General features: G+C 68.2%; 86 protein-coding genes, 1 tRNA gene and 2 pseudogenes (1 of these 89 running past the window's edge). 54 read left to right on the top strand and 35 right to left on the bottom strand.

The window, feature by feature from the left end; all coding sequences use genetic code 11:
- A pseudogene (locus MKK84_RS11165) lies at nucleotides 1–120 on the top strand (IS630 family transposase); the annotation flags it as partial.
- Between the two features lie 378 nt (nucleotides 121–498).
- Here the strand turns inward: MKK84_RS11165 and MKK84_RS11160 are convergent.
- The gene (locus tag MKK84_RS11160; protein WP_243919662.1) at nucleotides 499–678 is read right to left on the bottom strand and encodes a hypothetical protein; all 180 of its coding nucleotides are present in this window, start codon (nucleotides 676–678) and stop codon (nucleotides 499–501) included.
- Nucleotides 679–1,104: 426 nt separating this feature from the next.
- Complete coding sequence (locus MKK84_RS11155) at nucleotides 1,105–1,425, bottom strand: HOOK family protein (RefSeq protein WP_243919661.1); 321 nt, start codon at nucleotides 1,423–1,425, stop codon at nucleotides 1,105–1,107.
- Between the two features lie 289 nt (nucleotides 1,426–1,714).
- Here MKK84_RS11155 and MKK84_RS11150 point away from each other — a divergent pair, with 289 nt between their 5' ends.
- Nucleotides 1,715–2,989 (top strand): efflux RND transporter periplasmic adaptor subunit, encoded by a 1,275-nt coding sequence (locus tag MKK84_RS11150; protein WP_243919695.1) that lies wholly within the window; start codon nucleotides 1,715–1,717, stop codon nucleotides 2,987–2,989.
- A gap of 49 nt (nucleotides 2,990–3,038) precedes the next feature.
- Nucleotides 3,039–6,209: an efflux RND transporter permease subunit gene (locus tag MKK84_RS11145; protein WP_243919660.1), complete on the top strand. Its 3,171-nt coding sequence runs from the start codon at nucleotides 3,039–3,041 to the stop codon at nucleotides 6,207–6,209.
- Nucleotides 6,210–6,386: 177 nt separating this feature from the next.
- On the opposite strand, the gene MKK84_RS11140 is transcribed toward MKK84_RS11145, so the two are convergent.
- Nucleotides 6,387–6,812 (bottom strand): organic hydroperoxide resistance protein, encoded by a 426-nt coding sequence (locus MKK84_RS11140; protein ID WP_243919659.1) that lies wholly within the window; start codon nucleotides 6,810–6,812, stop codon nucleotides 6,387–6,389.
- An 87-nt stretch (nucleotides 6,813–6,899) separates the two neighbouring features.
- Nucleotides 6,900–8,621, bottom strand: a complete 1,722-nt coding sequence (gene ade / locus MKK84_RS11135) for an adenine deaminase (RefSeq protein ID WP_243919656.1) — start codon at nucleotides 8,619–8,621, stop codon at nucleotides 6,900–6,902.
- A 128-nt stretch (nucleotides 8,622–8,749) separates the two neighbouring features.
- Here ade and ilvD point away from each other — a divergent pair, with 128 nt between their 5' ends.
- Entirely contained in the window at nucleotides 8,750–10,579 is a 1,830-nt protein-coding gene (gene ilvD / locus MKK84_RS11130) for a dihydroxy-acid dehydratase (RefSeq protein ID WP_243919654.1), read from the top strand.
- Here the strand turns inward: ilvD and MKK84_RS11125 are convergent, their stop codons facing one another.
- The 3 genes from MKK84_RS11125 to MKK84_RS11115 all read right to left on the bottom strand — a co-directional run bounded on the left by MKK84_RS11125 (nucleotide 10,580) and on the right by MKK84_RS11115 (nucleotide 13,380).
- Nucleotides 10,580–11,251 (bottom strand): GDSL-type esterase/lipase family protein, encoded by a 672-nt coding sequence (locus MKK84_RS11125; RefSeq protein ID WP_243919652.1) that lies wholly within the window; start codon nucleotides 11,249–11,251, stop codon nucleotides 10,580–10,582.
- 3 nt (nucleotides 11,252–11,254) lie between these two features.
- Nucleotides 11,255–12,280, bottom strand: coding sequence for an SGNH/GDSL hydrolase family protein (locus MKK84_RS11120; protein ID WP_243919650.1), 1,026 nt, complete (start codon nucleotides 12,278–12,280; stop codon nucleotides 11,255–11,257).
- 128 nt (nucleotides 12,281–12,408) lie between these two features.
- Nucleotides 12,409–13,380, bottom strand: a complete 972-nt coding sequence (locus tag MKK84_RS11115) for a GDP-L-fucose synthase family protein (protein ID WP_243919694.1) — start codon at nucleotides 13,378–13,380, stop codon at nucleotides 12,409–12,411.
- Nucleotides 13,381–13,627: 247 nt separating this feature from the next.
- Between MKK84_RS11115 and MKK84_RS11110 the strand changes: the two genes are divergently transcribed.
- Both MKK84_RS11110 and MKK84_RS11105 read left to right on the top strand, forming a co-directional pair.
- Nucleotides 13,628–15,151, top strand: coding sequence for a phytoene desaturase (locus MKK84_RS11110; protein ID WP_243919648.1), 1,524 nt, complete (start codon nucleotides 13,628–13,630; stop codon nucleotides 15,149–15,151).
- Nucleotides 15,132–16,202 (top strand): phytoene/squalene synthase family protein, encoded by a 1,071-nt coding sequence (locus MKK84_RS11105; protein WP_243919646.1) that lies wholly within the window; start codon nucleotides 15,132–15,134, stop codon nucleotides 16,200–16,202. Before MKK84_RS11110 ends, MKK84_RS11105 begins: the two co-directional genes overlap by 20 nt.
- Before the next feature lie 70 nt (nucleotides 16,203–16,272).
- On the opposite strand, the gene hemC is transcribed toward MKK84_RS11105, so the two are convergent.
- Nucleotides 16,273–17,196 carry a hydroxymethylbilane synthase gene (hemC, locus tag MKK84_RS11100; protein WP_243919645.1) on the bottom strand — a complete coding sequence of 308 codons (924 nt, stop codon included), beginning with the start codon at nucleotides 17,194–17,196 and terminating at the stop codon, nucleotides 16,273–16,275.
- A 186-nt stretch (nucleotides 17,197–17,382) separates the two neighbouring features.
- Here hemC and MKK84_RS11095 point away from each other — a divergent pair, with 186 nt between their 5' ends.
- On the top strand, nucleotides 17,383–18,300 hold the full coding sequence (locus tag MKK84_RS11095) for a metallophosphoesterase (protein ID WP_243919644.1): 918 nt from the start codon (nucleotides 17,383–17,385) through the stop codon (nucleotides 18,298–18,300).
- A gap of 95 nt (nucleotides 18,301–18,395) precedes the next feature.
- The gene (locus tag MKK84_RS11090) at nucleotides 18,396–18,857 is read left to right on the top strand and encodes an ABC transporter ATPase (protein ID WP_243919643.1); all 462 of its coding nucleotides are present in this window, start codon (nucleotides 18,396–18,398) and stop codon (nucleotides 18,855–18,857) included.
- 36 nt (nucleotides 18,858–18,893) lie between these two features.
- Here MKK84_RS11090 and MKK84_RS11085 read toward each other — a convergent pair whose 3' ends face one another.
- On the bottom strand, nucleotides 18,894–20,426 hold the full coding sequence (locus tag MKK84_RS11085; protein WP_243919642.1) for an acyl-CoA carboxylase subunit beta: 1,533 nt from the start codon (nucleotides 20,424–20,426) through the stop codon (nucleotides 18,894–18,896).
- Between the two features lie 141 nt (nucleotides 20,427–20,567).
- Nucleotides 20,568–20,642, bottom strand: a tRNA-Val gene (locus MKK84_RS11080).
- Nucleotides 20,643–21,006: 364 nt separating this feature from the next.
- Between MKK84_RS11080 and MKK84_RS11075 the strand changes: the two genes are divergently transcribed.
- Nucleotides 21,007–21,348, top strand: a complete 342-nt coding sequence (locus tag MKK84_RS11075) for a SelT/SelW/SelH family protein (protein WP_243919693.1) — start codon at nucleotides 21,007–21,009, stop codon at nucleotides 21,346–21,348.
- 97 nt (nucleotides 21,349–21,445) lie between these two features.
- Nucleotides 21,446–23,620 (top strand): sensor histidine kinase, encoded by a 2,175-nt coding sequence (locus MKK84_RS11070; RefSeq protein ID WP_243919640.1) that lies wholly within the window; start codon nucleotides 21,446–21,448, stop codon nucleotides 23,618–23,620.
- 19 nt (nucleotides 23,621–23,639) lie between these two features.
- On the opposite strand, the gene MKK84_RS11065 is transcribed toward MKK84_RS11070, so the two are convergent.
- From MKK84_RS11065 to crtD, 10 genes are all read right to left on the bottom strand, one after another.
- On the bottom strand, nucleotides 23,640–24,788 hold the full coding sequence (locus MKK84_RS11065) for an ABC transporter permease (RefSeq protein ID WP_243919637.1): 1,149 nt from the start codon (nucleotides 24,786–24,788) through the stop codon (nucleotides 23,640–23,642).
- On the bottom strand, nucleotides 24,785–25,801 hold the full coding sequence (locus MKK84_RS11060; protein ID WP_243919633.1) for an ABC transporter permease: 1,017 nt from the start codon (nucleotides 25,799–25,801) through the stop codon (nucleotides 24,785–24,787). Before MKK84_RS11060 ends, MKK84_RS11065 begins: the two co-directional genes overlap by 4 nt.
- The gene (locus tag MKK84_RS11055) at nucleotides 25,798–27,687 is read right to left on the bottom strand and encodes an ABC transporter substrate-binding protein (RefSeq protein WP_243919692.1); all 1,890 of its coding nucleotides are present in this window, start codon (nucleotides 27,685–27,687) and stop codon (nucleotides 25,798–25,800) included. Before MKK84_RS11055 ends, MKK84_RS11060 begins: the two co-directional genes overlap by 4 nt.
- Nucleotides 27,688–27,956: 269 nt before the next feature.
- Nucleotides 27,957–28,826 carry a hypothetical protein gene (locus MKK84_RS11050; protein ID WP_243919632.1) on the bottom strand — a complete coding sequence of 290 codons (870 nt, stop codon included), beginning with the start codon at nucleotides 28,824–28,826 and terminating at the stop codon, nucleotides 27,957–27,959.
- Nucleotides 28,823–30,664: an ABC transporter ATP-binding protein gene (locus MKK84_RS11045; RefSeq protein ID WP_243919631.1), complete on the bottom strand. Its 1,842-nt coding sequence runs from the start codon at nucleotides 30,662–30,664 to the stop codon at nucleotides 28,823–28,825. Before MKK84_RS11045 ends, MKK84_RS11050 begins: the two co-directional genes overlap by 4 nt.
- Nucleotides 30,661–32,811 carry a glycosyltransferase gene (locus MKK84_RS11040; protein WP_243919629.1) on the bottom strand — a complete coding sequence of 717 codons (2,151 nt, stop codon included), beginning with the start codon at nucleotides 32,809–32,811 and terminating at the stop codon, nucleotides 30,661–30,663. The genes MKK84_RS11045 and MKK84_RS11040 overlap by 4 nt, the downstream gene beginning before the upstream one ends.
- A complete protein-coding gene (locus MKK84_RS11035) occupies nucleotides 32,799–34,079 on the bottom strand; it encodes a glycosyltransferase family 4 protein (RefSeq protein WP_243919628.1) in 1,281 nt (426 codons plus the stop codon). The genes MKK84_RS11040 and MKK84_RS11035 overlap by 13 nt, the downstream gene beginning before the upstream one ends.
- The gene (locus MKK84_RS11030) at nucleotides 34,076–35,314 is read right to left on the bottom strand and encodes a glycosyltransferase family protein (protein WP_243919626.1); all 1,239 of its coding nucleotides are present in this window, start codon (nucleotides 35,312–35,314) and stop codon (nucleotides 34,076–34,078) included. The genes MKK84_RS11035 and MKK84_RS11030 overlap by 4 nt, the downstream gene beginning before the upstream one ends.
- 160 nt (nucleotides 35,315–35,474) lie before the next feature.
- Nucleotides 35,475–36,371: a carotenoid 1,2-hydratase gene (locus tag MKK84_RS11025; RefSeq protein ID WP_243919624.1), complete on the bottom strand. Its 897-nt coding sequence runs from the start codon at nucleotides 36,369–36,371 to the stop codon at nucleotides 35,475–35,477.
- The gene (crtD, locus tag MKK84_RS11020) at nucleotides 36,368–37,921 is read right to left on the bottom strand and encodes a 1-hydroxycarotenoid 3,4-desaturase CrtD (RefSeq protein ID WP_243919622.1); all 1,554 of its coding nucleotides are present in this window, start codon (nucleotides 37,919–37,921) and stop codon (nucleotides 36,368–36,370) included. Before crtD ends, MKK84_RS11025 begins: the two co-directional genes overlap by 4 nt.
- Nucleotides 37,922–38,008: 87 nt before the next feature.
- Between crtD and MKK84_RS11015 the strand changes: the two genes are divergently transcribed.
- The 15 genes from MKK84_RS11015 (at nucleotide 38,009) to MKK84_RS10945 (ending at nucleotide 52,605) form a co-directional block, all read left to right on the top strand.
- Nucleotides 38,009–38,878: a polyprenyl synthetase family protein gene (locus MKK84_RS11015; protein WP_243919618.1), complete on the top strand. Its 870-nt coding sequence runs from the start codon at nucleotides 38,009–38,011 to the stop codon at nucleotides 38,876–38,878.
- An 11-nt stretch (nucleotides 38,879–38,889) separates the two neighbouring features.
- A complete protein-coding gene (locus MKK84_RS11010; RefSeq protein ID WP_243919690.1) occupies nucleotides 38,890–40,035 on the top strand; it encodes an acetylserotonin O-methyltransferase in 1,146 nt (381 codons plus the stop codon).
- A 93-nt stretch (nucleotides 40,036–40,128) separates the two neighbouring features.
- Nucleotides 40,129–41,067, top strand: a complete 939-nt coding sequence (bchC, locus tag MKK84_RS11005; protein ID WP_243919617.1) for a chlorophyll synthesis pathway protein BchC — start codon at nucleotides 40,129–40,131, stop codon at nucleotides 41,065–41,067.
- Nucleotides 41,064–42,068, top strand: coding sequence for a chlorophyllide a reductase iron protein subunit X (locus MKK84_RS11000; protein WP_243919616.1), 1,005 nt, complete (start codon nucleotides 41,064–41,066; stop codon nucleotides 42,066–42,068). Before bchC ends, MKK84_RS11000 begins: the two co-directional genes overlap by 4 nt.
- 5 nt (nucleotides 42,069–42,073) lie before the next feature.
- The gene (gene bchY / locus MKK84_RS10995) at nucleotides 42,074–43,603 is read left to right on the top strand and encodes a chlorophyllide a reductase subunit Y (protein WP_243919614.1); all 1,530 of its coding nucleotides are present in this window, start codon (nucleotides 42,074–42,076) and stop codon (nucleotides 43,601–43,603) included.
- A complete protein-coding gene (bchZ, locus tag MKK84_RS10990; RefSeq protein ID WP_243919613.1) occupies nucleotides 43,603–45,069 on the top strand; it encodes a chlorophyllide a reductase subunit Z in 1,467 nt (488 codons plus the stop codon). Before bchY ends, bchZ begins: the two co-directional genes overlap by 1 nt.
- 35 nt (nucleotides 45,070–45,104) lie before the next feature.
- Nucleotides 45,105–45,326, top strand: coding sequence for a hypothetical protein (locus MKK84_RS10985; protein ID WP_243919688.1), 222 nt, complete (start codon nucleotides 45,105–45,107; stop codon nucleotides 45,324–45,326).
- 205 nt (nucleotides 45,327–45,531) lie between these two features.
- Nucleotides 45,532–45,768, top strand: a complete 237-nt coding sequence (pufB, locus tag MKK84_RS10980) for a light-harvesting antenna LH1, beta subunit (RefSeq protein WP_243919611.1) — start codon at nucleotides 45,532–45,534, stop codon at nucleotides 45,766–45,768.
- A gap of 10 nt (nucleotides 45,769–45,778) precedes the next feature.
- Nucleotides 45,779–45,967 carry a light-harvesting antenna LH1, alpha subunit gene (pufA, locus tag MKK84_RS10975; protein ID WP_243919609.1) on the top strand — a complete coding sequence of 63 codons (189 nt, stop codon included), beginning with the start codon at nucleotides 45,779–45,781 and terminating at the stop codon, nucleotides 45,965–45,967.
- A 76-nt stretch (nucleotides 45,968–46,043) separates the two neighbouring features.
- Complete coding sequence (pufL, locus tag MKK84_RS10970; RefSeq protein WP_243919607.1) at nucleotides 46,044–46,868, top strand: photosynthetic reaction center subunit L; 825 nt, start codon at nucleotides 46,044–46,046, stop codon at nucleotides 46,866–46,868.
- A 79-nt stretch (nucleotides 46,869–46,947) separates the two neighbouring features.
- Nucleotides 46,948–47,928 carry a photosynthetic reaction center subunit M gene (pufM, locus tag MKK84_RS10965; protein WP_243919604.1) on the top strand — a complete coding sequence of 327 codons (981 nt, stop codon included), beginning with the start codon at nucleotides 46,948–46,950 and terminating at the stop codon, nucleotides 47,926–47,928.
- A 10-nt stretch (nucleotides 47,929–47,938) separates the two neighbouring features.
- Nucleotides 47,939–49,051, top strand: coding sequence for a photosynthetic reaction center cytochrome PufC (gene pufC / locus MKK84_RS10960; protein ID WP_243919602.1), 1,113 nt, complete (start codon nucleotides 47,939–47,941; stop codon nucleotides 49,049–49,051).
- Between the two features lie 107 nt (nucleotides 49,052–49,158).
- The gene (locus MKK84_RS10955; RefSeq protein WP_243919601.1) at nucleotides 49,159–49,302 is read left to right on the top strand and encodes a DUF3096 domain-containing protein; all 144 of its coding nucleotides are present in this window, start codon (nucleotides 49,159–49,161) and stop codon (nucleotides 49,300–49,302) included.
- A gap of 165 nt (nucleotides 49,303–49,467) precedes the next feature.
- Complete coding sequence (gene ppdK, locus MKK84_RS10950; RefSeq protein ID WP_243919685.1) at nucleotides 49,468–52,158, top strand: pyruvate, phosphate dikinase; 2,691 nt, start codon at nucleotides 49,468–49,470, stop codon at nucleotides 52,156–52,158.
- Nucleotides 52,159–52,350: 192 nt separating this feature from the next.
- Complete coding sequence (locus MKK84_RS10945) at nucleotides 52,351–52,605, top strand: hypothetical protein (RefSeq protein ID WP_243919600.1); 255 nt, start codon at nucleotides 52,351–52,353, stop codon at nucleotides 52,603–52,605.
- 96 nt (nucleotides 52,606–52,701) lie between these two features.
- Here MKK84_RS10945 and MKK84_RS10940 read toward each other — a convergent pair whose 3' ends face one another.
- The 3 genes from MKK84_RS10940 to MKK84_RS10930 form a co-directional block, all read right to left on the bottom strand.
- A complete protein-coding gene (locus MKK84_RS10940; protein ID WP_243919599.1) occupies nucleotides 52,702–54,204 on the bottom strand; it encodes a DUF882 domain-containing protein in 1,503 nt (500 codons plus the stop codon).
- 152 nt (nucleotides 54,205–54,356) lie between these two features.
- A complete protein-coding gene (locus MKK84_RS10935; RefSeq protein ID WP_243919598.1) occupies nucleotides 54,357–56,339 on the bottom strand; it encodes a murein L,D-transpeptidase in 1,983 nt (660 codons plus the stop codon).
- A gap of 243 nt (nucleotides 56,340–56,582) precedes the next feature.
- Nucleotides 56,583–58,067 (bottom strand): sigma-54-dependent transcriptional regulator, encoded by a 1,485-nt coding sequence (locus MKK84_RS10930; RefSeq protein WP_243919597.1) that lies wholly within the window; start codon nucleotides 58,065–58,067, stop codon nucleotides 56,583–56,585.
- 248 nt (nucleotides 58,068–58,315) lie between these two features.
- Between MKK84_RS10930 and MKK84_RS10925 the strand changes: the two genes are divergently transcribed.
- The 9 genes and pseudogenes from MKK84_RS10925 (at nucleotide 58,316) to recJ (ending at nucleotide 67,992) form a co-directional block, all read left to right on the top strand.
- Complete coding sequence (locus MKK84_RS10925) at nucleotides 58,316–60,187, top strand: M3 family oligoendopeptidase (RefSeq protein ID WP_243919596.1); 1,872 nt, start codon at nucleotides 58,316–58,318, stop codon at nucleotides 60,185–60,187.
- Nucleotides 60,188–60,251: 64 nt separating this feature from the next.
- Entirely contained in the window at nucleotides 60,252–60,476 is a 225-nt protein-coding gene (locus tag MKK84_RS10920; RefSeq protein ID WP_243919684.1) for an AbrB/MazE/SpoVT family DNA-binding domain-containing protein, read from the top strand.
- Nucleotides 60,473–60,879 (top strand): annotated as a pseudogene (locus tag MKK84_RS10915) (type II toxin-antitoxin system death-on-curing family toxin). Before MKK84_RS10920 ends, MKK84_RS10915 begins: the two are co-directional and overlap by 4 nt.
- A gap of 85 nt (nucleotides 60,880–60,964) precedes the next feature.
- Nucleotides 60,965–62,326, top strand: coding sequence for an ABC1 kinase family protein (locus MKK84_RS10910; RefSeq protein ID WP_243919594.1), 1,362 nt, complete (start codon nucleotides 60,965–60,967; stop codon nucleotides 62,324–62,326).
- Between the two features lie 122 nt (nucleotides 62,327–62,448).
- Complete coding sequence (locus tag MKK84_RS10905; protein ID WP_243919592.1) at nucleotides 62,449–62,742, top strand: aa3-type cytochrome c oxidase subunit IV; 294 nt, start codon at nucleotides 62,449–62,451, stop codon at nucleotides 62,740–62,742.
- Between the two features lie 208 nt (nucleotides 62,743–62,950).
- The gene (locus tag MKK84_RS10900; protein ID WP_243919590.1) at nucleotides 62,951–64,174 is read left to right on the top strand and encodes a Re/Si-specific NAD(P)(+) transhydrogenase subunit alpha; all 1,224 of its coding nucleotides are present in this window, start codon (nucleotides 62,951–62,953) and stop codon (nucleotides 64,172–64,174) included.
- Between the two features lie 24 nt (nucleotides 64,175–64,198).
- Nucleotides 64,199–64,654 (top strand): proton-translocating transhydrogenase family protein, encoded by a 456-nt coding sequence (locus MKK84_RS10895; RefSeq protein ID WP_243919588.1) that lies wholly within the window; start codon nucleotides 64,199–64,201, stop codon nucleotides 64,652–64,654.
- 4 nt (nucleotides 64,655–64,658) lie between these two features.
- Nucleotides 64,659–66,056 (top strand): NAD(P)(+) transhydrogenase (Re/Si-specific) subunit beta, encoded by a 1,398-nt coding sequence (locus MKK84_RS10890; RefSeq protein ID WP_243919586.1) that lies wholly within the window; start codon nucleotides 64,659–64,661, stop codon nucleotides 66,054–66,056.
- A 121-nt stretch (nucleotides 66,057–66,177) separates the two neighbouring features.
- Nucleotides 66,178–67,992: a single-stranded-DNA-specific exonuclease RecJ gene (gene recJ / locus MKK84_RS10885; protein ID WP_243919584.1), complete on the top strand. Its 1,815-nt coding sequence runs from the start codon at nucleotides 66,178–66,180 to the stop codon at nucleotides 67,990–67,992.
- 109 nt (nucleotides 67,993–68,101) lie between these two features.
- Here the strand turns inward: recJ and MKK84_RS10880 are convergent, their stop codons facing one another.
- The 4 genes from MKK84_RS10880 to MKK84_RS10865 all read right to left on the bottom strand — a co-directional run bounded on the left by MKK84_RS10880 (nucleotide 68,102) and on the right by MKK84_RS10865 (nucleotide 71,103).
- Complete coding sequence (locus MKK84_RS10880; RefSeq protein ID WP_243919582.1) at nucleotides 68,102–68,596, bottom strand: CAP domain-containing protein; 495 nt, start codon at nucleotides 68,594–68,596, stop codon at nucleotides 68,102–68,104.
- A gap of 120 nt (nucleotides 68,597–68,716) precedes the next feature.
- Nucleotides 68,717–69,793: an HD-GYP domain-containing protein gene (locus tag MKK84_RS10875; protein WP_243919580.1), complete on the bottom strand. Its 1,077-nt coding sequence runs from the start codon at nucleotides 69,791–69,793 to the stop codon at nucleotides 68,717–68,719.
- A gap of 126 nt (nucleotides 69,794–69,919) precedes the next feature.
- A complete protein-coding gene (locus MKK84_RS10870; protein WP_243919579.1) occupies nucleotides 69,920–70,072 on the bottom strand; it encodes a hypothetical protein in 153 nt (50 codons plus the stop codon).
- Nucleotides 70,073–70,410: 338 nt separating this feature from the next.
- Nucleotides 70,411–71,103, bottom strand: a complete 693-nt coding sequence (locus tag MKK84_RS10865) for a GntR family transcriptional regulator (protein ID WP_243919577.1) — start codon at nucleotides 71,101–71,103, stop codon at nucleotides 70,411–70,413.
- Between the two features lie 474 nt (nucleotides 71,104–71,577).
- Here MKK84_RS10865 and oxlT point away from each other — a divergent pair, with 474 nt between their 5' ends.
- Nucleotides 71,578–72,855 (top strand): oxalate/formate MFS antiporter, encoded by a 1,278-nt coding sequence (gene oxlT, locus MKK84_RS10860; RefSeq protein WP_243919575.1) that lies wholly within the window; start codon nucleotides 71,578–71,580, stop codon nucleotides 72,853–72,855.
- A gap of 88 nt (nucleotides 72,856–72,943) precedes the next feature.
- Nucleotides 72,944–73,612: a class II aldolase/adducin family protein gene (locus MKK84_RS10855; RefSeq protein WP_243919574.1), complete on the top strand. Its 669-nt coding sequence runs from the start codon at nucleotides 72,944–72,946 to the stop codon at nucleotides 73,610–73,612.
- A 16-nt stretch (nucleotides 73,613–73,628) separates the two neighbouring features.
- On the opposite strand, the gene MKK84_RS10850 is transcribed toward MKK84_RS10855, so the two are convergent.
- Nucleotides 73,629–74,561, bottom strand: coding sequence for a methionyl-tRNA formyltransferase (locus tag MKK84_RS10850; protein WP_243919573.1), 933 nt, complete (start codon nucleotides 74,559–74,561; stop codon nucleotides 73,629–73,631).
- Nucleotides 74,562–74,705: 144 nt separating this feature from the next.
- Nucleotides 74,706–75,983, bottom strand: a complete 1,278-nt coding sequence (gene frc / locus MKK84_RS10845; protein ID WP_243919572.1) for a formyl-CoA transferase — start codon at nucleotides 75,981–75,983, stop codon at nucleotides 74,706–74,708.
- Between the two features lie 460 nt (nucleotides 75,984–76,443).
- Here frc and MKK84_RS10840 point away from each other — a divergent pair, with 460 nt between their 5' ends.
- Nucleotides 76,444–76,728: a hypothetical protein gene (locus MKK84_RS10840; RefSeq protein WP_243919571.1), complete on the top strand. Its 285-nt coding sequence runs from the start codon at nucleotides 76,444–76,446 to the stop codon at nucleotides 76,726–76,728.
- A 6-nt stretch (nucleotides 76,729–76,734) separates the two neighbouring features.
- Here the strand turns inward: MKK84_RS10840 and MKK84_RS10835 are convergent, their stop codons facing one another.
- Nucleotides 76,735–77,436: a hypothetical protein gene (locus MKK84_RS10835; protein WP_243919570.1), complete on the bottom strand. Its 702-nt coding sequence runs from the start codon at nucleotides 77,434–77,436 to the stop codon at nucleotides 76,735–76,737.
- 441 nt (nucleotides 77,437–77,877) lie between these two features.
- On the opposite strand from MKK84_RS10835, the gene MKK84_RS10830 reads away from it, so the two are divergent.
- Genes MKK84_RS10830 through MKK84_RS10820 form a run of 3 tightly spaced genes read left to right on the top strand, consistent with a single transcriptional unit; the run spans nucleotide 77,878 to nucleotide 81,271 of the window.
- Nucleotides 77,878–79,761: an MHYT domain-containing protein gene (locus MKK84_RS10830; protein ID WP_243919569.1), complete on the top strand. Its 1,884-nt coding sequence runs from the start codon at nucleotides 77,878–77,880 to the stop codon at nucleotides 79,759–79,761.
- Nucleotides 79,758–80,210 (top strand): response regulator, encoded by a 453-nt coding sequence (locus MKK84_RS10825; RefSeq protein WP_243919567.1) that lies wholly within the window; start codon nucleotides 79,758–79,760, stop codon nucleotides 80,208–80,210. The genes MKK84_RS10830 and MKK84_RS10825 overlap by 4 nt, the downstream gene beginning before the upstream one ends.
- Complete coding sequence (locus MKK84_RS10820) at nucleotides 80,207–81,271, top strand: sensor histidine kinase (protein WP_243919565.1); 1,065 nt, start codon at nucleotides 80,207–80,209, stop codon at nucleotides 81,269–81,271. Before MKK84_RS10825 ends, MKK84_RS10820 begins: the two co-directional genes overlap by 4 nt.
- A gap of 8 nt (nucleotides 81,272–81,279) precedes the next feature.
- Here MKK84_RS10820 and MKK84_RS10815 read toward each other — a convergent pair whose 3' ends face one another.
- Nucleotides 81,280–81,843: a TetR/AcrR family transcriptional regulator gene (locus MKK84_RS10815; RefSeq protein WP_243919563.1), complete on the bottom strand. Its 564-nt coding sequence runs from the start codon at nucleotides 81,841–81,843 to the stop codon at nucleotides 81,280–81,282.
- A gap of 98 nt (nucleotides 81,844–81,941) precedes the next feature.
- On the opposite strand from MKK84_RS10815, the gene MKK84_RS10810 reads away from it, so the two are divergent.
- From MKK84_RS10810 to MKK84_RS10795, 4 genes are all read left to right on the top strand, one after another.
- On the top strand, nucleotides 81,942–83,042 hold the full coding sequence (locus tag MKK84_RS10810) for an efflux RND transporter periplasmic adaptor subunit (protein WP_243919561.1): 1,101 nt from the start codon (nucleotides 81,942–81,944) through the stop codon (nucleotides 83,040–83,042).
- Nucleotides 83,042–84,142, top strand: coding sequence for an efflux RND transporter periplasmic adaptor subunit (locus tag MKK84_RS10805; protein WP_243919553.1), 1,101 nt, complete (start codon nucleotides 83,042–83,044; stop codon nucleotides 84,140–84,142). The genes MKK84_RS10810 and MKK84_RS10805 overlap by 1 nt, the downstream gene beginning before the upstream one ends.
- Before the next feature lie 123 nt (nucleotides 84,143–84,265).
- Nucleotides 84,266–87,340 (top strand): efflux RND transporter permease subunit, encoded by a 3,075-nt coding sequence (locus MKK84_RS10800; protein ID WP_313899329.1) that lies wholly within the window; start codon nucleotides 84,266–84,268, stop codon nucleotides 87,338–87,340.
- A gap of 87 nt (nucleotides 87,341–87,427) precedes the next feature.
- Nucleotides 87,428–87,649, top strand: a complete 222-nt coding sequence (locus MKK84_RS10795; RefSeq protein WP_243919552.1) for a hypothetical protein — start codon at nucleotides 87,428–87,430, stop codon at nucleotides 87,647–87,649.
- A 6-nt stretch (nucleotides 87,650–87,655) separates the two neighbouring features.
- On the opposite strand, the gene MKK84_RS10790 is transcribed toward MKK84_RS10795, so the two are convergent.
- Nucleotides 87,656–88,033: a 4a-hydroxytetrahydrobiopterin dehydratase gene (locus tag MKK84_RS10790; RefSeq protein ID WP_243919550.1), complete on the bottom strand. Its 378-nt coding sequence runs from the start codon at nucleotides 88,031–88,033 to the stop codon at nucleotides 87,656–87,658.
- Nucleotides 88,034–88,216: 183 nt separating this feature from the next.
- Here MKK84_RS10790 and MKK84_RS10785 point away from each other — a divergent pair, with 183 nt between their 5' ends.
- From MKK84_RS10785 to MKK84_RS10775, 3 genes are read left to right on the top strand one after another with little or no spacing between them, the layout of a single operon-like run.
- Nucleotides 88,217–89,200 carry an ABC transporter substrate-binding protein gene (locus tag MKK84_RS10785; RefSeq protein ID WP_243919548.1) on the top strand — a complete coding sequence of 328 codons (984 nt, stop codon included), beginning with the start codon at nucleotides 88,217–88,219 and terminating at the stop codon, nucleotides 89,198–89,200.
- Between the two features lie 51 nt (nucleotides 89,201–89,251).
- Nucleotides 89,252–89,989 carry an ABC transporter permease gene (locus tag MKK84_RS10780; RefSeq protein ID WP_243919546.1) on the top strand — a complete coding sequence of 246 codons (738 nt, stop codon included), beginning with the start codon at nucleotides 89,252–89,254 and terminating at the stop codon, nucleotides 89,987–89,989.
- On the top strand, nucleotides 89,970–90,704 hold the full coding sequence (locus MKK84_RS10775) for an ABC transporter ATP-binding protein (protein WP_243919545.1): 735 nt from the start codon (nucleotides 89,970–89,972) through the stop codon (nucleotides 90,702–90,704). Before MKK84_RS10780 ends, MKK84_RS10775 begins: the two co-directional genes overlap by 20 nt.
- An 11-nt stretch (nucleotides 90,705–90,715) precedes the next feature.
- On the opposite strand, the gene MKK84_RS10770 is transcribed toward MKK84_RS10775, so the two are convergent.
- Nucleotides 90,716–92,647: a hypothetical protein gene (locus MKK84_RS10770; RefSeq protein ID WP_243919544.1), complete on the bottom strand. Its 1,932-nt coding sequence runs from the start codon at nucleotides 92,645–92,647 to the stop codon at nucleotides 90,716–90,718.
- 153 nt (nucleotides 92,648–92,800) lie between these two features.
- On the bottom strand, nucleotides 92,801–93,127 hold the full coding sequence (locus MKK84_RS10765) for a HesB/IscA family protein (RefSeq protein WP_243919543.1): 327 nt from the start codon (nucleotides 93,125–93,127) through the stop codon (nucleotides 92,801–92,803).
- 151 nt (nucleotides 93,128–93,278) lie between these two features.
- Here MKK84_RS10765 and MKK84_RS10760 point away from each other — a divergent pair, with 151 nt between their 5' ends.
- Nucleotides 93,279–94,526 carry a deoxyguanosinetriphosphate triphosphohydrolase gene (locus MKK84_RS10760; RefSeq protein ID WP_243919541.1) on the top strand — a complete coding sequence of 416 codons (1,248 nt, stop codon included), beginning with the start codon at nucleotides 93,279–93,281 and terminating at the stop codon, nucleotides 94,524–94,526.
- 186 nt (nucleotides 94,527–94,712) lie between these two features.
- Here the strand turns inward: MKK84_RS10760 and MKK84_RS10755 are convergent, their stop codons facing one another.
- Complete coding sequence (locus tag MKK84_RS10755) at nucleotides 94,713–95,117, bottom strand: hypothetical protein (RefSeq protein ID WP_243919539.1); 405 nt, start codon at nucleotides 95,115–95,117, stop codon at nucleotides 94,713–94,715.
- Nucleotides 95,118–95,375: 258 nt separating this feature from the next.
- Between MKK84_RS10755 and argS the strand changes: the two genes are divergently transcribed.
- From argS to tatC, 6 genes are all read left to right on the top strand, one after another.
- A complete protein-coding gene (gene argS / locus MKK84_RS10750) occupies nucleotides 95,376–97,127 on the top strand; it encodes an arginine--tRNA ligase (RefSeq protein ID WP_243919537.1) in 1,752 nt (583 codons plus the stop codon).
- 48 nt (nucleotides 97,128–97,175) lie between these two features.
- On the top strand, nucleotides 97,176–98,543 hold the full coding sequence (locus tag MKK84_RS10745) for an SPOR domain-containing protein (RefSeq protein ID WP_243919535.1): 1,368 nt from the start codon (nucleotides 97,176–97,178) through the stop codon (nucleotides 98,541–98,543).
- Nucleotides 98,544–98,917: 374 nt separating this feature from the next.
- Complete coding sequence (gene nagZ, locus MKK84_RS10740; RefSeq protein WP_243919530.1) at nucleotides 98,918–99,922, top strand: beta-N-acetylhexosaminidase; 1,005 nt, start codon at nucleotides 98,918–98,920, stop codon at nucleotides 99,920–99,922.
- A 158-nt stretch (nucleotides 99,923–100,080) separates the two neighbouring features.
- Nucleotides 100,081–100,353: a twin-arginine translocase TatA/TatE family subunit gene (locus MKK84_RS10735; protein ID WP_243919529.1), complete on the top strand. Its 273-nt coding sequence runs from the start codon at nucleotides 100,081–100,083 to the stop codon at nucleotides 100,351–100,353.
- A 104-nt stretch (nucleotides 100,354–100,457) separates the two neighbouring features.
- Nucleotides 100,458–101,030, top strand: a complete 573-nt coding sequence (gene tatB / locus MKK84_RS10730; RefSeq protein WP_243919528.1) for a Sec-independent protein translocase protein TatB — start codon at nucleotides 100,458–100,460, stop codon at nucleotides 101,028–101,030.
- Nucleotides 101,027–101,377: the 5' end (the start) of a twin-arginine translocase subunit TatC gene (tatC, locus tag MKK84_RS10725; protein WP_243919521.1), read on the top strand. The gene runs 450 nt beyond the window's last position; 351 of the gene's 801 nt are visible here — the first part of the coding sequence; the start codon lies at nucleotides 101,027–101,029; its stop codon lies beyond the right edge, outside the window. The genes tatB and tatC overlap by 4 nt, the downstream gene beginning before the upstream one ends.

Genomic DNA, 101,377 nt, shown 5'->3' with positions numbered 1-101,377 from the left:
CGGATCTTCGCCTCCTACGACGACATCGTCGACCGGTGCTGCGACGCCTGGAATCGCCTCATCGACCAGCCCTGGAAGATCATGTCCCTTGGCCTGCGCCCGTGGGCCTACCGGTTATGATCAACGCCGATTGGTATAAGTCGTAGGCGATCACCCTGCGATCGCTGCATGACCCTGAAGCTGCCTTCGCTGAGTGGGGCGCGGGCTGGGTTTCCCCTACAGGCTTGTGGCTTGATATAACGCCGAGTGACTCAAGCGTTGGCGATGGCACTGAGCACCCCTGTCCCCGCGTGCGGGGATAGGTGGCGTCGCGGGCTTCAACCCGAAATGTGGATGTCGTAGCCCGTATGGGAGAAACGGCTCAGTCGCGCTTACAGGCCCTGTTGGCATACGACTGACGTGTACCGTGCGCATCGCAATCGGACACAGCGTGAAGACTTCGCGCAGACGCACACTCTTACGCCGAACCGACCTCCACCTCGGCGAACGGTGCTCGAACTAGACCCGCTCGTCCTCACCGCCGGCCAGCCGCATCGTGCGCAGCCGTTCCGTGCGCTCGTCGCGCGACCGCCGATTCATGTCGAGGGCATGCCAGAGAGCGGTCGTAGCAGGATCGCGCCGCAGCGCATCGTGGGCGTCGACATCGCGGGGCGATAGGGTCTTATCGACGGCGTCCATCGTACGTCTTCCGTGCCTCGATCCGCCGTCCGCTACAGGCCGGTGGCCGGCCGGTCCAGCCCCAACCTGCCAGAGGCATTCGACAAACAGCCGTCATCGTCACGCGGCGAGCGACTGATGCCGCGGACTCAGCGCCGAGCCGGCTTGGCTGCCCCGATGTACAGATCACAGCAAGGCCACAGATAAACCGGAGTGACTACGGTCGATTGCCAAATCGTAATGACACGGATGCGTGATGAATATGGTTGTCGACACGCAGAACGACCAATCTTCTCTGCACAGCCCCAACCCGAGCCTCGGGGCAAACCCGAAGCTTCGTTTCTCGGCCGCGCAGTGACAGAAACATCTCGGACACCGGAGGACTCTACGGACTGCGCCGTCAGCAGCCCGCGTCCGGATCGCCGGACGCTCCACGAGCGCGGCGACTCAAGCCTGGGATCCGGTCAACGTGGCGATGACGGCTTCGATCACATCGATCTGCTGCTGCACCGCCACGAAGCGCGGCCCGGCCTCGGACCCGTCGCCGAGGACGAAGGAGCCCTTCTGCCGCCGCGTTTCGCGCAACTTTCGCACCGACGCTACGATGATCTGCCGCTCCTCGATGAGCGCGGCATGCAGTTCGTTCAACCCGTCCAGTTCCAGGGTCTGTGCCATACAGCTTTCGGATTTAAGTGCGGCATCGCGACGGCGATGGCCTGAGAGAGAGAATGATGCGCGGACGTCGACGCTATCCTGCAGCACCCTCATTTGCACCTGCTCGGTGCGATTTCGGTATTCGGCGGAGCGCGCGGCGTGGGATTCATGCCTCCGGGTTGATGATGTGCGATCCGGAAAAAGGAACGGCATGAAACCGGCGCGATGCGATGCTCTCGGATTGCTTTTCAGCTTTGCGAACGGGCAGCTCGCGGCGGTCCGCTCCGTGCAGGATCAGCCAGGTCAGTCGACCGCATCGGTGTCGTCTGCACGGATTGTGTGCTAATGAATGCAAAATACGTCAATCCGCTCGACGGGCGGCTCGGAGAGCGGGCGTGAGCGCATGCTGAGCGACGATGCGGACCATCGCGCCGGATATCGATCCGATGCGATCGAGGCGGCGCCCGGCGCAAATGGATCGCGGCGCGGTGCGTCCGGCGGGAGGCCGAAGCGGTCTCGCGGCTTCGCCCTGATCTTGGTTCTGCTCGCCGTCGCGGGCGGTGGGGCCTATGGCTACACGCGCGTCAATCAGCCCGAAGCGAAGCCGAAGGCCGCCGCACCTCGACCGGTGCCGGTCACGCTCGGGGCCGTCGCGCAAGGTCCGTTCGCGCTGATGACCAACGGTCTCGGAACGGTTCAGGCCTACAACACCGTCCAAGTCCGGACTCGCGTCGATGGTGAAATCCAGCAGGTCGCCTTCCGCGAGGGCCAGACCGTGCACAAGGGCGACGTCCTCGTTCAGGTCGACCCGCGCCCGTATCAGGCGACCCTGGATCAGGCCAAGGCCAAGAAGGATCAGGATACCGCGACCCTGAACAACGCCAAGGCGGATCTCGTCCGCTACACGGGCCTCGGAGCATACGCGTCGCGGCAGCAGACCGAGACGCAGAGCGCGCTCGTCGCGCAGCTGACCGCACAGGTCGCCTCCGATCAGGCATCGATCGACAACGCCACGACTCAGCTCGGCTACGCCACGATCCGCGCCCCGATCGCGGGTGTGACGGGCTTCCGGCAGGTCGATGTCGGCAACATCGTCACCGCCGCGGGCCAGACCCCGATCGTGACGATCACCCAGGTCGAGCCGATCTTCGTGGTGTTCACCGCACCGGAGGATCAGCTTCCCGCGATCACCGCGGCGATGCGGACGGGGGACGTTCCCGTCGATGCCTGGAGTACGGACGGGCTCACCAAGCTCGCGGACGGCAAGCTCGCCTTGTTCAACAACCAAGTCGACACCGCGACCGGCACCATCCGCCTCAAGGCCGTGTACGAGAACCAGAACCACGCGCTCTGGCCGGGCCTGTCTGTCTCGACCAAGATGCGGGTCGGGATCGTCACGCTGGCCACGACCGTGCCCGACAATGCGATCCAGCACGGGCCCGACGGTTTGTTCGCCTTCGTGGTGGACGAGTCCGATCACGCGCATCAGGTGCCGCTCAGGGCCGGGCGGTCCGATTCCGGCCGCACGCAGATCATCGGCGGCGACCTGAAGCCGGGCGAGCGCGTGATCACGGCCGGCCAGTACAAGGTGCAGGACGGCAGCCTCGTCGCGGAGGCGCACGCCTCGGGGGCGACGCAGGCGGCGACGTCCACGCCCAAGATGGAGGCGCAACGCTGATGCGCCGGGTGGCCCAAACGATGGATCGGAACACGCGCGGGGCCGGGCGATGAAAGGCGGCATCTCCGCGCCGTTCATCCGCTTCCCGGTGGCGACCACGCTGATCATGGTCGGCATCCTGTTCCTCGGGGTGGTAGCCTATCCGCTGCTGGGCGTCGCGCCGCTGCCGCAGGTGGACTTCCCGACGATTCAGGTCACGGCGCAGCTGCCCGGCGCGAGCCCGGAGACGATGGCGTCCTCGGTGGCTCAGCCCCTGGAACGGCAGTTCTCGCAGATCCCCGGCGTCTCGCAGATGACGTCGCAGAGTTCCCTCGGGATCTCGTCGATCACGGTCCAGTTCGATCTCAACCGGAACATCGACGGGGCGGCGAGCGACATCCAGGCGGCCATCAACGCCGCCAGCGGCCAGCTCCCGAAAAACCTGCCGACACCGCCAACCTACCGGAAGGTCAACCCGGCCGACTCGCCGATCCTCCTGCTCTCGGCCACCTCCGACACGATGCCGCTCATCGACGTGGATGACGCGGTCGACGTGCAGCTCGCCCAGCGGATCAGCCAGATTTCCGGCGTGGCGCAGGTCTTCATCGGCGGCCAGCAGAAGCCGGCGATCCGTATCCAGGTCGATCCGGCCAAGCTCGTGGCGAAGAACCTCTCGCTGGAGGATGTGCGCACGCAGCTCACCTTGACCACAGTGAACAATCCGAAGGGCAGCATCGACGGCGGCAGCCACAGCTACACGATCTACGCCAACGACCAGCTCACGGCGGCCAGGAACTGGAACGACGTGATCGTCGCCTACCAGAACGGCGCCCCCTTGCGCGTGCGCGACATCGGCCACGCGGTCGCCGGGCCGGAGGACACGAAGCAGGCGGGCTGGACCAACGGCAAGCGCGGCGTCTTCCTCGTGGTGTTCAAGCAGCCGGGCGCCAACGTCATCGACACGGTGGACAGCATCAAGGCGCAGCTGCCCCAGCTGACCGCGACGCTGCCAGCCGGCATCAAGATCGGCATCCTGAGCGACCGCACCCAGACCATCCGAGCCTCCGTGGAGGACGTGCAGTTCACCCTGCTGCTCACCATCGTGCTCGTGGTGGGGGTGATCTTCGTCTTCCTGCGCAGCTTCTGGGCGACCGTGATCCCGAGCGTGACGGTGCCGCTCGCGCTGCTCGGCGCCTGCGCGCTGATGTGGATGGCCGGCTACACGCTCGACAACCTCTCGCTGATGGCGCTGACCATCTCGGTGGGCTTCGTGGTCGACGACGCCATCGTGGTGCTGGAGAACATCAGCCGCTACATCGAGGAGGGGATGCGGCCCATGGAGGCCGCGTTCAAAGGCGCGGGCGAGATCGGCTTCACCATCGTGTCGATCTCGGTGTCGCTGATCGCGGTGCTGATTCCGCTGCTGCTGATGGGCGGCATCATCGGCCGGCTGTTTCGCGAATTCGCCGTGGTGCTGTCGATGACAATCGCGGTTTCAGCCTTCGTGTCGCTGACGCTGACCCCGATGATGGCCTCGCGCCTGTTGAAAGCGCACGACGCCGAGCGGCACGGCCGCCTCTATCGGATGAGCGAGGCCGGTTTCGACTGGCTGCTGTCCGTCTACGAGGATGCCCTCGACGTGGCCCTGCGCTTCCGCAAGGTCACGCTGCTGGTCTTCTTCGCAACGCTGGCGCTGACCGGCTACCTGTTCGTGGCGATCCCGAAGGGCTTCTTCCCGCAACAGGACACCGGCTTCATGATCGGCGTCACCGAGGCAGGGCAGGATATCTCGTTCTCGGCGATGAAGACGCTGCAAGAGAAGGTCGGCGCCATCGTCCAGGCCGATCCGGCGATTGCCACCGTAGGCATGTCGCTCGGCGGCAACGGTCAGGCGCTCAATTCCGGGCGGATGTACATCACGCTCAAGCCGCGCGACGAGCGCGACGTCAACGCCTTCCAAGTGATCGGGCGCTTACGCCCGAAGCTCGAGCAGGTCGAGGGCATCCGCACCTACATCCAGGCGACGCAGGACGTGCGCACCGGCGGGCGCACGTCGCGCACGCAGTTCGAGTACACGCTTCAGGATCCGGACCTCGGTGAGCTGAACACCTGGGCGCCGAAGATCCTCGACAAGATGAAGACCCTGCGCGAGTTGCGCGACGTCGCCACCGACCAGCAGACCCGCGGCACCACCCTGACTCTCTCGATCGACCGCGACGCCGCCTCGCGCTACGGCATCACGCCCCAGCTGATCGACGACACGCTCTACGACGCATTCGGCCAGCGGCAGATCGCCCAGTACTTCACGCAGCTCAACAGCTACCACGTGGTGCTGGAGGTGCTCCCGGCGCTGCAGGGCAGCGTCGAGAGCCTCGACAAGATCTACATCAAGGCGCCCAACGGCGGCGGGCAGGTGCCGCTCGCGGCCTTTGCGCACTGGACGACGGTGCCGGTGGCGCCGCTCGCCGTGAACCATCAGGGCCAGTTTCCGGCGGTGACGATCAGCTTCAACCTCGCCCCCGACGTGGCGCTGGGGCAGGCCACCGAGGCGATCGCGCAGGCGATGCGCGAGTTGCAGGTGCCGCCCACCGTGGTGAGCGGATTCCAGGGCACAGCCCAGGCGTTCCAGCAATCGCTCTCGACCGTGCCGTTGCTGATCCTGGCGGCCCTGTTCGTGGTCTATCTGATCCTCGGCATCCTGTACGAGAGCTTCATCCACCCGATCACCATCCTGTCGACGCTACCCTCGGCCGGCGTCGGCGCGCTCGCGGTGCTGATGTGGGCGGGGTATGATTTCAGCCTGATCGCGCTGATCGGGATCATCCTGCTGATCGGCATCGTGAAGAAGAACGGCATCATGCTGGTCGACTTCGCGATCGTGGCCGAGCGTGAGGAGGGTCTCAGCCCCGAGGAGGCAATCCGGAAGGCCGCCCTGCTGCGCTTCCGCCCGATCCTGATGACCACGATGGCGGCGTTGCTGGGCGGCATCCCGCTGATGTTCGCCCATGGGACCGGCTCAGAGATCCGGCAGCCGCTGGGCTACGCCATGGTCGGTGGCCTCGCCGTCAGCCAGATCTTGACGCTGTTCACCACGCCGGTGATCTACATCTACCTCGACCGGCTGGCGCACCGCTTCTCCTATGGGGACAAGCCGGCGACCTCGGATGAGGCGCAAGATGAAACCGACGCCGAGCCGGTGGAGGAGGTCCGTGGACCTCCGACGCTGCGCGCGGCCGAGTGAGGCTGGGATCGAGCCGCCGCTAGCGAGCGGCGCGAAGGATCAGAGCCTCGCATCGAACCGCGTTTCGGGAGGGAAGATCAGAAGGCGACCTTCGAATCCGCGGGTCTCACCTGGAGAAAAGCCCTGCGTCGCCTTCGATGCGGGCTTCGCCGAAGCGAAACCCGCTCGATAATCGCCTCAGGCGAGCTTCAGCCCGACATTGACGTTGCCGCGGGTGGCGTTCGAGTACGGGCAGACTTGGTGGGCGGCGTCCACGAGCTTCTGCGCGTCGGCGTGGTCGAGACCCGGCAGACTGATCGTCAGATCAGCGGTGATGCCGAAACCGCCCTCGGAACGCGGGCCGATGCCGACCTCTGCGGTCACGGTGGTGTCGGCCGGGACCTTCAGCTGCAGCGAGGGTGCCACGGCCTTCATGGCGCCGAGGAAGCAGGCCGAGTAGCCGGATGCGAAGAGCTGCTCCGGGTTCGCGCCCGGACCGCCGGCGCCGCCGAGCTCCTTCGGGGTCGCGAGCTTGACTTCGAAGCTGCCGTCAGCGGTGCGGGCGGCGCCGTCGCGGCCTCCGGTGGCGGTTGCGGTGGTGCGGTATTTCAGGTCTACGGACATGCGAATCTCCGTTTGCGGATGAGGGTCGGCATCTAGGGGCCGGCGAACCTCTGGATAGTCCCAATTTAGATTGTGCGCAATCTAATTTCAAGGATCGATCAGACAGAACCGGTCGACATCGACCAAGCCGCGATCGGTGATCTTGAGGTGCGGAATGACCGGCAGCGGCAGGAACGCCACTTGGAGGAACGGTTCGGGCAGCACCACGCCGAGGCTCTGCGCAGCGGCGCGCAAGGCGAGCAGATCCTTCCGGATGACGTCGAACGGCATCAGGCTCATGAGGCCAGCGAGCGGCAGGGCGATCTCGGCCAGCACACGGCCGCCCTCCACCACCACGAAGCCGCCCTCGATCTCCCCCAGGCGGTTCACCGCCACGGCCATGTCGGCCTCATCGACGCCGACCACCGTGATGTTGTGGCTGTCGTGGCCGACCGAGGACGCGATTGCACCCCGTTGCAGCCCGAACCCCTTCACGAAGGCGACGCCGATCCCGCGCGCCCCCGGCGCTGTGCGTCCGTGGCGCTCTACGACCGCGACCTTGATGACGTCCTGGGCGAGATCGACCTGCCGCTCGCCACCCGCATAGGGCAGCGACAGGTCGTGACGCAGGGTGATGATCTGGCCCGGGATGACGCCGATCACCGGCGTCGATGGTCCGGATCCGGGCGCGGCAAAATCCGCCGCCGTGACAGTCCGCGCCCTGACACTGTTGCGGCCGATCGGGGCGACGGATGGCCGGCCGGCGAACAGTGCTTCTTCCACCGGCCGGCCCGCGGCGAAGACCCGGGAGACCGCGCAGGTTTCGAGATCATCGAGCACGACCAAGTCAGCGCGCTGGCCGGGCGCTACCAGACCGCGATCGTGCAGGCCGAAGGCGCGCGCAGCCGACCACGACGCGGCCCGGTAGGCGGCAAGCGGCGGCGCCCCCAGCGCGATGGCCGTGCGGATGATGAAGTCGAGATGGCCCTCCTCGGCGATGTCGAGGGGGTTCCGGTCGTCAGTGCAGAAGGCCAGGAACGGCGCCGTGCGCTCGGTGAGGATCGGCGCGAGGGCGTGCAGGTCCTTGCAGACCGAGCCCTCGCGGATCAGCACGGTCATCCCCTTCGAGAGCTTTTCGAGTGCCTCCTCGGGCGTCGTCGCCTCGTGCTCCGTGCGGATGCCGGCCGCGATGTAACCGTTGAGGCGTTCGCCGCGCAGGAGCGGGGCGTGGCCGTCGATGTGCCGGCCCTGGAAGGCGGCGAGCTTCTCCAGCACCCCCGAATCGCCCGCGAGCACCCCTGGGAAGTTCATGAACTCGGCGAGCCCGATCACCTTCGGGTGGCTCGCGAAGGGGAGGAGATCGGCGGCTCCGATCCGGGCACCCGAGGTTTCAAGATGGTCGGTTGCCGGGACGCAGGAGGAGAGCTGCACCCGCAGGTCCATCGCCAGCGTCTCGGCGGAGGCCAGGAACCACGCGAAGGCATCGATCCCGAGGACGTTGGCCATCTCGTGCGGATCGCAGATCCCCGTGGTGACGCCGTGCGGTAGGACGCACCGCTCGAATTCCTGCGGCGGCATCAGCGAGGATTCGACGTGGAAATGCGTGTCGATGAAGCCGGGCACCACGATCTTGCCGGCGATGTCGACCTCGCGCTGCCCGCGATACGTCCCGAAGGTCCCGACGATCCGGTCGCCGCAGATGGCGATATCGGACGCCACGAGATCGCCGGTCACAAGATCGAGGAACCGCCCGCCCTTAAGGACGAGGTCGGCTTCGGTGCGGCCCTGTCCCTGATCGATGGCCCGCAGCAGGAATTCCGTCTGTCGCATTGTGCGATGTCGCTTTCGCTTCGCTATCTGCCGGAAGCATGCCACGGATGCAGGTTACTCGGCGACGCTTGCGGGCGGTCGAACAGGGGAGCAGAAGCCCAGCATCTTCGAAACGGTCGAATCTGCCGATGCCCGCCTATCGCTCCCGCACCACCACCCACGGCCGCAACATGGCCGGCGCCCGCGGCCTCTGGCGCGCGACCGGCATGAAGGATGCCGATTTCGGCAAGCCGATCATCGCGGTCGTGAACTCGTTCACGCAGTTCGTGCCGGGCCACGTCCACCTTAAGGATCTCGGCCAGCTCGTGGCCCGGGAGATCGAGGCTGCCGGCGGCGTCGCCAAGGAGTTCAACACGATCGCGGTCGATGACGGCATCGCGATGGGCCATGACGGGATGCTGTACTCGCTGCCGTCGCGGGAGTTGATCGCCGATTCTGTCGAGTACATGGTCAACGCGCATTGCGCCGACGCGATGGTGTGCATCTCGAATTGCGACAAGATCACCCCCGGCATGCTGATGGCGACCCTGCGCCTCAACATCCCGACCGTGTTCGTTTCGGGTGGCCCGATGGAGGCCGGCAAGGTGCAGTTGCCGGGCATCGCCAGGAAGGTCGACCTCGTCGACGCGATGATCGCGGCCGCCGACGACCGGATCTCCGACGAAGACGTCGCCGTCATCGAGCGCTCGGCCTGCCCGACCTGCGGCTCCTGCTCGGGCATGTTCACGGCGAACTCGATGAACTGCCTGACCGAAGCGCTGGGACTGGCCCTGCCGGGCAACGGCTCGGTTCTGGCCACCCATGCCGACCGCAAGCGCCTGTTCGTCGAGGCCGGCCACCTCATCGTCGATCTGGCCCGCCGCCACTACGAGCAGGACGATGCGAGCGTGCTGCCGCGGGCAGTCGCGAGCTTCACGGCCTTCGAGAACGCCATGACGCTCGACATCGCCATGGGCGGCTCGACCAACACGGTGCTGCACCTGCTGGCCGCCGCCCACGAGGGCGAGGTGCCGTTCACCATGGCCGAAATCGACCGGCTGTCGCGGCGGGTGCCGGTGCTGTGCAAGGTCGCCCCGGCGGTGCCCAACGTCCACATGGAGGACGTCCACCGGGCCGGCGGCATCATGGGCATCCTGGGCGAACTCGACCGGGCCGGCCTGATCGACACCACGGTCGGCAACGTCTCGGCCGGCACGCTTGCCGGCGCACTCGCCCGCTGGGACGTGCGCGGTGCGCCGTCCGCCTCGGTCCAGACCTTCTATCGCGCGGCCCCCGGCGGCGTGCCGACCCAGGTGGCGTTCAGCCAGGACTCGCGCTTCGACGAACTCGACATCGATCGTGAGGGTGGCGTAATCCGCGACGCCGCACATGCCTATTCGCAGGATGGTGGCCTGGCGGTACTCTACGGCAATCTTGCCGAGCAGGGGTGCATCGTGAAGACCGCGGGCGTCGATGCCTCGATCCTGACCTTCACCGGCACGGCACGGGTGTTCGAAAGCCAGGACGCCGCGGTCGACGGTATCCTCAACGGCAAGGTCACCGCCGGTCAGGTGGTGCTGATCCGCTACGAGGGCCCGCGCGGCGGCCCCGGCATGCAGGAGATGCTCTACCCGACGAGCTACCTGAAATCGAAGGGTCTCGGGAAAGCCTGCGCGCTGGTGACGGACGGGCGGTTCTCCGGTGGGTCGTCCGGTCTCTCGATCGGCCATGTCTCCCCGGAAGCGGCCGAGGGCGGCCTGATCGGCTTGGTGCGTGACGGCGACCCCATCGCGATCGACATCCCGGCCCGGAGCATCCGGCTCGAGGTCGATGCGGGTGAGCTCGACCGACGCCGCGCCGAGCAGGAGGCGGCGGGCTGGCAGCCCGCGAAACCCCGCAAGCGCAAGGTCAGCGCGGCCCTGCGCGCCTACGCGATGCTCACGACCAGCGCGGCGCATGGGGCCGTGCGCCGCGTCTGATCAGCGGGCGATCAGGGCCAGGGTGGCGACGGCGGCCAGAACCGCCGCCGCTGCCACGATGAGCCCAACGATCCGCCCCCGCGCGACGCTTCGAGCATCTGCGACCGCGGCGTCTGGCCGGGCGCGGCCCAGCGCAGACAGCATCAGCGGTTCGATCGCCCGGTAGCCGGCGGCATTGAGGTGGAGGCCGTCGGTGCCGTAAGCCCGGCTCAAGCCGCCCTTCGAATCGACCAGCACGGAATGGTAGTCGATGTAGGTCGCTCCGTGTTCATGCGCGTGGTCGCGCAGCCACGCGTTGACCGCCCCGATCATCGCCGAAGCATCCGGCACCTCCGGGTTCCACGGGATCCGGGCCGCCGGCGTGATCGAACCCACCCAGGCCGCGACGCCCATCGCTCGCGCCTCGTCGAGCATGCCGGCGATAATCCGGGCGATCTCGTCGGCGGGCACGAACACCCCCTCGTTGCGGCCGATATCGTTCACCCCGCACAGGAGATGGACGCCCTTCGCCCCGGTCTCCTCCAGATCGCGGCGGAACCGCATGGTGATCCAGCGCGCGGTCTGACCCGATCCGCCGCGGGGAATGAGATCGTGGGCCGCGAAGGTCTTGGCGCGGAGATTTCCCCATTGCTCGGTGATCGAGTCCCCAATGAAGACGATCGGCACCACCATGGATCAGGCGGATGCCGCGATGCCGACGATCTCGGCGACGTCCGCCTGGAGCCTGTCCGCCATCATCTGCCGGCCCTCCGACGTCACGTGCACGATGTCGGTGAACAGGAAGCGGCCGTCGTTTTCGAACAACCTGCTCAGGTCGCGCACCGTGAATGGCGCGTCGGTCGCGAGTTCGAGACGGCCGAGCACGCCCTCGAACCGATCGTACTGGCGGCCGAGATAGGCCAGAAAGGTTCCGGAAGCGGCGTTCGCTTCCTCGGCCACACGCTCGGTTTTGCGGACGACGGTGGGCTGAAGATAGAAACGGGTCGGTGCGCCGATGCCGGGGGCGAGCCGGGCGAGGCGCTTCAGCGACAGCTCGAACTGGCGGACCACCTCCCATTCCCAGATGTCCGACTGCCAATTGGTTAGCGCACGCAGGTTCTCGAGACGATTGAAGATCATCGCCTGCACATTCTCATAGGAAAGCGGCTCCGTTTCGGCCTCCGTACGCCCAGAATCGAGGACGAAATCGTGCAGGCATTCACTGACGAAGTGATTGAAAGGAAAACCGGCCCGCGGATCGAAGCTCCACGGCTGAAAGATATCGGTTCCGCCGCCGACGATGAGGATCACGTCCGGCTGGAGATCCATCAGACGTGTCGTGATCAGGGCGATCATCTGGTTCAGGCAGGCTGAGATCGCACCGAAATTGTAGACGCGCGCGCCTTCCCCGTGGACCCCCTTCAGCCCTGTTTCCAGCCGCCCGGGCACCGTGTCGGCGAAGACCTGCCCGTCGAGGAGCGTGCTGTCGCCAACGACGAACACGCGCAGCGTCTCCGAGGCGGGTCGTGTCTCCGCGTGGGCCGTGTTGAAATAGCCGAGGCTGTCGTAGCGCCATCCTTTTTCAGGCAGGACAGTCAACGGCTTCCCGGCGAACTGAACGTAGGGGGCCGGGAAACGCGTTCTGGCATCGAAATTCTGGAACGTCTTTACGAACTTCTGCCGTCGGGCGTGTTCGTCGGCGTCGGACGGCCCTTGGGTCATGGTCCCTCTCTCCTGCCGGTTGATCGATTGGCGTACTGCGGCGGTATACGCCGGGGAGGGCCCTCTGAAGCCCCTGTTGCGGCGTGTCCTCGTGCGCGGAACCGGCTTTCCCCGCAGCGGTGAGGGCCCTAGCCGCGGATTTCGGCCTGATGTTCGAGGAACCAGCCGTAGGTCTGGCGCAGGCCGTCCTCCAAGCCGATCTCCGGACGCCAGCCCATCGCGGCCAGCCGGGATACGTCCATCAGCTTGCGCGGCGTGCCGTCCGGCTTGGTCACGTCGAACGCGAGACGGCCCTCGTAGCCGATCACCCGAACCAGCATTTGCACCAGTTCGGCGATCGTGCAGTCCACTCCGCTGCCAACGTTGATGTGCGACAGAGTCGGCCGCGTGTTGGCCGCGTAGACCTCATCGTCCATGCCCATCACGAACACGCTGGCGCGCGCCATGTCGTCCACGTGGAGGAACTCGCGCATCGCCCGGCCCGTGCCCCAGACCGCAACGCTGTCCCGGCCCACCGCCTTCGCCTCGTGCAGGCGGCGCATCAGCGCGGGGAGCACATGCGCGTTGTCGGGGTGAAAGTTGTCGTTGGGCCCGTACAGGTTGGTCGGCATCACGCTGCGGTAGCGCCGCCCGTACTGGCGGTTGTAGCTCTCGCACATCTTGATGCCGGCGATTTTGGCGATCGCGTAGGGCTCGTTGGTCGGCTCCAGCACGCCGGTCAGCAGCGCGTCTTCGCGCATCGGCTGCTCGGCGAGCTTGGGATAGATGCAGGACGAGCCCAGGAACAGCAACCGGTCGACGCCGCTCATATGGGCGGCGTGGATGATGTTGGTCTGGATGACCAGGTTGTCGTGGATGAACTCGGCCGGGTAGGTGTTGTTGGCGTGGATGCCGCCGACCTTGGCGGCGGCGAGGTAGACCTGATCGATGCGCTGCTCGGCGAAGAAGCGGCGCACAGCGGCCTGATCGGTCAGGTCGAGGCTCTGCCGGTCGGCCGTGAGGATGCGCGTCTGGCCCTGCGCCTGCAGACACCGCACGATCGCCGCGCCGACCATGCCCCGGTGGCCCGCCACGAAGATGGTCTGACCGCGATCGTCCATCACGTGTCCCGTTTCCTATCCGATCCCACAGTCGTCGGGGCCCTATAGCGCCGAACCGGCGAAGAATCGTGGCGCGGGCGCAATATTTCTGCGGCGCAGCAGCAAGCCGCAATCGAAACATAGCCCGACCCTGCTCAACAACGAAGCCGGCGCATCTAATCCCACCCCATCCAAACGCGGAAGCATGGTGAAGCTTGTTGGCCCTAGGCCCTTGCGTCCCGTCGAAACGCCGCCATAGTGTCAAGCCATGCTGACACTCGAGGTCGACCATAGCGTAGAACAGGCCCGCGATCGGCGGCCGCATGCCGTCGTCATCGGCTCGGGCTTCGGCGGTCTTGCCGCCGGCGTCCGGCTCGGCGCCCGGGGTTACCGCGTGACGTTGCTGGAGCGCTTGGAACAGGCCGGAGGCCGCGCGCGGGTCCACCGGCAGGACGGGTTCACCTTCGATGCCGGCCCCACCATCGTCACCGCGCCCCAGCTGTTCGAGGAGCTTTGGACGCTGGCCGGACGGCGCCTGTCCAACGATGTGACGCTGGTCCCGATGGACCCGTTCTACCGGATCCAATTCGCGGACGGATCGTCCTTCGCTTATAGCGGCGATCCCGACCGCATGCGCGCCGAGGTAGCCCGTTTCGCGCCGGACGACGTTGCCGGTTACGAGCGCTTCATGGCCCACAGCCGGGCCGTCTGCGAGATCGGATTTGAGCGGCTCGGCCACGTCCCGTTCGGGCGGATCGGCGCGATGCTGAAGATCGCCCCGGACCTGATCCGCCTCTCCGGCCACCGCTCAGTGTACGATGTCGTCGCGCGCTTCATCCGCGACGAGCGCCTGCGCACGGTGTTCAGCTTCCACCCTCTGCTCATCGGCGGGAATCCGTTCCAGGCCAGCGCGATCTACTGCCTAATCGCGGATCTCGAACGTCGCTGGGGCGTCCATTTCGCCATGGGCGGAACCGGGCAGCTGGTCGACGGGCTGGTGCGCCTGATCCGCAGCCAGAACGGACGGGTTCGGCTCGGCGCGGAGGTCGCGCGCATACGGGTCGAGAACGGCGCGGCGACCGGGGTCGAACTCTCAGGCGGCGAGACGATCGCGGCCGATCTCGTGGTCTCGAACGCCGATTCGGCGGTGACGCACGCGCGCCTGCTGCCGGAGGCGCAACGCTGGAGCCCAGGTCGGTTCCGCCGCGCCCGCTCGTCCATGGGCCTGTTCGTCTGGTATTTCGGCACGAAGCGCCGCTACCCGGGGGTGGATCACCACACGATCCTGCTGGGACCACGCTATCGCGGGCTCTTATCCGACATCTTCGACCGCAAGGTTCTCGCCGACGATGCGAGCCTCTACCTGCACCGGCCGACCGCCACCGATCCGAGCCTCGCGCCGCCGGGATGCGATGCCTTCTATGTGCTGGCGCCGGTGCCGAACCTTGCCGGTGGACAGGATTGGCAGACGCTAGCTGAGTCGTACCGGCGCCGGATCGCCCGGATCCTGGAGACAAGCCTGCTCCCGGGTCTCACGGACGCGATCGTGACCTCCCGGATGACGACGCCCCAGGACTTTCAGGACGACTTTCTGAGCTATCGCGGTTCCGGCTTCGGGCTGGAGCCGGTTCTGACCCAATCTGCATGGTTCCGCCCGCACAACCGCGACGGCCATGTGCGCAACCTCTACTTGGTCGGCGCGGGCACGCATCCCGGTGCCGGTTTGCCCGGCGTGCTCTCCTCCGCCCGCGTCCTCGACAGCGTGGTTCCCGATGCCCGCGTTACCGCCTGAATTCGCCGCCGCCGCAGACCGGACCGCCTGCCGGGTCGCGATCCGGCACGGCTCCAAAAGCTTCTTCGCGGCCGGGCAGCTCCTGCCCGGGGATGTCCGTGAGGCGGCGTACGGTCTCTACGCATTCTGTCGCTATTCGGATGATCTCGTCGACGAGGCGCCGAGCGCGGCGGCCCGTCACGCCGCGGTCGCCCGCCTCGATCACCGGATCAGCCGGGCCTATGCCGGCGAACCAGCCGACACCTCCGCCGACCGGGCTTTTGCCGAGATCGTCACCGCCTTCGCGATCCCGGAGGCGCTGCCCCGCGCCCTCATCGAGGGTTTGGCCTGGGATGCCGAGGGGCGGCTTTACGACGATCTCGACGCGCTCCACGCCTACGCGGCGCGGGTCGCCGGTTCGGTCGGCACGATGATGGCGCTGATCATGGGCGTGCGCACGCCCGAAGCCCTGGCCCGCGCCTGCGACCTCGGGGCCGCGATGCAGCTCACCAACATCGCCCGCGATGTCGGCGAGGATGCCCGCATGGGCCGGATCTACCTACCGCTCGACTGGATGCGGGCGGCCGGGCTCGACCCCGATGCATTCCTGGCCGATCCCCGGCCGAGCCCGGCGCTCGCCGACCTCGTCGCAGATCTGCTGACCGAGGCCGACCGGCTCTACCGCCGCGCCGAAGCCGGGATCGCTCAGCTTCCGACGCGGTGCCGGCCGGCGATCCGCGCCGCCAGCCTGATCTACCGCGAGATCGGGCGCGAGATCGCGGCCGCCAACCACGACACGGTTACCCGCCGTGCCCGCGTCAGCGGTGCCCGTAAGCTCGCCTTGATCGCCCGGGCGCTTCGGGCTTCAACGGACGAAGCGGATGCCGCCGCTCCCGCGTTGCCGCAGGTACTGTTCCTGCTACAGGCGGTCGCGCAGCAACCGCTCGGCTCCAGACACGATCGGCCCCCGTTGCGGCCATGGTGGAACGTGACGGGTCGGGTCGTCCACGTGCTCGATATGATCGAACGGATGCGCGAGCGGGAAGCCTTTGGCCCATCCGCGCCGTCCTGAGGCGCTGCGACACACACCGCTCTGGTTCGACGCACGCCTCCCCGCAAGGGAGGCGAGCCATTGCACCGTCCTATTTGAGATCGCGCACGTAGGTCTCTCCCGCCTCGGACTTGAGGGCTGCGCCGGCCTCACGGCCGATGCGCTCAGCCTCCGCTGCAGGGCCCTGGCGGGACACCGACCAGTGCCGGCTGCCGTCGGGCAGGAACAGCAGACCGTCGAGCGACAGGGTCTCACCCTCGATTCGCGCAAGAGCGGCGATCGGCGTGCGGCAGGACCCATCGAGCTCGGCCAGGAGGGCGCGCTCGGCGGTGATGGCGGTCGTGGTCCGGGCACAAGCGATCGGCGCCAGCAGATCGCGGACCGCGCCGTCCGCTTCGCGACACTCGATGCCGAGGGCGCCCTGCGCCACGGCGGGCAGCATTTCCTCTACGCTGAGAATGCTGCGCGCCATGTGTTCGAGCCCGAGACGCTCGAGACCAGCCAGGGCCAGCAGAGTCGCATCGCACTCGCCCGCTTCGAGCTTGCGCATCCGCGTGTTGGCGTTGCCGCGCAGAGGCACGACCCGCAGGTCCGGGCGGCGCATCAGCACCTGGGCACCCCGGCGCAACGACGAAGTTCCGACCCGAGCCCCCACTGGCAGCCCGGCCAGACCGTCGGCATGCGGGGACAGGAAGGCGTCCCGGGGATCGTCGCGCTTCAGGATGCAGGCGATGATTAGACCGTCGGGGAGCCAAGTCTCCACGTCCTTCATGGAGTGGACCGCGATATCGACCTCGTCGGCGAACAGGGCCTGTTCCAGCTCCTTAGTGAACAGCCCCTTACCGCCGATCTCGGAGAGCGGCCGATCCAAGATCTTATCGGCCACGGTCGTGACGACAACGAGCTCGGTCTCCAAACCCGGATTGGCCGCGACGATCCGGTCGCGCACCATCCCGGTCTGCGCGAGCGCCATCGGTGAGCCGCGGGTGCCGATGCGCAAGGGACGGTTCAACATCTGTCTTCAGATCTTCTTGGCTGGGTGAGTCAGGGTCTTATAGACCGCCTGTCACGCTGCGGTCAGGGGTATTCAGGTTTCTTGAACCGGCCGTGTGGCACACCCGCCTGCGGCCACGCCCCGCTTTCGCCGGACTGTATGCCTAACGGGGCTTCGGCACACGACAGAGCGAACGGACATGGTGCGATGCTGATCCTGCCGAGCCGACGGCAGTTCCTGACCGGACTTGGAGCGGGACTCGGCGCGACGGCGGCGACCGGCGTCTATGCGTTCGATGTCGAGCCGCTGCGCCGCCTCGTCGTTACCTCCTACGCGCCGGCTCTGCCGCGCTGGGATCCGGCTCTGCGCCTGCGCGTGGCGGTGCTCGCAGATTTCCATATCTGCGAGCCCTACATGCCGTTCGACCGGGTGGCCGAGATCGTGGACGCCACCAATGCGCTCAAGCCCGACCTCGTGCTTCTGCTCGGCGATTACCCAGCAGGTTTCATCGCGTGGCGGAAGCTGCCGCTGAGCCAGTTTGCCCGGATGATGGAGGAGCTGAAGGCCCCGCTGGGCACGCACGCAATCCTCGGCAATCACGATTGGTGGGACGATGAGGCCGTTCAGACAGCCCGCAGCGGGACGCCCGCAGCCAAGCGCCTGCTGGAGGCGCGGGGCATTCCGGTGATGGAGAACCAAGCCGTCCGCCTGATCAAGGACGGACGCCCGTTCTGGCTGGCCGGCCTCGCCGACCAGCAGCCCTTCATGGGCAGCTGGAAGTCGCTCAGTCATGCGGACGTGTCGCGCACGCTCGCGGCGGTTACCGATTCGGCGCCGGTGATCCTGATGGCGCATGAACCCGACATCTTCGCCACCCTTTCGGACCGATTTTCGCTGACCCTGGCCGGGCATACCCACGGCGGACAGGTGCGGATGTTCGGACGCTCACCGGCGATCCGCAAGGTCCAAGGCCATGATTACGCGTACGGGCACATCGTGCAGGACGGGCGCCACATGATCGTGTCCGGGGGTTTCGGCATGAGCCGGATCCCGGTGCGGCTTGGCGTGCCGCCCGAGATCGTGCTCCTCGAACTCGGGCAGACCGCGCCAGCGCCTGACGCCTGAGCGACTTTGGGAAGTCGAAGGGTCGCGATGCACCGGCTCCGCGCCCGAATGACGCGCCGCTCGTCGTCCGCCGCTCACCGCGCTACCTGCTCGACATGCGCGCCCTTATTCCGTTCCTCGCCCTTTCCTGCCTCGTCGCGGCGTCCGGATCCGCCCGGGCCCAATCCTGCGAGACGCTCATCGATCGCGTCACATCCGAGACAGCGGCGCAGGCGACCGAGCGCCGCAGCGATTACGCCAGCTTCACGGCCAGTCCCGACATGACGCTGACGCTCGCCTGCGGCGGACCGGACTTCTCTTCCGTCGGCGCGCAGTATCGCGGCGCGAACCCGCCGGATGCCTATTACGACACGTTCGGTCATGCCGGGCATGCTGTGACCGGGATCGACGCCCAGGTGATCACCGAAGCCGCGCACAAGGCCCAGGCAGCCGCGATCCGGCTCCGCCACAGCAACGTCGATCTCGGCGGCGCCCGGATCACGTGTTCGGCGATGGTGTCGCCCGACAAGGGACCGTTGACACTCTGCGCCGTGATCGAGCACAGCGACCGGAGCTGAAGCCGACGGCACGCGCCGCCGGCTCGCCGTCCCGCCTCAGAGCGGGATGTTGTCGTGCTTCTTCCAGGGCTGCTCCATCTTCTTGGTGCGCAGCATGCCGAGCGCCCGGGCGATCCGGCGCCGGGTCGAATGCGGCATGATCACTTCGTCGATGTAGCCGCGCTCGGCCGCCACGAATGGCGACAGGAACCGATCCTCGTACTCGCCGGTCCGGGCCGCGATCTTCTCGGGATTTCCCAACTCGCTGCGGAAGATGATCTCTACCGCTCCCTTGGCGCCCATCACGGCGATCTGGGCGGTCGGCCACGCGTAGTTGAGGTCCGCGCCGACATGTTTCGAGGCCATGACGTCGTAGGCCCCGCCGAACGCCTTGCGGGTGATGATCGTCACCAGCGGCACGGTCGCCTGCGAGTAGGCGAAGAGTAGCTTGGCGCCGTGCTTGATCAGGCCGCCATATTCCTGCGCGGTGCCCGGCAGGAAGCCCGGCACGTCCACGAAGGTGACGATCGGGATGCCGAAGGCATCGCAGTAGCGTACGAAGCGCGCGGCCTTCCGCGAAGCATCCGAATCGAGCACGCCCGCCAGGACCAGGGGCTGGTTGGCCACGAAGCCGACCGTCCGACCCTCGATCCGACCGAAGCCGGTGATGATGTTGCGCGCGTAGGTCGCCTGGATCTCGAAGAAGTCGCCCTCGTCCACAACGCGACGGATCAGCTCGCCCATGTCGTAGGGCTTGTTCGGGTTGTCGGGGATCAGCGTGTCGAGGGACGAATCGAGCCGTTCGACATCGTCGAAGCTCGTGAGTTCCGGCACGCCGTCGATGTTGTTGGCCGGCAGGAAGTCGAGCAGGCGGCGGATCTGGAGGATCGCCTCCACGTCGTTTTCGAACGAGCCGTCCGCGATCGACGACTTGGTGGTGTGGACCTTGGCGCCACCGAGTTCCTCGGCGGTCACGACCTCGTTGGTCACGGTCTTCACCACGTCGGGGCCGGTGACGAACATGTAGCTCGTGTCGCGGACCATGAAGATGAAGTCGGTCATGGCCGGCGAATAGACGTCGCCACCCGCGCACGGGCCCATGATCACCGAGATCTGCGGAATGACGCCGGAGGCCATGACGTTGCGGCGGAACACCTCGCCGTAGCCGCCGAGCGCCGCGACACCCTCCTGGATGCGTGCGCCGCCGGCATCGAAGATGCCGATGATCGGGGCGCGCATCTTCAGCGCCATGTCCTGGACCTTCACGATCTTCTGCGCGTGCGCCTCCGACAGGGAGCCGCCGAACACCGTGAAGTCCTTGGAGAACAGGAAGACGGTCCGGCCGTTGATCGTGCCCCAGCCGGTCACCACGCCGTCGCCCGGGATCTTCTGGCTTTCCATGCCAAAATCCGTGGAGCGGTGCTGCACGAACATGTCGAATTCCTCGAACGACCCATGGTCGAGGAGGAGGTCGATGCGCTCCCGGGCGGTGAGCTTGCCACGTTTGTGCTGCGCCTCGACGCGCCTCTCACCACCGCCGAGACGAGCCTGCGCCCGGCGCTCTTCGAGCTTGTCGAGGATATCCTTCATCGCTGTTTCCGCCCTTCCCCTGCCGGTAACCTGCGACCCGGTTCGGGCCGGGTCCAAGCTTGTGCATTCGCCGATGATCCGGCCTTAGCACGGGCCTTACGGGTGGCAAACCGACATGTTTGTCAGAGCTTTGGGGGGAGATGGTGGACGGTGCAGGGATCGAACCTGCGACCTTTCCCGTGTGAAGGGAACGCACTACCGCTGTGCTAACCGTCCGTACCGGCGTCAAGGCAGACGTGTCGGCCGCGCCTCTCCAGCGCCGCGAACCGGTGGCGGGCCTTCTAGGGCGCGGTGGGCCGGAACGTCAAGCGCGGTTCGCGATGTTCTTGCGCATGACCGGTGGCCGCAATCGATCGGAGAGAGCGAGCTTTGAGCCAGCGCTCGCCACTGCGTCCAGAAAAGGTGACCCTCGTCCTAGCCACTATCTATTCAAACCCGTGAAACGTGCAGAACCTGTCACGATACCCATGACGCGTAGGCCGCTCACGACAACACCGACACCGCCCCGGCAACGCCGACGGCGCAGGTTCTTCCGCGTCCCATGGTTGACAAGTTCGCCGCCCCGGTGCGCTGTGCGGGGATGCACGAGGAGCCAGCGGGCGTGAATCCCGGTAGCGACGTGACGTCGGACAGCGCGGGCCGGGCGCAACGCCCGCGCGTGGCGATCACCTACTGCACGCAATGCAACTGGCTGCTGCGGTCCGCCTGGATGGCGCAGGAGCTTCTTTCCACCTTCCGCGACGATCTCGGGGAGGTCGCGTTGATCCCGGCCTCAGGCGGCGCGTTCCGGATCGAGATCGGCACGGCTTTGGTGTGGGAGCGGGTGCGCGATGGCGGCTTCCCCGACGTGAAGGCGCTTAAACAGCGGGTGCGAGACCACCTCGACCCGGCGCGCGATCTCGGCCATATCGACCGGCCATGAGGCGAGGGAACGGCGAGGAGCCCGCGGGGCACCGCAGGCCGGGGGCGGGCCCCGCTTGAGGCCGGAGCGGCAAGCCGGGGGCGGCGACGTCCCGGCGGTGATCCCCGCACGCCGGTCTTGGCTGTCGCGGCGGCTTCACCGTTTCGCCGGCAACGGCTTCTCGACGCAGGTCTATCTGATCGCCCTCGTCGTGGCACTGATCGGGCCGGGCCTCCTGTTCACCGGCATTCTGTTGATGCGCTACGCGTCGGCCGAACGGGCGCGCTTCGAGCAGGATGCGCGTGAGAACGTGCGCGGCATCGGCCTGTCGCTGGATCGCGATACGGCGGGTCTCGTCTCGGTGCTACAGACGCTCGCCACGTCGCCGCGGATTCGCCAGGGCGATTTCGAAGCCTTCGATGCGCAGGCCCGGCTCGTTCGCGAGTCCATCGATCTCGATGTCCTGCTCAGGCGGCCGAACGGCCAGGAGATGGTCAATACCGGCGTGCCGCGTGGTGCGCCGCTGCCGGTCGTGGCGCTGCCCTTCGATCAGGAGCTGTCGAAGGGCACGCAGCGCGCCATGGTGAGCGGCTTCGTGCCGGGTCCCTCCGCGAACGAAGCGTCCTACGCGGTCGGCGTGCCCGTGATGATCGACGGTGAAGTCGGATACATCCTGAGCTTCACCGTCCCGCTGTCCCGCCTTCAGGGCATCCTGTCGCGTGAGGTCGTGCCGGGCTGGACGACGGGCATCAGCGACCGCAACGGCATCGTGCTGGCGCGCCTGCCCGATCCCGATGCGGTGGTGGGCCGTCCGCGGCTCGCGAGCCTCCGGCAGGTCCAATCCGCGACACCGGGGGTCTGGGAGGGCCAGGACCGACAGCACAAGCCGGTCGTGGTGATCGAGGCCCGCTCTCGTCTCACCGGCTGGATGGTCGCCACCAGTATCCCCCAGGCTCTGGTCGATGCACGCGTCCGCCGCTGGGTCTGGGCCTTCGCGGGTTTCGGCCTGTTGGTGCTCGCGACGTCCTCACTGCTGGCCGTGAATCTGTGGTCGCGGGTTTCCCGCCCGCTGAGGCTGCTGGCGGCCACAGGGCCCGCGCTGGCACGCGGGGAGGCGATTCCGCGCATCTCCTCGCCGGTCCACGAGATCCAGCGCCTTGCCCTCGTCCTGTCCGAGGCCTCGCTCCGGCTGCGCACCCGCGAGGAGGAGCGCGACCTTGCGCTGGCCGAGACGCGGCGGGGCCTGACGGCGCTCAGCGAGAGCGAAGCCCGGTTTCGACACATGGCCGATTCGGCGCCGGCCCTGATCTGGATGACGGACGAGACCGGCGCGGTGAGCTTCGCCAATCTGCATTTCGAGCACATGTTCGGGATCAGGGCGGCGAGACTCGCCGAAGAGGGTTGGGCGCGGATCATCCATCCGGATGATCTCGAAGCGTTTCGCGCAGCCTTCTCGGAGGCGTTCGACGCGCGGGTGCCGTTCCGCCTCGAGGTGCGCGTGCTCGACCGGGATCGGATCGCGCGCTGGCTGCGCTGCGAGGGCGTGCCACGCCTCGACGACGATCAAAACTTCCTCGGCTATACCGGCTGCAACATCGACATCACCGACGCCAAGAACGCCGAGGAGCACCTGCTGCTCCTGATCCACGAACTCAATCACCGGGTGAAGAACACCCTGGCCACGGTTCAGTCGATCGCCGTGCAGTCCCTGCGCGGGCTCGAAGGCGCGGAGGCCGATGCCGCGCGTGCCGCCTTCGAGGCGCGTTTGCTGGCACTGGCCCGGGTCCACGACGTGCTCACCCGCGAGAGTTGGGAAGGCGCCGAACTGTCGGCGGTGGTGGCGGACGCGATCCGGCCGCTTGAATCCGGCGATGGCCGCGCCTCGCGGTTCCGGGTCACCGGACCGCCCCTGCGGCTGGCACCGCGGCTCGCCCTGTCGATCGCCATGGCGCTGCACGAACTGGGCACCAACGCGGTGAAGTACGGCGCGCTCTCGGCCGATGGCGGCATGGTGGACATTGCGTGGACGGTTCGGCGCGAAGACGAGACGCTTCTGTACCTCCGCTGGTCGGAACGCGGCGGGCCACCGGTCAAGAAGCCGACCCGCACAGGCTTCGGCTCACGGCTGATCGAGCGCAGCTTGGCTCGCGAACTGGCCGGCGCGGTGACGCTGAACTACGAGCCGTCCGGCGTGGTCTGCACCATCGAGGCGCCCGTGCCGCCGCCGGGCCTGCTAGAGCGCAAAGGCGCCGCTGCGCCGGCGCGGATTGCGCCGCTGCCGTTGGCGGGGTGAGGGCGGCGACCCCGCACCTTCAATGATACGGATCGGCCGCGTCTCGCAGCCCATCGCCCAGGAAGTTGAAGGCCAGCACCGTCACCAGCACCGGCAGTACCGGCGCGAGCAGCCATGGATAGAGCTGCACGGCCGCCAGATTCTGCGCCTCGTTGAGAAGCACGCCCCAACTCGTCACCGGCGGTCGCAAGCCGAGCCCCAGGAAGGAGAGGGCGGTCTCGCCGAGGATCATGGTGGGGATCGACAGGGTCGCCGAGGCGATCAGGTGGCTCATGAAGTTCGGGATGAGGTGCCGGCCGATCACCCGAGTCGGCGAGGCGCCCATCAGCTCCGCGGCCTGGACGAAATCCTCCTCCCGCAGGGCCAGGAGCTTGCCACGCACCGCCCGGGCGAGGCCGGGCCAGTCAAGAAGTCCCAGAATCACCGTGATGCCGAAGAAGATCAGGAGCGGGCTCCAGTTCGGCGGCAGGGCCGCCGAGAGCGCGAGCCAGAGCGGCAATTCGGGCAGGGAGCGCACAACCTCGATCAGCCGCTGCACCCCGGCATCGACGATGCCGCCGAAATAGCCCGCGATGCCGCCGAAGAAGAGCCCCAGCGCGAAGGAGATCGCCACGCCGACGAGGCCGATCGTGAGCGAGATCCGCGCCCCGTAAATCAGGCGGGAGAACAGGTCGCGTCCCAACTTGTCGGTGCCGAGCAGGAACAGGGTGCCGTTCTCCGGCGGGCAGACGACGTGCAGGTCGGTATGGACAAGCCCGAGCCAGTCGTACCCGTCGCCCCGGCACAGGAAGCGCAGCGGCTGCGGGGCCGCCGTATCGACCTTGTAGTCCCGGCGGAACGTGGCGAGGTCGAGATGCGCCCGGTAAGGATAAACGAACGGCCCGACGAACCGGCCCTCATGGAACAGGTGGACGCCCTGGGGCGGTGCGTACAGGAAGTCGCCGTTGCGCCGAGCCTGACCGTAGGGTGCCAGCACTTCGACGAACGGCACGATCGCGTAGAGCGCCAGCAGGATCACGGCCGAAGCCACCGCGAGGCGATGACGCAGGAATTTTCGGACGATCAGCCGCCATGCTGAGGCGCTCTTAGCGAGGCCTTCAGGACCGGCATCCGGCTCGAAGGGCGCCGGGTCGACGAAGTGGCGGTCGGCGGGGATCGCGTCCGTCATCGCAGCCCCATGCGGATGCGCGGATCGAGCCAGACCAGAGTCAGGTCGGAGATCAGCATCCCGACGAGCGTGAGGGAAGCGACGAACATCAGGATGAAGCCGGCCATGAACTGATCCTGGCTGCGTAGGGCTTCGAGGAGCAGCGGACCGACCGTCGGAAGGCTCAGCACCAGCGAGACCAGCACCGAGCCGGAGACGAGATGCGGCAGCAGATTGCCGATATCTGCCACGAACGGGTTCAGCGACATCCGGAACGGATATTTCAGCAGGGCCTTCAGGGGCGGCAGGCCCTTGGCGCGGGCGGTGACCGTGTAGGGTTTGGCAAGCTCGTCCAGCAGGTTGGCGCGCATGCGCCGGATCATCGCCGCCGTCCCGCCGAGCCCGATCACCAGGGTCGGCACGACCAGATGGCCCAGCAGCGAGCGGATCTTCTCCCAGGTCCAGGGCTGGCTGGTGAGCGCCGAATCGTAGAGGCCGCCGATCGACAGGCCGAACCAGCGATTGGCATAGAACAGCAGGATCAGCGCCAGCAGGAAGCCGGGCACAGCGAGGCCGACATAGCCCAGCAGGGTCACCACCGCGTCGCCGAACGTGTTGCGGTGCGTTGCCGAGTAGATCGCGGCCGGAATTGCCACGAGGTGGACGAACACGACCGCGGTCAGGTTGATCAGCAGCGTCAGCCACAGGGCGTCGCCGACGACGTCCGCCACCGGCTTGTCGTACTCGAACGACCAGCCCCAATCGCCCTGGAGCAGCCCCGAGAAGCCCACCGAACCGGGCATGACTCCGATCCACATCAGGTACTGCTGCCAGACCGGCCGATCGAGCCCGTATTGCTGGATCAGCAATTCGGCCTTCGCCACCGAAGTCGCGTCGCCGGTGGCGCGCAATTCCATGATTCTGTTGGAAAGATAATCGCCCGGCGGCAGCTTGATGATGATGAAGACGAGCGCCGAAATCACCAGTAGCGTCGCCGCCATGGTGAGGATGCGGCGGAGGATGACGGTGATCACCGAGCCTCCACGCGCTTGTCGGCGGTCTGATCCCAGAACAGCTCGTCGAGGCGCTGCACGCCGATCAGGGCCGTGGGATCCCAGGAATAGAGGGCGCGCTTCGGCAAATTGACCAGGCGATCGGCGCCCACCACGGGCTGCAGCGCCCCCGCCACGGTGCCGATCACCCAGGTGTTGTGCGCGTGGTTCATCAGCATCTCGCGCCAGATCGCGGCCTGTTTGGCCACATCGTCGGTGTCGCGCCACTGGCGGTCGAGCTCGATCAGGCGCTGCACCTCCGGGATGTCGCAGGGTTCCCCGCTCTTGCCGCGGCTCTCGACGTTCATGCTCCAGAGCGGCCAGGAATAATGCTCCGGCTGCGCCGGGCTCAGCTCGGTCGGCGGCATGATCGCGGTCGGGACCGCGAGGTCGAGCCCTTGGGCGGCCACCATCACGGTCATGCCGGCGATGGAGCGCCGGTGCAGGTTGGTGCGCTCCTGCGGCTTGGTAACCAGACGGATCCCGACCTCGCGCCAGAACTCGGTGATGAGCAGCAGCGCGTCGAGCACCATCTCGGCCTCGCCGTCGCTCTCCACGACGATCTCCAGCGGGCGCCCGTCGGGCAGGAGACGGGTACCGGAACCGTCCCGGCCGGTCAGCCCAAGGGTGTCCAAAAGCTTGGCGGCCGCGGCCGGGTCGTAGCCGGCGTTGAGGCTCCGCATCTCCGGCTCGAACAGCGGGCTGTCCGACACGATCGTGTCGTTGCCCTCGGTGCCGAGCCCGAACAGCAGCGTGTTGTTGAGCGTCCGTCGGTCGATCGCCAGCGACAGGGCATGGCGGTAGCGCACGTCGCGGTTGAGCTGGCGCCAGACCGGATCGTGGGTGGTCATGTTTGGGTACAGGGCGAATTCCGAGCCGCGCGCCACCGGCCACAGGTTGGTGCGGTAGCGGTGCGTCGCCTCGCCCTCCTTGAGGCTCGGGATGTCGGGCATCGACAGGCCGCGGAACATCAGGTCCGCCTCGCCGGCATTGGTCTTGGCGACCAGCAGACCCTGCGAGGCCACGTCCATGACGATCGCATCGACATAGGGCAGCTGGGTGCCGGCCGGGTCGACCCGGTGGTAGCTTCGGTTGCGCTCGAAGCGGAACCGCGTGGCGGGTGAGCGGGTCCGCGGCACCCAGCCCTGCAGGGTCGGGCAGTCCGGATTGCTGAGCTCGTAATTGTCGTCCATGCGGTTGTGCAGGGCGGCCCAGCTGCGGAGTTTGAGCGCCTTGGCCTTCGCGTCGGCGGCCTCCTGCCCGATGTAGCGGGCATGGACCGGCTTGAGATAGTGCGACGGGCGGTAGATCAGCGGATCCCGCGGCGCCGCCAGGGCGGGCAGGAACAGCGGGTTCGGCCGGTCCCAGCTGAAGCGGATCGTGACCGGATCCACCACCTCGACCTGGGGCAGCTTGCCCTCGATCCGGAAGAAGGCCGGCGGCCCGTCCGGACTCAGCGCCTTCTCGTTGGCGATGTCCTCCCAGTAGTAGCGGAAATCCTCGGTGGTGAACGGATGCCCGTCCGACCAGCGATGGCCCTTGCGGAGGGTGAAGGTGAAGCGCCCGCCCTCGACATCGACGCGCTCCAGCACGTCCGGCCGGAGGTTCAGGTCGGCATCGTAGCCGACCAGGCGCGTGTAGCCGTAGACCGAGAGGTAGCGGACGTCCCGCGCCTTGGCGATCAGGGTCCGGATCGTACCACCGGCCGTGCCGAGCCGCCGGTCATGGGCGGCGAGATCGACCACCAGGGGGGCGGTCGGTGGGGCAGGGGCTTCGGCCGGCGGGGTGTCGGCGAAGGCTGTGAGCGGCGCGCGCGACCAGACGAGTGTGGCGCCGAGGCCGGCGAGGAGGGCGCGGCGGGAGACGATATCGTACCGTCGCCCATCGAAGCTTGATCCTTTGAGCGTCTCCGGTACGCACCGACGCGAATCATCGAGCGCGACCGGCCCCCTCTCCCGTGCGGGAGAGGGTTGGAGTGAGGGACGAGAACTCTCCGGATGGAGCACGCGATCGATGCGCCGACAGGGCGCGCCTGGTCCTGAAAGACCTGATCCCTCACCCTGTCCCTCACCCGGACGGGAGAGGGGACTCGCGTCCGTGCCTGAAGCCGTGTCGTCAGCGTGGATGTCCGACCAGCTCATGGCCCACCCCGCAACGTCACCGCGGTCAGCCGCGCCGGCGAGTAGCCGGTGGCCCGATGCAGGTCATCGAAAGCGTGGGACCGGACGATCAGGCTCGCCGCCTGCCTCACCAGCGCATCATCCGCCGGTTGCTCGAACTGGCGTCCGTTGCGGGTCCAGCGGATCGGCTCCGGGCTGAGCTCGGGGCCGGTGATCATCGCGATGGTCGGGTGCGCGGGGCCGCCATGGGCGTGGATCCGGTGGCCGGCCGCGTCGTCGTCGAACAGCAGGCGGGTCAGGCCGCGGGCCTGCGCCTCCACGACCCGACGCCCCTGCGCGACGTGGTCGTCGAAGAACGCCACCGTGGAGGCCGGGTCGAGCATCGACCAATCGGCGGTCGACCAGTCGGCGGTGCTGTAGCGGGCCTGTGGGTCGCGGTATTGAAGCCCGGACAGATCGGGATCGTGGCAGAAGATCCGGGCCTCCGGGCAGGCCTGCCGGATTACCCAGGTGGTCAGCCCGCGGAACACCCCCGATTCGATGACGAAGGCGGGTCTCAGGGCCCGCATCGCCACGTAAAGCTGCAGCGCCCCGTTGAAGCCGCTGCCGCCCCGCCGCTGACGGACGGGCGCGGTCGGGATCAGCGACCAGAAGGTGCGGACCTGATCGAGGACGGCGCCGTCGGGCGTCAGCCCGGCCGCCGCGAGGTCGCGCTCCAGGATCACGGCCGCCGATTCGAGCAGCGTCGCCACCTCGCGCGCGGAGGTCGGCCGGTGGCTCCAATCGGGGGCGGCGGGCACGAGGTCGTAGCCGAGCCGGTCGAACAGAGGGCCGAGCACCTTCCGGCGCAGGCGTTCCAACACGACCGGGGGACGCATCTGGCTCATGCGGCCACCGCTTCGGCCGCACCGCCGAAGCGGACACGGTGGCCGGCCTCGATGGCGCGCATCGTGCCCGCCTCCTCGGGCTTCAGCCGATAGGGCGCCTCCCAGCGCGTCGGATCGTTCCGGTCGGACGCCACGGCCGCGAAATCGAGCGGGTGATCCAGGCTCGGATCGGGCACGGCGGCCAGCAGCGCCTGCGTGTAGGGATGGACCGGCTGGCGGAACAGGGCGGCCCGGGGGGCCTCCTCGACGATCCGCCCCCGGCACATCACGCTGATCGTGTCAGCCATATAGTCGATCACCGCCAGGTTGTGAGAAACGATCAGGTAGGACAGCCCCAAAGCCGCCTGGAGATCCTTGAGCAGGTTCAGGATCTGCGCCTGCACCGACACGTCGAGCGCCGAGACCGGCTCGTCGAGCACGAGGAGCCGCGGCTGCACGGCCAGCGCCCGGGCGATGCCGATGCGCTGGCGCTGCCCGCCCGAGAAGGCGTGCGGGTAGCGGTTGAGGCCGTTCGGCTCCAGGCCGACCATGGCCATCAGGGCGCGGCACCGATCCTTGCGCTCCGCGCCCGGGACGCCGTGGATCTCCATCGGCTCGCACAGGATCTGGCGCACGGTCATGCGCGGATCGAGGGAGGCGTAGGGGTCCTGAAACACGAACTGGACCGTGCGCCGGTAGGCGAACAGGGCGTTGCCGCTCAAGGCGTGGACGTCCCGCGGGCCGGCGCCGTCGTCGAACAGGATCCGGCCGGAATCGGGCGCGAGCGCCCGCATGATCATCTTCGAGACCGTCGTCTTGCCCGATCCCGATTCGCCGACGAGGCCGAGCGTCTGGCCCGCCGAGAGGCTGAGCGACACATCGGAGACGGCGTGGACGTACCGCGGCTTCTGCCAGATTCGGCCGGAGCGCAGCGTGAAGGTCTTGCTCACCCGCTCGACCTGAAGGATCGGCCCGGCCAGCGGCGCGCGTGCCTGCACCGGCGGGATCTCGGCCTTCGCCGGGCGGATCGGGGTCAGGCGCTCGCCCGGCGCCATGTCGAACCGGGGCACGGCGTGAAGCAGCGCCCGCAGATAGGCGTGGCCGGGGGCACGCATCACCGCCTCGCGCGGGCCGGATTCGACCAGCCGCCCGCGATAGAGCACCGCCACGTCGTGGGCGACGTTGGCGACGACCCCAAGATCGTGGGTGATCAGCAGGATCGCCATCCCGGTCTCCTCCTGGAGCCGGGTCAGCAGGGCGAGGATCTGAGCCTGGGTGGTGACGTCGAGCGCCGTGGTCGGCTCATCGGCGACCAGCAGCGCCGGCTTCAGGATCAGCGCCATGGCGATCATCGCGCGCTGACGCAGGCCGCCCGACAGCTCGAACGGATAGGTGCGAAGGGCGCGCTGCGGATCCGGAAAGCCCACGCGGGCGAGGGCCTCCTGCGTGCGCGCATCGGCCTCCCGCCGGTCGGCGCCGGTGTGGATGCGCAGGGCCTCGCCGATCTGGTCCCCGATCGTGTGGAGCGGCGAGAGGCAGGTCATCGGCTCCTGAAAGATCATCGCGATGCGCTGGCCGCGGATCGCCCGCATCGCCGGGCCCTCGGAGGGAAGCCGCGCGATGTCGACATCCGAGCCGCCGTCGCGGAACAGGATCTGGCCGCGGGTGATGGCGGCGGAGGGCGGGAGGATGCGCAGGATCGCCTGCGCGGTCACCGACTTGCCCGAGCCGGATTCGCCGACGAGCGCCAGGGTCCGCCCGCGCTTCACGTCGAGGGACAGGCCGTGCAGCGCCTCGAACGGTTTCGGCTCGGCTCGGAACGCGACGGCAAGATCGCGGATGGACAGAAGTGCGCTCAAACGGTCCCCGCGCTCTGGAGACCCGGATGATGGGGCGGCGTACCCCGCCTGTCCATTGCGGCACTGTCGAAAGCACGCCGCGGATGCAGCCTCTCGATCGCCGGATGCTTGAGGAGCACGACAAGCAGCTGCTCAATAAAGCTCCAGACAGCTGCATCCTGCCCTAGATGGTGGGTCAGCAGGACGATCGGGCGTTCGGGTCTCTGCGTGATGTCGTCGGCGAGGGCGGTGAGCATCGTCTCGATGTCGCGCAGGGAGCGCGAGCCGCGCCAGTCGATCGGATCGAGCGTGGCGTCGATGCGGCGGAGACCGGGGATCGGCGCCCCCGGGATGGCCGACAGGCCGCGATAGCCGAGCTCCGGAAGGGCGGAGGCCAGCGCCGGCGCGAGGCGGTTCCAGGGCGGAACGAAGACCGGGAGCAGCTGGAACTCCGCTACGCGCGCCCGCGCGATCCGGAGCCCGGCGGCCGCATCCGCCACAAGGGCAGAGAGCGGTCGACCAGGGCCGAATTCCGCGGCCTTCGTGCCGAGCGGTGCGTGGTTGCGGTGCGCGAGGCCGTGGACCGCGACGGTGACCTCCGGCGCCGTTTTGAGGCGACGCCCCAGGGTCGGCTCGATACCGGCTGGGATGGCAGCGAGCAGGAGCGGGGCGTTGTGCGCCTCGGCCAGTACAAGCAGCCGGTCGAGTGCGGGCGTCGCCGTGACCGCATCGTCGTCGCGCCAGAGAAACGGAATGGTGCGGCCGCAGGCGCTGGCTGCGTCGAGGGCCTGATGCAGCATGCGCCAGGACGAATGCGCAGCCAGGTGAGGCGCGGCCTCACTGCGCGTCACGTCCATGCTCGATCCTGGACCTTCTCGTCCCTCACCCCAACCCTCTCCCGCACGGGAGAGGGGGCGCGTCGCACCCGCGCTATCCGATGATGCTCGGCCGTCACGCTTCTGCTGGATCAGGCTCGTCTGCGCGGAATCGCCATCCGCAGCCGCGGAGATCGTGTCAGCGGCAGGGACGCGGCGTCCACCGCGGCGGTCCGCATGAAGCGCCACGACGATTTCGACAGAGCGCGCGGCCCCGCTGAGATCGAACCCATGCGAACCGGGCCGGGGCGCCGCACGCTGCGCGTCCACCGCCTGAAGCAGCGCCGGGGTGCTCAATTCCGCCTCCGGCAGGACCCGGGCGAGGCCGTGCGCGGCGAGATGCTCCGCGCGCAGGCGTTGCTCGGTCTCGCCACCCGCCTCGAACGGGACGAGGACAGCGGGCGTCCCCGTCGCGAGAAGATCGGTCGCGGTGTTGTAGCCGCATTGGCTGACCGACACGGCGGCACCGGTCAGCAGGGTCCGGTAATCCGCCCGGGCACGGCCGAGGACACCATCCGGAAGTCCAAGTCCGATTTCCCGCAGGGCGGAGTCCGGTACGCCGTGGCCGGCCAGGATCCGCCAGCCGAGATCCGGCCGCTGCCGGGCCGCGTCGGCGGCGATGCGCAGCAAAAGTAGCCCGGCCGGTCCGGATCCCGCGGCGACCAGGATTCCGGCACGTTCCGCAGCCGGTACGGGGCGCGTCCCCTCGTCCACATAGCCCGTATAGCGCAGCGTGCCGGCCGTCGCGGCGTCGAGCGGCCAGGAGGCTTCGAGCGGCACCAGCGCCGGATCGCCGTGGACCAACACGGCATCGTAGAGGGTGGCGACGCGGGCATGGGCCTGCGCGATCCGCTCCGGCCGCGTGGTGGCGACGAGGATATCGCGCACGGAGGCGAGCACCAGGGGACGGGGCACCCGGGCATGTGCCGCCTCGACCAGCGCCATGTACTCCGCCGCCAGGGCCCGCCGGCCGAAGGGGAACAGCTCGGTCAGCACGGCATCGGGCGCGAAGGTCTCCAGCGCTTCGATCATCAGCCTGCGGCGGTGCGCTAACCACGCCGCATCCGCGGGCTCCCCGTCGGGCTTCAACAGCGTCGCGAACGCGGTGCCGACGATGCGTAACGCCGGCAATTGGACGAGCCGCACCCCATCGAGGCGCACCAGGGGAGCCGGGACCCCGCCGGAGATCAGCATCACCTCGTGACCGGCCGCCACGAACGACCGGGCCAGGGCGGCGGCGCGGGTGAGATGCCCGGCGCCGAGGAGATGCGTGACCGCGATCAGGACGCGCACGGCGAGCCCTCCGGGGCGCTGTCGATCGCGGATGCGCCCGCTCCGGCCGAACCCCGCAGCCGGCCGGCGATCAGCGATACGGCACTCTCCTCCGAGAAATCCTCGACCAGCCGGGCGCGCGCCGCCGCGCCGAGGCGGAGTCTGAGGTCCGGATCCCCCGCCAGACGGATCAGGGCCGCGATCAGGGCCGCAGGCTTGCCGGGCTGGACCAGAATGCCATGGACCTCGTCGGCGATGAATTCCGGCGTGCCGCCGAAGGCCGTCGCGAGGATCGGAAGGGCCTGGCTGGCGGCCTCCATCAAGACGTTCGGCAAACCGTCACGGTCGCCGCCGGGGCCTGGCTTGGTCGGCAGCACGAACAGATCGGCCGCGCGCATCGCCGCGATCACCTCGGGTTGGGCCAGGGCGCCGCGGAAGTTCACCCGTCCGGCGAGGCCCCGTTCGCGCACGTCCGCTTCGAGCGCGCCGCGCAACTCACCGCCGCCGATCAGGTCGAGCTGCCAATGCAGGGTTGCAGGCAGGCCGGCGAGGGCGGCGATCAGGTCGTTGTGCCCTTTCTTGGCCACGAGTCGCCCGACGCAGAGGAGCCGCAGCGGCTTGGCCGCGTCGGTGCCGTCGCGCCGGTCATTCCGGTCCGGTGCCGGGGGAAAGCGCTCGAGATCGAGCCCGTGATAGGCGAGCAAGGTCCGCCCCGGTGCCAGCCCGTCGAGGCGCCTCTGGCCGTCGCGGGTGCAGGTCACGCCCCAGCGGGCGTCGTGCAGCTTCTCGGTCAGCTCCCAGTCCGGCGTGGTCCAGATGTCCTTGGCGTGGGCGGAGAAGCTCCAGCCGCGCCCCGTCAGCAGGGCGGCGTAGCGGGCGACGCTGGCGGGCGTGTGCAGGAAATGCACATGGATATGCCCGACGGCGGCGGGCAGCTCCCGGGCCAGCACCAGCGCCTGGCCGAAGCGGCGCAGGCGCGAGGCCGTCGGGTCGCGCCGGAAATCGCGGGCGAAGAGCGCCAGGAGCGTGGGCAGGCGCGGCCGCCGCAGCGCGGCCATGGCGCCGCGGAGCACGCGCAGCGGCGCCGTGTGCAGGTATTCGGGCAGGTAGGAGACCGGCGCGCGGATCTGCGCGTGCATCGGGTGGTGGAACCGGTCGGTCGGTCGACGGAGCGACCAGATTTCCAGAGGCAACCCACGCCGCTCCAGGGCCAGGATCTCCTGGGCGATGAAGGTTTCGGACAGCCGTGGATAGCCCTTCAGGACCACGGCGATCCGCCGCTCGGTCACGAGTAGGCCCGCACGCGGTGGTGCCCAACGCCTGAACCGGCAAGCGCCCGGACCCGGCGCGCCACGGCTTCGAGCCCGCCGAGCAGGCCCGGGACCAGGACTCGCGAGGGTTCGGTCTGGTCCGGCAGTGCGCGCAACGCGGCCGCCATGCGCTCCGGCTCCCGCCCGTCTTCCTCCATCAGGACACGGACGAGCCCCAGGCCTTCGGCCGCCAGCGCGCGGATCGCCTGCTCCCGGCGCGGCTCGGTGCGCGGCACGAGGATCGCCCGGCGATCAAACGACAGGATCTCGCAGAACGTGTTGTAGCCGCCCATGGCGACCACGCCGGCCGCCTTGCTCATCAGGAACTCGATCTCGCTGTCGAAGGTGATCGCGGAGACCCGCCCGTCGAGCCCGCGGATGCGTGCGTCGAAACCGCTGCGGGCCGCGTCATCCAGGAACGGGCCGAAGGCGATGAGCGCAGGCAGGGGGATGCCGGAATCGGCCTCGTAGGCGGCGATGACCCAGTCGGTCAGCGCGGCTCCGTCCCCGCCGCCGCCCGCTGTGACGAGGATGAACGGCCCCTTCGCCATGGCGGGCTCCGCGCGTCCGGGCCGCCGCTCCGGCAAGTCGCGGCGCAGATAGCCCGTATAGGTCAACCGCTCGGCAATCCGCGTGGCGGTCTCAGCCTCCATCGGCAGCGCCGCCAGGGGCGCGTGGATGCGGCTCAGACCATACACCCAGATCTCGTCATAGAAGCGCGCCATCGTGTCGACCGCACCCTTGCGCTCCCATTCGGGAACGAGGCGGTCGGCTTCGTCCAGCACGTCGCGCAGGCCGAGAACCAGACGGATCCCCCGCTCGAAGGCCCATTCGAGGGTCGGCAGCAACTCCCCGTGGAAGCCGGCCGGCTCCTTGTCGACGACGATCATGTCGGGCGCGAAAGCCGCGCAGGTGCGGGTGATGATGTCGGTCCGCAACGCCACCGTCCGATCGAGGGGCACGGCGGCGTCGCGGCTGCCATAGCCCCCGTCGAGGAACTTGACGACCGGGGGCAGCCGGACCGTCCGCACGCCGGGCGCGAAAGCGAAGCGGTCGATCACCGGCGACCCCGACACGATCACCGCCCGGGCCCGGACGTCACCCGACACGATCGCGTTGGCGATCGCCCGTGAACGGCGCAGATGGCCGAGCCCGAACGTGTCGTGGCTGTAGATGAGAACGCGTGGGCCCGATGACGCCTCGTCCTCTCGCATTCCGGTGACCGCCTCAGTTGAAGGCGCGAGGATCGCAGCCGACGCCCTCTCGCACAAGCGGGGCCGGACGGTAAACAGCGCCGTCGCACGGCGTGGCACCAGTGTCGTTGCAGGTGAGTGACCCGATCCGTTCGCCGCTGAACCTTCGCGTCGTCCGGCGTTACGTGCGCCCGATGGGACGCGATCCTGGGTCGACCGGCCGGATCGGCGGTCTCGGCATCCGGAACGGCAGCATCAACCGCACGAGCGGGTTGCGGAACCGGTCGAGCGACAGGCTCTCGTGCATCGCGCGCACCGGCTCGCCGCCGAGCGTCGAGGCCAGCAGGGAGCGGGCGTAGAACGGCGTGTTCTCGTAGGTGGTGAGGACGCGGGCGCGGCCGTCGTCGCTGCGGGTCTCGCGGTTCATCCGCCAGAGGCGCGTCGGCGGCAGGCGTGCTTCCGTCGGCGGGCGGATCTCGCGGCGGCTGCCGTCCCGGTTGAAGCGCAGCGACAGGTTCTGGCCGCCGCCATCCCGGTGCTGCACGTCGTACAGGATCGCGGCGCCGTCCGGCAGGTCGGCCCGGCACCACGTCCAGCGGGTGAACGCATCCTCCAGAGCCTCGTCGCCGTCGTTGGTGTCGAAATAGGCGGTGCCCGTCCAGCGCAGTCCGGGTTGATCGAACGCGACTTCGACCCGCGAGGACGGGGCCATCGGCCACCAACGATGGCGTCCGGCGCGATCGAGGTGGAACGGGCCGGCGGTGAAGCCCGGCGGCTCCAGCCGGACCGTGCCGCGCAGCCGATGGGGCAGGGGCGACCCGCGCTCGTCGATCCGAACGGTCAGCGCCGTGCCGTCCCAGTGCATGGCGCTCGGCCCGATGGCGATTTGGTCGGCGTCCCGCGAGAGGCTGTCGGCGCGGCGCTCCGTCATGGCGAAACGGCTGCGCTCGCCATAGAGCACGACGTTCATGGCGCAATGCGCGAACGGGTCCCGTTCGGCGCTCCAGGCATAGTAGGGTGAGAACACGCTGCCGATGAACGCGATGATCGTGAGGCCCTGTCGGCCGTCGTCGCTCACCGCATCGACGTACCACCACGCGTAGCCGCCCCGCGCGACCGGGCCGTCGAATCGCGGTCGTCCAAGATCGCCGCCGCCGCCAGCCGGCCGGACTGCGCCGCCATCGGCACGCCCGGCCCCGGATGGACCGAGCCCCCCGCCAGATAGAGCCCCGGGATCGCCGTACGGGCGCCGGCCCGCTTGAACGTCGCCGCCCAGCCCTGCGCCGACCGTCCGTAGAGCGCCCCCCCCGTCCCCGGAAACAGGGCTTCGAACTCCCGGGGCGTCGTCGTCACGGGCGACGCCAGATCCAGCTGAAGCCCGCAGGCCTCCAGCCGGCGCAGCATGTTCTTCGCGCATGTTTCGATCTCCGGCGGCGTGGGCGGGCGTTCCCGGCCATCCGCCGGGGCATTGACGAGGAGGAGCAGGCGCTCGGGTCCCGCTGGCACGAGGCCGGACTCCGATCGGTCCTGCGCGCAGACGTAGACCGTGGGGTCGTCGGGCAGGCGGCGTCGGCGCAGGATCGTGTCGAACTCGGCCCGGTAGTCCCGCGAGAAGAACACCGAGTGATGCGCGAGGGGGAAGCCCCGGGGCTCCGCCACCGCGCAGAAGGTCACGGCCGACAGCGAGCGCTCGGCCGGCGCCAGCCGCGCCCCGGCCGGCGCCGCATCGGCCCCGAGCAGGCCGGCGCCAAGGGCGGCGCAGTCGGCGTTGCAGACGACCAAGTCCGCCGCGATGCGTTCGCCGCCGGCCAGAACGACGCCGCTGACCGTCCCGCCTTCGGTGACGATCCGCTCGACATGGGCGCCGTAGCGGAACGTGGCGCCCCGCTCCGCGGTGAGATCCGCCACCGATTGCGCCAGGGCGCTCAGGCCCCCCGCCACGGTCCAGACGCCCGCCTGCTCGACATGGGCGACGAGCATCAGGGTCGCCGGCGCGCTGAACGGCGAGGCGCCGCAATAGGTGGCATAACGGCCGAAGAGTTGCAGCAGCCGCGGATCGCGGAAGAAGCTGCCGAGCGCCGACCACAGGGTGGCGAAGGGCTGGATCCGCCAGAGATCGCCGATCCCCGATAGGCCGACGCGCTGGGCGAGGCCCGCAGGGCTGGTCCGCCCGTCGCGGATGAACGGGCCTTCGAGCGTGCGGTAGACCTCCGCGGACCGGGCACAGAATCGGCGGTAGCCGTCCGCCTCGCGGGGTCCGGCAAAGGCCGCGATGGCCGCCGCCGAGGCTTCGATATCGGCGAAGAGATCGAGACGTTCGTCGCGACTCCAGGCGTGCCGGGCGAGGAGGTCTGCCGGGCTCAGCGCCACCCGTTCGCCAAAGTTCGCCCCACACTCGGCGAACAGCTCCTCGAACACCCACCGCATGGTGAAGACGGTCGGCCCGGCCTCGACGGCGCGGCCCCCGACCGGAACGCTGCGCATCTTACCGCCGGGCTGTGCGGCCCGTTCCAGGACGGTCACCGCGAAACCGGCCTGCGCGAGTCGGAGCGCGGCGGCCAAGCCACCGATCCCGGCCCCGATCACGACGACGCGCTCCTGCGCCACGCTCGCCCCGCTGTTCCGCATCGGAACGGGATTGATCTGCCGCGCCAGCAGTGTCAATAAGAAATGACACCTGTCGCTGACAAGCCAACACAACAAGGAGGCACCGCGATGGAGTCGGGACGCCGAATCGAGATGGCGCTGGATCGCGCCGTGGCGCACGCGGAGGCACCGGGGGCGCCCCCCATGCTGGCCGAGGCGCTCCGCTACGCCGTGTTCCCCGGCGGACACCGGATCCGACCCCGGCTCTGCCTCTCCGTGGCGCAGGCTTGCGGCGACGACGATCCCGCCGGGTCTTCCGCTGCGGCGGCGGCCATCGAACTCCTGCACTGCGCGTCCCTGGTCCACGACGATCTGCCGTGCTTCGACGACGCCCCGATGCGCCGGCAGAAAGCCACGGTCCACGTCGCGTTCGGCGAACCGATCGCGGTCCTGGCCGGCGACGCGCTGATCGTGCTCGCCTTCGAGACCCTGGCCCGGGCCGCGGGTCCGCATCCGGGGCGGCTCGTCCGGCTCGTGAGCCTCCTCGGGCGGGCCGCAGGCTCGCCCTCCGGCATTGCCGCCGGGCAGGCGTGGGAATCCGAGGCGTATGTCAGCCTCAGCGACTATCAGCAGGCCAAGACCGGCGCGCTGTTCGCGGCCGCCACCGTCGCGGGCGCTGCAGCCGCGGGCGCCGAGCCGGAGCCGTGGCGCAGACTCGGCGAGTGTCTGGGCGAGGCCTATCAGGTGGCCGACGATCTGCGGGACGTCGCTTGCCGCCAGGAGGAGATCGGCAAGCCCGCCGGGCGCGACGCCACGCTCGGGCGCCCCAACGCGGCAGTCTTGCTCGGAACCGGCGGCGCGCTCGATCGCCTCGCCCGACTGACCCGCGAAGCCGTTGCGGCGATCCCGGACTGCCCAGGAGCCGCAACCCTCACCGCCGAGATCGTGGCGCAGGCGCGGCTTTTCCTGCCCGCGAGCCTTCGTGCGGTGACAGCCTGAGCGCCGGATCCCTGCCGCGGACCGGGGCGACACCGCCGGTCCCGGAGGCCTGGAGCGAGCGCTGGCTTGGCTGGCGCAATCGCCTGGTCGCGAACCCGCGGTTTCAGCGCTGGGCCGCGGGCTTTCCGCTGACCCGCGGCATCGCGCAGCGCAACACCCGAGCGTTGTTCGACCTGTGCGCCGGCTTCGTCTACGCGCAGGTTCTGACCGCCTGCATCCGGCTCGATCTCTTCGCGATCCTGGCCGAGGGTCCGGCGTCGCTCGATGCGCTGGCGAGTCGCCTCGATCTGCCGCCCGACAACGCCCGCCGCCTGCTTCGCGCCGCCGAATCGCTGAAACTGGTGCGGGCACTCAAGGGTGACCGGTATGGGTTGGCCGACCTCGGTGCCGCCCTCAACGGAAACCCCGGGATCGCCGGGATGGTCGAGCACCACGCGCTCCTCTACGCCGATCTCGCCGACCCGGTGCGCCTCCTGCGGGGTCAGGGCCAGCCAACCGCGCTTTCGGGCTATTGGCCCTACGCATCCGGCAAAACGGCCGAGCCGGACGCCTATGCCCGCTACAGCGCGCTGATGGGCGCCTCGCAGGCCATGATCGCCGAAGACGTGCTCGACGCCTGCGACCTGTCCGGCGCCCGGCAGCTGATGGATGTCGGCGGAGGCGAGGGCGCGTTCCTCGAAGCGGTCGCGGCCCGCCATGGGCATCTCGGCCTGACGCTCTTCGATCTGCCTGCCGTCGCGGAGCGCGCGACCGCGCGACTGTCGCACGTGGGGCTCGAAGGCCGAATCGCCTGCCGCGGCGGCGACTTCCATGCCGGGCTGCCGCCGGGCGCCGATGCCATATCGCTGGTGCGAATCGTCCACGATCACGACGACCGCCCCGCCCAAGCTCTGCTGGTTACCGCCCATGCGGCCCTGGTCCCGGGCGGTCGGCTGATTCTGGCCGAGCCGATGTCCGGCACCCCGGGGGCCGAGCCGGTCGGGGATGCGTATTTCGGTCTCTACCTGCTGGCCATGGGCTCCGGCCGGCCACGCCGCGCCGAAGAGCTTTACGCCATGCTCCGCGCTGCGGGCTTCACCTCCGTGCGCGAGCGCAAAACGCACCGTCCGCTGCTCGCCAGGGTGCTCATCGCCCAAAAATCGAGCGCCAGAGTGTAAGTCGCGCTTGACGCTGAGATCTGTCTATCTAGGATGACACCCAGCGGTTTCGTTCCCACGAGAGTCGCAAATAACAGGGTGGAATGTTCCGACATGGATGCGCTGGCCGTCATCCTCGAACGACCGGAGCACCTCTCAGTCCAGCGGCTCGCGCTGGAGCCTGCCTGCGGGTCCGACGCGGTGGTCGCGATCACCTGGAGCGGAATCAGCACCGGCACCGAGCGCCTGCTCTGGTCAGGGCGCATGCCGCCGTTCCCCGGGATGGGCTACCCCCTGGTGCCGGGCTATGAATCCGTCGGCACGGTCGTGGAGGCCGATGCCGCCGGTTCGGTCCGGGTCGGCCAGACCGTGTTCGTCCCCGGCGCCCGCTGCTTCGGTGCCGTGCGCGGCCTCTTCGGTGGAGCGGCCTCCCATCTGATCGCGCCGGCCGCTCGGCTCGTACCGGTGGATGCGGCGCTGGGCGATACCGCCTGCCTCCTGGCTCTGGCAGCGACCGCCTATCGGGCGCTCGGCGGGATCCAGCCCGGTGCGACCCCGCTGATCGTCGGGCACGGCGTCCTCGGCCGGCTGCTCGCACGCCTTACCCTGGTCGCCGGCGCGGCGCCGACGGTGTGGGAGACGAACCCGCTGCGCCTTGCGGGCGACCACGGCTACACGGTTCTCACGCCCGAGAGCGATCCCCGGCGCGACTACGCGGTGATCACCGATGTCAGCGGCGACGCCTCCGGCCTTGATGCGCTGATCGCCCGTCTGGCTCCCGGCGGCGAGATCGTGCTCGCCGGGTTCTACGAGGCGCCGCTGAGCTTCGCCTTCCCGCCCGCCTTCATGCGCGAGGCCCGGATCCGGATCTCCGCCGAATTCAAGCCGGCGGATCTGGCGGCCGTCACGGCCCTGATCGACGGCGGACGCCTCTCCCTCGACGGGCTGATCACGCACCGCGTGGCTGCCACCGAGGCCGAGGCTGCCTACCGCACCGCCTTCACCGACCCGGCCTGCCTGAAAATGATCCTCGATTGGAGGGACGCCGCGTGAACGTTCAGCTCGATAAGGCTGCCCTCGATCAAGCGACCCAGCTCCGCGCCGAAGCGGCGATCGAACCGGATGCGGTCGCGACCGCGCCGGTGAAGAAAGAGACGCAGATCATCGCGATCTACGGCAAGGGCGGCATCGGCAAGTCGTTCACGCTGGCCAATCTCAGCTACATGATGGCCCAGCAGGGCAAGAAGGTCCTGCTGATCGGCTGCGACCCGAAGAGCGACACGACCTCGCTGCTGTTCGGCGGCAAGGCCTGCCCGACCATCATCGAGACCTCGACCAAGAAGAAGCTCGCCGGCGAGGCGGTCGCGATCGGCGATGTGTGCTTCAAGCGCGACGGCGTTTACGCCATGGAACTCGGCGGTCCGGAGGTCGGGCGCGGCTGCGGCGGACGCGGCATCATTCACGGCTTCGAGCTGCTGGAGAAGCTCGGCTTCCACGAATGGGGCTTCGACTTCGTCCTGCTCGACTTCCTGGGTGACGTGGTCTGCGGCGGCTTCGGCCTGCCGATCGCCCGGGACATGTGCCAGAAGGTCATCGTCGTCGGCTCGAACGACCTGCAATCGCTCTACGTCGCCAACAACGTCTGCTCGGCGGTCGAATATTTCCGCAAGCTCGGCGGCAACGTCGGTGTCGGCGGCCTGGTGATCAACAAGGATGACGGCACCGGCGAGGCCCAGGCCTTCGCGGACGCCGCCGGCATCCCGGTCCTGGCCTCGATCCCGGCCGACGACGACATCCGCCGCAAGAGCGCCAATTACGAGATCATTGGCCGGCCGGAGAGCCGCTGGGGCAGCCTGTTCTCCGATCTCGCCGCCAACGTCGCCACCGCCGCGCCGCACCAGCCGACGCCGCTCACGCAGGACGGTCTGCTCGGCCTGTTCTCCAGCGACGTCACCGGCCGCGACGTGGTGCTGGTCCCGGCGACCCACGAGGACATGTGCGGCGTCGCCCACGTGTCCAAGCCGTCCCTCGAAGTCGTGTACGACGAGGTCTGACGCGCATGGCCGTCTCCCTCGACATCGCCGATCTGCGGGCCCGCAAGGCTCCGGCCAACCTCGACCTCGCCGCCACCAAGGGCGACGGCCTCGGCTGCCACGCCGGCAAGGACGCGATGGTGGCGGCCGCGGAAGCCGCCGGCATGTCCGAGACCCTGGCGCAGCTCCGCGAGGATTATCCGCAGGGCCCGCACGATCAGCCGCAGAGCATGTGCCCGGCTTTCGGCTCGCTCCGGGTCGGCCTGCGCATGCGCCGGACCGCCACGATCCTGTCGGGCTCGGCCTGCTGCGTCTACGGTCTGACCTTCACGTCGCATTTCTACGGCGCCCGGCGCAGCGTCGGCTACGTACCGTTCAATTCCGAGACGCTGGTCACCGGCAAGCTGTTCGAGGACATCCGCGAGGCGGTCTTCGCCACCGCCAAGCCTGAGGATTACGACGCCGTCGTCGTCATCAACCTGTGCGTTCCAACTGCCTCCGGCGTCCCGCTGCGGCTGCTGCCGAAGCAGATCGACGGCGTCCGGGTGATCGGGATCGACGTGCCGGGCTTCGGCGTCCCGACCCATGCCGAGGCCAAGGACGTGCTGGCCGGCGCCATGCTGAAGGTCGCCCGCAATGAGGCCGAGCAGGGTCCGGTGGCCGCCCCCCGCGGCGGCCGGTCCGAGCGCCCGAGCGTGGCGCTGCTGGGCGAGGTCTTCCCGGCTGATCCGGTGGTGATCGGCGCGCTTCTGGAGCCTTTGGGCCTTTCCGCCGGGCCGGTGGTGCCGACCCGCGAGTGGCGCGAGCTCTACGCCGCCCTGGATTGTGCCGCGGTGGCGGCGATCCACCCCTTCTATACGGCCTCGATCCGTGAATTCGAGGCGGCCGGCCGCCCGATCGTCGGCTCGGCCCCGGTGGGTGTCGACGGCACCGCCGATTGGCTGGACCGGATCGGCGAGGCCTGCGGTGTCGCCCGCGCCACCGTCGAGGCGGCCAAGAACCGGATCCTCCCCGGGATCCGCGGCGCGCTCGCCGCCATGCCGATCAAGGGCCGGATCACGCTCTCGGGCTACGAGGGCTCGGAATTGCTGGTGGCTCGCCTCCTCGTCGAGAGCGGCGCCGAGGTCCCGTATGTGGGTACCGCCTGCCCGCGCACGCCTTGGTCCGAGGCCGATCGCGACTGGCTCGAATCCCGCGGCACCGAGGTGCGCTACCGGGCCTCGCTCGAGGACGACCTCTACGCCCTCGACTCGCTCAAGCCGGATCTCGCCATCGGCACCACGCCGGTGGTGCAGCACGCCAAGGAGCGGGCGACTCCGGCGCTCTACTTCACCAACCTGATCTCGGCGCGCCCGCTGATGGGTGCTGCCGGCGCGGGCTCGCTCGCCACCGTCATCAACGCGGCGCTCGGCAACAAGCCGCGGTTCGACGCGATGCGCGAATTCTTCGAGGGCGTCGGTACCGGTCACGCCGCCGGCGTCTGGCAGGACGTTCCGCAGAAGCGCCAGGGACCGAAGATCGAAGGCCCCAAGAAGCCGATCGGGGAGATGGCCTGATGCTCATCCTCGATCACGACAGGGCCGGCGGATACTGGGGCGCGGTCTACGTCTTCACGGCGATCAAGGGCCTGCAGGTCGTCATCGACGGCCCGGTGGGCTGCGAGAACCTGCCGGTCACCTCGGTGCTGCACTACACCGACGCCCTGCCGCCCCATGAACTGCCGATCGTCGTCACCGGCCTCGCCGAGGAAGAACTCGGCCGGCACGGCACGGAAGGCGCCATGAAGCGCGCCCACGCCACCCTCGATCCGGGCCAGCCCAGCGTCGTGGTGACCGGCTCTATCGCCGAGATGATCGGCGGCGGCGTGACGCCCGAGGGCACCGGCCTCCAGCGCTTCCTGCCCCGCACCATCGACGAGGACCAGTGGCAGGCCGCCGACCGGGCGATGCGCTGGCTCTGGCAGGAATACGGCGCCAAGAAATTCGCCAAGAAGGGCATCCCGGCCCGGCCGGAGAAGAAGCCCGGCGAGAAGCCGCGGGTCAACCTGATCGGCCCGGCCTACGGCACCTTCAACATGCCCTCCGACCTCGCCGAGATCCGGCGGCTGGTCGAAGGAATCGGCGCCGAGGTGAACCTCACCTTCCCACTTGGCTCGCACCTCGCGGATGTGCCCAAGCTCGTCAACGCCGACGCCAATATCTGCCTCTACCGCGAGTTCGGCCGCCTGCTCTGCGAGGATCTGGAGCGGCCCTACTTGCAGGCGCCGATCGGCGTGCTCTCGACCACCAAGTTCCTGCGCTCGCTGGGTGCGATCCTCGGGCTCGATCCCGAGCCGTTCATCGAGCGCGAGCGCCACACCACGATCAAGCCGATCTGGGACCTCTGGCGCTCGGTGACGCAGGATTTCTTCGGCACGGCGAGCTTCGGCATCGTCGCCACCGAGACCTACGCGCGGGGCGTGCGCCACTTCCTCGAAGACGAGATGGGCCTGCCCTGCCATTTCGCATTCGGCCGCTCGGCCGGGCACAAGCCCGACAACGCCGCGGTCCGGGCGGCGATCGCCGCCAAGCCGCCCCTGGTGCTGTTCGGCTCGTTCAACGAGCGGATGTACCTCGCCGAGTGCGGTGCACGGGCGACCTACATCCCGGCCTCGTTCCCCGGCGCGATCATCCGGCGGCACACCGGTACGCCGTTCATGGGCTACGCGGGCGCGACTTACCTCGTCCAGGAAGTCTGCAACGCCCTGTTCGACACGCTCTTCCACATCCTGCCGCTCGCCCGCGACATGGATAAGGTCGAGGCCACCCCGGCGCGGCTCCACCGCGAGTTGCCCTGGGACGAAGCCGCCCGGCAGGCGCTCGACGCCCTGGTCGAGGCGCAACCGGTCCTGGCGCGCATCTCCGCCGCCAAACGCCTGCGCGACGCCGCCGAGCGCGCCGCCCGCGATGCCGAATCCGATGCCGTGGCGCCCGCCCATGTGGCGCGCGCCCGTGCCGATTTCGCCGGGGGGATCCCGGCGTGACCCAGCTTCCCCTGTCCCCCGAAGGAGACCTGATGATGCGCACGATGGTCCCGAATGCCCGCCAGCACCAGGAAGAGATCCAGTTCCGGCTGATCCTGGCGGCGACCTACCCGTTCTTCCTCGCCGCCGCAGCCCTTGGGCGCGTCCGGCCGGCCCAGGCCGTGTCGCGACCGGGCCTCGCGCCTGCGCGCCGCTCCGTCTTCGGTGAGGCCCGCGCCATGGCGGTGCAGGCCATCCCCTTTGCCTTCATGGGCTGAGAGCTCCTCACACAACGCCCCGGCACCGGGAGTTCTCCCTCTGATCGCGACAGCGCAGCGGGAATTTTGTGAGAGGCGCTGAGCGCCCTGTTCGAGATGCTTCCGTCCGGTGACGCGGGGGAAGTCAGGCCGTGACCACCCAGGCTTCACGGCTGTACCCGTCGCGCTTTTTGAGAAGCGCGGCCAACACACGGAGGTCTGAACGATGGCCGGTGGACCCGTTGCAACAGAAAGACCGAGCAGCCTGTCCGGGCTGACGGAACCGGAAGCCAAGGAGTTCCACGCGATCTTCCTGACGAGCTTCCTCATCTTCACGGCAATCGCCGTGGTCGCCCACATCCTCGTTTGGCTGTGGCGTCCGTGGCTGCCCGGACCCCAGGGTTACGCTTCGCTCGAAGGCGTCACCGATGCGGCCCGTGCCCTCGTCTCGATGATCGGCTGAGGAGGATCGCATGCATAAGGTTTGGTTGCTTTTCGATCCGCGTCGAACACTGGTGGCTCTGTTCACCTTCCTGTTCATCCTGGCGCTGCTGATCCACTTCATCTTGCTCTCGACCGACCGGTTCAACTGGCTGGAAGGTCCGAAGGCCAACAAGCAGGCGAACGCCATCACGCTGGCGCTGCCGCAGCTGCCGGCCTGACATCCGGTCTGGACCGCGGCGCGCGAGGGCCGCGGTCACCCTTTTCTTCTCTCGGCCTGATCGAGGAGCCGCCGCCATGGCGATGCTGAGCTTCGAGCGCAAATACAGGATCCGCGGCGGTACGCTGCTCGGCGGCGACCTCTTCGACTTCTGGGTCGGACCGTTCTTCGTCGGCTTCTTCGGCGTCGTCGGACTGTTCTTCACCGTGCTCGGCACGGCCCTGGTGATCTACGGGGCGGCGATCGGGCCGACCTGGAACGTCTGGCAGATCAACATCGCCCCGCCGGACATCAGCTACGGGCTGAAGCTGGCGCCGCTCAAGGAAGGCGGCCTCTGGCAGATCATCACCTTCTGCGCGCTGGGATCGTTCGTGTCCTGGGCCCTGCGCGAGGTCGAGATCTGCCGCAAGCTCGGCATCGGCTACCACGTGCCGGTCGCCTTCGGCATGGCGATCTTCGCCTACTTCACCCTTGTGGTGATCCGCCCGTTCCTGATGGGCGCCTGGGGCTACGGCTTCCCGTACGGTATCCTGAGCCACCTCGATTGGGTGTCGAACACCGGATATCAGTATCTCCACTTCCACTATAACCCGGCGCACATGCTGGCGGTGACGTTCTTCTTCACCACGACGCTGGCGCTGGCCATGCACGGCGGCCTGATCCTCTCGGCGACGAACCCGAAGAAGGGCGAGACCGTCAAGACGCCCGAGCACGAGGACACGTTCTTCCGCGATACGATCGGCTACTCGATCGGCACGCTCGGCGTGCACCGGCTCGGCCTGTTCCTGGCCCTGGCGGCGGGGTTCTGGAGCGCGGTCTGCATCGTGATCAGCGGCCCGTTCTGGACCCAGGGCTGGCCGCAATGGTGGGGCTGGTGGCTCAACCTGCCCGTCTGGGGATGAGCGCGGCGATACGACCAGGACACCACGAATAACACGGGGCCCGCCGCTCGGGCGCGCGGATCCTCGGGGAGGGCAGGCCATGGCCTATTACCAGAACATCTTCACGGTGGCGCAGGTCCGTCCGCTCGTGCCGGATCAGGGCGTTCCGGTGGCGGTCGACGACCGTATCGGCAAGCCGTTCAACAGCTATCTGTTCGGGCTCATCGGCAACAGCCAGGTCGGGCCGATCTACATCGGCTACATCGCGGCTTTGTCGATCACCTGCGGGCTGATCGCGTTCGAGATCATCGGGCTCAACATGTGGGCCTCGGTGAACTGGAGCCCAATCCAGTTCGTCCGCCAATTGCCCTGGCTCGCGCTGGAACCACCGCTGCCCAAATACGGGCTCCGGGTGCTGCCGCCGCTCAACGAGGGCGGCTGGTGGCTGATCGCCGGCTTCTTCCTCACCGCCTCGATCCTGCTCTGGTGGGTCCACCTCTACCGGCGGGCCCGGGCGCTCGGTCTCGGCACCCACGTGCCGTGGGCCTTCGCGTCGGCGATCTGGCTCTATCTCGTCCTCGGTTTCATCCGCCCGGTGCTGATGGGGTCGTGGTCGGAAGCCGTGCCGTTCGGGATCTTCCCGCACCTCGATTGGACCGCGGCGTTCTCGCTTCGCTACGGCAACCTCTTCTACAACCCGTTCCACATGCTCTCGATCACGTTCCTCTACGGATCGACCCTGCTGTTCGCCATGCATGGCGGAACCATCCTGGCCTGCTCGCGCTACGGCGCCGAGCGTGAGATCGACCAGATCGTCGATCGCGGCACCGCCACCGAGCGCGCCGCCCTGTTCTGGCGCTGGACCATGGGCTTCAACGCCACGATGGAGTCGATCCACCGCTGGGCGTGGTGGTTCGCGGTGCTGACCACCCTTACAGGCGGCATCGGCATCCTGCTCACCGGCACCGTGGTCGACAATTGGTACCTCTGGGCGGTCAAGCACCACGTCGCTCCGAACTATCCGCAGGTCTACGGCCCGATCGTGGATCCCGCCCATCTTGCACCTGGCATGAAGCCGTGAGGAGGCCGTCATGAAGACGATTCTGGCGGTTGTCGGTGGGGCTCTGGCCCTCTTCCTCACCATCGCGATGTTCGGCGGCGCGGGCTGGACCCACCCGCCCATGGCGGTCAAGCAGACGGGCTTCCGCGGCACCGGCATGGACCTGATCCGGACCCGGGCCGGCAACGAGGCGCTGTCGGAGGCCAACAGGGCTCCGGCACCGGCCGACCCGGCCGATGCCGGTGGCGACAAGGCCTCGGCGGTCTACGAGAACGTCCAGGTGCTGGGCGATCTCTCGGCCGAGCAGTTCAACCGTGTCATGGTGTCGATGACCGAATGGGTTGCACCGCAGCAGGGCTGTACCTACTGCCACAGCACCGAGAACATGGCCTCCGACGAGCTGTACCAGAAGCGCGTCGCTCGCCGCATGCTCCAGATGACCCAGTACATCAACTCGTCCTGGAAGGAGAACCACGTCCACGAGGCGGGCGTGACTTGCTACACCTGCCACCGGGGCAATCCGGTGCCGGCGAATATCTGGTTCGACCGTCCGGTCCAGGGTGCGGGACGGTTCATCCCGCGCAACAACAGCCAGAACCTCGCCTCCGCGGAAGTCGGCAACACCTCGCTGCCCTACGACGTGTATCAGGCCTTCTACCAGCACAAGGACACGTCGGAGGACGCGGTCCGGGTCAACGCTACGACGGCCTTGCCCGAGACCAAGGGCAAGCCGATCCAAGATGCGGAGAAGACCTTCGCGATCATGATCAGCATGTCGCAGTCGCTCGGCGTGAACTGCACCTTCTGCCACAACACCCGCTCGGTGGCGCAGTGGGACACGAGCACGCCGAACCGCGTCCATGCCTGGTACGGCATCCGCATGGTCCGGGACCTCAACCAGGACTACATGACGCCGCTGACCTCGACCTTCCCGCAGAACCGCCTGGGCGTTCTCGGCGATGCGCCGAAGATCAACTGTGCCACATGCCACAACGGCGCCAACAAGCCGCTCAACGGCGCCAACGTGATCGGGCCCTACCCGGAGCTGTCGCACCCGACCATCGAGGCCAGCCTGCCCACCGGCGAGGCCAAGGACCCGATCCCGGGGACACAGACTCCGGCCCTGAAACCCACGAAGCCCTGACGTGAGGGGCGGCGGAGCCCGAGGCTCCGCCGCCCGCAAGCCACAGGGAACCTCCGCGGTTTAGGGGCGTCGATATCGGCGGCCAAGCTCGGCCTCGGGAGGCGCCCGTGACGATCACCATCTCGAACCTCCAGCCGCTCATCGCGATTCTCGCCGGGATCCTGATCCTGGTCATGCCGCGGCTGCTCAATTACATCGTGGCGATCTACCTGATCGTCGTCGGCATCCTCGGCTTGGGAATACTGCACTGAGCCGCCGCGCACCTCAGTTGGCGCGCCACACCTGACAGACCGGCATCGCCGTCATACGGGTGCGCACAACGCCATCGTGCGTTCATCTTGCGTTGCGGTGCGGGATGGTCCAACCCCGCCCATCAGCTCGGCCGGAGCCGGGCATCAGATATGGACGGGATCGACATGGCGACCGGCAGCGCGAAGTGGGTCTACGCCTTCGGCGACGGCAAGGCGGAGGGCAAGTCGCAGATGCGCGACCTGCTCGGCGGCAAGGGCGCCAACCTCGCCGAGATGTCCAACCTCGGCCTGCCGGTTCCTCCCGGCTTCACCATCACCACCGAGGTCTGCACCTCCTACTACGACAACGGGAAGGTCTACCCGCCCGAGCTGAAGGATCAGGTCACCGTGGCGCTGGCCCAGGTCGGCGTGCTGACCGGTCGTAAGTTCGGCGATGCGAAAAATCCGCTCCTCGTTTCGGTCCGCTCCGGCGCCCGCGCCTCGATGCCCGGCATGATGGATACGGTGCTGAACCTCGGGCTCAACGACGAGACCGTCCTGGCGCTGGCCAAGGAGGCCGAGGACGAGCGCTTCGCGTACGATTCCTACCGCCGCTTCATCACCATGTATTCGAACGTCGTGCTCGGCGTTGAGCACCACGCCTTCGAGGAGGCGCTGGAGCAGTACAAGGAAGGCAAGGGCTTCGAACTCGACACCGAACTCGGTGCCGCGGACTGGAAGACCCTGATCCAGACCTACAAGAAGATCGTGCGCGATGAGCACGGCTCGGACTTCCCGCAGGGCGCGGACGATCAGCTCTGGGGCGCGATCGGCGCGGTGTTCGATTCCTGGATGATCCCGCGGGCGAAGAAGTACCGGGAGCTGAACAGCATCCCGGAGAGCTGGGGCACGGCCGTCAACGTCCAGGCCATGGTGTTCGGCAACATGGGTGACACATCGGCCACCGGCGTCGCCTTCACCCGCAACCCGTCGACCGGCGAGAAGGCGCTCTACGGCGAGTTCCTGATCAACGCCCAGGGCGAGGACGTGGTGGCGGGTATCCGTACGCCGCAGAACATCACCGAAAAGGCCCGGATCGAGGCCGAGAGCGACAAGCCTTCCATGGAGAAGGCCATGCCCGAGAGCTTCGCGGAGCTGACCCGGATCTACGGGATCCTGGAAGCGCATTACCGCGACATGCAGGACATGGAGTTCACCATCGAGAAGGGGAAGCTCTGGATGCTCCAGACCCGCAACGGCAAGCGCACGGCGAAGGCCGCCCTGCGCATCGCCGTGGATCTTGCGGGCGAGGGTGTGATCTCCCGGGAGGAGGCGATCGGCCGGGTCGAGCCCGGGGCTCTGGACCAGCTCCTGCACCCGACCATCGACCCGAAGGCCGACCGCAAGGTCATCGCCTCGGGCCTGCCGGCTTCGCCTGGCGCGGCGACCGGTGAGATCGTGTTCAACTCGGAGGACGCCGAGGCCCACCGCAAGGCCGAGCGCAAGTGCATCCTCGTGCGGATCGAGACCTCGCCCGAGGACATTCACGGCATGCACGCCGCCGAGGGCATCCTGACCACCCGCGGCGGCATGACCAGCCACGCGGCCGTCGTGGCCCGCGGCATGGGCAAGCCCTGCGTGTCCGGCGTCGGGTCGATCCGGATCGACTACAAGGCGCAGACCATGACGGTCGGCGGCGTAACGCTGAAGGCCGGCGACAAGATCACCATCGACGGCTCGTCCGGACAGGTCATCCAGGGTGAGGTGAAGATGCTGGAGCCCGAGCTCTCCGGCGATTTCGCCACGCTCATGGAGTGGGCGGACGTGTTCCGCGGCATGAAGGTTCGGGCCAACGCCGACACGCCGACCGATGCGCGGACCGCGCGCAACTTCGGCGCCGAGGGCATCGGCCTCTGCCGCACCGAGCACATGTTCTTCGAGGGCGACCGCATCATCGCGGTGCGCGAGATGATCCTGGCGGACGACGCCGAGGGCCGTCGCGCGGCGCTCGCCAAGATCCTGCCCTACCAGAGGCAGGACTTCGTCGAGTTGTTCACGATCATGTCCGGTCTGCCGGTCACGATCCGCCTGCTCGACCCGCCGCTCCACGAGTTCCTGCCGCACACCGACGCCGAGGTCGCCGAGGTGGTGAAGGCGACCGGCGTCTCGGAGGAGAAGATCCGGCACCGGACCCGCGAGCTGTCCGAGCACAACCCGATGCTCGGCTTCCGCGGCTGTCGCCTCGCCATCGCGTTCCCCGAAATCGCCGAAATGCAGGCTCGGGCGATCTTCGAAGCGGCCGTGCAGGCTGCCGCCGATACCGGCAGCCCGGTCACGTCCGAGGTGATGGTGCCGCTGGTCTTCACCCGCGCCGAGTTCGACATCGTGAAGGCGCGCATCGACGCCATGGCGAAGGCCGTGGCCGAGGAGAAGGGTGCGACCCTCGACTATCAGGTCGGCACCATGATCGAGCTGCCGCGGGCGGCGCTGAAGGCCGGCGAGATCGCCGAGACGGCCGAGTTCTTCTCCTTCGGCACCAACGACCTGACGCAGACGGCGCTGGGCATCTCCCGCGACGACGCCGCGACCTTCCTCGGCCCCTACACCCAGAAGGGCATCCTGCCGGCCGACCCGTTCATCACCATCGACCAGGAGGGCGTGGGCGAGTTGGTGCGGATCGGCGTCGAGCGGGGCCGCAAGACGCGCCCCAACATCAAGCTCGGCATTTGCGGCGAACACGGCGGCGACCCGGCCTCGATCGGCTTCTGCCACGAGGTCGGGCTCGATTACGTGTCCTGCTCGCCCTACCGGGTGCCGATCGCGCGCCTCGCGGCGGCCCAGGCGTCGCTCGGCAAGGTTTCGGCCAAGGAAGGCTGAGGCCCTACCGGGGAGGGCGCCGAGGTGGCGTCCTCCACCGCTTCTCAACCACGCGTAAGAAGAGCCGCTGAAAAGCCGGCACTTTCGGCGAACTCGACTGCCAATACGGTGTTGACCCATTGAGCCGATGGGTCGGACGTGCGTTTCTTCGATCCGCGGCGGGTTCAGCGTCACCCGTCAGAATCACCGGCCATGATCCAGACCGATCCCACGCCCCTCGGCCTCACCGAACCGCAGGTCATCGTCGCGGTGCCGCGTGCTGCCGTGCGCGCCTATCTCGCACTCGTGGCGGCGCTCGGTGGAATGATGACCGCCGGGATGCTCATGATGTCGGTCGCGACGAACAGCGGCAACGAGGCCGATCGCATCGCTGCGACGCAGGATGACGGTTACGCGGCGACGCTGGTGTCGGCGTTGAGCGTCAACCTGTCGAAGCCGCTGCGCTGACGTCTCTATCGCGCTGACGCCGCTCGACGGCCCACCCACATCTGTCTCAGGGACGCGCGAGGCGTCTCGCCTCCAGCTCGGCTAAAGCTGAGCAACTCAGCGTCCCCCGGACGCTGCCCGTGTCGCCGATCCGGTGAACCGGGCTGCCGCGAGCTCGTCGCCCGGGCTGCGCGCACTGAAGCGTGTTGTCGTGCGCTCCGGCGCGGCAGCCAGGATGGCATCCGGCGCGGCGTCGCGAACGCGGGTCGTGGCGATCCGAACCGGCGCGCCGCGGCTTGCGGGGGCCGCCACCGATCCGGCCTCGACGGTGTCGAACAGGGCACGCAGCTGCAACTTGGCGTCGGCATCCGGGGCGACCAGGGTGCGGGCCCGGACCGGCTCGACGGGCGCGGGTTTCGCCAGCGCACGGATCTCGGTTGCGGCCGGGAGGTTGGCCATGCCGCCGTTCAGCGCGGCGAACTGCACCGGGCGCGGCGGTGGCAGCGGCATCGTGAGGGCCGCCACGACGGCGGCGAGGTCCGACGGTCGGCGCGGCGGAAGTGGCGTCACGACGGCAGCGATGGCCTCCTCGGCCTTCGAGGCCGGGGGAGCGGCGGTGAGCAGGGCCTTCGCATCCACATTTCTCGCGTCCGGCGCCTTCGCGAGCTCGCGCTGGACCAGGGAGCCGCGCAGGGCGTCGTCGGCCGCGGGCGCGGCGTAGGCGAGGGCGGAGCGGGTCCCGACCGTATCCTGCGGATCGGCGCTCGCCACGGCGATAACGGGCGCGCGACGGGTCTTCGTCGCCACGGGCGCAGGCAGCGGCGGAGCGGGCGGCTCGGCGGATCGGCCGCCTCCGAACAGGCTGGCCAGGAAGCCGAACAGGCCCGGCCCATCCTCCTCCTCGCCACCGCCGGCCATCTGGGTGGTGATGCCGGCGACGGTGCCGCCGCGGGCCAGGATCTCGGCCTTCGCCTCCTCGTAGCGCGGGAAGGGGCGGTTATCGCTCGCGAGGTGGACCGTCTTGCCGTCCGGGAAGACGCGGGCGAGCTGATCGTGGGTCATGCGCGGCCACATCCGCACCGAGCCGACATCGAGGTGGATGAACGGCGTGCCCGCATGCGGATACCAGCCGACGCCGCCGCGCTGCATCCGGAGCCCGACCTCGCGGATCCGGTCGATCGGCACGTCCGGCAGGTAGAAGTCCATCGCCTTGCCGAGCATGTGCTGGCTGTATTCGGCCACCATCTTCGAACGGCGGCGCAGCATCGCGTTGGTGCCGGGCGAGCGATAAGCCGAGACGATGTGGATCGCCTGTCCCGAGCCGACCTGCCGATAGGCCTCCCAGACCGTGTCGAACAGGCGGGGATCCATCTTGGTCGGCTCGTTGATGCGCCAGTCGCGCAGGAGCCAGTTCATCTGCTCGAGGGCCGCACGGTCGTAGCGCCCGTCACGCTTGAACGTGATGGTCGCGCTTTCCTGCGTGTGGGTGTGGTAGATCGTCAGTGCGCGGGTATCGCCGTTGGCGACCGCATTCTCGGTCTCGGCGGTTCCGGCGAGGATCCCCAGCGCGATGCCCGAAAGGGCGATGGCGAGCTTTCGGAGGGTTGGAAGGCTCGGCACGACGGTCCTCATCCTCTCCAGCCTGCTGCAGCTCGCTCGGGACGTGCCCGGCTATCGGCAGAAACGGCTAAAGCTGGACCGTGGCGAAATCGTGCCCGGATGTGTGGCCGCGCACGTGAAAGTTGCGATCGTGGCCGCTGATCGCTCGAGGGCTACCAGTAGCTCCGCGGTCCGGCCTGCTGCGGCGCCGGGGTCCACAGGCCGGGCTCACCGTATTCCGGCGCATCATCGGCGCGGGCGGCCCGGCGCAGATGGCGCCGTGGCGGAGCGGCCTCTTCGTAGCGACCGGTGGGCCATTCGCTGGCCACCTGGCGATGGGTCGAGCGGCGCTGGGCGCTGTGAGCCTTCGGCGGTGTCGGTACGGCCTCGGCCTTGCGCCGGGGCGCCTCGTCCGGCAGCCGGGCGACCGCCGCACCGCCGCCACCGGGCAGCCCGAGGGCCGCGCGCATCGGCGCGTCGTAGCCGTAGAGATCGGGCAGCGTGCGGTAGGTGCCGCTGTCGTCCATGTACGCCGTGAAATAGGCGAGGTGGACCGGCAGCTTCTCGGGCAGCCGGAGCGTGCGCTCGCCCTTGCCGATCAGCTTCTTGAGCCGCTCCGCCGACCAGTCCGGCAACACCGCGTCGGCGAGGCGGAATGGATCGTCCACGCGGACGCAGCCATGGCTGAAGTCACGCTTGGCGGCGGAGAACAGCGAGCGGTTCGGCGTGTCGTGCAGGTAGACCGCGTGCTGGTTCGGGAACATGAACTTGATGAAGCCCAGCGCATTGCGCTCCCCCGGGGGCTGGCGCAGCGAGATGTGTCCGCCGCGGCGGACCACCTCGTAGCCGCCCCAGGTCTTGCCGCCGTAGCCAGCGAGCTTCGGCGCCATCGTCTTGAGGATCGAGGGCGGCACGTACCAGGACGGGTTGACGACCGCGTATTCCATCAGCCCCGAAAACAGCGGCGTGCGCGAATCCGGCTTGCCGACGATGACCCGGGCCTCGTCGCGCAGGACGCCGCCGCGATAGGCGCGCAGGCGATATTCCGGCACGTTGACCAGGATGTAGTCCGGGCCGAGATCCCCCGGCAGCCAGCGCCACCGCTCCATGTTGACGATCAGTTCGGCCTCGCCGCCGGTCGGACGCGTGCTCCGGCCGGCATCGGCGAGCGCCAGTACGGTCTGGACGTTCAGGATGCCGGTGGCAGGCAGGCCCCGGCCGCGCTGGAACTTGGACACCGCGTCGGCGACGGCGGAATCGTAGGTGTCAGGCTCGCCGGGGCCCTGGTCGAACGTCCCGGACGGGCGGTTGTCCAAACCGAAATGCGCACGCAGCAGCGGAACGCGGGGATCGTGCATGCCGAGGCGCAGGGCAGGGCCGGATGGCAGCCGCAGCGGCTTGACGGCGACCGGTGCCGGGCCGCGCAGCGAAGCGAGCCGGGCCTTGAGCGCGAGGTAGCCCGGCGTGGCCGGATTGTAGCCCTGGAGCACATCGCCGGCCTTCGCACCGGCGTCACCGAGCTTGGTCAGCACGTCGTTCCCCGCCGGCAGGTCGAGATGCGGCGTGATCAGGCGTGAGATCGATGCAAGATTGATACGGCCTCCCCGGGCGTCGCGCGCATACAGCACGGCCGCTGCGGACAGGCGCAGATCGGCATCGGCGACCGCTTTCTCGTCCGGTTTCCCGGGCAGGTTCGGGATCGTGTAGGCGCTGGCGTCCAGGCCGTCCTCGACAGCCGCCGCCAGTCGGGCGGTGACGGCTTTGGCAGCCTCGGTCCACGCGCCGTCTGCGACCCACAAGGACTTGCTGGCGCGGGCTTCGTAGAACGCGCGGATGGCGTCGCGCTCCTTGGTCGTCAGGCGCAACAGCAGCGGCGCCGGATCGGCAAGGCGGGCCGATACGGCGGCGCCCTGGGGATCGGTCGGGACCACGGGCGCGGCTGCGGCAGGCGCCGGTTCGGCGACGGGGGCTTCGGGCTTGTAGTCCGGCAGCGCGGACGGGGCTGAATCCGGTGGCGGCGTCGGCGAGGGCGACACCGAGACCGGCGGGGCGATGGAGGTATCGAGCGCCGCCGTATCGGCAGCCATAGCGGCCGACGCCACCGTTCCGGTCAAGAAGGCGGCCAACGCCATAAGGCTTGAGCGCGGGACGCGCATCGTGTTCTCCCGGGGAGCGGCGACAGGACCGCACGCGCAGATTGTGATTATCCGCGCAAGCGTGGCGTTCAGCAACCGCAGTCCATCAAGTTGAAGGCTTGGTTGGAGTGGGCCGACCGATCATTGAGGGATCGGATATTTCTGTTTTAAGAATGTTCGATCCGTATTGCGCAGCTGTGTCGAGATCCGGTTGCGTGCGGATGTAGCGTATTCGCCCTGTGTGCTAGCGCACGCGCAATCGGCTCAAGCGGCGTCCTCACCCTTCTCGTCACCTTCGAGACCAAGGTCCTTCAACTTCCGGTACAGGGTCGACCGGCCGATCCCGAGGCGACGCGACACCTCCGACATGCGCTGCCGGTAGAATTGCAGCGCGTAGCGGATGATCTCGGCCTCCAGCACATCCATCGGCTTCATCTCGCCGGTCTCCTCGGCGACGAGCGACATGGCATGCGGATCGCGCACCTCGACCCGAACGATCTCGCGCACCGGCTCCGGGGCATAGGCCGCCATCTGCGCCTGCATGGGGACCGGTGGGATGCGGACGTCGAATCCCTCCACCTGCGCGGCGATCTGCGGGAATTCGGTCACCGTCAGCTCGTCGCCGTCGGCCAGCACCACGGCCCGGAACAGCGCGTTCTCCAGCTGCCGGACGTTGCCCGGCCAGGGATAGCGGGTCAGGAGCGCCATCGCCTCGGGGGTGATCGCTCGCACGCGCTTGCTCTCCTCGGCGGAGAAGCGCGCGCAGAACGAGCGGACGAGATCCGGGATATCCTCCCGGCGCGCCCGCAGGGGCGGCAGGGTCATCGGGAAGACGTTGAGGCGGTAATAGAGATCCTCGCGGAATTTGCCCTGCTTCACCAGATCGAGGAGCGAGCGGTTGGTCGCCGAAACGAGGCGGATATCGACCCGGACCGGACGCTTGCCGCCGACCGGATCGACCTCGCCTTCCTGCAGGGCGCGCAGCAGCTTCACCTGCGCGTCGAGCGGCAGTTCGCCGATCTCGTCGAGGAACAGGGTGCCCCCCGAAGCCTCCACGAACTTGCCGGCATGTTTCTCGGTGGCGCCCGTGAACGCCCCCTTCTCGTGGCCGAACAAGGTCGATTCCACGAGGTTCTCGGGGATCGCCCCGCAATTGACGATGACGAACGGCTTGCCGCGCCGGTCGCCCGATCCCTGGATTGCCCGGGCCAGCACCTCCTTGCCGACGCCGGACTCGCCCTCGATCAGCACGGGGATGTTGGACTTCGCAGCCCGCTCGGCGAGGCGGATGACCCGCTCCATGTCGGGGCTCTTGGACGCGAGATCCTTGAAGGTCAGGACGCCGGAGGCGCGGCGGCGCATGCGGCGCACCTCCTCCTCGAGCGTATCGACTCGCAGCGCGTTCTTGATCGAGACCTGCAACCGCTCGGCGCCCGCGGGCTTGACCACGAAATCGACCGCCCCGGCCCGCATGGCCGAGACGACCGCGTCGATCGATCCGTTGGAGGTCTGCACGATGACCGGGGTCGCAAGTCCGCTCTTGCGCATCTCGGCCAGCACGCCGAGACCGTCGAGCCCCGGCATGACGAGGTCGAGGAGCACCACATCGGCACCCTCGGATTTCAGCATGATCAGCGCGTCGGCGCCGTTCTCGACCACGCGGGCCTCGAAGCCGAAGCGACGCACCGCCGCCTCGGCGAGGCGGCGCTGAACCGGATCGTCGTCCACGATGAGCACGGTGGTGGACATGGCGGCTCCCTGACGGGCACGCGGACCGGGCCGGCGACGCGGGAACGATCCCGGACACCTGTTCCGATTCGGCAGCTGTTTCGTTTCGAGGCGGAGGGTGAACCACAGACGTAAAGTGCCGCTTAACGACGTTTGCACTGTCCGGCCGGATCGAGGTCGCGCGTCCCGCCAACCCGCCGCGTTGAACGCGTGGCGGCCCACTCGATATCAGGCTACGGAGCCAACTCCCCGTGAAAGGAACGCACGACATGATGCCGAGCTCCACCGCGTCGCCGGTGATCGTCCGTCTGCCCGAAGGCGTGAGCGCCGCGCGCGCCGCCGCGAAGGCGGCCGACCTCGGTGTTCTTCCCGAATGGGACCTGACGGACCTCTACGCCGGCCTCGACGACCCGAATTTCTCCGCCGACATGACCCGGGCCGAGGAGGAGTGCCGCCGCTTCTCCGAGACTTATGCCGGGCGAATCGCCGAGATCGCCGCCGGGCCCGACGCCTCCGTGCGCCTTGCCGAGCCAGTGCGGGCCTATGAGGGGATCGAGGACCTGCTCGGAAAGCTGATGTCGTTCGCCGGTCTCGTCTATTCCGGCGACACGACCGACGAGGCTCGGGCCAAGTTCTACGGCGACACGCGCGAACGCCTGACCAACGCCTCGGCCGACCTGCTGTTCTTCGCGCTCGAACTGAACCGGGCCGAGGATTCGGTGCTGGACGCCGCGATGGCGCAGGGACCGCTGGCCCATTACGCGCCGTGGATCGAAGATCTGCGCCGGGAGAAGCCGCACCAGCTCGACGACCGGACCGAGAAGCTCTTCTTGGAGAAGTCGGTCACCGCGAATGCCGCCTGGGACCGGTTGTTCAACGAGACCATCGCGTCGCTGCGCTTCACCGTGCAGGGCGAAGAGATGCCGCTGGAGCCGACACTCAACAAGCTCCAGGATTCCGACGGCGCGGTCCGCAAGGAGGCTGCCGGCGCGATCAGTTCGGTGCTGCGCGGGCAGCTCCGGGTGTTCACGCTGATCACCAACACGCTCGCCAAGGACAAGGAGATTTCTGACCGCTGGCGCGGCTTCAAGGACGTGGCCGAGGCCCGTCACCTCGCCAACCGGGTCGAGCCCGAGGTGGTCGAGGCACTGGTCGATGCCGTGCGGACGGCCTATCCGCGCCTGTCGCACCGCTATTACAAGCTGAAGGCCAAATGGTTCGGGCAGGAGACGCTGCCCTATTGGGATCGCAACGCACCGCTGCCGAAGGTCGAGCAGCGCACGATTCCCTGGAGCGAAGCGCGCGACACGGTGCTGTCGGCCTACGACGCCTTCTCGCCCAAGATGGCGGGCATCGCCAAGCGCTTCTTCGACGAGCGCTGGATCGATGCGCCGACCCGGCCCGGCAAAGCCCCCGGCGCCTTCGCGCACCCGACCGTGCCCTCGGCCCATCCCTATGTGCTGGTCAACTACCAGGGCAAGCCGCGGGACGTGATGACGCTCGCCCACGAACTCGGCCACGGCGTCCATCAGGTGCTCGCCGGCCCCAACGGCGCGCTGATGGCGCCCACGCCCCTGACGCTGGCCGAGACCGCGAGCGTGTTCGGCGAGATGCTGACCTTCCGCAAGCTGCTCGCTGCTACGACCGACACGACCCAGCGCCGGGCCATGCTCGCCGCCAAGGTCGAGGACATGATCAACACGGTGGTGCGCCAGATCGCGTTCTACTCGTTCGAGCGGAAGGTGCATCTCGCCCGCGCCAAGGGGGAACTGACGACCGACCAGATCAACGCCCTGTGGATGTCGGTGCAGGCGGAATCGCTCGGACCCGCGATCACGCTGGATGCGGGCTATGAGCCGTACTGGGCCTACATCCCGCACTTCATCCACTCGCCGTTCTACGTCTACGCCTACGCGTTCGGCGACTGCCTCGTGAACTCGCTCTACGGGGTCTATGCGAAGGCTGAGGCGGGCTTTGTCGATCGGTACTTCGCGCTGCTCGCGGCCGGCGGTTCGAAGCCTTATGGCGAGTTACTCGCGCCGTTCGGCCTCGACGCGAAGGATCCGGGCTTCTGGCAGATCGGCCTCGGCATGATCGAGGGGATGATCGTGGAGCTGGAAGGGATGGAAGGGCAGACCTGACGGAACCGCTTCCAGAACGACATCCTGGATGTTATACCCAATGTATAACATCCAGGGGTTGATGATGAAGCTCGAAGTCAAGCGTGTCGGCAACTCGACCGGCCTGATCTTGCCGAAGGAACTCCTGGGCCAGCTTAATCTGACCCAGGGCGATTGGCTGTACGTCACAGAGAATGCGGACGGCTCCGTTCGGCTGTCGCCCTACGATCCGGCATTCGAGAAGGGCATGAAAATCGCCGAGAAGGCGATGAAGACTTATCGCAATGCCCTGGCGGAACTCGCAAAATGAGTTTCGGTCAGGAGATCGAGTGGCTCACGAGCGATCTCGTTCAGGCCATTCACGCTCAGCAGCTCCGGCTCTTCGGCGGCCCGCCGGGCTTGCGCGACGAAGGCGCTCTCGAGTCCGCGCTCGGAAGACCAAAGAATCCGGTCGCGTATGCCGAAGACGCCGAAAAAAAATCGATCTCGCCGAATTGGCCGCTGCATACGCGTTCGGCATCGCCAAGAACCATCCGTTCATCGATGGCAACAAGCGAGCCGCACTTTTGGCGCTCGTGACGTTTCTCGGGATGAACGACATCGACTTCGTTGCCGATGAAGCGGAAGCAGTGCTGATGATCCGGGGCCTCGCCGCCGGCGAGATCGACGAAGCCGGTCTCATCCGCTGGATCCGGGACAACTGGCCGGCCTGAGCCCCGCGGCGCAGGGCCCCACGCCCCTGGTGTCCGCCCCGGCGCGGCATATCTGCTTCGTGGCAGCAGACGAGCAGATCGAGACATGGCCGAGATCGACCGCGAAGCCAACCGCTTCTCCGCCCGTGCGGGCCGCTATGCCAGCGTTGGTGCCAATGTCGGGGGCGTCGCCGCCCGGATGGCGATGGCTCGGCTGTTCGGCAAGGAGGGGACCACCAACGCCGCTGCCCTGGCGCAGGCGTTGGGCGGTCTGAAGGGCCCGATCATGAAGGTCGCGCAGTTGCTCGCCACCGTGCCGGATCTGCTGCCGCCTGAATACGCAGCCGAGTTGCAGAAGCTCCAGGCCGATGCACCGCCCATGGGCGCGGCGTTCGTCCGACGCCGGATGCAGTCCGAACTGGGCGCCGGGTGGCAGGACCGCTTCGGCAGCTTCGACCTGAAGCCGGCCGCCGCGGCCTCCCTGGGCCAGGTTCACCGCGCAACCAGCAAGGGCGGCGAGCGGCTAGCCTGCAAGCTGCAATACCCGGACATGCAATCGGCGGTCGAGGCCGATCTGAAGCAGCTCGAGGTCGCGTTCGCGCTCCACCGCAGGATGAATTCCTGGCTCGACACGCGGGAGATCGCGAAGGAGATCGGCGCGCGTGTGCGGGAGGAGCTCGATTACGAGCGCGAGGCCAAGCACGCCGCCCTGTACAGCACCGTACTCAAGGATATCGCGGCGGTGCGCGTCCCCGAGGTGTTCCCCGAACTCTCGACCAAACGCCTGCTCACGCTCGGATGGCTGGACGGCGACAGGATCCTGGGCTTCGCCGATGAGCCGGTCGAGATCCGCAACCGTATCGCTCAAGCGATGTTCAAGGCGTGGTGGCACCCGTTCAGCCGCGCTGCGGTGATCCATGGCGACCCGCATCTCGGCAATTACACGGTGTTCTCCGAGGGCGGGGAGGCCGCTGGCATCAACCTGCTCGATTATGGCTGCGTGCGCATCTTCCACCCGCGATTCGTCGGCGGCGTGGTGAACCTCTACCGGGGACTGCTGGAGAACGACACGGCGCGCATCGTGCACGCCTACGAGGTCTGGGGCTTCAAGGACCTCGACAAGGAGAAGATCGAGATCCTGAATATCTGGGCTCGGTTCATCTATGGGCCGCTCTTGGAAGACCGCACCCGCACCGTCGCCGACGGCGTGAAGCCGGGTGAGTATGGCCGACGGCAGGCATTCGAGGTGCACCAGGCCCTCAAGGAGCGGGGACCGGTGACCGTCCCGCAGGAATTCGTCTTTATGGACCGCGCCGCCGTGGGTCTCGGCGCCGTCTTTCTCCATTTGCGCTCGGAGCTGAATTACCACAGGTTGTTCGAGGCGGAGATCGAGCACTTCTCATTGGACGAACTCGCCCGGCGTCAGGAGCAAGCCCTGGCCGCGGTCGGGCTTCCGAAGCCGGCCTGAGACCGCCCGCGACCCCTACCGGGGCGGCGATCAATTGCGTGCGTCCGATTGCGGCAGATAGGCGCTTGAGTTACATCCCACCGTGACCGCAAGAAGTCGCGTCTTAGGGATACGAGCGCACGATGGCTGAGAGTGACACGGTGGCCGGGCACACCTACAGCCCGGCGATGGACGCGAAGACCCACGAGCAGACCTATCGCGGCTTCGTCCGCTTCGTCGAGATCGGCAGCGGAGTGGTTATCTGCTGGGTCCTGGCCCTGGCGATCGGCGGCATTCGCGAAGCGTGGCTCCTGGCCATCCTCAGCGTCATCGCGTCCGGCGCCGCCGGTGCGATCGGTGCGGTGGCCCCGGCGGTCGGATGGCGGGGTCCCCTGGTCGTGGCCATCCTGCTTCTTCTCTACCTCTTCTTCGCCTGAGCGTAGGCAGCTCGGTCCGATGGACCGGTCATGCCGTATCGTGACCCGCTCGCGCCCTGCGAAGCGGAATGCTTGTGCACGACGTGCAATTAGATTGAGCACAAGTTACATTCCCACCGTTTTCATCGCAGACTAGAAGCTTAGCATCTCGTAAAGCCGCGCGGGTTCGCGCATTCGGAATGCCGAGCTTGTTCAGGGGAATTCGCGCATGCGTATTGCTGTGCTGTCCGAGACGGACTCCGCGGAACCGCGCGTCGCTGCGGTTCCCGAGACTGTCAAGAAATTCAAGGCGTTGGGCGCCGACGTAGTGGTGCAGTCCGGTGCGGGCACGAAGGCCGGCTTCCTGGACGACGATTATGAGGCCGCCGGCGCGACGGTCGCGGGAAGCGCCGAAGACACGGCGCGGGACGCAGACCTCGTTCTCAAGGTCCGTCGGCCGAGCGCCGAGGAGTTGCCGGTCTTCAAGCGCGGCGCCACCGTGGTGGCGATCATGGACCCCTACGGCAACGAAGATGCCCTCAAGGCGATGGCGGAGGCCGGCGTCGCCGGCTTCTCCATGGAGCTGATGCCGCGCATCACCCGGGCCCAGGTGATGGACGTGCTGTCGTCCCAGGCGAACCTTGCGGGCTACCGCGCGGTCGTGGACGGTGCCGCCGAATATGGCCGCGCCATGCCGATGATGATGACCGCAGCCGGCACCGTGCCGGCCGCCCGCGTCTTCGTGATGGGCGTCGGCGTCGCGGGACTTCAGGCCATCGCCACGGCCCGGCGCATGGGTGCGGTCGTGACCGCGACCGACGTGCGTCCGGCCACCAAGGAGCAGGTCGAATCGCTTGGCGCCAAGTTCGTCGCCGTCGAGGACGACGAGTTCAAGCAGGCCGAGACCGCGGGCGGCTACGCCAAGGAGATGTCGGCCGACTATCAGAAGAAGCAGGCGGAGCTCGTGAAGGGCCACATCGCCAAGCAGGACATCGTGATCACCACCGCGCTGATCCCGGGTCGCCCGGCGCCGAAGCTCGTCTCGGAGGAGATGGTGGCGTCGATGAAGCCGGGTTCGGTCCTGATCGATCTCGCCGTCGAGCGCGGGGGCAACGTCGCCGGCGCCAAGCCGGGCGAGATCGTCACCACCGAGCGCGGCGTGAAAATCGTCGGGCATCTCAACGTGCCGGGGCGGCTCGCCGCTACGGCCTCGAGCCTCTACGCGCGCAATCTCTACGCCTTCGTCGAGACGCTGATCGACAAGGAGTCGAAGGCGCTGAACATCAAGTGGGACGACGAGCTGGTGAAGGCGACGAATCTCACCCGCGAAGGCTCGGTGGTGCACGCCTCCTTCCAGTCCAAGACCGATGGGCCCGCCTCGGAAGCCGCGTCCGTGGGCCTCGCCAAGTCCGAGGCCGGCAAGGGTTCCGCCGCCGCCTCGAGCGCGCACTAAGATCTCGTCGCGAGGAGTAGCAGAATGGCAACCGTCATCGTCCCTCCCGACCAAGCGGCCGATCAGGCCCGCGTGCTGGCTGACGCCGCCCGCGCCGCTGCCGCGGTGGCGCAGAACGCCGCCAACCAGGCGCAGTTCATCGCTGACGGCATGGGCCACGGCCTCAGTGCAGCCACTGGCGGCGCGGTCGATCCCACCGTCTTCCGGCTCGCGATCTTCGTGCTGGCGATCTTCGTCGGCTACTACGTGGTCTGGTCGGTGACCCCGGCCCTGCACACGCCCCTGATGTCGGTCACCAACGCGATCTCCTCGGTGATCATCGTCGGCGCGATCCTCGCGGTCGGCGTGCCGCTGATCGAGAAGGGAACCGGGATCGCCCGGTTCTTCGGCTTCATCGGCATCGTGCTTGCCAGCGTGAATATCTTCGGGGGCTTCCTCGTCACGCAGCGCATGCTCAGCATGTACAAGAAGAAGGGCTGAGCTCGTGTCAGAGAACATCTCCTCCCTTCTCTATATCGTCTCCGGCGTCCTGTTCATCATGGCGCTGCGGGGGCTCTCGCACCCCACCACCTCCCGGCAGGGCAACCTGTACGGCATGGTCGGCATGGGGCTCGCCATCCTCACCACCCTGGTCGGGCATCCGCCGGCCGGGTTCGGCGCCTGGATCCTGGTGCTGCTCGGCCTCGGAATCGGCGGTGGCGCCGGCGCAGTGATCGCCAAGCGCGTGTCGATGACCGCCATGCCGCAGCTCGTGGCGGCCTTCCACTCGCTGGTCGGCCTCGCGGCGGTGTTCGTGGCGGCCGGCGCCCTCTACGCGCCGCAGGCCTTCGGCATCATCGAGAACGGCCACTATCATAAGCAGTCGTTGTTCGAGATGGGCCTGGGCGTGGCCATCGGCGCCATCACGTTCACGGGTTCGGTGATCGCCTTCGCCAAGCTCGACGGCCGGATGTCCGGCAAGCCGATCATGCTGCCGCAGCGCCACCTGATCAACGCGCTGCTGGCCGCCGGCCTCGTGCTGATGCTCGCGCTGTTCATCGGCACCGAGTCGAAGGTGCTGTTCTGGCTGATCATCCTCGCCTCGCTGGTGCTGGGCGGCCTGATCATCATCCCGATCGGCGGTGCCGACATGCCGGTGGTCGTGTCGATGCTCAACTCCTACTCGGGTTGGGCGGCGGCCGGCATCGGCTTCACCCTCGGCAACCTCGCGCTGATCATCACCGGCTCGCTGGTCGGCTCCTCGGGCGCGATCCTGTCGTACATCATGTGCCACGCGATGAACCGGTCGTTCATCTCGGTCATCCTCGGAGGCTTCGGCGGCGACACCGCCGCAGCTGGTCCTGGTCAGGTCGAGACGCGGCCGGTGAAGCAGGGCTCGGCCGACGATGCGGCTTACATCATGAAGAATGCCGAGCGGGTCATCATCGTCCCGGGCTACGGCATGGCGGTCGCCCAGGCGCAGCACAGCCTGCGCGAGATGGCCGACATGCTGAAGAAGGAGGGCGTCGACGTGAAGTACGCCATCCACCCGGTGGCGGGCCGCATGCCGGGCCACATGAACGTGCTGCTGGCCGAGGCGAACGTGCCCTACGACGAGGTGTTTGAGCTGGAGGACATCAATGGCGAATTCCCGCAGGCGGACGTCGCCTTCGTGATCGGTGCCAACGACGTCACCAACCCGGCGGCCAAGACCGACAAGGCCTCGCCGATCTACGGCATGCCGATCCTCGACGTGGAGCGGGCCAAGACCGTGCTGTTCATCAAGCGCGGCATGGGCTCGGGCTACGCGGGCGTCGAGAATGAGGTGTTCTTCCGCGACAACACCATGATGCTGTTCGGCGACGCCAAGAAGGTGGTCGACCAAATCATCAAGACCTTCTGACCCATCAGGTTCGGCGCGGGTTTTCGGGGCGTGCAGCGATGCGCGCCCCGTTTTTGTTCGCAAGGGCGCTGTTGCGGCAGGGGCAGGGATTTTGCGGCGCAGCCGGTGTAGGTTGCCGCCCGTGTCAACCGTAGCGCTCCTCGCCGATCCGCCAGCCTTCCTGGGTGTGGCTGCCTCCGTGACCGGCCGCCGCTGGCAGGAGCGGTGCACCAGCACGACGGTCCAGAACCAGATCGCCAAGATGGTGCAGGCCCACGGGCTGCCGGAACTGCTGGCCCGCGTCCTTGCTGGCCGTGGGGTGGGACCGGACGAAGCCTCCCGCCACCTTGCCCCGCGCCTGCGCGACCTGATGCCGGACCCCGACACGCTGCTCGATATGGATGCCGCCGTCCGTCGCCTGGTTCGTGCCGTGCGCCGCGGCGAGACGGTGGCGGTGTTCGGCGATTACGATGTCGATGGCGCCGCGAGCGCCGCCTTGCTGGCCGGCTATCTGCGCGGCCTCGGGATCCGGTCGCCGATCCACATCCCCGATCGAATCACCGAAGGGTATGGTCCCAATATTGGTGCAATCACCGCGCTTGCGGCAGATGGGGCGACCCTTCTGGTCTGCGTCGATTGCGGGACGAGCGGTCACGCCCCCCTCGAAGAGGCGGAAAAGTCGGGCCTCGACGTCATCGTCCTCGATCACCACGCTGCCGCCGAGGTGCTACCGCCGGCCCGCGCCGTCGTGAACCCGAACCGCCTCGACGATCTGTCGGGTCTCGGCCATCTTTGCGCAGCCGGCGTGGTTTTCCTGACCCTGGTTGCCCTCAACCGCGCCCTGCGCCGCGATGGGTTCTTCGGGCCGAACCGGCCCGAGCCGGTCCTGACCGATTCCCTCGACCTCGTGGCCTTGGCGACCGTGGCCGACGTGGTGCCGCTTACCGGCTTGAACCGGGCGTTCGTGAACCAGGGGTTGACCGTGATGCGCCATCGCGGCCGGACCGGCCTCGCCGCGCTGCTCGACGCCGCCTCTTTGAGCGAGCCGCCGGAGGCCTGGCATCTCGGCTACGTGCTCGGGCCGCGCATCAATGCCGGCGGACGGATCGGGGATTCGGGGCTCGGCGCCCGGCTGCTCACCACGGCCAATCCGGAGGAGGCCGCGCGCATCGCCGCCGACCTCGATCATCTGAACCGAGAGCGTCAGGCCATCGAGGCGCAGGCCGTCATGGAGGCCGAAGCCAAAATGGACCACGCCGTGACCCGCGATCCCGCACGCGCCGTGCTGGTGGCGGCGAGCGCCGCTTGGCACCCGGGCGTGGTCGGCCTGATCGCGTCGCGGCTGAAGGAACGGTTCAACCGGCCCGCCTTCGCCTTCGCGCTTCGTCCGGACGGCAGCGCCACCGGCTCAGGTCGCTCGATCCCCGGGGCGGATCTCGGACTCGCCGTGCGCGCCTGCGTGGAGGCCGGGATCGCGCCCAAAGGCGGCGGCCACGCGATGGCGGCCGGCGTGACCGTCCGGGCCGACGACATCCCGCGCTTCGAAGCGCACCTCGCCACGCTCCTGGGGTCGAGCGTCGCCCTGGCGCGCGCGGCCGATGCGCTGCTGATCGATGGGAGCCTCAGTGCCGGCGGCGCCACGGCGGAAACAGTGCGGCTGCTCCAGAAAGCCGGGCCGTTCGGCCAGGGCGCCCCGGAGCCGATCTTTGCCCTAGGCCGCCACCGGCTGGTGGATGCGGGCGTGGTCGGATCGAACCATGTCCGCGCGCGCCTGCGCAGCCGCGACGGTCAGGCGGTGGGGGCGATCTGCTTCCGGGCGGCCGAGCGCCCCCTCGGGCTGGCCCTGCTCAACGGTATCGGCCGCGAGATGCACGTGGCCGGCACCCTGTCGTGCGACCGATGGCGCGGCGCCGAGCGGGCGCAGCTGCGGATCGTCGACCTCGCACCAGCCGATTGATTCGGCGTTAGAGCCGGGCCAGATCGCGTTGCAATCGCGCACGGCTCTCAATCTTTGTATTGACGCTCGCTCTTGCGCCGAACCGGTATACCCTTCGGCGGAGTGCGCTCTAACCCCCGGCCATCACCAAGGCCCAGAATCGCTTGTAGCGCGTGTCCGGCGCATCCACGCGGGCGATGCCGATCCGGCGGATCTGCGGGAGCAGCATATTCTTGTTGTGCTCCGGGCTTGCCTTCCAGCGGGCGAGCACCTGCTCCAGCGTTTCGGAACCCGCGCTCAGATTCTCGGCCGCCCAGGATTTCGCCAGCCCGACCGAGGCCATGCGCGACGTGAAGCTCCCGCCGATCTCGTGGCTGAGCTGGCCGTGGCGGGCATTGTTGCCGGCCTGGAACGCGGCGGCCTTCACCAGCACCGGATCGACCACGACCGGGCTCAACCCGTTCTGGACACGGTAGGCCGAGATCGCCGCCGCGGCCGCGACCTCGTCGAGCACCGCCGTATGGGTGGCGTTCTCGACCGTCGGCTCCGGCGTGAAGGACAGGCCGCCGCATCCGGTCAGGGTGAGCAGCAGGGCGGCGGCGAGGGGGCGGGTCAGGTTCGGCACGGTCCGGTCGGCAACGCTGAGAGGGAGGGCGCCTCCCTCGGGCCGGCTTGCGGCGAAAGCACGGCGGATGCGGATCGGCCCGGCCCGTTTGTGCGGGACGTGGCCGGGATGCCACGGCGCTCAGGCTGCCAGAGCGTTGCTCCCGAGCATGACCGGCGCAAACGCGCGCAGGAGATCCGGGTCGAGGTGACCTTGAGCCTCGACCATGATCGCCAGCGCCTCCGGCCCGCTGGCCGGCTGACGATAAGTCCGCCGCTCGGTCAGCGCCGAGAACACGTCGCAGATGCTCACGATCCGCACGAGGTCGCTGATGGCGCCGCCGGCGAGGCGGTCCGGATAGCCCTTTCCGTCGAGGCGCTCGTGGTGATGGCGTACGACGTCGAGGACTTCGGGCTCGAACTCGCCCTGCGCTTTCAGCAGCGTGGCACCGATATCCGGATGACGCTGCATCAACCGGTATTCCTCGGCATTGAGCGGCCCGGGCTTGTTCAGGATGTCGACCGGAATCCGTGACTTGCCAATATCGTGAAGGAGCGCGGCGCGTACCAGACGGTCGAGATCGCCGCGGCTCAAGCCGATCTGGCCCCCGAAGGTCGCCGCATGGCCGGCGACCCCCAGCGTGTGCTGATAGACCCCGATATCGTGACGCCAGACCGCCTCAAGCCAGCCGCCGATCCCGACCTCCGACACCGCGGCCAGGACCAGTTCGGTCCCGCGGTCGATATCGGCTCGCTGGAGCCCGGCGCCGAGCGCGGCGCTGTCGAACAGGTCTGCAACGATCGCAGTGGCGCCGGTGACGTGCTCTCCGAGTCGTCGGGCGCGCGTTTTGGCCGACCGCGTCGCCTCCTCGATCATGGCGAAGGCGTTGGCCAGGACGACCTGACGCGATGTCGTGGCCGGAAGCACATGGAGGTGCGCGGCTGCCTGAAACGACTCCTCGCCGCGCGCGAGGATGAGGCGCGGCACAGGCGGCTTCGCCGTGCGATAGGCTGTTTCGAGCGCGACGGCTCGATCCGGTGGCACGTCCAGAATGATGAGATGCGGCCGTTCCGCCGGAAGAGCAGCGTCACCGTCGACGGCCAGGCAGTCCATCACCAGAGCGATGGCCCGTTCCAGGGCGGCTCGCTCCGAAGGCCGATCGGAGATCAGCAGGACGAAGGACTGGTCCGCGTATTGCGTTGCAGAGCCGAGGGCCACCACGGTTGCTCCCTCGCCCATTGGGTCAACTGTGCGTTGACCCTAACGGAAAGTTGCGAGGAAAGCGTTAACTCTACGCAGTCAGCGCGCTGTCGGCAAACAACAGTCCAACGCGCGCAATTCTGATCACGCAAGCTTGGCGGATCCGACAGCGCCGCGCGGCCCGGCGGCAACGGTCTCGGACCCGTCCTTGGGGCTCAGGAAATCGGCGAACTTCACCGTCAGGATGGCCTGGCAGATCGCGAACGCTACGAGAATGATGAAGAAGCTGGCGATCATCGTGGAACTCCGGGTCGGCCCTGCGGCTCATGGTGCGACGCAGTAAATGCCATGCCGCCCTGCAATGTGGTATGCCAGATACGGAATGCCGAGCATGCGGCGCATGCATATCACGACGCGCGATAGCCAATTTTTGGCCGTCGCCGGCTGGATCATGCGCATAGCGCTGGGCCGCCCCGCCTCTGCGCAATCGCGCATGCTGCGCCGCGATAATCTTCGTTGGACGTGTCTATAGGTGCCCGTATCGGAGCGAGGGGGACGTCAGATTTTCGTGTCGGTCATTGCTAAGAGCGGCGCGACAGACGGCGTCTAGTTATCACGACGCGGCGGCGATCGCCTCAGTCGAGGTAATCGCCGTAGGTGTCGACGTGCTGCGCGAGGCCGAGACCGTGCTCGCGCACGAGGCGCTCGGCCAGATCGGCATCCCGCGCCTCAAGCGCGGCAATGATGGCGACGTGCTCGCGGATCGAGCGCTCCGCCCGGTCGCCCTGGCGCAGGGCCGTGCTGCGAATCCCGCGTACATGCATCAGCAGATTGCTGGTGAGATCCGCGATGGCTTCGCAATGACCCAGCGCGATGATCCGCTGATGGAAGCGGATATTGGCGTCCGAATACTCGTCGATATGCTCGGACGGCTGGCCCTCGAAGAATTCGGGGAACGCGTCACGCAGGCTCCGCAGCTGGGCCTCCGTCGCACGGGTGCAGGCGAGCCGCGCCGCCATGCTCTCCAGCGCCGTCCAGGCGTGGATCATGCTGACGATCTCGTGCTTGTTCTTCTTGATGACGAAGACACCGCGCCGCGCTTCCGAGCGGACGAAGCCTTCCTGCTCAAGCACGGTCAACGCCTCGCGCACGGGCGTGCGACTGACGCCGAGATCCTGCGAGAGCTTGCGCTCATCGAGCCTCACCTCGTCCGGCCGCCCGTAGATATCCATGTTGGTGATAGCCGTCTTTAGCGCCTCGTACGCCAAAGTCCGGAGACTTGAACTGGCAACGATCGGCTTGACGCTCAGCGGTTCGGAGTTCGACATCCCTGGTCCAGCGGCTCACTTGTATGATGGACCGCACGCATTCTCAGTCGTGCGCTTACAAGCGCACTAACCCAAACCTTTTCCAGATCATAGTCGACAGAGGTCGGACCCCACAGACCTGTGACAAGAACAAGCGGTCAGCGTGGCTACGACGCGAAACCCCGCACCGCGACCGGGACGATCGGACCACGTCCGACTTGACAGGGATAATCCTTGAGCGGCAACCGGTATTTTTATGCAGGTTCGATTGACACATGACTGCAAGATAAGCACGATCCTGCTGGCATACCGTCGACCACCGCAGTCGAAGCCCGGTTGCAGCGAGATTCTTCGTCGTGGAAGACCTCGTTTGATCAACCTTCAAGAATTTTTTGAAGTACGACGATCGCTTTGTTCTGCCACATCATGATCGGGCAGGGCATACAGACAGCTCAAATCAGCCACCAAAAATATAATCAGCGAGGAGGGAAGCGAATGTCCGAGATCCGCACACCTGTGGGGGGCGGCCGATGGCTGCAACTCGCCTTCGGCGTCGTCTGCATGTGCATGATTGCCAACATGCAGTACGGCTGGACCTTCTTCGTGAACCCGATGCAGGAGCGTCACGGCTGGGATCGGGCCGCGATCCAGGTGGCGTTCACGCTGTTCGTCGTTACCGAGACCTGGCTGGTGCCGATCGAGGGCTGGTTCGTCGATAAGTACGGCCCGCGGATCGTCACGCTGTTCGGCGGGCTGCTCTGCGGTATCGCCTGGGTGATGAACTCCTACGCCGAGTCGCTGACCATGCTCTACGTCGCCGCCGCGATCGGCGGGACCGGCGCCGGCGCGGTCTACGGCACGTGCGTGGGCAATTCCCTCAAGTGGTTCCCAGACCGCCGCGGCCTCGCTGCCGGCATCACCGCGATGGGCTTCGGCGCGGGCTCGGCTCTGACTGTCGTGCCGATCCAGGCGATGATCAAGTCGCAGGGCTACGAGGCGGCGTTCTTCTACTTCGGCATCGGCCAAGGCGTGATCGTCATGCTGATCGCCCTGTTCCTGCGCTCCCCGATCAAGGGTCAGGTGCCTGACGTCGCCCGGGTCAGCCAGTCGAAGCGCGACTTCAAGCCCGGCGAGATGGTCCGCACCCCGATCTTCTGGGTGATGTACGCGATGTTCGTGATGATGGCGGCCGGCGGCCTGATGGCCACCGCGCAGCTCGGCCCGATCGCGAAGGACTTCAAGATCGCCGACGTGCCGGTCTCGCTGCTGGGCATCACCCTGCCGGCCCTGACCTTCGCGGCCACCCTCGACCGGGTGCTGAACGGCGTCACCCGCCCGTTCTTCGGCTGGGTCTCCGATCATATCGGCCGCGAGAACACGATGTTCATCTCTTTCGCGATCGAGGGTCTGGGCATCTACGCGCTGAGCCAGTTCGGCGAAAACCCGATCGCCTTCGTGCTGCTGACCGGCCTCGTGTTCTTCGCCTGGGGTGAGATCTACTCTCTGTTCCCGGCAACCTGCGGCGACACGTTCGGCTCGAAATACGCGGCCACCAATGCCGGCCTGCTCTACACGGCCAAGGGCACTGCGGCGCTGATCGTGCCCTATACCAGCGTGCTCACCACGATGACCGGAAGCTGGCACACGGTGTTCCTCGTCGCGGCCGGGTTGAACATCCTCGCGGCGTTCCTGGCCCTGTTCGTGCTCAAGCCGATGCGCGCGGCCTACACCAAGAAGCCCGAGGCGACCCTGGCGCCAGCGCTGGCCCGCTAGCCCACAACGCCCGCACACGGCAGAGCCCGGCGCCTTTACGGCGCCGGGCTTTCTGTTACCCGGGACCGAAATACGCGGGGACCGGGCCATGGACAAAGACGAGCGCAGCGCACGGGAGAGCGTCGTGGCGGCGGCGCGCGAACTCGACGCACAGGGTCTCAACCGCGGCACCTCGGGCAATGTCTCGGTGCGTTTTCGCGATGGGCTCTTGATCACGCCCTCAGGCCTGCCCACGGCGCGGATGCGGCCCGAGGATGTCGTGCCCCTCGCGCTCGACGGCACGCACCCGGCAGACCAGAAGCCCTCGTCGGAGTGGCACTTCCACCGGGACATCCTCGCGTCCCGCCCGGATTGCGACGCCGTCGTCCACGCGCACCCGGTCTACTGCACCGCCTTCGCGCTGTGCCGGAGGGAGATCCCCGCGGTCCACTACATGATCGCGGCCTTCGGCGGGCCCAGCGTCCGGTGCGCGCCGTATGCGCCCTATGGCACCGCCGAGCTGTCGGAACTCGCGCTGGCGGCGCTGATCGACCGCAACGTCTGTCTGCTGGCCAATCACGGCATGATCGCCGCCGGGGCGAGCCTGGAGAAGGCCCTCTGGCTCGCCGTCGAACTGGAGACGATGTGCCACCAATATGCGGTCGCGCTCCAGATCGGCACGCCCGCAATCCTGTCCGAACACGAGATCGGCACGACGGTGGAACGCTTCCGCGGTTATGGGCTGAACGCGACAGGCGGGGCTTCGAAGTCCCGGTAGTGCTTCGGCACGCCCGTCAGCGGCCGAGAACCTGCCCCACGGCGAGGCCGGTTTCCCGGGCATAATCGGCGGCCGAGACCTTCTTGCCGCCCTCCGGCTTGACCTTGCGGATCTCGATCCGGCCGCCCTGCGCGCAGACGCTGAAGCCGTCCTCATCCACGGCGATCACCTCACCGGGCTTGCCCTTGACGTCGCCCAGGCGGCGAACCGGCCGCAGGCTGGAATCGAAGATCTGCAGCTTCTGGCCGTCCCGGGTTGTCCAGGCGCCGGGCGCAGGGTTAGCCGCACGGATCAGGTTGTAGATCTGCTCGGCATGGGCCGACCAGCGGATCTCGGCCTCCGCGGCGCGGAACCAGCCCTCGTAGGTCGCCGCATCCTCGTCCTGGTCGATCTCGACGTGCTGGCCGGCGACCACTAGATCAGCCGCCTCGAGCATCGCGTCGACACCCATCGGGAAGAGGGCTTCGAAATACACATCGCCCAGCGTCGCGTCCGCGCCGATCGGGCAGGTCTTCTGGAGGACCACCGGGCCCTCATCGAGGCCGTCGGTGGGGCGGAAGATGGTCAGGCCGGTCTGGAGCTCGCCCCGGGCGATCGGCCAATTAATCGAAGACGGGCCACGATACCGGGGCAGCAGGCTTGGATGGTACTGGATGGTGCCGTGCTTCGGGATCGTGACGAAGCTCTGCGGCGCGAACTGCAGGACATACGCCATGATGCCGATATCGGCGTCGAGGCCGCGCATGGCTTCCTCGGCCTCCGGGCTCTTGAGGCTCGAAAACTGAAAGACCGGAAGCCCCTTTTCCTCGGCTGCGGTCTTCAGCACATCCGGCTTGGCACCGGGCTTCTCCGGCGCGCAGAATACCCCCGCCACCGTGTCGCCCCGCTTGAGGAACGCCTCCAGGACGGCCTTGCCGAAATCCTGCTGACCGATGAAGGCGATGCGCATGCAATCTCCGGAGCGTCATGGGACCCGCAGCGCGGGCTAGGGGAGGGGATCGACCTCAGCGGCGGGCCAAAGACCGCACCGCTTCGATCCCCTCCAGTGCGCTATCGTGCTCGAACGCCCGCGGGAAGCGGCGCGTCCGTCAGCTCACTCGGCCGCGATCTTCGGAATCACCCCGATCGCCCCCGAATTGGCGATCTCGCCGACCTCCGCCTCGGAATAGCCGAGCACGCTGCGGAGGATCTCCTCCGTGTGCTCGCCGAGCAGCGGCGACCGCGCGACCTCGCTCGGGCTTGCCGAGAGCTTGATCGGGTTTCCGACCGTCAGGTACTTGCCCCGCGTCGGATGATCGACCTCCACGATGGTGCCGGTCTTCCGCAGGGCCTCGTCCTCGGCGATCTCCTTCATCGACAGGATCGGTCCACATGGGATGTCGTACTTGTTGAGGGTGTCCATCGCCTCGAACTTCGAGACCTTCATCGTCCACGCCTCGATGCGCGTGAAGATTTCGTTGAGGTGCGGCAGGCGCGCCTTCGGGGTCGCGTAGTTCGGATCGGCCTTCCAGTCGGGCTCGCCGATGATGTCGCAGATCGGCTCCCACACCGCGGCTTGGGTGATGACGTAGATGTAGGCGTTGGGATCCTGCTCCCAGCCCTTGCAGCGCAGGATGCGCCCCGGCTGGCCGCCGCCGGAATCGTTGCCGGCGCGCGGCGTTGCCTCGCCGAAGGGAATGCCCTCGCCGAACTGGCTGTACTCCCGAAGCGGCCCGTGTTCGAGGCGCTGCTGATCGCGCAGCTTCACCCGGCAGAGGTTCAGGACGCCGTCCTGCATGGCGCAGTCAACCTTCTGGCCGAGGCCGCTGTGGGTGCGGTGGAACAGGGCGGTGACGATGCCGAGCGCGAGGTGCAGGCCGGTCCCGGAATCGCCGATCTGTGCGCCGGTGACCATCGGGATGCCGTCGCGGAAACCGGTGGTCGAGGCCGAGCCGCCTGCGCATTGCGCGACGTTCTCGTAGACCTTGCAATCCTCGTAGCGGCCGGGCCCGAAGCCCTTGACCGAGGCCAGGATCATCCGCGGATTGGCCTCATGGATCTTCTCCCACGTCAGGCCCATCCGGGCGAGTGCGCCGGGCGCAAAGTTCTCGACGAGGACGTCGCACTCCTTGATCAGGCGCCAGAGCACTTCCTTGCCCTTGGCATTCTTCGAATCGAGCGTGATCGAGCGCTTGTTGTGGTTCAGCATCGTGAAATAGAGGCTGTCCACGTCCGGAATATCCTGGAGCTGCTGGCGCGTGGCATCGCCAACCCCTGGCCGCTCGACCTTGATCACGTCGGCGCCGAACCACGCGAGGAGCTGCGTGCAGGTCGGGCCGGATTGAACGTGGGTGAAGTCCAAGATGCGGACGCCTTCGAGGGCCTTTGTCATGATCGGTCTCGGAGTTGAGGACAGTCGTCGGGAATGCGAAGGTCGGCTTTCAGGCCGACCGGGCAGACGGAAGGCGGCAAGCGACCGGCTGTGACACGCGGCACGAACCATCGGGGCAGTCCGGACCCATCCTCGAACGAATCATGTCTGCACTCCCTCCCATAGCGCGGTGTCGTCGTCTTGCGACACCGTCATACGGACCCCGGTCAGGTTCCGATTGTCTGTATACCACATGCCATCGGCGCGATGCGAGGCCTCTTATGACCGGCGGCACAGTGGCGTGCTACGCATCCTAAGCTGTCCCGGCGCACGGCTCAACGCGCTGTCGTTGATGAAATCGCGGACCGCATCCGACGCCCTCCGACGCCCCTTGGCATCCTTCCGAATGAGGTTCATGATTTCGCCAAAATCGGAGGCCGTCCGGTCAGCCGAGAGCCACCATGCGGCAGGAGGGACGCCCATGCTCGCCAGTACAAGCCTGATCAAATCCTCCTGGATTGCGGTCGACGTCGCCCGCGACCGGGCCGAGCGCGTGCTCGTCGTGGAGACCTACATTGCGGTGAGCCCGCTGGAGCCCAATTTCGACGCGGCCCAGTACGAGCGCGTCCTGTGCTGCGTGCAGAAGGTGCTCAAGACCCATCCCGAGATCGATCGGGCTTCGATCTTGAGCATGCATCGCGGCTCCGGCTGCACCGCCCTGTTCCGCGATCCGGCTGGGACAGCGGTTCGACCGGCCGCCGCTTAAGCCGGCTCAGGACGTTCCCTCCGCAGGGTCGCTCGACGAGGCCGGCGGGGTCAGGGCCACGCGGGCCGCGTGGAACCACCAGAGTGGGATGTCCCGATTGGCCTTGGCCAGCTCCGAGGCCCAACCTTCCTTCGGCATGACGTCGGCCCGGTCGGCGAACAGGCGCAACGCGCTCTCGGCCCGCTCTCGTCGGCAGCGCTCGAGGATCGCGTCCCGTTCGGCCGCGGCGCGGGCTTCCGTCTGCTCGATCAGGCGCCGGGTCGCCAGGTCGTCGGCGTCGAACGCGAAATGCTGCCAGAAACCCTCGGCCTCCCGGGCCACATCACGCTCGCGCTGCATCTGAGCCAGCGCGGCTTCGGCGGTTTCGCGCGCGGCCTCGGCCGCCTCGGCGCGGGTGAGCAGCCGATTGTTCGCTTCCAGCAATTCCCGCTCCCGCTCGGGCGCCATGCGCTGACGCCGAAGCACGCGCAGCTCCTCCCCGGCGGCGGCATGTTCCGCCGCGTCCGCGAGCACCCGGGCGAGGGGACCTGCCGCCAGCGCATCGATGCGCCCGAGATAACGCTGCCGTAGGCCCGGATGATCGACATCGAGGGCCGTGTCGTCCCACGCGGGAAGGTCCGGCTGATCGCCACGGTCCCACGCGTAAAGGGTGCGCGCCAAGGAACTGCGCAGATCGTCCGGAAACGGCGCCGTGGCGTGTTCGTACATGGACCTGCATTCGCGACGGGCGATCGGCCCAACCTACAACGCGGTTGAGCGCCGGGAGAGACCATCCGGGGGTCGGCCGCATGAATTTTTCTTCGCCGCGTCATTGTTGCGATTGAACACCCGCTCCGAGAGGAGTCCATCGGGGATCAGGGCGGGAATTGTATGAAAGGTGCCAATCCGGCTCGACCGTGCGCTGCATCATCGATACCTGTGCAGATCTTGACGGACATGGATCGGCTGATCGGACAACGAAGGTCGTGCTTTCGGCCGATGCATCATCTCATGGCGCGATGCCGCATTCGGCCGACGGCCCCAGCAGCTCAAGAAGCAGAAGCCGTTACACGCGACCGTCCACGGGGCGCGCCGCGTTTCTGAGCGTGTGGCGTGCCTCGCAACCGCGGGTTACATCGGACCCCGCTCCCGACGCGCGTCACCGCACCCATGATCCATACGGGCTACAACCCGGCGCTCGTCGCCCTGTCGATCGGCCTCGCGATCTTCGCGTCCTACTCGGCCCTCGATCTCGGTGCGCGTATCCGCGGACCGTCCACCGGACCCCGCTGGGCCTGGGTGGCGGGATCGGCCCTCGCGATGGGCGGCGGAATCTGGTCGATGCATTTCGTCGGCATGCTGGCCTTCGACATGGGCATGGCCGCCGCCTACGACCTCGGCCTGACCTTGCTCTCGCTCCTCATCGCCGTGGTGGTGACCGGTCTAGCCTTCACATGGGTCGCCTACCGGGGCGAGGGCCTGGCGTCGATCCTCGTCGCCGGGCCGCTGATGGGCCTCGGCGTGGCCGCGATGCACTATACCGGCATGGCCGCGCTGCGGATCCCCGGTGATCTCGCCTACGACCCCGCCATCGTCGCGGTCTCGGTGGCGATCGCGGTGAGCGCCGCGACCATCGCCCTGTGGCTCGCTTTTCGGAACCACGGCGTCGGGCAGAAGCTGCTGGCGGCCGTCATCATGGGGCTCGCCGTCGCCGGGATGCACTACACCGGCATGGCGGCGGCGACCTTCACGGCGGAGGCGGAAGGTGCCCCCCACGCCCATATCGCCATGCTGGCGCCGGGGCAGCAGAACCTCGCGCTCTCCGTGGCCGGGGCGACCTTCTTCATCCTGTTCCTGGCGATGCTGGGTGCGTCCCTCGATCAGCAGCGGATCCAGCGGGATCTGCAGGCCAGCGAAGCGCGGTTCCGGGCCGCGGTCCAGGCCGTCCGGGGCGTGCTGTGGACCAACGATGCCACCGGCCGGATGATCGGCGAGCAGCCGGGCTGGAGCGCCATGACCGGCCAGACCCGCGATCAGTATCAGGGCTACGGCTGGGCCGAGGTGGTCCATCCGGAGGATGCCCGGGCGACGTTGGACGCCTGGAACGAGACCGTCAGGGCCCGGCGCACCTTCATCCACGAGCACCGGGTGCGCATGGTGGACGGGCAATGGCGCCACTTCGCGATCAGGGCCATTCCCGTACTCGAAGCAAGCGGCGAGATCCGCGAATGGGTCGGCGTCCACACCGACATTACCGAGCAGCGGGAGGCCGAGGCCGAGCTCCGGGAATCGAACCAGGAAATCCAGCGCTACGCCTACATCGTCAGTCACGATCTTCGGGCGCCGCTCGTCAACGTCATGGGCTTCACGAGCGAGCTGGAAGCGACGCGGCACGAGGTACGAGCCGCCCTGACCGGACACCCACAGGCGGAGCGGATCGACACGGATTTCGGTGAGGCGCTCAGCTTCATCAAATCCGCGGTGAACCGGATGGAGGGTCTGATCGCCGCGATCCTGAAGCTGTCCCGCGAGGGTCGGCGTCAGTTCCGGCCGGAACGGCTCGACATGACGGCCCTGATCCAACACCTGGCGGACGCGCACAGACACCAAGCCGAGGCGGCACGCGCTGTCGTGACGATCACCCCCGACCTGCCGTCGATCGTCGCCGACCGGCTCGCGATCGAGCAGATCTTCGGCAACCTGCTCGACAACGCCATCAAATATCTGGATCCAGCCCGGCCTGGGCAGGTCATGGTCACGGCTCAGTCGGCCGGCCCGCGGGGCATCTGCTTCTCGGTCACCGACAACGGTCGCGGCATCGCGGAGCGGGATCACGCCCGCGTCTTTGAACTATTCCGGCGCTCCGGCGCGCAGGATCGGCCCGGCGAGGGAATCGGCCTGGCCCACGTGAAGGCGCTGGTCCGAAGCTTCGGCGGCCGGATCGAGATCCGTTCGCAACTCGGCGTGGGCACGACGTTCAGCGTGACCTTGCCGCGCGGCGCGTCTACAGCTGTCGATCAGGTATCCAAACCGGCGCCGCTTGAAGCCGCATGAGCGTGGAGCGACCCGTGCATCCCGTCAGCATCGTGATGATCGAGGATGACGAGGGGCACGCGCGGCTGATCGAGCGCAACATCCGTCGTGCCGGCGTTAACAACGAGATCGTGCCGTTCCAGGATGGGACCTCGGCCCTGTCCTACCTGCTCGGACCGGACGGATCCGGCGAGGCCAGCGCCCGGCGCCACCTCCTGATCCTGCTCGACCTCAACCTGCCGGACATGACCGGACTCGACATCCTCGAGAAGGTGAAGGCGAACCCGCACACCCGACGCTCCCCGGTGGTGGTACTCACCACCACCGACGACAGCCGTGAGATCCAGCGCTGCTACGATCTCGGCGCCAACGTCTACATCACGAAGCCAGTGAACTACGAGGGCTTCGCCAACGCGATCCGCCAGCTCGGGCTGTTCTTCTCGGTGATGGAGGTTCCTCAGAACCCATGACCGCGGACCAAGCCGGCGCGGACGGCGCCACTCCGGTGGCGCGGATTCTCTACATCGACGACGACCCGGGCCTCGGCCGTCTGGTCCGACGCGCGCTGGAGGCACGCGGCTACGCCGTGGAACTCTGCACATGCGGCGCCGACGGGCTGGCCCGGCTAGCGGAGGGCGCGATCGACGCGGTGGCGCTCGACCATCACATGCCCGGCCAGACGGGGCTCGACCTGTTGCCGGCAATTCGCGCGCTGCCGCATGCGCCGCCGGTCATCTACGTGACAGGATCGGAGGATTCGCGCGTCGCCGTGGCCGCCCTGAAGGCGGGTGCGGTCGATTACGTCTGGAAGGACGTGCAGGGCCAGTTCCGCGAGTTGCTCGGCGAGGCCGTCGACACCGCGCTTCGGCAGGAGGCGCTGCGCCGCGACAAGGAGCGGGCCGAGGATGAGATGCGCGAGGCCCGCGACCGGGCCGAGCTGATGCTGCGCGAGGTCAACCACCGCGTCGCCAACTCCCTCGCCCTGGTCGCCGCCCTGGCGCACATGCAGCGCAACGCCGTGACCGACCCGGCCGCCAAGGCCGCGCTCGACGAGATGCAGGCGCGGATCTCGGCCATCGCCGGCATCCACCGCCGGCTCTACACATCGGACGATGTCGAGTCCGTCGCGCTGGATGCCTATCTCGGCAGCCTGATCGAGGAGTTGCAGGCCGCTATGCGGGCGAGCGGGCGGGATCACGCGATCCGGCTGCGCGCCGAGCCGGTTCATCTCACCCCCGACAAGGCCGTCTCGGTCGGCGTCGTGGTCACCGAACTCGTCACCAACGCCTACAAGTACGCGTATCCTCCGGGCACGTCCGGCGAGATCCGGGTCGCGGTGGACCGGGATGGGGCCGATACGGTCCGCCTTGCGGTCGAGGATGACGGTGTCGGCTGGACCGGCGAGGGCGAGATCCGCGGCACCGGACTCGGGTCGCGCATCGTGCGCGCCATGGCGACGAACCTGCGCTCGGCGCTGTCCTATGTCCCGGGCGGGAAGGGCACCCGCGCCGTGCTGGCGTTCCGGGCGTAGGCCGCGGATCAGGTCTCCGAGCGGCCGGCGATGCGCTCCAGGGCGGCGACCATCGGCTGAAGCTCCGTTTCGCCGAGCTGGTGGAAGCCCAGCGCCCGCCCGATGAACAGCCCGAGGATCGCGAAGAACAGCACGGAGCCCTCGCCGGGGCAGGCGCCCTCGATCCGGCTGAGGCGGCCGAGCTGATCCGCCACGAAGGCCCGGTAATCGTTCAGCGCCTCCGGGGAGTCGAGGGAAGCCAGCAGCAGCGCGCGGGAGGACTCGTCGTCCACGCAATAATGCCCCCGCACATGCGCCACCATCGCCTTCGGAAGCTGTGACGGGCCGGGCGGGATCGCCGCCTCGCAGGCGGCGATCTCCTCGCGCAGCCGGGCCAGCTCCCGGGCAACCAGCGCGGCGATCAAGGCATCCTTCGAAGCGTAGTGGTGCAGCACGCCGCCCTTGCTCAGCCCCGCCTCGGCCGCGACGGCGTCGATCGTCAGCGCCCGCGCGCTGCCCTTCAGAAGAACGGCAGCGGCCGCTTCGAGGATGATCTCGGGCCGGTCCGCCAATCGCTTGCGCTTGCCCTGCATCGAACACCTGCCTTAAAAACCGACTGGACGGTATGTAACGAGTCGGCTAGATACGCGCCACGGCATTTTCACGAGTCCGGCCCGGGGTGGTCGACCGCATGACTTCATCTACCGATCGGGTCGTTGTCCGACTGCTCTTCGCAATAACCGCGCTCGGCGCCGTCGGGTGCGCTCGTGCGGAGTCCGGTGCCGCCTGCGAGCCTGCGCTGGCGCGGGTCCGGACCGTCGAAGCCCGAAAGACGCCGATCGCCTCGGAGGCGGTCCTGACCGGCGACATCCAGCCCCAGGCGCAGGTCAACGTGGCGTTCCGCACGAACGGAAAGGTCGCCGAGCGGCGGGTGGAGGTCGGCGATCATGTCGAGGCCGATCAGGTTCTGGCCGTGCTGGAGCCGCTCACCCAGAAAGCGAACCTCGACAACGCCAAGGCCGCGCTCGCTTCGGCGGAGGCGCTGCAGACGCAGGCGAAGATGTCCTTCGAGCGCCAGAAACAGCTCCTCGCGGGCGGCTTCACCACGCGCTCGACCTACGACAACGCCGAGCAGGAATTGCGGACGACCCAAGCCGCCGTCGATTCGGCACGGGCCGCCCTCGGCACCGCGCAGGAGCAGTTCTCGTACACCGAGCTGCGCGCCGGGGTCGCCGGTATCGTGACCAGCCGGAGTTTCGAGGTCGGTCAGGTGGTCCAATCGGGCCAGACCGTTCTGGTGCTCGCGCAGGACGGCCCGCGGGACGCGGTGTTCAACGTCTACGAATCGCTGCTGGCCCATCCGCCCGCCGACGGCACGATCGCGGTGGCGTTGCAATCCGATCCGGCCGTCACGGCGACCGGGACGGTCCGCGAGGTTTCGCCGACCGTTGACGCCAAGAGCGGCACGGTCCGGGTCAAGATCGGCCTTCGGACGACGCCGACCGCCATGGGGCTCGGCGCTGTCGTGGTCGGGCGTGGCCGGTTCGCACCGCGCGAGTCGGTGGTGCTGCCCTGGTCTGCACTCTACCGCTACGACGGCCGTCCGTCTGTGTGGATCTTCGACCCGGCCAAGCGGACCGTCTCGATCCGGCCGGTCGAGATCGACCATTTCGGGCCCGACATCATCGCGCTGAAGCGGGGCGTCGAGCCGGGCGAGCGCGTGGTCGTGGCCGGCATCCAGTTCCTGCGGCCCGGCCAACACGTGGCCGCCGCTGAGATCGCGGGTCCGTGATGCGCGCTTACATCGTTACCATGACCGCTGCCCTCGCCGTGCTGGGCGGCTGTACCGATCACGGCGACACGGCCGAATCCGCGGAGGCTGCGGCCCCCGTGCGGCCCGTGCTGACCCAGGTCGCGCGTCCGAGCGACACGGTCACCCTCGGACCGTTCGCCGGGACCATCGAGCCGCGCTATCAGGCGCAGCTCGGCTTCCAGATCCCCGGCCGGATGGTCGGGCGCGACGTCACGGTCGGCGACATCGTCAAGAAGGGTCAGCGCCTCGCCGCACTCGACACCATCGTGTCGCGGTTCGACCTGACCCGTGCCGAGGCCGACCTCGCCGACGCCCGCGCCCAGGCCGAGAACGCGGACGCCGCCGAGGGCCGGACGCGCCGCCTCATGACCGGCAACAGCGTCTCGCAGGCCACCCTCGATCAGGCGGTCGCCCGGCGGGACACCGCGCGGGCGCGGGTCGATCAGGCGCTGGCGAGCCTCCAGAAGGCCCGGGACCAGATGGGCTACACCGAGCTCAAGGCCGAGTTCGACGGCGTCGTCACGCAGCGCCTCGCCGAGATCGGGCAGGTTCTGAGCGCAGGCCAGGGCGTGGTGACCGTAGCCCGGCCGGATGTGCGCGAGGCCGTGGTCGACATTCCGGAAGCCTATGTCGGCGCGCTGCCGCCGGATTGCCGCTTCACCGTCGCACTCCAGAGCGCCCCGGACCTGACCACGACCGGCCGGGTGCGCGAGGTCGCGCCGCTCGCCGAGGCCGGGACGCGCTCGAAACGGATCCGCATCGCGTTGGACAATCCCGGCCCCGCCTTCCGCCTCGGCGCAACCATCGACGTCGCGCTCGCCAGCAAGGTCCGCCCGCGCTTCCTGCTACCGCCCTCGGCGCTGCTGGAGGAGGGCGACCGCCGCTCGGTCTGGGTGGTCGCGCAGGACGGCAAGTCGGTGACGCGGCGCGACGTGACGGTGGCGGCGGAGCGCGACCGGGCGGAGCCGGGCCGGATCGCGATCATCGATGGTCTGAAGGCGGGCGACCGGGTCGTGGTCGCCGGTGTCCACTCGCTCAAGGATGGCCAGCCGGTGTGGCTGACGGATGACGCGGTCTAGGTCGCCCTCCGTCGAAGTCGATACCGGTTCGGCGGAAAAGGGCACGCAGATACAAAGGCTTGGAGCTGGGTTCGATTGCAACGCGATCGGATACCGCTCGAAGCCGGCGGCACGGGGTTTCGCGTGAAAAGCTTCAATCTGTCCGATTGGGCGCTCGGGCACCGCTCGTTCGTCTGGTTCCTGATGTTCGTCGCGCTGATCGCGGGCGTGATGGCCTATACCCGCCTCGGCCGGGAGGAGGATCCGCCCTTCACGATCAAGACCATGGTGGTGCAGACCACATGGCCGGGCGCGACCATCAAGGAAACCCTCGATCAGGTCACCGACCGGGTCGAGAAGGAACTGCAGCAGCTCAACGGGCTGGACTATGTCCGCAGCTACACGACGCCGGGTTTCTCCACGGTGTTCGTGCAGTTCCGCGACACCCTGAAGAAGAACGAGATCCAGCCGGCCTTCTATCAGGTGCGCAAGCGCCTCGGCGACATCAAGGGACAGTTCCCGGAGGGTGTGCAGGGGCCGTTCTTCAACGATGAGTTCGGCGACGTCTACGGCAATATCTACGCCTTCACGGCCGACGGGCTGACCTACCGGCAGCTGCGCGACTACGTCGAGGGGGTGCGCACCGAAGTGCTGCGCGTGCCCGATATCGGCAAGACCCAGCTGATCGGCACCCAGGGCGAGACGATCTTCCTCGACTTCTCGACCCGCAAGCTCGCCGGCTACGGCATCGATTTCTCGGCCCTGATCAAGGCCCTCCAGGCGCAGAACGCTGTCTCGGCCTCGGGCGTGGTCCAGGCCGGGCCGGAGCGCGTCTCGCTGCGGGTCAGCGGCTCCTTCGCGTCGGAGGCCGCCCTTCAGGACTTCAATCTGCGGGTGAACGACCGCTTCTTCCGCCTCGCCGACATCGCCGAGATCAGCCGCGGCTACGAGGACCCGCCCACCGCCCTGTTCCGGGTGGACGGCAAGCCGGCGATCGGGCTGGCCATCGCGATGCGGCCCGGCGCCAACCTGCTCCATTTCGGCGAGGCGCTGAAGGAGCAGATGCGCCTGATCGAGGCGAAGCTGCCGGTCGGCGTCGGCGTCCATCTCGTGTCGGACCAACCCAAGCAGGTTGAGCACGCGGTCGGCGGTTTCACCGAGGCGCTGGTCGAAGCCATCGTCATCGTGCTTGCGGTGAGCTTCGTCAGTCTCGGCGTGCGGGCCGGATTGGTGGTCTCGGTGTCGATCCCCCTCGTCCTGGCGATCGTGTTCGTGGTCATGCAGATCATGGACGTCACGCTGCAGCGGATCTCGCTCGGCGCGCTGATCATCGCGCTGGGTCTCCTGGTCGACGACGCCATGATCACTGTCGAGATGATGGTGGCGCGTCTGGAACGCGGCGACACGCTCCTGAAGGCCGCAACCTTCGCCTACACCTCGACGGCCTTCCCGATGCTGACCGGGACCCTCGTCACAGTGGCGGGCTTCTTGCCGATCGGCTTCAACGGCTCGGGGGCGGGCGAGTACACCTACTCGCTGTTCGTGGTCCTCGCCGCCTCGCTGCTGGTCTCATGGGTGGTCGCGGTGCTGTTCGCGCCGCTCATCGGCGTGACGCTCCTTCCCAAGACCATGAAGCACCACAGCGAGAAGGACGGGCTGTTCACGCGGCTGTTCACGGCGGCGCTCCGGGTCGCGATGCGCTGGCACTGGACCACGGTCGTGCTCTGCCTCGCCGTCATGGGATTGGCGATCGTCGGGATGGGGCATGTGCAGCAGCAGTTCTTCCCATCGTCGGACCGCTCCGAGGTGCTGGTCGACCTGACCCTTCCGCAGAACGCGACGATCGCCGAGACGCGGGCGCAGATGGACCGCTTCGAGGCCAAGCTCAAGGACGATTCGGATGTGACGAGCTGGTCGTCCTATGTCGGGCAAGGCGCGGTGCGCTTCTACCTGCCGCTCGATCAGCAATTGTCGAACGCGTTCTTCGGGCAGATCGTCATCGTCACGAAGTCCCTGGAGGTGCGCGACCGGGTGATGGGTCGCCTTCAGGACATCGCCCTGCGCGACTTCGTCGGGACCGACGTGCTCGTGCAGCCGCTCAGCCTCGGGCCGCCCGTCGGCCGACCGGTCCAGTACCGGCTCAGCGGTCCCAATATGGAGACCGTGCGCCACCTCGCCCTCGACCTCGCCAACGTGGTCGGAAGCGATCAGCGCCTCGACGTGCCGACCTTCGATTGGAACGAGCCCGGCAAGGTCCTGCGGATCGAGATTCTGCAGGACAAGGCGCGCCAGCTCGGCGTGTCGAGCCAGGACGTGGCCGGCATCCTGAACGGTATCGAGGGCGGGCAGACGATCACGCAGGTGCGCGATTCGATCTATCTCGTGAATGTGGTCGGGCGCGCCGGGGCCGCCGAGCGTTCCTCGCTCGATACGTTGCAATCGCTGCAGGTCGGGCTCTCGAACGGGACCGTGGTCCCGCTCCTCGCCTTCGCGCGGATCGGCTATGACCTGGAACAGCCGATCGTCTGGCGGCGCGACCGGCTTCCCACCGTGACGGTCCGCGCCACGATCCGCGGCGCGACCCAGCCCGCCACCATCGTGGCCGGCCTCCAGCCGGGTATCGACGCCTTCGCGAAGGCGCTGCCCGAGGGCTACTTCCTCCAGACCGGCGGCGCCGTCGAGGAATCCGCCAAGGGGCAGGGCCCGATCGCGGCGGTCGTGCCGGTGATGCTGCTCGCCATGGCGCTGCTGCTCATGATCCAGCTCCAGAGCGTCGGCCGGATGCTGCTCGTCTTCACGGTGGCGCCGCTGGGCCTCATCGGCGTGGTGCCGGCGCTGCTGCTGTTCGACAAGCCAATGGGTTTCGTCGCCATTCTGGGCATCCTGGCGCTGATCGGCATCATCATCCGCAACGCCGTCATTCTGGTGAGCCAGATCGAGGAATTCCGCGACGAAGGCGTGGAGCCGTGGGATGCCGTCTTCGAGGCGACCCACCACCGGATGCGTCCGATCCTGCTCACGGCCGCGGCGGCGAGCCTGGGCCTGATCCCGATCGCCCGCGAGGTGTTCTGGGGGCCCATGGCCTACGCGATGATCGGCGGCATCCTGGCCGCCACCGTCCTGACGCTCCTGTTCCTGCCGGCCCTGTACGTCAGCTGCTACCGCCTCCGGCCAACGGCCGGGAATCCAGCCCGCGCGTCCGTCGCCCTGAAAACGTGATCGCGTTTTCACAGGCTCGGACGCGCGAACCGGCAACCAATCGGCGCGCTGCGCATAGGGTCGGATCGAACGAGGAGTCCGATCCGTATGAACGCGTTCATCGCCGTGGTTCTGGTCTGCGCCAACGGCCTGGCCCAGGAAGCCTGCTCGGACGACCAAGCCCTTGAGGTCCGCAAGATCCGGGTCGCCAACGAACTCGGCTGCGCAACTGGCTGGCAGGAGATCATCGCCCGCACCGAGCGGCGCGACGAGATTGGCAAGAGCGCCTACCTCAAGACCGAGTGCCGCCGGGTGAAGGAGCCGCAGTAAGGCCCGCTACTTCTCGTACTTGATGTAGGCGAAGCGCGGATCGGTCGGCGTGCCGTCGAGCCCCTGGCCCTCCAGGCCGGGCTGCCAGGACACGACCTCCTCGATCTTCCTGGCCAGTGCGAAGTCCTTGTCGGTGATGCCCTTGGCGGCGTGGTTCATCAGCCGCACCTCGACCCAAGCGTAGGACGCCGTGAGGTCGGGATGATGCCATGCGGCCTCCGCCAGATGGCCGACCGTATTGATCACCATCAGCGTGCTCTTCCACCCGGAGGTCTTGTAGGTGCGGCGAATCCACCCGTCCTCAAGGCGCCACGCGGGCAGCTCGGCCTTGAGCCGCGCCTCCACGGTCGCCTCGTCCAGCACGCCCTCTCGCTGCTCGCTCATGTGCCGCCCCTTCCTCATTCGATCACCGCAGGGTGCCGCCGCATCGGTCCGGGCGCAAGCGTATCGCGCGCGGTGGACGCGGCGGCGTGCGGGCCCTATGACCATTTTCCAATGGCGCCGGGACAAGTCCGCACCCCAGTCTGCCGCACCTGAAGACTGCAAAAGACCAAGGGAGAAGGCGTGATGCTGTCACGGCGCGCGATGCTCGCCGGGGGCCTGCTGGGCGGCCTCGGCCTTCGGGCGGCGCGGGCCGACACGCCGGTGGTCCGCCTCGGAAGCCTGCCCTTCGGTACCTCGACCTGGGAGGCGGCGGTGATCAAGGCCCGCGGCCTCGACGCGGCCAACGGTTTTCAGCTCGACGCCGTCAAGCTCGCCGGGAACGACGCCGCGCGGATCAGCTTCATCGGCGGGCAGGTCGACACGATCGTCGGCGACCTGCTCTGGGCGGCACGCCTCGGCAATGACGGGCAGGCGGTGCGCTTCATCCCCTATTCGACATCGGAGGGCGCCGTGATGGTGCCAACCGACAGCCCGATCAAGAGCCTGAAGGATCTCGACGGCAAGCGTCTCGGCGTGGCGGGCGGCCCCCTGGACAAGAACTGGCTGCTGCTGAGAGCCCAGGCCAAGGATGTCGCCGGCATCGATCTGGAGCGCGCGGCCGAGATCGCCTACGGCGCGCCGCCGCTGATCACGCTGAAGCTGGAGCAGGGCGCGCTCGACGCGGCCCTGACCTACTGGACCTACTGCGCGCGCCTCGAAGCCAAGGCGTTCCGCCGCCTGATCGGCGCCGAGGACATCATGCACGCACTCGGTGTCCCGGGCGACGTGGCGCTGATCGGATACCTCTTCCCGGACGCGACCGTGAAGGAGAAGCCGGACGCGGTTGCGGGCTTCTACCGCGCGTCCCGCGCCGCCAAGGACATGCTGGCACAGGATCCCTCAGCATGGGAGATCGTGCGGCCGCTGATGGCTGCGGAGAACGACGCAACGTTCGAGGCGTTGAAGCGCGACTTCCTGGCCGGTATCCCGCGCCGCACCGTGGCGGAGGAGCGTGCCGATGCCGAGAAGCTTTACGCCGTGATGTCGCGGCTCGGCGGGGAACGCCTCGTCGGCAAGGGCAACGGCCTGCCGCCGGACCTCTACTACGACAACGGCCGCAATGGCTGAGACGTCCGCCCCCCGGGGAAAGGCGAAGCACCGCCGGGTCGCCGGATTCGCATGGGCGCGCTGACCCGGATCGCGTCCCTGGTAGTGCTCATCGGTGCGTGGCAGGCGATTGCGCTGGAAGCGCATTCGCGCCTGTTGCCGGCGCCGATGGCGGTTCTGAGCTTCATCGGGCAGGAAGCCGCGCGGGGTGATCTCGCCCATAATGTCGGCGTCACGCTGCTGCGCGTCGCGATCTCCTTCGCCATCGCGATGGTGCTCGGCGTCGCGTTGGGGGTCGCGCTCGGCCGCTCGAAGGCCGCAGACCTGACCCTCGACACGCCGCTCCTCGTGCTCCTCAACACGCCGGCCCTCGTCATCACGGTGCTGGCCTATGTCTGGGTCGGCCTGACCGAGACGGCCGCCATTCTGGCGGTGGTGCTCAACAAGCTGCCCAATGTCGCGGTGATCGTGCGCGAAGGGGCCCGCAATCTCGATCCCGGCCTCGACGAGATGGCCCGGGCCTATCGGCTCGACCGCCGAACCTGGGCCCGCGACGTCCTGATCCCGCAGCTCCAGCCCTACATGGTCACCGCGGCGCGGTCGGGGCTGTCGCTCGCCTGGAAGATCGTGCTGGTGGTCGAATTGCTCGGCCGGCCGGACGGTGTCGGCTTCGCGATCAACTACTACTTCGTCCAGAGCACCGACGTGGCCGCGATCATCGGCTACAGCCTCGTCTTCATGGCGGTGATGATCGGCATCGATGTCCTCCTCCTCCAGCGGCTCGAAGCCTATGTCCGTCGCTGGCGCTGAGCCTGTCCTGCAGGTTGCGATCGATTCGAAATGGTATCGGTCGCGCGGCGCCGAACCGGTCGAGGCCGTGCGCAACCTCGCCTTCGGCATCGCGGCAGGCGAGATCGTCTGCCTGATCGGCCCGTCCGGCGCCGGCAAGACCACGACTTTGCGCATCCTCCTCGGCCTCGATACGGCCTTCGAGGGCCGGGTCTCCGGGGCCGAGCAGGCCGGCATCGTGTTCCAGGAGCCGCGTTTGCTGCCCTGGCGCAGCGTCGAGCATAACGTGCGTCTTGGCCTTCCCCGGGTCCGAAGGAGCCGCGACCTCGACGCTCTGTTCGCGCGGCTCGGGCTCACTCCTTGGCGAAGCAGCTACCCGAAGGCGCTCTCGCTCGGGATGCAGCGGCGCGTGGCGCTCGCCCGGGCGCTCGCCGCCGGGCCGCTCGTGCTGGTGCTGGACGAGCCGTTCGTCTCGCTCGACGACGCCGCCGCCGCCGAGCTGCGCGGGCTGGTGGTCGACACGGTCGATGAGACGGGCATGAGCGTTTTAATGGTGACCCACAACGTCGCCGAGGCGATCGGGATCGCCGACCGTCTGCTCCTCGTCTCGCGCCGGCCAGCGAGCCTGATTGCAGACGTGGCGCTCGACCGGCCGCGCCAGGCACGGGATCGGTCCTGGGCCGAGACAACCCGGGCGACGCTCGCGGCGCGGTACCCGGGAATCATCGCGCTCTGAGAGCCTGACCGTCAGTTCGCCCTGGCGTCGACATCCAAGCGATCGAGCACGAGGGCGGGCGAGCGCGCGGCGCCGAGGTCGATGAAGCCGATGCCCGCAGGCTCCTTGGCCTTGGCGTGCAGCACCAGCTTTCCGGGCTTCATCACGAACTGACCCATCGCGGCCCCGATCGCCTTGGCGGCGGGGCCGTTGCCGAGAATGATCGGAACCCCAAGCAGGCTGGCGGTGACGTATTCCTTGCGCAGCTCATCCGGCTTGAGGCTCAGGTCCTTCGCCTGCGCGGTCAGGAAGCGCTCGAACAGGCCGGCATTCTCGACCGTGAGATCGAGGTTCTTCGCGCTCCCCGAGAACATGAGCAGGGTCGCCGCCGGAAGCGTCCCCGAGAGAAGCTCCGGCCCGATGCCGCCGAGCGTTCCTGACAGGCGGATGGTGCCGATCTCGCGCCCCGAAACCGTGATGTCGCGCACCAGCAGATCACGCGCCTTCGCATCGACCGACGCGTCGGCGACGACGTCGAGGTCGATGTCACGATAGCCGTAGGCCGGAAGCATTCCGACGATCGGCTGACCGGCCAGCAGATCCGCGGGCAGGCTCAGGCCGGACAGGGTCAGACGGCTGCTGCTCGGCACGCCATCGCTGGGCGGACCGACGGCGAGGGTTGCCTCCCGCAGAGCGACCCGGCGACCCGTCGGCGGTACGACCGTGACCGCAAGGGGATCGCCGACCCGCGGCTCCGATGCCTTCGGATCCGCAGGCTTCCCCGCGTTGAGCCGGGCCGCCTCGGGGCCGGGCCCGCGCGGCGGACCCCGTCCATCCCGTTGGGGCGCATGGTCGAGTGTAGCCTCCGGCGGGAGTTCGATCGCCAGGTCGTTCAAGGTCAAATTGCCGATCTGCGGCGTCAGGCGGCGCATCTCGGTGTCGGAGAAACCAGCCCGGGCTGCCGGTTCCCCGGCGATGCCCTGCAGCGCAGCCACCGTGGGAGCCAGCGAGGCACCGGTCAGCGTCAAGCGGGCCAGCTGCGTGCGCAGGCTGCCCCGCGACAGGGACAGATCCTCCAGCCGCGTGCCGGCCTCCGGCCCCTCGGACGCGTAGGCGACCCGGCGGATCTCGAACAGCAACGGCCCCTTCGGATCGGCATCGCTGACGCTGAGGCCCTGCATCTCCAGGCTCCCCACCGTGGTCGCCTCAATCAAATCGGCAGCCGAGGCTGCGACGGCACGGCGATCGACGCCATCCTGGACTCCCCCGGCCACGATGGCGAAGGCGCCGTTCCAACCATCGGGGATCTGTCGGCCGCCCAGATCGCGCCCGTTCAGGCTCGCGATCTTCACGGTGGTCCCACGCGCATCCGCGTAGGTCACATCCGCGACTTGAATGGTTCCATAGACCCGCTGGATCGGGCCCTTGCCATCCCCGGCGACGGTGTAGAGCCGGCTGAGCGCCGCGAGGTCGAGATCCGTGGCGTGCAACTGACCGTAGGTTCCGGAACCGCGGTTCGGCCCGGAGACCACGCTGACGGTCGCACCCGCGGCCGTCAGCTCACCGACGCGGCCGGCCCGGACATCCCGGGCGACGACGTCGCGGTAGGTCACGGTCTGGCGGTTGTCCCCCGGCCCGGCATTCTCGGAGGTGAGCACCGGAACCGTCAGGCTGCCGGCATCGAGCCGCGCCAAGCGCTCGCTCCACGGGACCGCCGAGTCCGGGCGCAGGATCGCGGCCAGCTCATCCTTCGAAAGGCGCGTTCCGCTCGCTGTCAGCTTCGGCGCCTTGAGGAGCGTGCCGCCGAGGGGCAGGACGACATCGGTCACCGTCACGTCCTGAACCGCGGCGGCGCCCTCCTGCGCGGCGAGCGGCATTGGAAGCACGACAAGGCCGAGCAGCGCCGTGGCGCCGGCCGCCACCCAGGCCGACCAGACGGAGGATCGGGCCTTCGGATGGATCATGACAGGGTCCGGACCAAAGCGTTCACGCGAGTCCGACAGGCCTGACGCGTTTTGCCAGGCGAGGCAATCGCGCCCGTCGGATCACTGCGCCGAGCCCAGACGGGTGTCGCAAGCCGGCAACGGCCGGGGCCTCAGATCCCCGGGTCGGCGCGTTCACAAAGAGAAGGACGTGCCGCAGCCGCAGGACGCCGTAGCGAGCGGATTCTCGATCTTGAAGGACTGGCCGATCAGGTCGTTCACGAAGTCGATCGTCGAGCCGCTCATGTATTCCAGCGACACCGGATCGACCACGACGGTGGCACCGTTGCGCTCGATCGCGAAGTCCTGGGCCTCGCGGCTCCGGACGATGTCGAAGGCATAGGAAAAGCCCGAGCAGCCGCCGCCGTTGACGCTGATCCGCAGCGACGAGCCGGCGGGCTCGGCGACCATGATCTCGTTGATGCGCTTGGCGGCGCGATCGGTCAGGGTGATATCAGCCATTGGTCTCACGGCCACGCAATCGTTCGGTGGACGCCGCCGGAATGTTGTCCCGGGCGTCATCGCAGACAAGATATGGATCCTGAGCCTGCGCCGCAACGCGTCGGACGAGGAGAGAGCATGACCAGTTTGCGCGAGACAGCGGACGCGTTCCGTGCGGCCTAACGGCGAGCGCTGGCGCGCACCCTACGCGACGGATCCGGCTCGGACCCGGGGTCGGCTGATCCCGGAGGCCGGCTCGCCGACGCGCAGCGACTTCCAACGCGACCGGGACAGGATCATTCACTCGACCGCGTTCCGGCGCCTGAAGCACAAGACGCAGGTCTTCGTGCATCACGAGGGCGACCATTACCGGACCCGGTTGACCCATACCCTGGAGGTCAGCCAGATCGGCCGGGCTTTGGCGCGGGCGCTGGGGCTCGATGAGGATCTCGCGGAGGCGCTGGCGCTGAGTCACGACCTCGGCCACACCTGCTTCGGTCACACCGGCGAGGACGCCCTCGATGCCTGCATGGCCGGCCATGGCGGCTTCGACCACAATGCGCAGGCCCTACGGATCGTGACGCGCCTGGAGCGGCGCTACGCGGGGTTCGACGGGCTCAACCTCGCCTGGGAGACGCTGGAGGGACTGGTCAAGCACAACGGCCCGCTGCTCGACCCCGAGGGCAGGCCGACGCCGCGCTACAGAGAGCACGGCATTCCCGCTGCAATCCTCGAATACGACGCCCTGAATCCCCTCGACCTGTGGAGTCAGGCTGGTCCGGAAGCGCAAGCCGCGTCGCTCGCCGACGATATCGCCTATGCGGCCCATGATCTCGACGACGGCCTGCGGGCCGGGCTGTTCGAGATCCCGGAGCTGCAAGGCGTCCCGTTCCTGGCCGACCTGCTCGGGGAGATCGACCGGCTTCATCCCGGCCTGGAGCCGTCCCGCAAGATTCACGAGCTGGCGCGACGCGTGATCACCCGTTTCGTGGAGGATGTGATCCGCGAGGGCAGCCGCCGGATCGCGGCGCTCGACCCGCGCAGCGTCGAGGACATCCGCAGGGCCGGCGAACCGGTGATCGCATTCTCGCCCGAGATCGCCGCGGCCGACGCCGACATCATGCGCTTCCTGTGGGGGCGGATGTACCGACATCCCGGCGTCGTGGCCGTGCGCAACAAAGCCGACGCCATCGTCCGCGACCTGTTCGCTGCATTCACGACCGATCCGTCCCGCATGCCCGAAGAATGGAGCGCCGGCCTCGCCGATGCCTCGACCGCCCGGATCGCCCGCCGGGTCGCCGATTACATCGCCGGCATGACCGATACCTATGCGGTGCTGGCCCATCGCAAGCTCTACGACGCGACACCGGATCTGCATTGGGAATTGCCAAGCCGGGGCTTACCGCTCGCTGAGCCCTGATGGATTTGGTGCGGGCGCGGCACAGCGATTCAGCGCAGCTCATCGTCGGCAGACGTGGTGTCGCCGCTGGATGCTCAGATCCGAGCGACGGCGGTACGCGGTCTTGACCGGGAGCCGACCGGGAGCGTCGGCATCCCGGTCACGGCGCGGTTCAACGATCCGCCGATAGCGCGGCGTTGATCCAGATCAGCAGCCGCAGCCGTAACCGCCGTAGGTGGCCGGATAGCCGTAATCGTAGCCATATCCTCCATAGGCCGCAGGGTAGCCGTAGCCGCCGTAGCCGCCGTAACCGCCGTAACCGCCGTAGAGGCCGCCGGCAGCGAGGCCCAGTCCAAGGCCGAGTCCTGCACCCGCAAGCCCATACCCGAGACCGCGTCCGTAACCGTAGCCGTACCCGCGTCCATAGCCGTAGCCATAGCGACGGCCGTAGAAACCGCCGCGGGTACCGTAGCCCCCGGCGCGGAACCCGCCGTATCCGCCGCCATAATGTCCGCCGTGGAACCCGCCGCCCCGGAATCCACCTGCCTCCGCGGCCGGCGCGGCCAGCAAGAGGGCACAAACCGCAGAGCCGACAATCGTCAGGGTCTTCATCGATGTCTCCACGACCGGGGGTTCACGATCGACCGCGATGACACCGCCTTAAGTGCAATGAAACAAGACCTTTTCCGCACCGTCGGTAATCACCGCGCAGGGTGGCCTGTCTTAGCGAGCCGCGTGCCGGCCGTCCGCGATCGGGCCCGGGCTCACCCCAGGTGCCGTGACACCCTCCCGCCCCCTTGCTAGACGGCCGGAGCGGCCCCAGCCCGATCGAGCCGGGCGACGGGTTCCCCGCGAGCGAGACCGAGACCGATGAACATATTCGCCCTGTTCGAGGCGCGCGTGCGCGAGGCCGTCGAGGCGCTGACGCGCGCCGGCCAGCTGCCGGAGGGACTGGATCTCGGCCGCGTGGTCGTCGAGCCACCGCGCGACTCCGCCCATGGCGACCTCGCCACCAACGCGGCCCTGGTCCTGGCCAAGGAGTCGCGGACCAACCCGAAGGCCCTCGGCGAGGCGCTGGCTGCCGAACTGCGGACCGATTCGCGCATCTTGGAGGCCAGCGTCGCCGGTCCCGGCTTCATCAACCTACGGCTCGATCCCGCGATCTTCCACGCCGTGCTGCGCAGCGCGCTCACGGCGCCGGAGGCGTTCGGCCGGGCGCAGATGCCGGGTGGTCCAATCAATGTCGAGTACGTCTCGGCCAACCCCACCGGGCCGATGCATGTCGGCCACGGCCGGGGCGCCGTATTCGGCGACGCCCTGTGCAACCTGCTGGTCGCCGCCGGCCGGACGGTCACGCGGGAATACTACATCAACGACGCGGGCGCGCAGGTCGACGTGTTGGCCCGCTCGGCCTACCAGCGCTACTGCGAGGCGCTGGGTGAACCCTTCGTGATCGGGGAGGGCCTCTATCCGGGCGATTACCTGAAGCCCGTCGGCGCGAAGCTTGCCGAAACGCACGGGCGCACCCTTCTCGACCAGTCCGAGGCGGAATGGCTGCCGGTGGTGCGCGAGACGGCGCTCGCCATGATGATGGAGATGATCCGGGGCGATCTGGCGGCGATCGGCATCAGGCACGACGTGTTCTTCTCGGAGCGGACGCTTCAGGACAGCGGCGCCGTGAAGGCGCTCCTCCAGGAATTGCGTGAGCGCGGGCTGGTCTACGAGGGCCGTCTACCGCCACCGAAGGGCCAGCTCCCCGAGGATTGGGAGGATCGCGAGCAGACGCTGTTCCGCACCAAGGAATTCGGCGACGACAGCGATCGGCCGTTGCTGAAGTCCGACGGGTCCTACACCTATTTCGCTTCCGATATCGCCTATCACCGGGCGAAGTACCTCGCGGGCGCCACCGAGTTGATCGACGTGCTCGGCGCCGACCATGGCGGCTACGTCAAGCGCATGCAGGCTGCCGTGAAGGCCGTGAGCGACGGCAAGGCGACGCTCGACGTCAAACTCTGCCAGCTCGTGCGGCTGTTGCGCGCAGGCGAGCCGGTGAAGATGTCGAAGCGGGCCGGCGAGTTCGTCACCCTGCGCGACGTCATCGACGAGGTCGGTCGCGACGCGATCCGCTTCATGATGCTCTATCGCAAGAACGACGCGACGCTGGATTTCGACCTCGCCAAGGTGGTCGAGCAGTCGAAGGACAATCCGGTCTTCTACGTGCAGTACGCCCACGCCCGGGTGCGTTCGGTCCAGCGGCAGGCGCGCGAGGCGTTTCCGGACGCCGACCTGTCCCCGTCCGGCCTCCTCGGCGAGGCGGCGTTCGACCTGCTCACCGATTCCGGTGAGGCCGAGATGATGCGGCTGATCGCCCAGTACCCGCGGGTGCTTGAGTCGGCCGCCGCCGCCCATGAACCGCACCGAATTGCCTTCCACCTCTACGAAATCGCGTCTGCGCTTCATAGTTTCTGGAACAAGGGCAAAGACTTGCCGCAATTACGGTTTGTTAATGCAACCGATCGAAAGTCCACCTGGGCCCGGCTTGCGCTCGCCGAATCACTTCGGAGCACGCTCGCCGCGGGCCTCGCGGTACTTGGTGTGACCGCGCCGGACGAGATGCGATAGGTCTGATACCAGCGGGCCTCCGACCGGCGCTGATGTGAGGATGCTGCCATGACGAACGCTTCGCGCGCTCAGGTCGATTTGGACGCCCTCGCGCGCGATCTGCACCCGGAGAAACCCCGGGGGCAGGGCACGGGCAAGGTCGACCCCCTGGCCGAACTGGCCCGGATCGTCGGGCAGGACGATCCTTTCCGCGCGCTGTTGGCCGCCCGCGATCAGATGCGTGCCGTGGCACCCGTTGAGCCGCAGCATGCCTGGAACGGACGGGTCGAGCCGAGTTTCGCCCCTGAGCCCGTCAAGGCCTCGCCGGCCGACGCCTTCGATCAGTATCTCGCCTCCGTCGAGCGCGACACGCATGAGGAGGCGCCGTACGCCCATACCGGCGTGGCCGCTGCGGATGTCGCCGATGACGCCTACGCGGAGGACCGCCCGCTGCGGCGCACTAACCCTCGGCGCAGGCTGCTGTCCGTCGGCGCCGGGATCGCCGTCGTGGCGGTCGCGGTGACGGGGGCGCTCACCTACAAGGGTCTGAACAACACCGGGCACGGGGGTGTGCCGGTCGTGCAGGCCGATACGACCCCCATGAAGGTCGCGCCCAAGGTCGCCGACGGCGTCGAGATCCCCGATCAGAACCGGCAGATCTACGATCCGAAGGGCAAGAAGGACGGCCAGATCAAGATCGTGAACCGCGAGGAGCAGCCCCTCGACGTCGCCGAGGCGGCGCGCGCGGCGCAGGGCCCCTCGCTCGGCGGAGCCAACCAGGGCGGAACGACACCGGGCAACAGCCCGTTCGAGGCGTTCGGCGAACCCAGGCGGGTGCGCACCGTCGCGGTGAAGCCCGAGGGGCCGCCCGCGGCGCCGGCCCGCGAGGCACAGGCCGATGCGGGCCCGTCGCCTATCCCCACAATGGTGCTGCCCACGGACGAGCCGCCGGCTCCCCCGGTGTCCAGGGCCAAGCCCGGACGCCAGGCAGCCGCAAGCGCGCCGCCGGCGCTGTCCACCCCCGTCGAAGCTGCGCCAGCCCCGACGCCCGTCGAGGCGCCGCCGTCCAAGCCCGTGGCCGTGAAGCCGCCGCCGAAGGCCGCCCAGCGCGTCGCCACCGCGGGTCCGGCCTCCATCCCGGATACGACGGCAAGCACCACGGCGGCCGACGATGCGCCCGTGACCAGCGGCTCGGTGAGCGGGTTCTCGGTTCAGCTCGGCGTCCGCGGCTCGGCCGCGGAGGCGCGGGCCGCTCTGCATCAGTTGCAGGGTAAGTACAGCCAGCTCGCCGGCAAGCCGGAGTTGATCCGCCAGGCGGAGGTCGGCGGCAAGACGATCTTCCGGGTGCGCGTCGGGCCGCTGGAAAAGGCTGCGGCGTCCAGCCTGTGCAGCTCGCTGCAGAGTGCCGGCGGCCAATGCTTCGTCGCGAAGAACTGACACGCCAAGGCGCCCCATTCCGCAGAACGTCGGGATGGGGCGGAAAGGGGCCAGGGCCGATTCTGACGCGGACGTCGTCGACGCCGAGCCCGACAGGCGATCCCCGATCCGAGCAGGTTAGGCTCGTCGGATCAAAGGGGTCTGATTAAGCGGGAGCCCGGGCCGCGCCGCAGCGGTCTCGGATACCCGCGCCGTACGCGTCGCCCGCTCCGAGTCCCGGCGGCAACACCTGCGGCTCGCGCGCTCGATCGTGGTGTCTTTCCGCCGATTCGACTTGCCGGCTCCTCGTTCCCGCCCGAGTCTGGGCCGATCGGGTCGGCCCGATCCAGCGTGTCTCGTCGTCGCCATTCACCGAGTTCTTTCGAGACGTCCCGATGACCTCCCGTGCTCTTATTCTCGGCTGCGCCGGCAAGTCGCTCTCCCCCGAAGAGGCGGCGTTCTTCCGCGACGTCCAGCCCTGGGGCTTCATCCTGTTCAAGCGGAATATCGGCACGCCCGAGGAAGTGCGGGCCCTGACGGACGCCCTGCGCGCCTGCCTGGGGCGCACGCTGGCGCCGATCCTGATCGACCAGGAGGGCGGCCGGGTCCAGCGGATGGGGCCGCCGCACTGGCCAGCCTATCCAGCGGGCGGTCGCTACGGTCGGCTAAATGGCAGCGCCACGGCGGTCGCGCGCCTCGGAGCGCGCCTGATGGCGCATGATCTCGCGGAGGTCGGCATCAACGTGGATTGCGCGCCGGTCCTCGACGTTCCGGCGCCGGGCTCCCACGACATCATCGGAGATCGGGCCTACGGGACGAATCCCGATTCCGTCGCCGCGATTGCGCGGGCGGTCGCCGAGGGCCTGATGGCCGGCGGCGTCCTCCCGGTGATGAAGCATATCCCGGGGCACGGCCGCGCCGCGTGCGACAGCCACCACGGGCTGCCGGTCGTCGAGGCCAGCCGCGAGGCGCTGGCGGCACAGGACTTCCGGCCGTTTCGGGCACTCGCCGATCTGCCGATGGCGATGAGTGCGCACGTCGTTTTCACCGCCATCGATCCCGAGCGGCCGGCCACGCAGTCCCCTACTGTCATCCGAGACGTGATCCGCGGCGCGATCGGCTTCGACGGCCTGCTGATGACCGATGATCTGTCGATGCATGCCCTGACCGGGACGTTCCGCGAACGAACCGAGCGTGCCTTCGCGGCGGGTATCGATATCGGGCTCCACTGCAACGGTGCGATGGACGAAATGCGTGCGGTCGCCGAGGCGGTCCCGCTCCTGGCTGGGCGCGCCGCTGAGCGGGCTGCCGCTGCCCTGGGGCGCCTCGCTCCAACCGGCGACGGCTTAGACGTGCCGCAGGCGCGGGCGCAGTTCGCGGCGGCCCTCGCGGCCGCCTGAACCGCGGCCTTCCACCGCGGATCTCCCGCGGCCTTCCACCGCCCCTGGCACCGCCCGTGCTTGTGTTCGGGCGGCGTGATCCCTAGGTTCGCCCCGAATTCCTCACCCGGACGTGGCGTCCCGCTCCCGCTTCGTCGGGGCGCACGCAGGAGGTTGCCATGGGCAGCATGAGTATCTGGCACTGGGTCATCGTCGCGGTCATCGTGATGCTGCTCTTCGGGCGCGGCAAGGTCTCCGACCTGATGGGTGACGTCGCCAAGGGCATCAAGGCGTTCAAGAAGGGCATGGCCGAGGACGAGACGCCCCCGGCGAGCCCGACCGTGGTGCCGCCGAGCGAGCCCGTCCGCACGATCCCGCACACCGCCGAGACCAGCCCCGGCACCGCCATTCCGGCGAGCCACATTCCCGGCGGCGAACGCAAGCCGGTCTGAGCGGCGGGACGGTCTTTGGGACTGTCTTGAAGCGTTCGCTGGTGTAGAGCCTGACGGGGGCCGGGCTGCGGTTCGGTTCCCAGGGCAGCAGGACCGTCGACGACATGCTGGACATGAGTTGGGGCGAGGTGATGCTGATCGGCGGCGTCGCCCTCATCGTCATCGGGCCGAAGGACCTGCCGAAGGCGTTGCGTACCGTGGGGCAGATCACGTCGAAGCTGCGCCGCATGGCCGGCGAGTTCCAGATGCAGTTCAACGAGGCGATCCGCGAGGCCGAACTCGACGAGGTTCGCCGCGAGGTCGACGGGATTCGCAACACCGTGCGCGGCGCGGGCTCGACCTTCAATCCCGTCCAGACGATCCGCGACGAGTTGAAGGGCGCCGTCGAAGGCCGGACCAAGGTCGGACCGGAAAAGCTCGGTCCCCCGCTGCCCGAAGCCGACACGCGCTCGCTGGCCGAGGCCACGGCGCAGTTGAAGGCCGAGCAGGACGCTGCTCCTGCCTTGGCCGAACCGGCGCCAGCCGAGACCAGAACGCACCCGGATTCGCACGCGGCAGCCGCGGATGTTCCGCTTCCGGTGCCCGGCTCGGTCGAGGACCCGTTCGGGCCGCCGGCGGAGCCGGTCGCCAGCCATGACGCTCCAATTGATCCGAAGAACGGCGCCGCCGCCCTATGAGCACCGACGCCGATGAGGCCGAGATCGAAGCCTCCCGGGCTCCGTTGCTCGAACACTTGATCGAGCTGCGTGCGCGCCTGATCAAGTCTCTCATCGCCTTCGTGGTGATGTTCTTCGCGTGCTTCTTCTTCTCGCGCGACATCTATAACGTGTTGGTCTACCCCTACACCTCGGTGGTGGGGGCGGCGAACGCGGAGCTGATCGCGACCCATTTTCTCGAGCAGGTGTTCACCAACATCAAGCTCAGCGTCTTCGGCGCAGCGTTCCTGGCCTTCCCGGTGATCGCCACCCAGATCTACGCCTTCGTGGCGCCAGGCCTTTACCGCAACGAGCGCAAGGCCTTCCTG

The sequence above is a fragment of the Methylobacterium sp. E-065 genome, assembly GCF_022829605.1.
GTDB lineage: Bacteria > Pseudomonadota > Alphaproteobacteria > Rhizobiales > Beijerinckiaceae > Methylobacterium.
Note: the sequence above shows the minus strand (reverse complement) of the source record. Positions and strands in the feature narration are given on the sequence as shown.

Excerpts from the sequence above, each read along its gene's own strand:
- MKK84_RS11160 (WP_243919662.1), bottom strand. The coding sequence starts at position 678 with ATGGACGCCGTCGATAAGACCCTATCGCCCCGCGATGTCGACGCCCAC.
- MKK84_RS11155 (WP_243919661.1), bottom strand. The coding sequence starts at position 1,425 with ATGAGGGTGCTGCAGGATAGCGTCGACGTCCGCGCATCATTCTCTCTC.
- MKK84_RS11150 (WP_243919695.1), top strand. The coding sequence starts at position 1,715 with ATGCTGAGCGACGATGCGGACCATCGCGCCGGATATCGATCCGATGCG.
- MKK84_RS11145 (WP_243919660.1), top strand. The coding sequence starts at position 3,039 with ATGAAAGGCGGCATCTCCGCGCCGTTCATCCGCTTCCCGGTGGCGACC.
- MKK84_RS11140 (WP_243919659.1), bottom strand. The coding sequence starts at position 6,812 with ATGTCCGTAGACCTGAAATACCGCACCACCGCAACCGCCACCGGAGGC.
- ade (WP_243919656.1), bottom strand. The coding sequence starts at position 8,621 with ATGCGACAGACGGAATTCCTGCTGCGGGCCATCGATCAGGGACAGGGC.
- ilvD (WP_243919654.1), top strand. The coding sequence starts at position 8,750 with ATGCCCGCCTATCGCTCCCGCACCACCACCCACGGCCGCAACATGGCC.
- MKK84_RS11125 (WP_243919652.1), bottom strand. The coding sequence starts at position 11,251 with ATGGTGGTGCCGATCGTCTTCATTGGGGACTCGATCACCGAGCAATGG.
- MKK84_RS11120 (WP_243919650.1), bottom strand. The coding sequence starts at position 12,280 with ATGACCCAAGGGCCGTCCGACGCCGACGAACACGCCCGACGGCAGAAG.
- MKK84_RS11115 (WP_243919694.1), bottom strand. The coding sequence starts at position 13,380 with ATGGACGATCGCGGTCAGACCATCTTCGTGGCGGGCCACCGGGGCATG.
- MKK84_RS11110 (WP_243919648.1), top strand. The coding sequence starts at position 13,628 with ATGCTGACACTCGAGGTCGACCATAGCGTAGAACAGGCCCGCGATCGG.
- MKK84_RS11105 (WP_243919646.1), top strand. The coding sequence starts at position 15,132 with ATGCCCGCGTTACCGCCTGAATTCGCCGCCGCCGCAGACCGGACCGCC.
- hemC (WP_243919645.1), bottom strand. The coding sequence starts at position 17,196 with ATGTTGAACCGTCCCTTGCGCATCGGCACCCGCGGCTCACCGATGGCG.
- MKK84_RS11095 (WP_243919644.1), top strand. The coding sequence starts at position 17,383 with ATGCTGATCCTGCCGAGCCGACGGCAGTTCCTGACCGGACTTGGAGCG.
- MKK84_RS11090 (WP_243919643.1), top strand. The coding sequence starts at position 18,396 with ATGCGCGCCCTTATTCCGTTCCTCGCCCTTTCCTGCCTCGTCGCGGCG.
- MKK84_RS11085 (WP_243919642.1), bottom strand. The coding sequence starts at position 20,426 with ATGAAGGATATCCTCGACAAGCTCGAAGAGCGCCGGGCGCAGGCTCGT.
- MKK84_RS11075 (WP_243919693.1), top strand. The coding sequence starts at position 21,007 with ATGCACGAGGAGCCAGCGGGCGTGAATCCCGGTAGCGACGTGACGTCG.
- MKK84_RS11065 (WP_243919637.1), bottom strand. The coding sequence starts at position 24,788 with ATGACGGACGCGATCCCCGCCGACCGCCACTTCGTCGACCCGGCGCCC.
- MKK84_RS11050 (WP_243919632.1), bottom strand. The coding sequence starts at position 28,826 with ATGAGCCAGATGCGTCCCCCGGTCGTGTTGGAACGCCTGCGCCGGAAG.
- MKK84_RS11030 (WP_243919626.1), bottom strand. The coding sequence starts at position 35,314 with ATGCGAGAGGACGAGGCGTCATCGGGCCCACGCGTTCTCATCTACAGC.
- crtD (WP_243919622.1), bottom strand. The coding sequence starts at position 37,921 with ATGCGGAACAGCGGGGCGAGCGTGGCGCAGGAGCGCGTCGTCGTGATC.
- MKK84_RS11015 (WP_243919618.1), top strand. The coding sequence starts at position 38,009 with ATGGAGTCGGGACGCCGAATCGAGATGGCGCTGGATCGCGCCGTGGCG.
- bchC (WP_243919617.1), top strand. The coding sequence starts at position 40,129 with ATGGATGCGCTGGCCGTCATCCTCGAACGACCGGAGCACCTCTCAGTC.
- bchY (WP_243919614.1), top strand. The coding sequence starts at position 42,074 with ATGGCCGTCTCCCTCGACATCGCCGATCTGCGGGCCCGCAAGGCTCCG.
- bchZ (WP_243919613.1), top strand. The coding sequence starts at position 43,603 with ATGCTCATCCTCGATCACGACAGGGCCGGCGGATACTGGGGCGCGGTC.
- MKK84_RS10985 (WP_243919688.1), top strand. The coding sequence starts at position 45,105 with ATGCGCACGATGGTCCCGAATGCCCGCCAGCACCAGGAAGAGATCCAG.
- pufB (WP_243919611.1), top strand. The coding sequence starts at position 45,532 with ATGGCCGGTGGACCCGTTGCAACAGAAAGACCGAGCAGCCTGTCCGGG.
- pufA (WP_243919609.1), top strand. The coding sequence starts at position 45,779 with ATGCATAAGGTTTGGTTGCTTTTCGATCCGCGTCGAACACTGGTGGCT.
- pufL (WP_243919607.1), top strand. The coding sequence starts at position 46,044 with ATGGCGATGCTGAGCTTCGAGCGCAAATACAGGATCCGCGGCGGTACG.
- pufM (WP_243919604.1), top strand. The coding sequence starts at position 46,948 with ATGGCCTATTACCAGAACATCTTCACGGTGGCGCAGGTCCGTCCGCTC.
- pufC (WP_243919602.1), top strand. The coding sequence starts at position 47,939 with ATGAAGACGATTCTGGCGGTTGTCGGTGGGGCTCTGGCCCTCTTCCTC.
- ppdK (WP_243919685.1), top strand. The coding sequence starts at position 49,468 with ATGGCGACCGGCAGCGCGAAGTGGGTCTACGCCTTCGGCGACGGCAAG.
- MKK84_RS10945 (WP_243919600.1), top strand. The coding sequence starts at position 52,351 with ATGATCCAGACCGATCCCACGCCCCTCGGCCTCACCGAACCGCAGGTC.
- MKK84_RS10935 (WP_243919598.1), bottom strand. The coding sequence starts at position 56,339 with ATGCGCGTCCCGCGCTCAAGCCTTATGGCGTTGGCCGCCTTCTTGACC.
- MKK84_RS10930 (WP_243919597.1), bottom strand. The coding sequence starts at position 58,067 with ATGTCCACCACCGTGCTCATCGTGGACGACGATCCGGTTCAGCGCCGC.
- MKK84_RS10925 (WP_243919596.1), top strand. The coding sequence starts at position 58,316 with ATGATGCCGAGCTCCACCGCGTCGCCGGTGATCGTCCGTCTGCCCGAA.
- MKK84_RS10920 (WP_243919684.1), top strand. The coding sequence starts at position 60,252 with ATGAAGCTCGAAGTCAAGCGTGTCGGCAACTCGACCGGCCTGATCTTG.
- MKK84_RS10910 (WP_243919594.1), top strand. The coding sequence starts at position 60,965 with ATGGCCGAGATCGACCGCGAAGCCAACCGCTTCTCCGCCCGTGCGGGC.
- MKK84_RS10905 (WP_243919592.1), top strand. The coding sequence starts at position 62,449 with ATGGCTGAGAGTGACACGGTGGCCGGGCACACCTACAGCCCGGCGATG.
- MKK84_RS10900 (WP_243919590.1), top strand. The coding sequence starts at position 62,951 with ATGCGTATTGCTGTGCTGTCCGAGACGGACTCCGCGGAACCGCGCGTC.
- MKK84_RS10895 (WP_243919588.1), top strand. The coding sequence starts at position 64,199 with ATGGCAACCGTCATCGTCCCTCCCGACCAAGCGGCCGATCAGGCCCGC.
- MKK84_RS10870 (WP_243919579.1), bottom strand. The coding sequence starts at position 70,072 with ATGATCGCCAGCTTCTTCATCATTCTCGTAGCGTTCGCGATCTGCCAG.
- MKK84_RS10865 (WP_243919577.1), bottom strand. The coding sequence starts at position 71,103 with ATGTCGAACTCCGAACCGCTGAGCGTCAAGCCGATCGTTGCCAGTTCA.
- oxlT (WP_243919575.1), top strand. The coding sequence starts at position 71,578 with ATGTCCGAGATCCGCACACCTGTGGGGGGCGGCCGATGGCTGCAACTC.
- MKK84_RS10855 (WP_243919574.1), top strand. The coding sequence starts at position 72,944 with ATGGACAAAGACGAGCGCAGCGCACGGGAGAGCGTCGTGGCGGCGGCG.
- MKK84_RS10850 (WP_243919573.1), bottom strand. The coding sequence starts at position 74,561 with ATGCGCATCGCCTTCATCGGTCAGCAGGATTTCGGCAAGGCCGTCCTG.
- frc (WP_243919572.1), bottom strand. The coding sequence starts at position 75,983 with ATGACAAAGGCCCTCGAAGGCGTCCGCATCTTGGACTTCACCCACGTT.
- MKK84_RS10840 (WP_243919571.1), top strand. The coding sequence starts at position 76,444 with ATGCTCGCCAGTACAAGCCTGATCAAATCCTCCTGGATTGCGGTCGAC.
- MKK84_RS10835 (WP_243919570.1), bottom strand. The coding sequence starts at position 77,436 with ATGTACGAACACGCCACGGCGCCGTTTCCGGACGATCTGCGCAGTTCC.
- MKK84_RS10830 (WP_243919569.1), top strand. The coding sequence starts at position 77,878 with ATGATCCATACGGGCTACAACCCGGCGCTCGTCGCCCTGTCGATCGGC.
- MKK84_RS10825 (WP_243919567.1), top strand. The coding sequence starts at position 79,758 with ATGAGCGTGGAGCGACCCGTGCATCCCGTCAGCATCGTGATGATCGAG.
- MKK84_RS10820 (WP_243919565.1), top strand. The coding sequence starts at position 80,207 with ATGACCGCGGACCAAGCCGGCGCGGACGGCGCCACTCCGGTGGCGCGG.
- MKK84_RS10815 (WP_243919563.1), bottom strand. The coding sequence starts at position 81,843 with ATGCAGGGCAAGCGCAAGCGATTGGCGGACCGGCCCGAGATCATCCTC.
- MKK84_RS10810 (WP_243919561.1), top strand. The coding sequence starts at position 81,942 with ATGACTTCATCTACCGATCGGGTCGTTGTCCGACTGCTCTTCGCAATA.
- MKK84_RS10805 (WP_243919553.1), top strand. The coding sequence starts at position 83,042 with ATGCGCGCTTACATCGTTACCATGACCGCTGCCCTCGCCGTGCTGGGC.
- MKK84_RS10795 (WP_243919552.1), top strand. The coding sequence starts at position 87,428 with ATGAACGCGTTCATCGCCGTGGTTCTGGTCTGCGCCAACGGCCTGGCC.
- MKK84_RS10790 (WP_243919550.1), bottom strand. The coding sequence starts at position 88,033 with ATGAGCGAGCAGCGAGAGGGCGTGCTGGACGAGGCGACCGTGGAGGCG.
- MKK84_RS10785 (WP_243919548.1), top strand. The coding sequence starts at position 88,217 with ATGCTGTCACGGCGCGCGATGCTCGCCGGGGGCCTGCTGGGCGGCCTC.
- MKK84_RS10780 (WP_243919546.1), top strand. The coding sequence starts at position 89,252 with ATGGGCGCGCTGACCCGGATCGCGTCCCTGGTAGTGCTCATCGGTGCG.
- MKK84_RS10775 (WP_243919545.1), top strand. The coding sequence starts at position 89,970 with ATGTCCGTCGCTGGCGCTGAGCCTGTCCTGCAGGTTGCGATCGATTCG.
- MKK84_RS10770 (WP_243919544.1), bottom strand. The coding sequence starts at position 92,647 with ATGATCCATCCGAAGGCCCGATCCTCCGTCTGGTCGGCCTGGGTGGCG.
- MKK84_RS10765 (WP_243919543.1), bottom strand. The coding sequence starts at position 93,127 with ATGGCTGATATCACCCTGACCGATCGCGCCGCCAAGCGCATCAACGAG.
- MKK84_RS10755 (WP_243919539.1), bottom strand. The coding sequence starts at position 95,117 with ATGAAGACCCTGACGATTGTCGGCTCTGCGGTTTGTGCCCTCTTGCTG.
- argS (WP_243919537.1), top strand. The coding sequence starts at position 95,376 with ATGAACATATTCGCCCTGTTCGAGGCGCGCGTGCGCGAGGCCGTCGAG.
- MKK84_RS10745 (WP_243919535.1), top strand. The coding sequence starts at position 97,176 with ATGACGAACGCTTCGCGCGCTCAGGTCGATTTGGACGCCCTCGCGCGC.
- nagZ (WP_243919530.1), top strand. The coding sequence starts at position 98,918 with ATGACCTCCCGTGCTCTTATTCTCGGCTGCGCCGGCAAGTCGCTCTCC.
- MKK84_RS10735 (WP_243919529.1), top strand. The coding sequence starts at position 100,081 with ATGGGCAGCATGAGTATCTGGCACTGGGTCATCGTCGCGGTCATCGTG.
- tatB (WP_243919528.1), top strand. The coding sequence starts at position 100,458 with ATGCTGGACATGAGTTGGGGCGAGGTGATGCTGATCGGCGGCGTCGCC.